The sequence below is a fragment of the Thermococcus alcaliphilus genome (assembly GCF_024054535.1).
Classification (GTDB): domain Archaea; phylum Methanobacteriota_B; class Thermococci; order Thermococcales; family Thermococcaceae; genus Thermococcus_A; species Thermococcus_A alcaliphilus.
The window spans coordinates 112,917-221,580 of the sequence record NZ_JAMXLV010000020.1 but is presented as its reverse complement, the minus strand read 5'-3'; the positions used below and the strand labels follow the sequence as shown (position 1 = coordinate 221,580).

General features: G+C 43.1%; 129 protein-coding genes, 1 tRNA gene and 1 pseudogene (1 of these 131 running past the window's edge). 55 read left to right on the top strand and 76 right to left on the bottom strand.

Going from position 1 to position 108,664, the window contains the following annotated elements; translation table 11 throughout:
• Positions 1–865: 865 nt before the first annotated feature.
• The 4 genes from NF859_RS05875 to NF859_RS05860 all read left to right on the top strand — a co-directional run bounded on the left by NF859_RS05875 (position 866) and on the right by NF859_RS05860 (position 2,969).
• On the top strand, positions 866–1,321 hold the full coding sequence (locus NF859_RS05875; RefSeq protein WP_252743424.1) for a 6-carboxytetrahydropterin synthase: 456 nt from the start codon (positions 866–868) through the stop codon (positions 1,319–1,321).
• A 28-nt stretch (positions 1,322–1,349) separates the two neighbouring features.
• Positions 1,350–1,772: a PPC domain-containing DNA-binding protein gene (locus NF859_RS05870; protein ID WP_252743423.1), complete on the top strand. Its 423-nt coding sequence runs from the start codon at positions 1,350–1,352 to the stop codon at positions 1,770–1,772.
• 80 nt (positions 1,773–1,852) lie between these two features.
• Positions 1,853–2,044, top strand: coding sequence for a hypothetical protein (locus NF859_RS05865; protein ID WP_252743422.1), 192 nt, complete (start codon positions 1,853–1,855; stop codon positions 2,042–2,044).
• A gap of 133 nt (positions 2,045–2,177) precedes the next feature.
• Complete coding sequence (locus tag NF859_RS05860; RefSeq protein ID WP_252743421.1) at positions 2,178–2,969, top strand: gamma-glutamyl-gamma-aminobutyrate hydrolase family protein; 792 nt, start codon at positions 2,178–2,180, stop codon at positions 2,967–2,969.
• Here NF859_RS05860 and NF859_RS05855 read toward each other — a convergent pair.
• On the bottom strand, positions 2,940–3,803 hold the full coding sequence (locus NF859_RS05855; RefSeq protein WP_252743420.1) for an SPL family radical SAM protein: 864 nt from the start codon (positions 3,801–3,803) through the stop codon (positions 2,940–2,942). The two genes, NF859_RS05860 and NF859_RS05855, sit on opposite strands and share 30 nt — an antisense overlap.
• Before the next feature lie 59 nt (positions 3,804–3,862).
• Here NF859_RS05855 and NF859_RS05850 point away from each other — a divergent pair, with 59 nt between their 5' ends.
• Positions 3,863–4,261: an OsmC family protein gene (locus NF859_RS05850; protein ID WP_252743419.1), complete on the top strand. Its 399-nt coding sequence runs from the start codon at positions 3,863–3,865 to the stop codon at positions 4,259–4,261.
• A 33-nt stretch (positions 4,262–4,294) separates the two neighbouring features.
• Positions 4,295–4,579, top strand: a complete 285-nt coding sequence (locus NF859_RS05845) for a family 4A encapsulin nanocompartment shell protein (RefSeq protein ID WP_004069236.1) — start codon at positions 4,295–4,297, stop codon at positions 4,577–4,579.
• Here the strand turns inward: NF859_RS05845 and NF859_RS05840 are convergent.
• Genes NF859_RS05840 through NF859_RS05825 form a run of 4 tightly spaced genes read right to left on the bottom strand, consistent with a single transcriptional unit; the run spans position 4,569 to position 6,974 of the window.
• A complete protein-coding gene (locus NF859_RS05840; RefSeq protein ID WP_252743418.1) occupies positions 4,569–5,456 on the bottom strand; it encodes a triphosphoribosyl-dephospho-CoA synthase in 888 nt (295 codons plus the stop codon). The genes NF859_RS05845 and NF859_RS05840 overlap by 11 nt on opposite strands.
• Before the next feature lie 5 nt (positions 5,457–5,461).
• Entirely contained in the window at positions 5,462–6,322 is an 861-nt protein-coding gene (locus NF859_RS05835; protein ID WP_252743417.1) for a DUF4097 family beta strand repeat-containing protein, read from the bottom strand.
• A 3-nt stretch (positions 6,323–6,325) separates the two neighbouring features.
• Positions 6,326–6,769, bottom strand: a complete 444-nt coding sequence (locus NF859_RS05830) for a PspC domain-containing protein (RefSeq protein ID WP_252743416.1) — start codon at positions 6,767–6,769, stop codon at positions 6,326–6,328.
• Positions 6,744–6,974: a PspC domain-containing protein gene (locus tag NF859_RS05825; RefSeq protein ID WP_004069229.1), complete on the bottom strand. Its 231-nt coding sequence runs from the start codon at positions 6,972–6,974 to the stop codon at positions 6,744–6,746. The genes NF859_RS05830 and NF859_RS05825 overlap by 26 nt, the downstream gene beginning before the upstream one ends.
• Positions 6,975–7,150: 176 nt before the next feature.
• Between NF859_RS05825 and NF859_RS05820 the strand changes: the two genes are divergently transcribed.
• Complete coding sequence (locus tag NF859_RS05820) at positions 7,151–7,861, top strand: 2,3-bisphosphoglycerate-dependent phosphoglycerate mutase (protein WP_252743415.1); 711 nt, start codon at positions 7,151–7,153, stop codon at positions 7,859–7,861.
• A 24-nt stretch (positions 7,862–7,885) separates the two neighbouring features.
• Here the strand turns inward: NF859_RS05820 and NF859_RS05815 are convergent, their stop codons facing one another.
• A complete protein-coding gene (locus tag NF859_RS05815) occupies positions 7,886–8,029 on the bottom strand; it encodes a hypothetical protein (protein ID WP_004069223.1) in 144 nt (47 codons plus the stop codon).
• A gap of 143 nt (positions 8,030–8,172) precedes the next feature.
• Here NF859_RS05815 and NF859_RS05810 point away from each other — a divergent pair, with 143 nt between their 5' ends.
• Entirely contained in the window at positions 8,173–8,574 is a 402-nt protein-coding gene (locus NF859_RS05810; protein ID WP_252743414.1) for a M67 family metallopeptidase, read from the top strand.
• On the opposite strand, the gene mobB is transcribed toward NF859_RS05810, so the two are convergent.
• Together mobB and NF859_RS05800 are read right to left on the bottom strand one after the other, a co-directional pair.
• Positions 8,571–9,302, bottom strand: a complete 732-nt coding sequence (mobB, locus tag NF859_RS05805) for a molybdopterin-guanine dinucleotide biosynthesis protein B (RefSeq protein WP_252743413.1) — start codon at positions 9,300–9,302, stop codon at positions 8,571–8,573. The two genes, NF859_RS05810 and mobB, sit on opposite strands and share 4 nt — an antisense overlap.
• 5 nt (positions 9,303–9,307) lie before the next feature.
• Positions 9,308–9,529 (bottom strand): LSm family protein, encoded by a 222-nt coding sequence (locus NF859_RS05800; protein ID WP_152878875.1) that lies wholly within the window; start codon positions 9,527–9,529, stop codon positions 9,308–9,310.
• A gap of 59 nt (positions 9,530–9,588) precedes the next feature.
• On the opposite strand from NF859_RS05800, the gene NF859_RS05795 reads away from it, so the two are divergent.
• Positions 9,589–10,410 carry a hypothetical protein gene (locus NF859_RS05795; protein WP_252743412.1) on the top strand — a complete coding sequence of 274 codons (822 nt, stop codon included), beginning with the start codon at positions 9,589–9,591 and terminating at the stop codon, positions 10,408–10,410.
• Here NF859_RS05795 and NF859_RS05790 read toward each other — a convergent pair.
• The 4 genes from NF859_RS05790 to NF859_RS05775 all read right to left on the bottom strand — a co-directional run bounded on the left by NF859_RS05790 (position 10,394) and on the right by NF859_RS05775 (position 14,645).
• Complete coding sequence (locus NF859_RS05790) at positions 10,394–10,717, bottom strand: hypothetical protein (protein WP_252743411.1); 324 nt, start codon at positions 10,715–10,717, stop codon at positions 10,394–10,396. The two genes, NF859_RS05795 and NF859_RS05790, sit on opposite strands and share 17 nt — an antisense overlap.
• 32 nt (positions 10,718–10,749) lie before the next feature.
• Positions 10,750–11,739: an AIR synthase family protein gene (locus tag NF859_RS05785; protein WP_252743410.1), complete on the bottom strand. Its 990-nt coding sequence runs from the start codon at positions 11,737–11,739 to the stop codon at positions 10,750–10,752.
• A gap of 55 nt (positions 11,740–11,794) precedes the next feature.
• Positions 11,795–12,964 (bottom strand): pyridoxal phosphate-dependent aminotransferase, encoded by a 1,170-nt coding sequence (locus NF859_RS05780; protein ID WP_004069212.1) that lies wholly within the window; start codon positions 12,962–12,964, stop codon positions 11,795–11,797.
• A 79-nt stretch (positions 12,965–13,043) separates the two neighbouring features.
• Positions 13,044–14,645: a carbamoyltransferase family protein gene (locus NF859_RS05775; protein WP_252743409.1), complete on the bottom strand. Its 1,602-nt coding sequence runs from the start codon at positions 14,643–14,645 to the stop codon at positions 13,044–13,046.
• Positions 14,646–14,706: 61 nt separating this feature from the next.
• On the opposite strand from NF859_RS05775, the gene NF859_RS05770 reads away from it, so the two are divergent.
• Genes NF859_RS05770 through NF859_RS05760 form a run of 3 tightly spaced genes read left to right on the top strand, consistent with a single transcriptional unit; the run spans position 14,707 to position 16,393 of the window.
• Positions 14,707–15,051, top strand: coding sequence for a cupin domain-containing protein (locus NF859_RS05770; protein ID WP_252743408.1), 345 nt, complete (start codon positions 14,707–14,709; stop codon positions 15,049–15,051).
• Between the two features lies 1 nt (position 15,052).
• The gene (locus NF859_RS05765; protein ID WP_252743407.1) at positions 15,053–15,472 is read left to right on the top strand and encodes a hypothetical protein; all 420 of its coding nucleotides are present in this window, start codon (positions 15,053–15,055) and stop codon (positions 15,470–15,472) included.
• Between the two features lie 45 nt (positions 15,473–15,517).
• A complete protein-coding gene (locus tag NF859_RS05760) occupies positions 15,518–16,393 on the top strand; it encodes an AEC family transporter (RefSeq protein ID WP_252743406.1) in 876 nt (291 codons plus the stop codon).
• Here the strand turns inward: NF859_RS05760 and NF859_RS05755 are convergent.
• The 12 genes from NF859_RS05755 to NF859_RS05700 form a co-directional block, all read right to left on the bottom strand.
• Complete coding sequence (locus NF859_RS05755) at positions 16,390–17,010, bottom strand: DUF257 family protein (RefSeq protein ID WP_252743405.1); 621 nt, start codon at positions 17,008–17,010, stop codon at positions 16,390–16,392. The genes NF859_RS05760 and NF859_RS05755 overlap by 4 nt on opposite strands.
• A 5-nt stretch (positions 17,011–17,015) precedes the next feature.
• Positions 17,016–18,935, bottom strand: a complete 1,920-nt coding sequence (locus NF859_RS05750; RefSeq protein ID WP_252743404.1) for a hypothetical protein — start codon at positions 18,933–18,935, stop codon at positions 17,016–17,018.
• The gene (gene arlJ, locus NF859_RS05745) at positions 18,932–20,641 is read right to left on the bottom strand and encodes an archaellar assembly protein ArlJ/FlaJ (protein WP_252743403.1); all 1,710 of its coding nucleotides are present in this window, start codon (positions 20,639–20,641) and stop codon (positions 18,932–18,934) included. The genes NF859_RS05750 and arlJ overlap by 4 nt, the downstream gene beginning before the upstream one ends.
• Positions 20,642–20,650: 9 nt before the next feature.
• Positions 20,651–22,276 (bottom strand): archaellum flagellar ATPase motor FlaI, encoded by a 1,626-nt coding sequence (flaI, locus tag NF859_RS05740; protein WP_252743402.1) that lies wholly within the window; start codon positions 22,274–22,276, stop codon positions 20,651–20,653.
• A 1-nt stretch (position 22,277) separates the two neighbouring features.
• Positions 22,278–22,976, bottom strand: coding sequence for an archaellum protein ArlH (gene arlH / locus NF859_RS05735; protein ID WP_252743524.1), 699 nt, complete (start codon positions 22,974–22,976; stop codon positions 22,278–22,280).
• A gap of 2 nt (positions 22,977–22,978) precedes the next feature.
• The gene (gene arlG / locus NF859_RS05730; protein WP_252743401.1) at positions 22,979–23,419 is read right to left on the bottom strand and encodes an archaellum stator protein ArlG; all 441 of its coding nucleotides are present in this window, start codon (positions 23,417–23,419) and stop codon (positions 22,979–22,981) included.
• Between the two features lie 9 nt (positions 23,420–23,428).
• Positions 23,429–23,944: a hypothetical protein gene (locus NF859_RS05725; protein WP_252743400.1), complete on the bottom strand. Its 516-nt coding sequence runs from the start codon at positions 23,942–23,944 to the stop codon at positions 23,429–23,431.
• 11 nt (positions 23,945–23,955) lie between these two features.
• Positions 23,956–24,783 (bottom strand): FlaD/FlaE family flagellar protein, encoded by an 828-nt coding sequence (locus NF859_RS05720; RefSeq protein WP_252743399.1) that lies wholly within the window; start codon positions 24,781–24,783, stop codon positions 23,956–23,958.
• Positions 24,780–25,274: a flagella accessory protein C gene (locus NF859_RS05715; protein WP_252743398.1), complete on the bottom strand. Its 495-nt coding sequence runs from the start codon at positions 25,272–25,274 to the stop codon at positions 24,780–24,782. The genes NF859_RS05720 and NF859_RS05715 overlap by 4 nt, the downstream gene beginning before the upstream one ends.
• A 64-nt stretch (positions 25,275–25,338) precedes the next feature.
• Positions 25,339–25,989 (bottom strand): flagellin, encoded by a 651-nt coding sequence (locus NF859_RS05710; RefSeq protein ID WP_252743397.1) that lies wholly within the window; start codon positions 25,987–25,989, stop codon positions 25,339–25,341.
• A 189-nt stretch (positions 25,990–26,178) separates the two neighbouring features.
• Complete coding sequence (locus NF859_RS05705) at positions 26,179–27,141, bottom strand: class I SAM-dependent methyltransferase (RefSeq protein WP_252743396.1); 963 nt, start codon at positions 27,139–27,141, stop codon at positions 26,179–26,181.
• 10 nt (positions 27,142–27,151) lie between these two features.
• Positions 27,152–27,472 carry a helix-turn-helix domain-containing protein gene (locus NF859_RS05700; protein ID WP_289846438.1) on the bottom strand — a complete coding sequence of 107 codons (321 nt, stop codon included), beginning with the start codon at positions 27,470–27,472 and terminating at the stop codon, positions 27,152–27,154.
• 354 nt (positions 27,473–27,826) lie between these two features.
• Between NF859_RS05700 and NF859_RS05695 the strand changes: the two genes are divergently transcribed.
• The 4 genes from NF859_RS05695 (at position 27,827) to eno (ending at position 31,895) form a co-directional block, all read left to right on the top strand.
• The gene (locus tag NF859_RS05695) at positions 27,827–28,015 is read left to right on the top strand and encodes a hypothetical protein (RefSeq protein ID WP_004069207.1); all 189 of its coding nucleotides are present in this window, start codon (positions 27,827–27,829) and stop codon (positions 28,013–28,015) included.
• On the top strand, positions 27,984–29,276 hold the full coding sequence (locus NF859_RS05690) for a sodium:solute symporter family protein (protein WP_252743394.1): 1,293 nt from the start codon (positions 27,984–27,986) through the stop codon (positions 29,274–29,276). The genes NF859_RS05695 and NF859_RS05690 overlap by 32 nt, the downstream gene beginning before the upstream one ends.
• A gap of 93 nt (positions 29,277–29,369) precedes the next feature.
• On the top strand, positions 29,370–30,557 hold the full coding sequence (locus NF859_RS05685) for a M48 family metalloprotease (protein WP_252743393.1): 1,188 nt from the start codon (positions 29,370–29,372) through the stop codon (positions 30,555–30,557).
• Positions 30,558–30,602: 45 nt separating this feature from the next.
• Positions 30,603–31,895, top strand: a complete 1,293-nt coding sequence (eno, locus tag NF859_RS05680) for a phosphopyruvate hydratase (protein WP_252743523.1) — start codon at positions 30,603–30,605, stop codon at positions 31,893–31,895.
• 53 nt (positions 31,896–31,948) lie between these two features.
• On the opposite strand, the gene NF859_RS05675 is transcribed toward eno, so the two are convergent.
• On the bottom strand, positions 31,949–32,629 hold the full coding sequence (locus tag NF859_RS05675) for a fibrillarin-like rRNA/tRNA 2'-O-methyltransferase (RefSeq protein ID WP_252743392.1): 681 nt from the start codon (positions 32,627–32,629) through the stop codon (positions 31,949–31,951).
• 5 nt (positions 32,630–32,634) lie between these two features.
• Positions 32,635–33,879: a C/D box methylation guide ribonucleoprotein complex aNOP56 subunit gene (locus NF859_RS05670; protein WP_252743391.1), complete on the bottom strand. Its 1,245-nt coding sequence runs from the start codon at positions 33,877–33,879 to the stop codon at positions 32,635–32,637.
• A 188-nt stretch (positions 33,880–34,067) separates the two neighbouring features.
• Between NF859_RS05670 and NF859_RS05665 the strand changes: the two genes are divergently transcribed.
• From NF859_RS05665 to NF859_RS05655, 3 genes are read left to right on the top strand one after another with little or no spacing between them, the layout of a single operon-like run.
• Complete coding sequence (locus tag NF859_RS05665) at positions 34,068–35,120, top strand: hydroxymethylglutaryl-CoA synthase (protein ID WP_252743390.1); 1,053 nt, start codon at positions 34,068–34,070, stop codon at positions 35,118–35,120.
• 10 nt (positions 35,121–35,130) lie between these two features.
• The gene (locus NF859_RS05660) at positions 35,131–36,288 is read left to right on the top strand and encodes a thiolase family protein (RefSeq protein ID WP_252743389.1); all 1,158 of its coding nucleotides are present in this window, start codon (positions 35,131–35,133) and stop codon (positions 36,286–36,288) included.
• A gap of 2 nt (positions 36,289–36,290) precedes the next feature.
• On the top strand, positions 36,291–36,698 hold the full coding sequence (locus tag NF859_RS05655) for a Zn-ribbon domain-containing OB-fold protein (RefSeq protein ID WP_252743388.1): 408 nt from the start codon (positions 36,291–36,293) through the stop codon (positions 36,696–36,698).
• On the opposite strand, the gene NF859_RS05650 is transcribed toward NF859_RS05655, so the two are convergent.
• Positions 36,699–37,187, bottom strand: coding sequence for a GNAT family N-acetyltransferase (locus tag NF859_RS05650; RefSeq protein ID WP_004068233.1), 489 nt, complete (start codon positions 37,185–37,187; stop codon positions 36,699–36,701).
• A gap of 80 nt (positions 37,188–37,267) precedes the next feature.
• On the opposite strand from NF859_RS05650, the gene NF859_RS05645 reads away from it, so the two are divergent.
• On the top strand, positions 37,268–37,801 hold the full coding sequence (locus NF859_RS05645) for a multiprotein bridging factor aMBF1 (RefSeq protein ID WP_252743387.1): 534 nt from the start codon (positions 37,268–37,270) through the stop codon (positions 37,799–37,801).
• Here the strand turns inward: NF859_RS05645 and NF859_RS05640 are convergent, their stop codons facing one another.
• Both NF859_RS05640 and NF859_RS05635 read right to left on the bottom strand, forming a co-directional pair.
• Positions 37,802–38,185, bottom strand: a complete 384-nt coding sequence (locus tag NF859_RS05640; RefSeq protein WP_252743386.1) for a DUF356 domain-containing protein — start codon at positions 38,183–38,185, stop codon at positions 37,802–37,804. It abuts the gene before it with no gap.
• Positions 38,186–38,253: 68 nt separating this feature from the next.
• Positions 38,254–39,687, bottom strand: coding sequence for a S8 family peptidase (locus NF859_RS05635; RefSeq protein WP_252743385.1), 1,434 nt, complete (start codon positions 39,685–39,687; stop codon positions 38,254–38,256).
• A 204-nt stretch (positions 39,688–39,891) separates the two neighbouring features.
• Between NF859_RS05635 and NF859_RS05630 the strand changes: the two genes are divergently transcribed.
• Positions 39,892–39,969 (top strand) — tRNA-Val (locus NF859_RS05630).
• Positions 39,970–40,099: 130 nt separating this feature from the next.
• Here the strand turns inward: NF859_RS05630 and NF859_RS05625 are convergent.
• Positions 40,100–40,657 carry a hypothetical protein gene (locus NF859_RS05625; RefSeq protein ID WP_252743384.1) on the bottom strand — a complete coding sequence of 186 codons (558 nt, stop codon included), beginning with the start codon at positions 40,655–40,657 and terminating at the stop codon, positions 40,100–40,102.
• A gap of 186 nt (positions 40,658–40,843) precedes the next feature.
• Between NF859_RS05625 and NF859_RS05620 the strand changes: the two genes are divergently transcribed.
• Genes NF859_RS05620 through NF859_RS05610 form a run of 3 tightly spaced genes read left to right on the top strand, consistent with a single transcriptional unit; the run spans position 40,844 to position 44,720 of the window.
• Positions 40,844–41,782, top strand: coding sequence for an ABC transporter ATP-binding protein (locus NF859_RS05620; protein ID WP_252743383.1), 939 nt, complete (start codon positions 40,844–40,846; stop codon positions 41,780–41,782).
• Positions 41,775–42,563, top strand: coding sequence for an ABC transporter permease (locus tag NF859_RS05615; protein ID WP_252743382.1), 789 nt, complete (start codon positions 41,775–41,777; stop codon positions 42,561–42,563). Before NF859_RS05620 ends, NF859_RS05615 begins: the two co-directional genes overlap by 8 nt.
• 3 nt (positions 42,564–42,566) lie before the next feature.
• Entirely contained in the window at positions 42,567–44,720 is a 2,154-nt protein-coding gene (locus NF859_RS05610) for a hypothetical protein (protein WP_252743381.1), read from the top strand.
• Position 44,721: 1 nt separating this feature from the next.
• Here the strand turns inward: NF859_RS05610 and NF859_RS05605 are convergent, their stop codons facing one another.
• From NF859_RS05605 to NF859_RS05570, 8 genes are all read right to left on the bottom strand, one after another.
• Positions 44,722–46,407: an acyl-CoA mutase large subunit family protein gene (locus NF859_RS05605; protein WP_004067943.1), complete on the bottom strand. Its 1,686-nt coding sequence runs from the start codon at positions 46,405–46,407 to the stop codon at positions 44,722–44,724.
• Positions 46,408–46,519: 112 nt separating this feature from the next.
• Positions 46,520–47,092, bottom strand: coding sequence for a glucose-6-phosphate isomerase (pgiA, locus tag NF859_RS05600; RefSeq protein WP_252743380.1), 573 nt, complete (start codon positions 47,090–47,092; stop codon positions 46,520–46,522).
• Between the two features lie 71 nt (positions 47,093–47,163).
• Entirely contained in the window at positions 47,164–47,745 is a 582-nt protein-coding gene (locus tag NF859_RS05595; protein WP_252743379.1) for a site-2 protease family protein, read from the bottom strand.
• Between the two features lie 3 nt (positions 47,746–47,748).
• A complete protein-coding gene (locus NF859_RS05590) occupies positions 47,749–47,928 on the bottom strand; it encodes a KH domain-containing protein (RefSeq protein ID WP_004067946.1) in 180 nt (59 codons plus the stop codon).
• 48 nt (positions 47,929–47,976) lie between these two features.
• On the bottom strand, positions 47,977–48,153 hold the full coding sequence (locus tag NF859_RS05585; protein WP_179193053.1) for a zinc ribbon domain-containing protein: 177 nt from the start codon (positions 48,151–48,153) through the stop codon (positions 47,977–47,979).
• An 11-nt stretch (positions 48,154–48,164) separates the two neighbouring features.
• Positions 48,165–48,866, bottom strand: coding sequence for a TraB domain-containing protein (locus NF859_RS05580; protein WP_252743378.1), 702 nt, complete (start codon positions 48,864–48,866; stop codon positions 48,165–48,167).
• Positions 48,844–49,764 (bottom strand): ribonuclease Z, encoded by a 921-nt coding sequence (locus NF859_RS05575; RefSeq protein ID WP_252743377.1) that lies wholly within the window; start codon positions 49,762–49,764, stop codon positions 48,844–48,846. The genes NF859_RS05580 and NF859_RS05575 overlap by 23 nt, the downstream gene beginning before the upstream one ends.
• Positions 49,765–49,799: 35 nt before the next feature.
• Positions 49,800–51,047 (bottom strand): hypothetical protein, encoded by a 1,248-nt coding sequence (locus tag NF859_RS05570; RefSeq protein WP_252743376.1) that lies wholly within the window; start codon positions 51,045–51,047, stop codon positions 49,800–49,802.
• A 246-nt stretch (positions 51,048–51,293) separates the two neighbouring features.
• Between NF859_RS05570 and NF859_RS05565 the strand changes: the two genes are divergently transcribed.
• Both NF859_RS05565 and NF859_RS05560 read left to right on the top strand, forming a co-directional pair.
• Entirely contained in the window at positions 51,294–52,250 is a 957-nt protein-coding gene (locus NF859_RS05565) for a tetratricopeptide repeat protein (protein ID WP_252743375.1), read from the top strand.
• 27 nt (positions 52,251–52,277) lie between these two features.
• Positions 52,278–53,204 carry a GNAT family N-acetyltransferase gene (locus NF859_RS05560; protein WP_252743374.1) on the top strand — a complete coding sequence of 309 codons (927 nt, stop codon included), beginning with the start codon at positions 52,278–52,280 and terminating at the stop codon, positions 53,202–53,204.
• Here the strand turns inward: NF859_RS05560 and mobA are convergent.
• Positions 53,149–53,736 (bottom strand): molybdenum cofactor guanylyltransferase MobA, encoded by a 588-nt coding sequence (mobA, locus tag NF859_RS05555; RefSeq protein ID WP_252743373.1) that lies wholly within the window; start codon positions 53,734–53,736, stop codon positions 53,149–53,151. The genes NF859_RS05560 and mobA overlap by 56 nt on opposite strands.
• A 172-nt stretch (positions 53,737–53,908) precedes the next feature.
• On the opposite strand from mobA, the gene NF859_RS05550 reads away from it, so the two are divergent.
• From NF859_RS05550 to NF859_RS05540, 3 genes are all read left to right on the top strand, one after another.
• The gene (locus NF859_RS05550) at positions 53,909–55,585 is read left to right on the top strand and encodes a DUF4932 domain-containing protein (RefSeq protein WP_252743372.1); all 1,677 of its coding nucleotides are present in this window, start codon (positions 53,909–53,911) and stop codon (positions 55,583–55,585) included.
• Positions 55,582–55,725, top strand: a complete 144-nt coding sequence (locus NF859_RS05545; protein WP_252743371.1) for a hypothetical protein — start codon at positions 55,582–55,584, stop codon at positions 55,723–55,725. Before NF859_RS05550 ends, NF859_RS05545 begins: the two co-directional genes overlap by 4 nt.
• Positions 55,726–55,806: 81 nt before the next feature.
• A complete protein-coding gene (locus NF859_RS05540; protein ID WP_252743370.1) occupies positions 55,807–56,826 on the top strand; it encodes an adenylosuccinate synthetase in 1,020 nt (339 codons plus the stop codon).
• Here NF859_RS05540 and NF859_RS05535 read toward each other — a convergent pair.
• The 5 genes and pseudogenes from NF859_RS05535 to NF859_RS05515 all read right to left on the bottom strand — a co-directional run bounded on the left by NF859_RS05535 (position 56,823) and on the right by NF859_RS05515 (position 61,159).
• Entirely contained in the window at positions 56,823–57,614 is a 792-nt protein-coding gene (locus tag NF859_RS05535; protein ID WP_252743369.1) for a DUF2268 domain-containing putative Zn-dependent protease, read from the bottom strand. The two genes, NF859_RS05540 and NF859_RS05535, sit on opposite strands and share 4 nt — an antisense overlap.
• Positions 57,614–58,540 carry a hypothetical protein gene (locus NF859_RS05530; RefSeq protein ID WP_252743368.1) on the bottom strand — a complete coding sequence of 309 codons (927 nt, stop codon included), beginning with the start codon at positions 58,538–58,540 and terminating at the stop codon, positions 57,614–57,616. Before NF859_RS05530 ends, NF859_RS05535 begins: the two co-directional genes overlap by 1 nt.
• Positions 58,541–58,592: 52 nt before the next feature.
• Positions 58,593–59,396: pseudogene (locus NF859_RS05525) on the bottom strand (alpha/beta hydrolase).
• Between the two features lie 35 nt (positions 59,397–59,431).
• Positions 59,432–59,818: a tRNA (N6-threonylcarbamoyladenosine(37)-N6)-methyltransferase TrmO gene (tsaA, locus tag NF859_RS05520; RefSeq protein ID WP_252743367.1), complete on the bottom strand. Its 387-nt coding sequence runs from the start codon at positions 59,816–59,818 to the stop codon at positions 59,432–59,434.
• A gap of 75 nt (positions 59,819–59,893) precedes the next feature.
• On the bottom strand, positions 59,894–61,159 hold the full coding sequence (locus NF859_RS05515) for an adenosylhomocysteinase (protein WP_252743366.1): 1,266 nt from the start codon (positions 61,157–61,159) through the stop codon (positions 59,894–59,896).
• Between the two features lie 68 nt (positions 61,160–61,227).
• On the opposite strand from NF859_RS05515, the gene NF859_RS05510 reads away from it, so the two are divergent.
• From NF859_RS05510 to NF859_RS05500, 3 genes are read left to right on the top strand one after another with little or no spacing between them, the layout of a single operon-like run.
• A complete protein-coding gene (locus NF859_RS05510) occupies positions 61,228–62,091 on the top strand; it encodes a DUF2268 domain-containing putative Zn-dependent protease (RefSeq protein ID WP_252743365.1) in 864 nt (287 codons plus the stop codon).
• Complete coding sequence (locus tag NF859_RS05505) at positions 62,088–62,651, top strand: cyclase family protein (protein ID WP_252743364.1); 564 nt, start codon at positions 62,088–62,090, stop codon at positions 62,649–62,651. Before NF859_RS05510 ends, NF859_RS05505 begins: the two co-directional genes overlap by 4 nt.
• A gap of 40 nt (positions 62,652–62,691) precedes the next feature.
• Complete coding sequence (locus NF859_RS05500) at positions 62,692–63,516, top strand: DMT family transporter (protein ID WP_252743363.1); 825 nt, start codon at positions 62,692–62,694, stop codon at positions 63,514–63,516.
• 3 nt (positions 63,517–63,519) lie between these two features.
• Here the strand turns inward: NF859_RS05500 and gcvT are convergent, their stop codons facing one another.
• Positions 63,520–64,713, bottom strand: coding sequence for a glycine cleavage system aminomethyltransferase GcvT (gene gcvT / locus NF859_RS05495; protein ID WP_252743362.1), 1,194 nt, complete (start codon positions 64,711–64,713; stop codon positions 63,520–63,522).
• A 94-nt stretch (positions 64,714–64,807) separates the two neighbouring features.
• Here gcvT and NF859_RS05490 point away from each other — a divergent pair, with 94 nt between their 5' ends.
• A complete protein-coding gene (locus NF859_RS05490) occupies positions 64,808–65,650 on the top strand; it encodes a universal stress protein (protein WP_252743361.1) in 843 nt (280 codons plus the stop codon).
• A 93-nt stretch (positions 65,651–65,743) separates the two neighbouring features.
• Here the strand turns inward: NF859_RS05490 and NF859_RS05485 are convergent, their stop codons facing one another.
• Genes NF859_RS05485 through NF859_RS05465 form a run of 5 tightly spaced genes read right to left on the bottom strand, consistent with a single transcriptional unit; the run spans position 65,744 to position 69,952 of the window.
• Complete coding sequence (locus tag NF859_RS05485; RefSeq protein WP_252743360.1) at positions 65,744–66,397, bottom strand: hypothetical protein; 654 nt, start codon at positions 66,395–66,397, stop codon at positions 65,744–65,746.
• Positions 66,394–67,107: a creatininase family protein gene (locus NF859_RS05480; protein ID WP_252743359.1), complete on the bottom strand. Its 714-nt coding sequence runs from the start codon at positions 67,105–67,107 to the stop codon at positions 66,394–66,396. Before NF859_RS05480 ends, NF859_RS05485 begins: the two co-directional genes overlap by 4 nt.
• Positions 67,104–68,255, bottom strand: a complete 1,152-nt coding sequence (locus NF859_RS05475) for a glycosyltransferase family 4 protein (protein WP_252743358.1) — start codon at positions 68,253–68,255, stop codon at positions 67,104–67,106. Before NF859_RS05475 ends, NF859_RS05480 begins: the two co-directional genes overlap by 4 nt.
• Positions 68,233–69,156 (bottom strand): lysylphosphatidylglycerol synthase transmembrane domain-containing protein, encoded by a 924-nt coding sequence (locus tag NF859_RS05470; protein WP_252743357.1) that lies wholly within the window; start codon positions 69,154–69,156, stop codon positions 68,233–68,235. Before NF859_RS05470 ends, NF859_RS05475 begins: the two co-directional genes overlap by 23 nt.
• A gap of 1 nt (position 69,157) precedes the next feature.
• Complete coding sequence (locus tag NF859_RS05465) at positions 69,158–69,952, bottom strand: UbiA prenyltransferase family protein (protein ID WP_252743356.1); 795 nt, start codon at positions 69,950–69,952, stop codon at positions 69,158–69,160.
• Between the two features lie 86 nt (positions 69,953–70,038).
• Here NF859_RS05465 and NF859_RS05460 point away from each other — a divergent pair, with 86 nt between their 5' ends.
• A complete protein-coding gene (locus tag NF859_RS05460) occupies positions 70,039–70,368 on the top strand; it encodes a helix-turn-helix domain-containing protein (protein WP_232194566.1) in 330 nt (109 codons plus the stop codon).
• A gap of 3 nt (positions 70,369–70,371) precedes the next feature.
• On the opposite strand, the gene speE is transcribed toward NF859_RS05460, so the two are convergent.
• The 4 genes from speE to NF859_RS05440 all read right to left on the bottom strand — a co-directional run bounded on the left by speE (position 70,372) and on the right by NF859_RS05440 (position 73,583).
• On the bottom strand, positions 70,372–71,220 hold the full coding sequence (gene speE, locus NF859_RS05455) for a polyamine aminopropyltransferase (protein WP_252743355.1): 849 nt from the start codon (positions 71,218–71,220) through the stop codon (positions 70,372–70,374).
• Positions 71,221–71,330: 110 nt separating this feature from the next.
• On the bottom strand, positions 71,331–71,702 hold the full coding sequence (speD, locus tag NF859_RS05450; protein ID WP_252743354.1) for an adenosylmethionine decarboxylase: 372 nt from the start codon (positions 71,700–71,702) through the stop codon (positions 71,331–71,333).
• 57 nt (positions 71,703–71,759) lie between these two features.
• Positions 71,760–72,236, bottom strand: a complete 477-nt coding sequence (locus NF859_RS05445) for a pyruvoyl-dependent arginine decarboxylase (protein WP_004066199.1) — start codon at positions 72,234–72,236, stop codon at positions 71,760–71,762.
• 213 nt (positions 72,237–72,449) lie between these two features.
• Complete coding sequence (locus NF859_RS05440) at positions 72,450–73,583, bottom strand: cation:proton antiporter (RefSeq protein ID WP_252743353.1); 1,134 nt, start codon at positions 73,581–73,583, stop codon at positions 72,450–72,452.
• 93 nt (positions 73,584–73,676) lie between these two features.
• Here NF859_RS05440 and NF859_RS05435 point away from each other — a divergent pair, with 93 nt between their 5' ends.
• Positions 73,677–74,084: an ACT domain-containing protein gene (locus NF859_RS05435; RefSeq protein ID WP_252743352.1), complete on the top strand. Its 408-nt coding sequence runs from the start codon at positions 73,677–73,679 to the stop codon at positions 74,082–74,084.
• Here the strand turns inward: NF859_RS05435 and NF859_RS05430 are convergent.
• Genes NF859_RS05430 through NF859_RS05395 form a run of 8 tightly spaced genes read right to left on the bottom strand, consistent with a single transcriptional unit; the run spans position 74,067 to position 77,912 of the window.
• A complete protein-coding gene (locus NF859_RS05430) occupies positions 74,067–75,590 on the bottom strand; it encodes a proton-conducting transporter transmembrane domain-containing protein (RefSeq protein ID WP_252743351.1) in 1,524 nt (507 codons plus the stop codon). The genes NF859_RS05435 and NF859_RS05430 overlap by 18 nt on opposite strands.
• Positions 75,587–75,880, bottom strand: coding sequence for a cation:proton antiporter subunit C (locus tag NF859_RS05425; RefSeq protein ID WP_004066204.1), 294 nt, complete (start codon positions 75,878–75,880; stop codon positions 75,587–75,589). The genes NF859_RS05430 and NF859_RS05425 overlap by 4 nt, the downstream gene beginning before the upstream one ends.
• Complete coding sequence (locus NF859_RS05420) at positions 75,873–76,295, bottom strand: Na(+)/H(+) antiporter subunit B (protein ID WP_252743350.1); 423 nt, start codon at positions 76,293–76,295, stop codon at positions 75,873–75,875. Before NF859_RS05420 ends, NF859_RS05425 begins: the two co-directional genes overlap by 8 nt.
• Positions 76,292–76,537, bottom strand: a complete 246-nt coding sequence (locus tag NF859_RS05415) for a Na(+)/H(+) antiporter subunit B (protein WP_252743349.1) — start codon at positions 76,535–76,537, stop codon at positions 76,292–76,294. The genes NF859_RS05420 and NF859_RS05415 overlap by 4 nt, the downstream gene beginning before the upstream one ends.
• Entirely contained in the window at positions 76,534–76,764 is a 231-nt protein-coding gene (locus NF859_RS05410) for a hydrogenase subunit MbhD domain-containing protein (RefSeq protein ID WP_252743348.1), read from the bottom strand. The genes NF859_RS05415 and NF859_RS05410 overlap by 4 nt, the downstream gene beginning before the upstream one ends.
• On the bottom strand, positions 76,745–77,059 hold the full coding sequence (gene mnhG, locus NF859_RS05405) for a monovalent cation/H(+) antiporter subunit G (protein ID WP_252743347.1): 315 nt from the start codon (positions 77,057–77,059) through the stop codon (positions 76,745–76,747). The genes NF859_RS05410 and mnhG overlap by 20 nt, the downstream gene beginning before the upstream one ends.
• Positions 77,056–77,331 (bottom strand): monovalent cation/H+ antiporter complex subunit F, encoded by a 276-nt coding sequence (locus NF859_RS05400; protein ID WP_252743346.1) that lies wholly within the window; start codon positions 77,329–77,331, stop codon positions 77,056–77,058. Before NF859_RS05400 ends, mnhG begins: the two co-directional genes overlap by 4 nt.
• Positions 77,307–77,912: a Na+/H+ antiporter subunit E gene (locus NF859_RS05395; RefSeq protein ID WP_252743345.1), complete on the bottom strand. Its 606-nt coding sequence runs from the start codon at positions 77,910–77,912 to the stop codon at positions 77,307–77,309. The genes NF859_RS05400 and NF859_RS05395 overlap by 25 nt, the downstream gene beginning before the upstream one ends.
• 119 nt (positions 77,913–78,031) lie before the next feature.
• Between NF859_RS05395 and NF859_RS05390 the strand changes: the two genes are divergently transcribed.
• Complete coding sequence (locus tag NF859_RS05390) at positions 78,032–78,583, top strand: TIGR00288 family NYN domain-containing protein (protein ID WP_252743344.1); 552 nt, start codon at positions 78,032–78,034, stop codon at positions 78,581–78,583.
• Complete coding sequence (locus NF859_RS05385) at positions 78,534–79,058, top strand: TIGR00288 family NYN domain-containing protein (protein ID WP_252743343.1); 525 nt, start codon at positions 78,534–78,536, stop codon at positions 79,056–79,058. Before NF859_RS05390 ends, NF859_RS05385 begins: the two co-directional genes overlap by 50 nt.
• Here the strand turns inward: NF859_RS05385 and NF859_RS05380 are convergent, their stop codons facing one another.
• Positions 79,059–79,508, bottom strand: coding sequence for a single- stranded DNA-binding family protein (locus tag NF859_RS05380; RefSeq protein WP_087037803.1), 450 nt, complete (start codon positions 79,506–79,508; stop codon positions 79,059–79,061). It lies immediately after the preceding gene.
• 57 nt (positions 79,509–79,565) lie between these two features.
• Between NF859_RS05380 and NF859_RS05375 the strand changes: the two genes are divergently transcribed.
• From NF859_RS05375 to NF859_RS05340, 8 genes are read left to right on the top strand one after another with little or no spacing between them, the layout of a single operon-like run.
• Positions 79,566–80,240 carry an adenylate kinase gene (locus NF859_RS05375; protein WP_252743342.1) on the top strand — a complete coding sequence of 225 codons (675 nt, stop codon included), beginning with the start codon at positions 79,566–79,568 and terminating at the stop codon, positions 80,238–80,240.
• A 6-nt stretch (positions 80,241–80,246) separates the two neighbouring features.
• Positions 80,247–80,528, top strand: a complete 282-nt coding sequence (locus NF859_RS05370; protein ID WP_252743341.1) for an MTH1187 family thiamine-binding protein — start codon at positions 80,247–80,249, stop codon at positions 80,526–80,528.
• Between the two features lies 1 nt (position 80,529).
• Positions 80,530–81,207 carry a class I SAM-dependent methyltransferase gene (locus NF859_RS05365; RefSeq protein WP_252743340.1) on the top strand — a complete coding sequence of 226 codons (678 nt, stop codon included), beginning with the start codon at positions 80,530–80,532 and terminating at the stop codon, positions 81,205–81,207.
• Positions 81,200–81,598, top strand: coding sequence for a ParB/RepB/Spo0J family partition protein (locus tag NF859_RS05360; protein WP_252743339.1), 399 nt, complete (start codon positions 81,200–81,202; stop codon positions 81,596–81,598). The genes NF859_RS05365 and NF859_RS05360 overlap by 8 nt, the downstream gene beginning before the upstream one ends.
• A gap of 13 nt (positions 81,599–81,611) precedes the next feature.
• Entirely contained in the window at positions 81,612–83,123 is a 1,512-nt protein-coding gene (locus tag NF859_RS05355; protein WP_252743338.1) for a potassium channel family protein, read from the top strand.
• Between the two features lie 11 nt (positions 83,124–83,134).
• Entirely contained in the window at positions 83,135–84,256 is a 1,122-nt protein-coding gene (locus tag NF859_RS05350) for an ATP-NAD kinase family protein (protein ID WP_252743337.1), read from the top strand.
• A gap of 49 nt (positions 84,257–84,305) precedes the next feature.
• Positions 84,306–85,115, top strand: a complete 810-nt coding sequence (locus tag NF859_RS05345; protein WP_252743336.1) for a hypothetical protein — start codon at positions 84,306–84,308, stop codon at positions 85,113–85,115.
• Positions 85,116–85,171: 56 nt separating this feature from the next.
• Positions 85,172–85,318, top strand: coding sequence for a C2H2-type zinc finger protein (locus tag NF859_RS05340; protein ID WP_004066221.1), 147 nt, complete (start codon positions 85,172–85,174; stop codon positions 85,316–85,318).
• Between the two features lie 82 nt (positions 85,319–85,400).
• Here the strand turns inward: NF859_RS05340 and NF859_RS05335 are convergent, their stop codons facing one another.
• Both NF859_RS05335 and NF859_RS05330 read right to left on the bottom strand, forming a co-directional pair.
• The gene (locus NF859_RS05335; RefSeq protein ID WP_289846434.1) at positions 85,401–86,411 is read right to left on the bottom strand and encodes a cell wall-binding repeat-containing protein; all 1,011 of its coding nucleotides are present in this window, start codon (positions 86,409–86,411) and stop codon (positions 85,401–85,403) included.
• Between the two features lie 45 nt (positions 86,412–86,456).
• On the bottom strand, positions 86,457–87,134 hold the full coding sequence (locus tag NF859_RS05330; RefSeq protein ID WP_252743334.1) for a metal-dependent hydrolase: 678 nt from the start codon (positions 87,132–87,134) through the stop codon (positions 86,457–86,459).
• A 275-nt stretch (positions 87,135–87,409) separates the two neighbouring features.
• Here NF859_RS05330 and NF859_RS05325 point away from each other — a divergent pair, with 275 nt between their 5' ends.
• From NF859_RS05325 to NF859_RS05315, 3 genes are all read left to right on the top strand, one after another.
• Positions 87,410–88,609 (top strand): proteasome-activating nucleotidase, encoded by a 1,200-nt coding sequence (locus NF859_RS05325; RefSeq protein WP_087037816.1) that lies wholly within the window; start codon positions 87,410–87,412, stop codon positions 88,607–88,609.
• Positions 88,610–88,806: 197 nt separating this feature from the next.
• Positions 88,807–89,388 (top strand): hypothetical protein, encoded by a 582-nt coding sequence (locus tag NF859_RS05320; protein ID WP_252743333.1) that lies wholly within the window; start codon positions 88,807–88,809, stop codon positions 89,386–89,388.
• Between the two features lie 89 nt (positions 89,389–89,477).
• On the top strand, positions 89,478–90,011 hold the full coding sequence (locus tag NF859_RS05315; protein WP_252743332.1) for a hypothetical protein: 534 nt from the start codon (positions 89,478–89,480) through the stop codon (positions 90,009–90,011).
• A gap of 4 nt (positions 90,012–90,015) precedes the next feature.
• Here NF859_RS05315 and NF859_RS05310 read toward each other — a convergent pair whose 3' ends face one another.
• Positions 90,016–90,576 carry a CBS domain-containing protein gene (locus NF859_RS05310; protein WP_252743331.1) on the bottom strand — a complete coding sequence of 187 codons (561 nt, stop codon included), beginning with the start codon at positions 90,574–90,576 and terminating at the stop codon, positions 90,016–90,018.
• A 177-nt stretch (positions 90,577–90,753) separates the two neighbouring features.
• On the opposite strand from NF859_RS05310, the gene NF859_RS05305 reads away from it, so the two are divergent.
• From NF859_RS05305 to NF859_RS05295, 3 genes are read left to right on the top strand one after another with little or no spacing between them, the layout of a single operon-like run.
• Entirely contained in the window at positions 90,754–91,254 is a 501-nt protein-coding gene (locus NF859_RS05305; protein ID WP_087037822.1) for a hypothetical protein, read from the top strand.
• Between the two features lie 10 nt (positions 91,255–91,264).
• Entirely contained in the window at positions 91,265–91,513 is a 249-nt protein-coding gene (locus NF859_RS05300; protein ID WP_252743330.1) for a hypothetical protein, read from the top strand.
• Positions 91,514–91,521: 8 nt separating this feature from the next.
• Positions 91,522–92,277: a 7-carboxy-7-deazaguanine synthase QueE gene (locus NF859_RS05295; RefSeq protein ID WP_252743329.1), complete on the top strand. Its 756-nt coding sequence runs from the start codon at positions 91,522–91,524 to the stop codon at positions 92,275–92,277.
• 92 nt (positions 92,278–92,369) lie between these two features.
• Here NF859_RS05295 and NF859_RS05290 read toward each other — a convergent pair whose 3' ends face one another.
• Entirely contained in the window at positions 92,370–94,811 is a 2,442-nt protein-coding gene (locus NF859_RS05290) for a tRNA(Met) cytidine acetyltransferase TmcA (RefSeq protein WP_252743328.1), read from the bottom strand.
• Between the two features lie 116 nt (positions 94,812–94,927).
• Between NF859_RS05290 and NF859_RS05285 the strand changes: the two genes are divergently transcribed.
• Positions 94,928–96,832 carry a S9 family peptidase gene (locus tag NF859_RS05285; RefSeq protein ID WP_252743327.1) on the top strand — a complete coding sequence of 635 codons (1,905 nt, stop codon included), beginning with the start codon at positions 94,928–94,930 and terminating at the stop codon, positions 96,830–96,832.
• 97 nt (positions 96,833–96,929) lie between these two features.
• Here NF859_RS05285 and NF859_RS05280 read toward each other — a convergent pair whose 3' ends face one another.
• The 3 genes from NF859_RS05280 to NF859_RS05270 all read right to left on the bottom strand — a co-directional run bounded on the left by NF859_RS05280 (position 96,930) and on the right by NF859_RS05270 (position 99,878).
• The gene (locus NF859_RS05280) at positions 96,930–97,445 is read right to left on the bottom strand and encodes a hypothetical protein (RefSeq protein ID WP_252743326.1); all 516 of its coding nucleotides are present in this window, start codon (positions 97,443–97,445) and stop codon (positions 96,930–96,932) included.
• 6 nt (positions 97,446–97,451) lie between these two features.
• Entirely contained in the window at positions 97,452–98,966 is a 1,515-nt protein-coding gene (locus NF859_RS05275) for a tetratricopeptide repeat protein (RefSeq protein ID WP_252743325.1), read from the bottom strand.
• Positions 98,967–99,065: 99 nt separating this feature from the next.
• Positions 99,066–99,878, bottom strand: a complete 813-nt coding sequence (locus NF859_RS05270) for an N-glycosylase/DNA lyase (protein WP_252743324.1) — start codon at positions 99,876–99,878, stop codon at positions 99,066–99,068.
• 133 nt (positions 99,879–100,011) lie between these two features.
• On the opposite strand from NF859_RS05270, the gene NF859_RS05265 reads away from it, so the two are divergent.
• Together NF859_RS05265 and NF859_RS05260 are read left to right on the top strand one after the other, a co-directional pair.
• Positions 100,012–100,875, top strand: coding sequence for a hypothetical protein (locus NF859_RS05265; protein WP_252743323.1), 864 nt, complete (start codon positions 100,012–100,014; stop codon positions 100,873–100,875).
• Position 100,876: 1 nt separating this feature from the next.
• Complete coding sequence (locus NF859_RS05260; RefSeq protein ID WP_252743322.1) at positions 100,877–101,338, top strand: DUF6884 domain-containing protein; 462 nt, start codon at positions 100,877–100,879, stop codon at positions 101,336–101,338.
• Positions 101,339–101,781: 443 nt separating this feature from the next.
• On the opposite strand, the gene NF859_RS05255 is transcribed toward NF859_RS05260, so the two are convergent.
• From NF859_RS05255 to ppcA, 5 genes are all read right to left on the bottom strand, one after another.
• Positions 101,782–102,729, bottom strand: a complete 948-nt coding sequence (locus tag NF859_RS05255) for an ADP-ribosylglycohydrolase family protein (RefSeq protein WP_252743321.1) — start codon at positions 102,727–102,729, stop codon at positions 101,782–101,784.
• Between the two features lie 2 nt (positions 102,730–102,731).
• Entirely contained in the window at positions 102,732–103,073 is a 342-nt protein-coding gene (locus NF859_RS05250; RefSeq protein WP_252743320.1) for a gamma-glutamylcyclotransferase family protein, read from the bottom strand.
• Between the two features lie 21 nt (positions 103,074–103,094).
• Positions 103,095–104,642, bottom strand: a complete 1,548-nt coding sequence (locus NF859_RS05245) for an MBL fold metallo-hydrolase (protein WP_252743319.1) — start codon at positions 104,640–104,642, stop codon at positions 103,095–103,097.
• A 192-nt stretch (positions 104,643–104,834) separates the two neighbouring features.
• The gene (locus tag NF859_RS05240) at positions 104,835–105,296 is read right to left on the bottom strand and encodes a DUF1931 family protein (RefSeq protein ID WP_252743318.1); all 462 of its coding nucleotides are present in this window, start codon (positions 105,294–105,296) and stop codon (positions 104,835–104,837) included.
• 127 nt (positions 105,297–105,423) lie between these two features.
• On the bottom strand, positions 105,424–106,854 hold the full coding sequence (gene ppcA / locus NF859_RS05235; RefSeq protein ID WP_252743522.1) for a phosphoenolpyruvate carboxylase: 1,431 nt from the start codon (positions 106,852–106,854) through the stop codon (positions 105,424–105,426).
• A 133-nt stretch (positions 106,855–106,987) separates the two neighbouring features.
• On the opposite strand from ppcA, the gene NF859_RS05230 reads away from it, so the two are divergent.
• On the top strand, positions 106,988–108,481 hold the full coding sequence (locus tag NF859_RS05230) for a DUF2139 domain-containing protein (RefSeq protein ID WP_252743317.1): 1,494 nt from the start codon (positions 106,988–106,990) through the stop codon (positions 108,479–108,481).
• A 28-nt stretch (positions 108,482–108,509) separates the two neighbouring features.
• On the opposite strand, the gene NF859_RS05225 is transcribed toward NF859_RS05230, so the two are convergent.
• Positions 108,510–108,664, bottom strand: partial view of a DUF3213 domain-containing protein gene (locus NF859_RS05225; protein ID WP_252743316.1) — the 3' portion only. It continues 118 nt past the right edge of the window; only the last 155 of its 273 coding nucleotides appear in the window; the start codon falls outside the window, past its right edge; the stop codon is at positions 108,510–108,512.

The following is a 108,664-nucleotide window of genomic DNA, read 5'->3' as shown; positions in this document are numbered from 1 at the left end:
AATATGCCTTATATCCAAAATCAACATACACATATGTACACTCAGATGAACTCGTGTACTAATTTTTGTAGGATAATTTGAGGATAACACAGGAGATGTCTTGTTTTTACTGGATATCCTCTCGGTGAGTGTTTGCACATAGGGAATTAAAAGCAAATTTGGTAACCCGTCTATCTACAATTCCTCCTACAGCTGTCGTAACTTATATCTTTGACTTGATGTGTGGAATAATCGACAACAGAGTAAGGATATTTTTTATTAATTATTACTACCTGTCATTGTAAAGGGGAAAATTAATGATAATGCCGGCTTATACAAGAACAACTCCCCACACATTGTGAAACCATGTCTCTAGGGCAAAAGCCTTAATGCAGACACAAACTCCCAGTTATATAACTTTAAGTCGTAAAAAATTTGTGTTTTGTAATTCATTAAAATAATAATTTTACACCTTTTATTAAATTTTAAGTTATAAGATATTTATGATAGTAATAAATTTATTTTTAATTTTTGTATTTTTCAAATTTTAGCATATTGTAAATATTATAAACTTACTTTATAGTAACAAATTCGAGTAAAAGTTGAGAGATAAAGCAGGCACATTATCTCCAAAAATACTACTTAAAGTAGTAAAAAATTCCGGAGGGTATTTATACTATACGACACTACAATCTTCTGGGGGATGAGACATGGAAAATACCCAAATGTTCGTGTGTCCCTTTTGCGGTTACAAGGCAAAAAGCTTAGAGGAATTAAAGCAACATATTCTTGAAAAACACACGCTGAATAGAGAAGATGTAAGGGGCGTTAGATTCATTCAAAAATATTAAAAGCATCTCCCTGCTTTTTATTTATGGTGGTGCCTATGTTCAAAATAGTTGAGAGAAAAATCGGGTGGCACAAAGACTTTGACAGCTCCCATTTCTTAGCTTTGCCTTATGAGAGTAAATGCCTTAGAATTCACGGGCATACATATAATGTTGACGTGGAGATATGGGGAGAGCTAAACGAAAACGGTATGATATTTGACTTTAACCATTTGAGCAATCTTATAAAGCTCCTCGATCATAAAATACTCATCAGTGAATACTGGGTAACTGACAAGAGGGATGGATACGTTGTTGTGGAAAAAAACGGCAAACATTTGGAGCTTCCCGAAAATGAAGTTGTAATCCTCAACAAGCCAAACGTGACAGCCGAGTATATTGCGGAGTGGTTTGCCGAGAGGATAGCGGAAAAAGCGGGGGAGAACGTGAAGAAGATAAAGGTGAGGATTTGGGAGGATCCGAGGAGTTATGCTGAGGTTACCTTAGGGGTCTAGGCTCTCTATAACTTAGGAGGTGGTTGAGATGAGGTTTTCAAAGGGTAGAAGCTTTCTGTTTAGAATACCTGAAGGAAAGGAGTTTTTGAGTGCTGTAAATGAATTTGCAAAAAAGCACAACGTTTTGATTGGAACTATCAGCGCAATTGGAACCCTCAAAAATCCAAAAATCGGATATTTTGAAGAGGAGAAGGGGCAATACAAGGTAATTGAACTAGAAGGAACCTACGAACTGGTATCCGCTTTGGGAAATATAAGCATAAAAGACGATGAGCCCTTTGCCCATATTCATGTGAGTCTGGGTGACAAAGAGGGAAAACTATTTGGCGGCCATTTGATTGAGGGAGAAGTTTTTGTCGCTGAAGTTTACATTCAGGAGCTCCTCGGTGAACCGTTGATAAGAAAGCCCCAAGAAAATGGGCTAGCTCTATGGGATGCTGAAGAAGAGTGAAACAAATGTCAACTGAACTTCTTGAATATTTTATGTCTTAAGTAAAGTATTTTAAGGATGAGTGAGACACAAATATCATGTTGAGAATTTTCAAAATTAAAGTCAAATTGGAGCGAGAAGATTCTGAAATGGAAGGGGTTAGGTATGTGTCTCTTCTCGTCTTGGCAAATAATGAAGAGGAAGCGAAAACACTTGTGGAGGAGTATTTCTCGGAGGAGGGTGTTAAAAAAAGAAAATCTCAAAATTTTAAAAATAGAGGAAATGAAATTTGAGAAGGGGCAAGTTTTGGGAGTGATTATTGGGTAACTACTTATTCTCTCGAAGTTGACCTTCAAGATCTGGAGGAACAAAATCTTTTAGAAAAACTATTTAGGCACTAGATGTAGTTTAGTTGGAGGTGGGAAAATGAAACCAATTATTGGAATTGTGGCTTCCTTTGACTGGGAAACCGGTGCCCTTACCATAAACGACACTTATGTCAAAAGGATTAGAGAAGCCGGTGGAATACCTGTCGCAATTCCACCGCTTTTGGGAATAACAGATGTTATCGAGGCGATAGATGGGCTTATAATTCCCGAAGGCCCTGATATTCACCCAAGATACTACGGAGACACTCTCTCCGATAAAATAGAATGGCTTGATATACAGAGGGATGAATTTGAACTTACACTCATCAAAGCTGCCTTAGAGAAAGATTTGCCCATGCTGGGAATAGGCAGGGGAGCACAGGCGATAAATGTTGCTCTTGGAGGTAGCTTGTATCAAGACGTTAGCGAAATTCCAAAAGCCATAAGGCACAATTGGCTTAAAAACGGAAAATTCTTGGTACATCCTGCTGCAAAGGTTCATGAAGTGAGGATAAAGCTGGATTCTCTGCTCTTTGAAATACTTAGGGAAAACCTGAATGTTGAGTCTACGAGCGAGGTTTTTATAGGGGTTAACAGCTTCCATCACCAGGCTATTAAGAAACTTGGAAACAATGTAAAACCGGTGGCATATGCAGAAGATGGAATAATAGAAGCCATTGAAGTGGAAGGAAGGTTTGCAATAGGGGTTCAGTGGTTGGCTGAGTACCTTGACGAGATGGAACCACTTTTTAGGGCTCTTGTAAAGAAAGCTCTTGAATACAAAAAGAAAAAACTTGGTCTTCTAGGCTCTAAAAACAATTCAATAGATCTCCCCGTGGAGGAGCTGTAATACCAGATGAGAACCATCGCAGCTGGGGTAGGAATAATAACCCTCTCTGCAGGAGCCGAAGGTTATGCCTCTCGCTTCTATCTTTTTTCTCGCCTCCTCTAGAATCTTAAATCTTATGTCTTTTGGCAGGTAATAATAACCACCTATTCTTTCCCCTTTCTTGTAAAGGGGTGCGAGCTTTTTCATTAGCTCAGGGAACTTTGCCTCCATTCTCTTCCAAGAATCCGCTCGGAGTTTTAAAGTTGACACGGTTATGTGGGACACAAAGCTCAACGAATCAAGGGTCTCATCAAAGTCTTCCCAAGTGTAAAAAGGTATTATCGGGTCGATTCGAGCGTAGACAGGAATGCCTTCCTTCTTTACTTTTTTCAATGCCTTGATTCTTTCCCTCGGCAAGGGTGCGTTTGGCTCTAGAAGTTTCGCTTTTTCCTCATCTACCGTGGTGACTGTGATTCCAACAGCGCACTTCAGGGTTCTCAAAATGTCCAAATCTCTCTCGAATAAGTTAGATTTCGTCAAAATTAAGCATGGAATATCGTATCTCTTGAAGAGTTCAAGCACCTTTCGGGTTATTCTCAACTCCTTGTCTATTGTTGGATAAGGATCTGAAGAGTAGGAGAGGGCCACTATGAATTTTCTGTTAAATTTTCGGAGTTCCCTTTCTAGGTTCGGGAGAAGGTTTTCTTTTATCCTCACTTTAAAGGCCTTAGGAATGTAGGAGGTTATGTAGCAGTAAACACATGCATGATCACAGCCCGTGTAAATGTTGAGGGTATACTTAAAGGGGCATGTGCAGAGCTTTGACTTCCAAGGATCGAAGGGCCTTATGTACATACACCATAGGTTCACAAAAGGCATTTAAAAATTTCCTGCCATTTTATGGTGGTGGTTTTATGAAAGGAAAGGTTAGGTGGATAGGGGATTCCAAATTTGAAGCGCTTACAGAAGAAGGTGGAAAGATACTGTTCGGGGAGAAAGGCATATCGCCGATGAAAACACTTCTTCTCAGCGTGGCTGGATGTACGGCCATAGATGTAGTGATGATACTCCAAAAGATGCGCGAGCCTCTTGAGGATCTTGAGGTTGAAATAAGCGGGGAACGGAGAGAAGAACATCCAAAAATTTACACTAAAGTTCACATCCACTATAAAATCTATGGGAATGTAAATGAGGAAAAAGCGAGAAGGGCTATAGAGCTTAGCCAAGAAAAGTACTGCTCCGCCTCAGCCCATCTCAAGCTCAGCGGGACGGAAGTTACTTACTCCTATGAGATTATTAGGGAAAAAGTTTAAGTCTCTTTTTCCAATTATATTATGGTGAATTGGATGAGAGGAGAACTTATTAGGGTTTTAAGTGCTGTCGAAGAGAAGGCTAACGAGCTTAAGATGGATGGATTTGAGCCGGATTTGGTGCTCTTTGGAAAGGAAGCTTACGAGTTTTTAAAAGCACAGGTCAACGAGGAGTTTGGGGGAGAAGATGCAGTTTCTGAAATTTCCGGACTCAAAGTTAAGGTTGTCGAGGAATTTGGAGAAGATGCCGTTGTAATTGACTCAAAAGTCCTTGGTTTGGGTCTTGGAGGGGCAAAAAGAGTTAAGATTATCAAAGACTAAGGGAGTAGCCGCTTAAGATTAGCAAGCCAAGTGAAACCGCCATTATGTCTGCCAAGCTTCCAGGGTTTCTTAGGTCTTTCTTTTCCCTTAAGAATTCATCAAACTCTTCAAGAGTGAGCTTTCCGGAAAGGGTTTCTTTTGCTTTCTTTTGGACGAGCTTCGCCTCCTCAAGTCCGGCTTTTCTTACTATTAGAGTGTCTATATGACGAGAGAGAAGCTCTAGAAATGCTTTGATAGTGGCTTCTTCAAGTGAAAGCCTTGAGGTTAGCTCTTTAAGCCTGTAAAAAGTTGAATAGCTAATCCTATAACCTGTGAGCCATTCCTTAAAAATTAATTCCCTCTCGCTTGAAATTTCGGCAAGTTTTTTGAGGTTTATTTCATCTCTGAGAAGCTCTTCAAAGGAGGCATCGTCGTAAACGTCATATTTTACACCTCTCTTAATTCCCTTTGGGTTTGCGATTCTTATGGCTTTGTAAAACTCTACACTGTCTTGGGGGGAGGAGAATGCAATAAGCTTCTTAGCCTCTTCTTCTGCATCAATGCTCCCTGCCCAAGTTAGTGCGATTGCAAATGGAATCTCGAGGGTGACTATTCCAAAGTTGGGGTTTGAGTTTTGGGCTTTTTTGGAGTTCTCAATGGCTTTTCTTATCAGTGCTCCTATCCCAGCCTCTGCTGGTGAAATTTTGCCTTTCCTAATTAATTCTCCCTTCTCTGCAGCCTCAAAAAGAACATCCATGGCAGCTGTATGGGCAAAAAGGAAATGGTACAGAGTAAGGTCTTCAAAGTCCCTATACCTGTTTACGTTCCCCGGCTTGGGTATTGTTGCTTCGAGCAGAGAGCCGAGGGTAAAGGCCTTGACGACTCTCCACTTATCCATAGCCATCATTCCACGACTATTTTTCCAATGAAGTTCTTGACTATCAGTTTTAATGTTTTCTCCCCGGTTTCAAATCCCTCGTTTATAGTTAGTGAAGTTAGAGAGCCTTCAATCATGGGTACTACCTTGGTGCCAGCTGGAAGAGAAATGTTGATCTCTCCGCTTCCCCGATAGACTTCAATTTGAGAGCAGTACTCATTATTTTCTGGACACCTCCCCAATTCTATTTCCATATCGCCAATGAAGTTCCTTGCAACGAGTGAGCTAAATGCCCCTGAAATTGTGACATCGCCAACAACATTGTCCAATGTAAGCGAAGAGATTTCTCCCAAATCAACCTTCACATCTCCAACCGTGTTCCTTAGGGCTAAGGATGTTATCTTACTATCTCCGACTTTTACTAAGAGTTTCCCATTTTCGTACTCTCCACACTCGGCACATGAAATTCTCAAGGTCTCGCCTTCTTCTATCTTCACCGGCAGATTGCTGAGGACCTCTATCTCATTTGTTCCATGTTCTACTGTTATTTCTGCGGCAATGTTCTCTATTACTATCTCTGAGGAGTTAAATTTTCCAAGCGTCTTTATCTCTCCGGCATCTTTGAAGGAAAATCTCCATGAATAGTATGAGCCAGGAGCTACGAGGAATAGGGCCAGATATAGGATAAAGACTAACGCTAAGGTTGTTCTTGCGGTTTTGTTCTTGATTAGTATATAGAGCCCTGCAACAATGAGTACTACTCCCCAGAACGACCTCTTGATGTAGGGGGCATATGGAAGAAGGTAGTTGTATACCTCTGGTCTAATGCTTTTTAAAAGGATCAGCAGACCCAAAAAGGTTAAAAATAGCCCAAGAAGCTTTTTCATCTCTCATCCCCTCGCTATCAGGTATAGACCGAGTAAGAGGATAAGCAATGCAACTATCTCCCTCAGTCCGAAGATTGGAAACGGTATGAAAACCTTTAAGAGGAGCACTGCCCCTAAAAGGACAAGAGCTATTCCAAAAAGCTTTGTGTCGTCTTTTTTCTCTACTTTTGGAGCTTTTTTGGCCAGTTCTTCAACTTTTTCTCCAGCCTCTTCAGCTAGCTTTTCGATCTTTTCTGGAATTTTCTCTGCAGTTACTGTTTCTTCCTCTTCTTCGGGCATAATTATAGCCATTAGGAAATACGCCAGGATGAAAACTGGCTCAACGAGGCAGAGAAGGATAAAAATTATCCTCACTATAGTTGGATCAACGTCGATATATTCGGCTATTCCTCCAAGAACTCCCAAAAATATTTTATTCCTTTTACTCCTCTTGAGCCTCTTTTCCACTTAACTCACCTCCATTTTCAGGTTCCTCCGGTATTACAATAGCTAAAAGAAGGTATAGCAATATTGCAGTTCCCACACTTCCCAGGAGCAGGATTATAAAGAGTATCCTGACAAGGGTAGGGTCTACGTTAAAGTATTCTCCCAATCCCCCACAAACCCCGAAGAGCATTCTGTTCTTCCTACTTCTGTAGAGCCTCCTTTCCATGTAAGCCCCTCCTTTGCTATAGCTATTTATGATTGTGCATTCACCTATATAATTTTAATCTTCTACGAGTGTAGTGTCACTACGAGTTTCAATGGTCAAAAGGAAAAACTGCCGTTGCTCATCCTTGAACAGAAAGAGCTTTATACCAATCCACCAACAATTTTTAGGTGAACCTAATGAGCAAACTTATACTAATAAGACATGGTGAAAGTCTGTGGAATAAGCTAAACCTTTTTACAGGCTGGGTTGATGTGCCTTTGAGCGAAAGGGGAATTGAGGAAGCTTTAAAGGCTGGGGAACTTCTAAAAGAGTGGAAGATAGATGTGGTATTTACCTCAGAACTTGTCAGAGCAATCCAGACTGCAATGCTCGTTATGAGCAAAAACACCTCCGGCGTTCCGAAGATAGAGCATGAAAACGGAAAAATGAAAGACTGGGGAATAGTATATGGAGAACACGGGAAAAATTACGTCCCCGTTTATAAGTCGTGGCATCTCAACGAGCGCTATTACGGTAAACTGCAGGGTTTTAATAAGGATGAGGCAAAGAAAATCTACGGAGAAGAGCAGGTTTTGTTGTGGAGGAGAAGCTACGACATAGCCCCACCTGGAGGGGAGAGTCTTAAGGACACTGCCGAGAGGACAATTCCTTATTTTAAAGAAAAGATAATCCCGGAGCTTGAAAAGGGGAAAAACGTACTTGTCTCTGCACATGGAAATAGCCTACGCTCAATAGTCATGCACATAGAAGAGCTAACTAAAGAGCAGGTTTTGAGGCTTAACATTCCTACCGGAGTGCCGCTTATTTATGAGTACTCTAAAGGAAAACTTGAAAGGATAGGTTATCTCTATGAGTGGGGCTATGATAAGAGCCTTCACATAGAATAAAAGGGGAGAAGAAGGCGATCGTGATCAAATTATTTCGACTTCAAATCCTACAACTTCTATCCCTAACTTCCTTCTCGCTATTTCAAGGGCTTTCTCTACTTTGCTAACCACAACTATCTCCTCTTCGGGGATGGAATTCCTCTTGTAGTAGACTATTCTCGCGAGCATGTTTTTCACCTCTTGTATCACTTTGAGTGATAATACAGGGATACCAAATCTTGATGATTGTAAACATATTTATAAGCTTTTCTGCACTGATTTATTCATTGATGAACAAAAAAGATTTAAAGGCCTGAGGAAAAGAAGCACTCATGAGGAGTCTTTTTATAAAACGTGCACATTTGAAGGAAATTCTAACCAATGCCAGAGAGAGCAAAGTTGAAATATGCGGATTTTTGATAGGGAGGATGAAAGGGGAAGATGCCTTTGTGGACTATGTGGTCTTTGCAGAGAATCGGTTAAATTCTCCAGTAGGCTTTGAAATAGACCCTTTGGAAACGCTCAAAGTTCTTGAAAAAGCTGAAGAGGAGGAAAAGGAAGTCATCGGGATATTTCACTCCCACCTTAACTGTCCCCCATATCCCTCTCCTAGGGATTTGAAAGGCATGGACTTGTGGAGAAACATATGGTTGATAGTAAATAACACTGGAGAATATAGGGCATTTGTTCTCGAAAACGGCCAGATAAAAGAAATTAATGTTGAAGTAATTTAGTCTTTGATTATAATCTCTATTTTCTTCCCCTCTTTGTATCCTTTCATGGCGGAGAGCATGCCTTTAATGGTCTTTTCAACAAGCTCCTGAACCCAGTCTTTCATTGGAAGCTCCTTCCCATCAACCCTAACGATGACTTTTGGTTTTGAACTTAAGACAACGCAGTCTTCTGTGCTCTTTTCGCTCTTTACTATGAGCTTTGCCATCTCGTAACAGTCAAGCCCACACAATCCGCAGTTAATATTCGGTAGCATAAACGCTTTTTCCTCTATTAAATCGGCCAGCCTTTCGGGATTTTCAAGAGGGTTTATTACCTCAAGCCCTTCAATGCTTTTGGCTTCGCTTGATATAACACCGCTAACGGCTATCGCAAGCCCATCGTTTAATACTTTCACTTCCTCTTCACTTTTGGCACATATTACCTTGGGCAAATGCTTGGCATCTTTGAAGCCCTCAAGGAGGAGGAAATCAACCTCTGGTATTGCGGATAATAAGGCATTTAAGTCCTTTGCTTCAAAAAGGAGGGCATCTGTGTCTTGAGCCCTCACAATTACATAATCAGCTACTCTTTTTAATTTCCAAGTGTCACTGTCCTTTCTATCAAAGTTCGTGTGCATGCTCTTTGCTATTCCCACTTTGTATCCTCTTTTCTTGAGCTCTCTTGCGGCTCTCTCTACCGTGGTTGTCTTCCCGCTCTTTTTAAATCCTACAAACGCAACTGCCCTCATTTTTATCACTCTAAGAGCATTATCCAGTTAATGTCATCTATCTTTACCACCAAGGCTTTTCCCCGGTTCCCCACAACATCGGCAACGTTCTCTAAGACTATTACTTCCTCGTCAAAATCTTTTAGCACTCCAGTAAAAGAATGATCTCCGCTGACCGCTAAGGCTACACGTTTACCTTTCCACGTTTCGAGGGTTTTGTCCAGCAAAAGTGGTTTTTCTTCGCTCATGTTCCCACCTATACAAAAAGACTATAAATGACTTTTAGCCTTTTCCATCTGGTGGTCACATGAGGTTGGTCACAAAGAATGAAGTTGTGAAAGAAGCCTTCTTAAACGAGCTTAAGAGGGAAGGAATCAAGTTTGCTGTTATGGAAAGACTTGGGTATGAGGCATTTATTGGCTACATGATTGAAGGGACACTGGAGGAGATAAACAACGCTATAAGCTCTTTTGAAGGTGAGGAAAAGGGGATTCTTCTTGAGGGCTTTCTCACGTTTAAGGAGCAGATAAATCATGCCCTGGAGCATCTTAAGGATGGTGAAGAAATAGAGCATCTCCTTCAAGAGGGCTACTGGATGGGGGACGTTCTTGATCAGCTGTTTAAAAACGATGCAGTCGTCGTTGAAGAGAACAAAGCAAGGTTAAAGGAAAACGTTGATGTTACAAAGCTCAAATTCCAGTTCAGGTTCCCGTATCAAATTGCAAAAAACCTTGAGAAAATTGAGAAGATAGCGAAGCAGTTTGCGTTTGTTGACCTTGTCCCCGAGTATGAGATAGAGATTAGGGAGCTCGAAATAGAAAAAATCAACCGGGCTATGCACATAGCTGCGAAGTACTTTGAAGAAGAGATGATTATGGGGGCTTATTTTGCCCTTATCTCAAGAGGGATAGTTGCGAGCGAGATATTAAATGCCCTTGGTAACGAGAAAGTTCCCAAAGAAGACTTAACCATGGCGTTTCTCAAAGCAATGCCCATGGAGATACCCACCGAAAAAGGCACCATGATAATAAACGTGATGAACGGGAGGGCATTTGAAGAAATTTTGAGAATGCTGGAGAAGGAAGGGCGAATAGACATAAAGGGTGGGAAGGTTAGGAAGTTGAGGTAGTGCTCTCTGAAGGCAGCAGTACTAGGCCCAGGAGCATTAAAATCCCACCAACTCTGCTGGTTAAAATAAGGGCAATTATTGCCGGAACTAAAAGCTTGTCTTTCGCTTTTTTGTATTCTTTGTTTTCAATGAGCTCAACACATTCTTCTGATCTTTTGAATATCCAATAGCCGAGGATAGCAAATGGTATCGCGAGCAAAATCCCTATTATCGTGAGCAAAAGGAGAACTGCTATGAGGAATGGCTCTATGACACTTAAAATCCCACCAACCTTGATAAAGGTCTTAGCCATCTCCACATCGGCCATGTAACCACCATAAATAGTAAGAAAAAAGACCTTTAAAAGATTTTCCAGATTTCGTCTGTTTCTGGTCTTTTTAGTGGGGTTTCCTTTCCATCTTTCACAAGAACCTTTGTATTCTTGTCTTCTAAGAACTCTCCAACTATTGCCGCCTCAATGCCCTCTTTTTGTATTGCATTCACGATTTTTTCGGCTTTCTCCTTTGGTGCCGCGATTAAAAGAGAGCCTGAGCTTATCAGAGCAAGGGGGTCTAAGTTGAAGTATTCGCACAGCTTTTTGGTTTCTTCTGCTATGGGAATCCTATCGTGGTAAACCCTAAATCCCAATCCAGCGGCGTCTGCCATCTCGTGGAAGCCATTTGCTATTCCTCCCTCTGTGGGATCATGCATAGCATGGACCCCAATTTCTGCAGCGATTAATGCCTCTTTTACCACACTGATTTTCTCAAGGAATCTCTTTGCCCTCTCTACTAGCTCATCTCCGAATACCTTTCTCAGCTCTTCCTCCCTTTCGCTCGCTATGATTGAGGTCCCCTCAATTCCAGCACCTTTGGTCAAGATTATGGCATCTCCAGCCTTTGCACCGTTTGATCTCACAAGTTTCTCCCTTTTGACTTCGCCAAGCATTGTTCCAATGACTATAGGCCTGTTTAGTCCAATCGTCACTTCGGTGTGACCTCCGACTATTGAAATGCCAAGCTTTTCAGCACTCCTATGCATATTTTCCATTATTTCCTTGAGGAGGTTCTCATCGGCATTTTCCGGCAACAGGATTGTTGCTAAGAACCATCTTGGCTTAGCTCCAAACGTTGCAACGTCGTTTGCGTTCACGTTTATTGCGTAAAAGCCTATATGCTTCTCCGCCCCCGTTATGGGATCGCTTGATGCAACGAGAACATTCTCCCCAAAGTCGATTGCAGCCGCATCAATGCCCACACCAGATTTTATTATAACTCTCTCATCCTCAACCCCTAGAAGATTGAAGACAATTTTTTCAAGCACTTCTGGAGGAACTTTTCCTGGGAGCATTTTTCATCCCCATCAAAGTGAGACAGAAAAGATAAAAAGATTGCTGAGGAGGGTGTTAAACAAGCTTCTTTTCCTTCAGCACTTTCTCCATTCTGTCCATTGCTTCCTCAAGCTTTTCGTACGCTGTGGCGTAGCTTATCCTCACATACCCTTCTCCGGCCTGTCCAAATGCGCTTCCAGGAACTACAACCACTTTTGCTTCTTTTATCATCAGTTCACTGAACTCTTTGCTGCTCAAACCAGTATCTTTAATCCTTGGGAAGATGTAAAAAGCCCCCTTTGGCTTAACCGTTGGGAGACCCATTTCATTTAGCCTCTTCCAGACGAGGTTTCTTCTCCTCTCATATTCCCTGCGCATCTCCTCTACCGCTTGCCAGCTCCTCTCGTCCCTTAGGGCTTTTGCAGCTGCGTATTGAATGAATGTCACGGGACATGTTGCATTGTACATTTGGAAGCGAACCATTTTTTCCACAACCCATTCTGGGGCGGCTAAAAAGCCCAAGCGCCATCCGGTCATTGCGAAGGTCTTTGAGAATCCGTTCATGGTTATTGTCCTCTCAAACATGCCGTCCAGAGAAGCAATGCTGTAGTTTTTGACCCCATCGTAAACGAAGTACTCATAAACTTCATCGCTTAAGATCATTAGATCGTGCTCAACTGCAAAGTCCGCTATCTCTTCGAGGTCTTTCTTCGTTAATACTGCTCCCGTGGGATTGTTTGGAGTGTTTATTATCAAAGCCCTTGTTTTTGGGGTCACGTATTTTTCGAGCTCATCGACACTTAGGCGGAACTCGTTTTCCTCATAAGTGGGAACCTCAACGGGCTTTCCTCCCGCTAGAATAACTGCAGGGGCGTAGCTAACGAACATTGGGGAGGGAATGAGAACTTCCTCGTTGTCTTTCAAGAAGGTTGCAAGTCCCATTAGAATCTGCTGGTTAGTGCCGACGGTTATCATTATTTGGGTTTTTGGATCTGCGTCAATTCCATTATGCTTTTTGAACTTCTCTGCAACTGCCTCTCTAAGCTCCAAAATTCCTATATTTGGGCTATAGTGCGTTAGTCCCTTATCAAGGGCTTCCTTTGCGTATTCCTTTATGTGTTCTGGCGTGTCAAAGTCTGGCTCTCCAATTCCAAGTGAGATTATTCCCTCAATGCCTTGGGCAAGATCAAAAAGCTTTCTTATTTCAGAAGGGTTCACCATCTCAAGCCTATCGCTCAGCGCCATAATCTTCACCAGTGAGATTTCTCCTTGATGTTTATAATTTTACCGACATGAAATATTTGGCAACGATGAATAGAATAGCTCACTGATATACAACAAAGTTCTCCAAAACGAGGGCATCGAGCTTGGCTTTTTTGAAAGTTCTCAGGGCATCTTCTGGAGAGCAAACTATCGGCTCCCCATGAATGTTAAAGCTCGTGTTTAGAACCATGCCAACGCCCGTTTCTGCTTCAAAGTGTTTTATTATGTTGTAGTAGCGCGGATTATCCCTTTTAAGGAGAGTTTGGGGTCTTGTTGTTTTATCAACGTGCACAACCGCTGGGGCTTCATCAATCATTCTTTCCGTTGCCTTGTAGCTCATTGTCATGAACTTGTTCGGATAAGGCTCATTGAGGTAATCTTCAATTCTCTCCTCCAGCATTGAAGGGGCAAACGGCTGGAAGACGTCTCTGTTTAATGCTACGTTGAGCTTTTTTACAACATATTTGCTTCTTGGGTCTGCGAGGATGGAGCGGTTGCCCAGGGCTCTTGGACCGTATTCCATTCTTCCTTGGAAAAAGCCCACCATTTTGCCTTCAAGAAGCATTTCTGCAACAAATCCCTCTACGTCTTCACGATAGTCAAATTTCAGACTCTCTGCCCTTAAGAGGGCTTCAATTTCGCTCTCATCGTAGGAAGGGCCCAAGTAAACATGCTCAAGCTTAAATGGCTTCCATTTTCTATCGAGCCTTTCGAACTGGGCTTTTACGAAGGCTGCGGCACCAAAAGCTAATCCAGAATCATCCATTGCCGGAAATACCCATAGATCGGGGAAATGCCTCCTCAAAACGGCATTTGCCTTGACGTTTTGTGCAACTCCCCCAGCGTAGGCAAGTTTTAAGTTGTAACTTTTAAGTTTTAACCCAAGCTCATCGATAATCTTTTCAAGATGCGCTTGAGCAGAGGCGGCTATCTCTATTGCCCTCTTTTGAAGTTCTCCATCCAGCTTGCCTTTCTTCATTTCCTGGGCGATTTCTTTAGCCTTAGATAGAGGATAGTTGAAAAGTTCGGCGAGCCTTTTTGTAGCCTCAACCCCAACTACTTTCAGCTTGTTCTCAAAGCTCAGCCCGTTAAGTTCTATTATATGGGAGAGATCGTAAGTTGGCTTACCATAAGCTGCCAAGCTCATGACCTTTCCTTCATGTCTCATCGGCTTAAAGCCCAAAAGTTCAGTAACCGATGCATAGAAATCTCCGAGAGAGTCTAAATAGGTGCTCTGGGCTATTCTTATCATCTCACCATCTCTTGCCACATAAATGGAAGAGCTTAGTCCATCTCCCGCGGCATCTATACTTAACGCCAATGCTTCTCTCCAGCCAGAGGTGAAATAAGCAGAAGAAGCGTGGGCAAGGTGATGTTCAACAAAAAGAACTTTCTTCTTGAAATCTTTACCAAATATGGATTTGAGATTTCTCTCAAGCTCTAACAATCTTGATTGCTTTCTGAAAATACTCGCTACCGCTATTACCTCCACCTCTTCCGGATGTACTTTTCCCCTTTCTAGGACTTTCTTTATGCTCAGCTCTGGAAATCCACGGTACTTTTTTATCCGGTTTAATCTCTCTTCGTTTACGGCATAGATTTCTTCTCCCTTGAACAGCACTGCTCCTGCATCGTGTCCATCGTGCACTCCAAGCACAATCATGTTTGGGGATTAAATGAAGGATTTTTAAACATAACTTCGGAATGTACAGTTGGGGAGTGAAATGAGGGCAGAGATCAGGGAGTTTATTGATAGGGGCACGTATAGGAAGGCACCGCTGTTTGAGGGTGAACTCCCGAAAGGCAGCTACGCCCAGATAGTTGAGATAAAGCCAAAGCAAACCGTTCCAAAGCATTATCATGAGAAGCAGTACGAGCTCTTTTACATAATCAGCGGTGAGGCAAAGCTGGGTATTGGGGAAAAGGAATACGAAGCCAAACCAGGGGATATCTACCTTGTAAAACCAAAGACAGTCCACTGGGTCGTAAACGAAAGGGAGGAACCATTTAGGCTCTTCGTTGTTAAGCTGAACTACTTTGGAGAAGACAGTGTCTGGCTGAGTGATTAACATGGGAAGAGTAAGGAAGGAAAAGGCAGAAATGTTCCCCCTATCTCCGGAATCATGGTACCTTGTGGTTTATTTTAATGAAAAACTTGAGTACCTTTACATACCCTCATCCAATAAACCAGACTTAGAAAGACTTGGATATCTTCTGGCGGCTTTTAAGCTGTTTAATATCCCTTATTTACTTTTTGGAATTCATAGAGAGGATATTTTTGAGCTTGGGGATGATTTCGAAGAAAGATTGAAAGAAGAGTTTGGTGTGAATATTGATGAGAACATCCTTGCCAAAGAATTTAAGAGCTCACTTAGGAGCATCGAGAATTTAAGGACATTTTATGAAAAGCTCGGGTTTTTTGAAGACCTTGAGGAGCTTGAGGATCTAAGAAGGCTGTATGAGGAGTACCTGAAAAAGAGGAGAAAATGAACAGTTAAGCGAAAAATTCTTTAAACCTTCTTTTTATCTAAGAGCATGAACATTTACGAAATGCTTGCTTTAATAGGTACTGGGCTAGTCCTTCGGAGAATAATAAAATCTGAGAAGCCTTTTGTCTATTTAAACAAGTTTGCATCCCAGGTGCTTTTAACATTCTATGTCTTTTCAAACGTTGCCTCGAAAGATATCGCTTATCTGGTGGAAATCAAGATTGTGTTCTTGTATGTCTTCTTAGTCATTGCCCTCAGTCTTGGGGCATCTTTCCTCTATGCGAGGTTTTTTGTAGAGGATAAGAAGTGGCAAGGAGCTTTGATGATACTCTCAACGTATCCAAATACAGTCGCAATGGGATTCCCGATAGCGAGCCTGTTTTTAGATGATTTAACTCCTGCGATTATCTATGCAAGTACGAATACTTTAATAGTCCTTCCAATAGCGACGTTCGTTGCTGCACATTATTCGAGTGGAAAAGCCTCGCTTAGAGAAAGCATCATAAGAGCGCTTAGATTTCCACCCACCAGTGCCAATATACTTGCCCTCACTCTTGTACTGCTTAGGATTAGGCTTCCCTCTCAACTGCTGAGCGGAATGAACAAACTCGGTTGGTGGAGCATTCCCCTAATCCTGATCTATTTAGGCTCTCGCATAAACCTCCAGAAGTTTGAATGGAGAAAGCTTCTTGAAGTAGGGACGTTTAGAATAGCTATGCCGTTTGTTTTTGCAGTTTTAACCCTAAAAACAAGCCCTAAAATATTTTATGCGGTGCTGGTTGAGGCATCGATGCCCCCCGCAATAATGGCAAATGCCATTTTAGCCCACTACAGACTCAGAGAGGAAGAGGGAATAGGGGTTACGATCGTGTTAACGATAATAGTTTTGATCTTGTTTTTGGTGCTTAGAGCTTTTGTTTAAACTTTCACCTCCTCGGATATGGATTTTTCGACTTTGGGGATTATTTCTTCGCCTTTTTTATGTATCTGCAGGACGGTTGTTGCCAGCTCCTCTAGCAGTGGAACAACGTAAGGGACGCTATTTTTCAAAACATCAACGTTAGTGAAGTAGAATGCGGTTCTTCTCCTACTCCCAGCATATCTGGTTAGCATGTTTACCAAAGCTAATACTTCTATTTTTGAGTCTGCAAGCAAAAATAGTCTCTCAATTCCAAGCACTGGGACAATTGCATGTTCCATTTCAGAAAGAAGAGCCTCATAATTTGCCTCGAATTCTTGGATTAGGGACATTATATCGCTGACGCGGAACCTTTTTATAACGTTTCCAACTTCTAATCGGCCTCCAGTTTTGATCACCTTTACCTCGTCTAAAATCTTAGTATCAATACCTGCGAGCTCCAGGTGGGTTTTGTAAACATAGAGGGTATCAAGAACATCATCCACCACAACCGGGATTTTGTTTTCTTTGCCCCAGGTTATTAGTTCCACTAGCTCTCTGTATGGAAGTGTCGAAGATGGATACTCTAAAAGCACGGTTTCTCCAAATTTTGGGAATTCCCAAATGTTTTTGAATTTCAAGGCTTTCACCTCCCACTTCTCTCTTCAAGTTTTGCTGCGATCCAAGCTAGCAGCAATATGAAAATCATCCCCCCTACAAATCCCCCACCTGCAAAAAGGAGCTTCTGTTTTGTTGGGAAAACTTCTATGGTGGTGTTTTTGATTTCCATGTGGGTTATGGTTTTTGTGTAGGTTTCTACAATCTTTGTGGAGTTTGATGGAGTTGCATTCTCTTTGGTTTCTTCTGGAATTTGGGTTTGAGAGATCGTCGGAGCCTCGATCTTTACTATGGTGGAGTTCTTAGTTATGTAATCACGCTCTTTGAGCGCTGCAAGCACTTCAAATTCCCCATCATTTGTTGGAATAAGGAAGAAACTGTACGTTTTATTTTCTCTGGGTTTTAGAGAGTCAGTTATATATGCAAATCTTCCGGAAATTGTTAGTTTATCCCCTATTATCCCAAAGTGCTCTGGCAGGGCAATTGTAAGTGTAAACGGTCCGCGTGTATTCCCTTTGTTTGCAACAGTAATATTTAGGGGAATAAGATCTTCAATGCTTCCGTTAGAACCTTGGATTGATAGCAGATAATAAGGAGATGCGTTTTCAACATTTATCCATCTGATCTCCGATGAAAACGATATTCTGGCAAAGCCATTGCACGATAGCTGGAAGGGTACGTTTCCACGCACTTTTATAGAGCCTAACTTGAGAAGTCCGGAGTTTTCTGGTAGGATGGTTAGGTTAAAACGAATACTCTCTTTTGCTTTAAGTTCCGGGATGTAGACGGGATAAGAGCTTATTATTCTAAATCCATTGGTAAGGTTGGGGATTATCTCAACGAAGTGAAGGTCTTTTTCTCCTTCGTTTTTAATTACTACAGTGGCATTAAAGGGTTCAAACTGCAACGCTCTCTCGGGGGTTGAGAGAGACACATTTACAAAAACATCTGCTTCCGGCTTCGGTATTTTTTCATTTTCTAGGAATCCAACCAGAGTTACAATTTTCTTTGTTTTCAGGTCTTTTATCCCTTCAACTCCTATGTAAAGTCCCCCATAGGAAATTAGTGTGTTTGTATATACCCATCTGCTTTTGAGAATCATTCCACAGGAGTTTCTTATAGTTACATAAGCCCCATCCGAAAATACCTTTTCAACTCTCACTAGATATGGTCCTATTTGGGTGTCTTTTCCTTCTTCCACCTCTTTATACACCGAGGGCGAAATGGATAACGTTGCGTACACTCCTTTTAGTTTTATCGTGACTTTAACGTAACTTGACCCAATGAGGTCTTTTACTTCAATTATGATTCCATCAGCTTCTATTGTTTTTCCCACTTCGACCCAGTGTTCTTTCCCGTTTATAGAGATGGTGACGAACTCTTTAAGCTCTCCGTTGACTTCCGTTATGTTAAAGTCTTCAAACTTTACTGTCCACTCATAGAGCTCTTTGCTAGTCCCCTTGTAGAGGTAACCGTCAAATATAGTTGGCATTATTGTGAATGAGCCGCTAAGCTCGTTAAACTCAATTTTTCCACCGCTGTATAGGATTTCCTTTGACGTATTTTTATACAGCAGCTTTATCTTTGCTTCTTTGTCGCTCACACTTATTAGTGAGATTTTGTAATCTCCAAGCAACAGGGTTTGATTTTCTAGTATGTATGGGAATGTGATGTTCAGCTTTGCATATCCGCCGTCTTCCTTTACAAAGCCCGAAATGAGACTAAGGGAATAGATACTTGAATTTACAGTCTCTCCGGGAGTTACCAAAAAGTTGCCTTCAGGGGTTAACACTAGAAACCTACCATCTAATGAGATGTCTTTGAGCTCTATCTCCTTCCCTTCTATCCCCACCTGAGAAGGTACTCTAATCCATCCAGTGAAAACAGACTGTGCACTTGCATACGGTAGGAGAAGGGTTAAGAGAAAAATTATGAAGAACTTTTTCATAATCCCACCCCCATTAGAGGTAGTATTAAGCCTGAAAAGCTCATCATCTTCCCCATCACGAACTCACCGAGATAAAGACCTATAGCGGACATCCATGCTAGTATCACGAAGTAATAGAGGGCTATTCCCAAATGCCCGCCATCTGCGATTTTTATTGAAAATGCCGAGATTAATGAGTGCAGCAAGAGTATTGAGATCAGAATATAGTTGGTTAGTTGAAGACCCTCGGCACTTGGTATAAAAAGGATATCCTGAATGAACTCTCCTTGAAGCTGGATGTTGGAGAATAAGTGGGTCATATAAACTGCAACTTGGAATGCGGCTGCAACTGAGAAAGCAAATGCCCCTGTAACACCGTATATCACACCTTTAAAGCTTGCGACACTCTGTTTTCTTTTCCTCCTTAACCTGAGAAGCCTCTCAAAGTTGTTTGAGATTACCCTTCCCACGTAGTCTGGATCCGCTCCAAGATGGAGGCTCTTCCTAAATATATCCGAAAAGATGTCTATAAGCCAGCTTCCCGTATCTGAAACAAAATATTTCCAGGATTTCGTGTCGTCTATTTTTAGGGATATCCTCTTATTCAAATTTTTAATATCCTTTGTCAATGTTCCGAAGTCGTGGGAGCTGAGATATTTTAAAACAAGCGCCATAGATGCTCCGCTTGCTGCTAAAGATGAGCTAAGACTCCTCATGAATGCTGGGAAGTTTTCGTCTTTTATCAGAATGTTTTCCTCTTCTTTTGTGAGAACATAGCCCAGATAAGCTAAGGGACTCATAATCAAGGCTAAAGCTATCTCCGTTGGGATATTGAACCTGATTCTCAGTACGAGAAGATACAAAAGGGCAACGACCACAGTCCCGGCAATTGATATTAAGGCTCCTCTAATAACTTTAGCCTTTCTCTCTGCGTTCATAGCGTTGCTGGCCCATATGCTGTCCTCAGGCATTTTGTGCTTTATTAGAATAAGAACTCCGATTTCAACTACCATAACCAAGATGAACGTAAAAATCGTCAGTGTTACCAAGTCTTGTCCGGTTATTATGGGGCCTATTATGATGAAAGTAACCATAAACACCACGGAGATTATAAGTGAGCTGTAGACTTCTTTAAAAACATCCAAATCGTAGAGGGCTCCCTCATAGAACGTCTGGTAATCGTCCATCACAATTTTCTGCTCCTGGAGAAGATAGTCTTTTAACTCCACACCGCTGTCAAGGGAATAGGCAAGCCTCTCAAGGAAGTCTGAGAATACTTTGCTTGGCGTCCTTTTTGCGAGGAACCTAAAAGCCTCTGGCATCCCCCTGTTGAACTTCGCTATTAGATAGTAAATTTTCTCCATGTCTCTGGAAATAGGCTCAAGCACCTTTTCCTTTGCTAGATTTAAGATTAACTCGTTTCTACCAACTTCACTTGTTGATAGAACAGCAAAATACGTCACAAAGTAGGGAATCTTTGAGTTTATTTTAACCCTTTTTCCGCTTGCGGCGGAGTAGGGATGCATAACGGCATATATCAGCGGGAGCAGGGGAATCGCGTAGAGTGCTATTCTGATTATAGACGATATTGAGATAAACGTTGTGAGAAGCGAGAGCACAACAAAAAGGACTACACTAGCCACTATGCTTGGAACTAATATTTTTCTTACGTAAGTTTTCATGTCCAGATCTGCCTGCACGAATATGTTGGCTTTTTGTTTTGGCATTCTAACCACCTAAAGCCTAAAGCTTAATCCTTGAATGCCCTTTTCATAGAAGTTCTTTATCTCTCTATAGACGTCCCAGTAGTCCGTTATTCCCAGCTCCGCCATTCTCTGGATTATCCTTGCCCTCAAAAACAGCTCGTTGTAGATGTCTTTTGGATCTTCATAGCCAGCTACTTCCGCTATTTTTCTCTCCAAAATGTAGGAGTTGTTCATTCCTCTGAAGATGTGCTTATCGCTGACTGAATCCCATTCAAAAACACTCCTCGTAGCAACTCCTCCGAGTTCTTCATAGTAGCCCTCTATTTCCACAACGTTGAGAACTCTTCTCAGGAACCTCCCCCTTACATAAACTGCCTGCTGGAAGAGGGCAATGTTAAGGTTATCTATGAAAGTTACAGGGACGTTTATTGGGTGCCCAGTGAAACGCTGTATCATCTTCTTGACATCACCCGCGTGGAAAGTTGCCATAACTGGGTGTCCGGTCTGCATTGCTTGAAATGCTATAGCACCTTCTGCACCTCTTATCTCACCAACTATAATGTAGTTAGGTCTTGATCTCAATGCAGCTTTAAGAAGGTCAAAGAGTGTTACTCTGCTCTCCTCGGGTCCTCTTTCTCTTGTCGTTAGCCTCTGCCATGTTGGATGTGGCACAACAACTTCTGGAGTGTCTTCAGCAGTGAATATCTTCGCCTGGGGTTTTATGAAAGGAATGATAGAGTTCAAAGTCGTTGTTTTTCCGCTTGCCGTTTCACCACACACAAAGATACTCATTCCATATTCCAAGGCAAGCCACAGATAAGCGGCAATTTCAGCTGAGAATGTGTTCCATTTTACGAGTTGAACAACGCTCAAAGGAGTTGCGGAGAATTTTCTTATCGTTGCTGAGGGGCCCTTTATGCTAACGTCTGGGCTGTATATGATGTTTATTCTTGACCCATCTGGGAGGGTTCCATCAACAATCGGGTTTTTGTCGCTTACCGGTCTTCCAATTCTTTCACTCAATGCCTTAAAGTAATCCGCAAGGGCTATATTGCTCTCAAAAGTTATGTTCGTAGGAAGTGCTTCAAAGATTTTATGGATTAGGGAGATATAGTCGGCACCGATTATGTGTATATCCTCGATATATGGATCTCTGATTAAAACCTCTAGAGGTCCAATACCAATTATGTCCCTCTTCAGCAGATATCTAAACTTTTCTATCTCTCTTTGAGTCAGCTTTACACTATTCCTGGAGAATAAACCCCTACCATTGAGTTTCTTTAGGGCTTCGTTATAGAGCTCGTCTAAGAATATCTCAAATTCTTCCCTTTCTTCTGGAATGACCTTGGTGGGAGCCAGCTCAAGAATTTTTTCTTTTATCAGCTCGTACTTTGCCTTTTCCTCTGCATTTTGGATTCGGGGTTCTATCACGATATACCTCTTCTCGGTTTTTGGATCTCCATAAATGTGGACAAAAATTGGATCTCCAACGGGATATATTATGTTCGGGTATTTTATCTCCTTCATGTCTCTGCTGAGCTGGACATGAAATTCGGGCATCTTACCGTATTTCCTAACGAAGTCTTCAACGTATTCCCTTAGGTGGGGATTTCTTGCCATTGCAGTTTCAAGGGTTTCACTGATTCTTTCGGCCATATCACACCACCGCGGCTATCTCTACGATAAATCCTGCCTTTGGTTCGACTCTAAATGGAATTATCTTCTGGAAAATCCCCATGGCGTTGTTGTACTTAACAATGGTCGCTGAGTTCTTTAGATCCCCACCAAAGACCTTGACTTGGAGTCTTATCAGCATTGTAGAAATCTCCTCCAGTACGGAAAGGGTAGAAGGGTCTATGCCGTTGGGGCTTAAAGTTAGTATTATTACCTTGTTTAGGGCGCTGAGCTTTTTGAGATGTTCGGTAAACTGCCTGAGCAGGTCTTCATTTAATTTTGGAGGTAGAATGGGCGCGAGTGAATCTATGATAATAACATCCTTTTCCCATAGCCTTTCCTCACTCAAAAATCTGGGCAGGAATTTTTCTCGCTTAGAAACACTGCTAAGAAGGGGATAGAGAGAAACAAAGAGCAGTTTTCTCTTTATCAGAAAGGGGATCACACTATAGCCGAGCGATTCCATTTGGTTTATGAACTCCGGAGTGGTGAGCTGGGTTGAAACATAGCTAACAGAAACGTCATTTCTCAAAAATCCATAGGCGAGGCGTTGAGAGAAGATAGACTTACCAGTACCCCTATCACCTTCTATTAGGATTATACTTCCAGAGGGGATACCACCCCCAAGCCTCCTATGGAGTTCATCGTTAGGTATCTGGATTTTCAGCAAATGTGCCATGATCATCACCCTATTTTGAAGATGAACTCTCTCTGCTTTCCGTTTTCAATCACTACCACAAGCTTGTGATATCCAGCTGATAGGGTGGTTGCTACCTTTAACTCTCCAACATCATGGGGAGCCAATAATGAGGGGGTTAAAGTGAGATTTGAAGCTGGTATGAGGTTCCCGTCGATGAAAACTACCACTGTGTCGGGGGTGAAAGGGAAGGCTTCACTTCCGGTGTTTTTTATGTAAAACACATACGCTCCGCTGGAAATTGGAATGTTTTCTGGGTCGTTTATCACGGTGAAGTCGGTTCTCAGATTTTGGGCTATTGCAGTCCCACGGTACGTTATTCCATCGGCTAGGTCTTGGGTAACAACGTAAAGCCCTCCTGCCACCGTTGCGGCAACGAGGAGTGAAACTATGAAGAGTATGATTTCTGAAACCACTGAACTTGCCATGATAATCACCTAGTTGCAGTACCATGAGGTTCCAACTATAGAGGGCTCCCCTATCGTCTGATTTTGATCTAGCCATACCCATCTCCATTCTATCTTTAAGGAACATCCGGTTTCGGTAGCTATCACCAAGCTGTGAACATCGCTGTCTTTAATCTCGGTTGTTGTAACGCTTATATATTCCCCGGGGAGGAGATAGGATTTGTTTTCGACGATGAGGGTTGAGCCATCGGGAGTTTTCAATCTTCCATCCCTAATGAAATTCCAATATTTAGGGGATAGGGTGGAGCCGTTGTTTGTAACGTTGAACGTTATGGAGTATATCGAGGCAGTTGAGCCTGGATCATTGTAGGAGTAGCTATCGAGGGACAATCTGGAGGTTTGTCTCTTTATGAACGAGTCTTTATACACCTCCACCGAATTCGCCAGTGAGAGGTAGCTGTTTTCAAGGGATAAGTAGAGCGTTCCAAACGCCACGATTGATGCAATGAATATTACGGCGAAGCTTGCAGATACGCTGAATCCCATACCCTATCCCCTTAAACCCCATAAACATGTTCCAATATCTTGTTCATCATCTTTAGTTCCCTTTCAATGGAGTTCAGCACCTCTGGAGTTATCCTTGTACCCCTTAACCTTTCAATGAACAGCAGTGATATTAGGTGATCCTGAATAGTGAGCTTGTCATCAGGCTTCCAGTTTGGCTCTCTCTGGTGAGGTCTAGTTCCGTTTGCATACTTTAGCAGTGTTTCAAGGACTTCTTCGGATATCCAGCCTATTGTATAGTAAAACTCGAGCACATTCTCCAGATTCTGCATTCCAGCCCTCTCTATGAGGAATCCCAGCCATTTTAAGGCTATCATCGTGGAGACTGCATCATCAGGGAGTTTTTCCAATCTTGCCCTGTTTTTTGTGGGTGTTATCAACACGTCTCTTATTTCCTTAGGGATTTGGATTTCCTCAGTCATTGAAAACTCCCCCTTACCTTCTTCTTCAAATTCCCTCTCCTCCTTCGGGGGTTCAACCCTTTCAAACTCAATTCTTTGTGGCTCCCAGTGGGTTGAATTTTCTACGATTCCTGTGTTCTGATTCTCAACTCTCTCAAAGGAGCTCCGGTTTTCTGATAATTTTTCCCTTATCTCCTCTAGATACTTTCCTATTTCCTCTATTCTTTTGTCTAATCTCTTAAGCCTCTCAACTTGGCTTGAATAGTTCTCGAGCACCTTCTTTATTATAACATCAACCTGTTCAGGCGTTAGTATGTCCATCTTTGAAACCAGCTTGTCCCTTAGGTCTTTAATGAGGACGCTTGGCACTTTCCCTTGGAGTTCCTGTAGTTTTGCATCTATTTCATTTTCAGTGATCATGCTTCTCCCTCCGAAATTGCCTCATAGATTATCCTATCTAGATCAACACCGTGGTAGGCAAGCAGCCTTAGATCCGCCTTTATTTGGGCTATCTCCTTTCTAATGTCATCTATTTCTTGTTTTAACTCGTGGATTTCTTTCATTATTGGGTTCTCACTCTCTAAGTCCCTGAAAGGATTGATCTCTTGGGAGACGACCTCATAAAGCATCATAACGTCTTTGATTGTCTTGTCGAGCTTTTCTATGTCTTCCCTGAGCTCCTGAATCTGGCTTTTTAGGGTGTCGATGTTTACCTTTATTCTCGGAAGCTCGTTTTCGATTTCATTTAACCTGTTCATTACCATGGTCAGCCTTTCTTCTTCCTCTTTCTTCTGCTCCTCTGTTGCTTGTGGTTGTTCACTTAATGCAAGCTCCAGCTTATCCTCTCTAACCTCTTCCTTCTGTTCTTCTGGCTTTTTCTTGAACTTCTCTTTCAAATAGCTGAACGACATTGCTGGTCCCTCCAAAAGTTGGTGGAATAAAGAGAATGTAAGGAAAAAATCAAAAGAGCTGGCGTCACTTGAGCTCTATTATGTCATTGGTTCCATAGCTTGGAGGTGTGACGACCTTGGTGTAACCTGGAGCACCAAATTCTGGTCTAACTTCGATTGTGACTTCGGTTCTTGTTGGGATTGCACTGCCAAATACGGAACTTGCATCCACGGTGAGAATTACAATATCACCGGCATTAATAGTTGGATTGCTTGATGTGACTGAGCCGTCAGCATCTTGAACTACTATTATTCCAAATGTTTTAGTTGTGGGATATTTCGCTGCAGTTCCAAAGACATTTCCGTCAAAAGCGCTATCATCTGTAAATGCAGTGGAATTATAGCTAAGTACATAGGCGTTGGTTCCATCACTTATATACACTTTGGCTTGACTTAGGTCAATTGCCTCACTTCCTGCGTTTGGTGAAATATATATAGCAAGTTTGTCTATTCCGGTGTGTGTTGAGTTTACATGTCCTGTAACTTTGTCAATCTTCACTCCACTGGCGACTTCTTTTGTTGTCTGCCTGCCTGTTGCTTCTGCTCTTTGCTGGAGGTAGCCGCTGGTGTTGATGAGTACTGCTGCGGCTACTGCAGCTACTAGCACCATGGCTATGAACACTATCAGGGTACCGATACCAACGGCACCCCTCTTCTTACCAAAAATCTCCTTCATCTCTTGGCACCTCCGTTGGAAGTTTTGCAATATATGCTGGAAAGGTTTGTATATAAAGCAATTTTTTGTTTTTACATTGGTTTTTGCACATGTAGGTACATATGTAGGTACCTACTAACTTCAGGTAGTAATTATAAAAAGAGGCAAACCAAATGAGCAAAAATGCAAGTTGGGAAGAATAGTAAAAAATCAATAAAGGGGCTCAAGAACAAGAATGGACTTACCGTATTCCGTTATCCTTGCTTCCTTTCCGTAATATTCGAGGGCATCAACTATATCGGCTTTTCTCGGGAACTTGTGGAACTCTTTAGTTAGCCTTTCAAAGAACTCCCAGCCGGCTATGTTTTCAAAGTTTTCTCTGAAGGGCTCCACTATTATCAGCTTTCCTCCCTCATCGACGAAATCGAGCGCCTTTGCTACAGTCTGGTGAACTTCCGGGATGTACTCAAGCACGAAGCTCATTATCACAACATCATACTTTCTCTTTGGTATTGCGTTTCTTATGTCCATCTCCTTTAAACTTACCCAGTCCATGCCTAAATCTCTAACCCTTTGCTGAGCAATGCTTAAAAGTCCCGGAGAGAAGTCAATACCCACGTATTCACCGTTTGGACCCACGTATTTTCCGAGCTCCACTGGGGAAACCGATCCACATCCTAAGTCAAGAACTCTAAGGCCATCTCTGAGGTTGCCTACCTCGGCTATTATTTCCCGGTATAGGGTGTTGAGTGGGTTCGAAAGTCGAATGTCCCAGAAGTCTGCATCCTTGTCAAAGTCCATCATCACCTTGGAGTTTTCGAATGACAAAAACGCATAGTTAGCCATTTCAACGATCTTATCCTGTATTGGAATCCATTCCGGAATTATATCCTTTAACTTATCGTATTCGAGAAGAAACGTCCTCAGGAATTTTTTACTGCTTATTCCCATCTCGTTAATCTCTATAATGCCGAGATCGTAGTATGTGCTAAGGAGTGATTTTAGATAGGGCTTATTTTGAACATCTATTGAATTTAAAAGCTCCTCAAGGGTTTTAGCTTTGTCAATATTTTTAAAGACTCCCAATTCAAGACCTATCTTTATTACATTAAAGAAAGAGAAATCAATTAGGGTTTCCAGATTAAAGTCAAACTTTTTTATTTGATCTTCCATCTTTGGCACCTCACATAAATCTGGTGTAGTATGTTTGATAGGTTTTTAGAAATTCTACAACTTTTTTTCCGTATTCGGTTAACCTGTAGTACCGAAAACCGTTTTGATTGACCTCTTCAACAAGCCCAAGATAAACGAGAGAGCTTTCTCCATTGTATCTGTTACCCATGCCAACAAGGGCACCCTTTACGTTTGAGGGATCAGATCTGACAACCCTGGCAATCTCCGAAAGATAAGTCCCAGAAGGATAAATCTCGTTTAGATAAAAGAGTATCCTTTTCCTTAGCTCGCTTCTGTGTAATGATCGTAACACATGCGGGTCAATTATCAGCCCCACTGCTCTCACCCCCTAGAAAAAGTAATAATACTAGTCCTATCACACCCAGTAACATAAGGATTGTAGAATATTTAAGATTTTCGGTTTTGTTTTGTAACTTGTGTCATATATTGGATGTTAGTGTTGTAATTAAATCAAGGACATTCCAATTTTGGGAGCTATATTACAATGCTCTTGCTGCATTCTTAATCTTTTGCCAGCAAATTTTTTTGGGCTTAAAACATATGGAAATCATAATGAGTGGGTACTCTTGTTTTGACGTTTTTTGTCATTTTGTCAATTTTTCTTCCAAAAACTTTAAATATCTTTCAAAGCTCTTTGGTTTGTACTTTCAAGAGGTGCAGAAAAATGAGCGTAGTTTGGACGACACTTGTTTTGTACATGGGAGCAATGCTAGGAGTTTCAGCGTATGCAAGGAAGTACATTAAAACCTCGGCCGACTTTTTGGTGGCCGGGAGAAGGCTTGGATTAGCATTAACTACCGCAACTTTGGCAGCCACTCACTATGGTGGTGGCTTTCATCCTTGGAGGAGCTAGCTGGGGAGCCACCTACGGGTTAGGAGGAATTTGGTACGGTTTTGCCTGCGGTCTGGGACTTCTTCTCTTGGGTATAACCCTTGCAAAGCCTATGCGTGCTTTGGCCTTGTACACAGTCCCAGATGTCTTAGAGATGCGCTATAAGAGTAAGGCAATAAGGCTTTTGGCAGCAACGCTATCGCTTTTAGCCCTTGTGGGTATACTTGGGGCGCAGGTGTGGGCAGCATCGGCAGTGTTTGAAGCCATAGGATTGCCGGGAACTGCTGGAGCAGTATTTGCCACGTTAATTTTCATAGCCTACACTGCCTTCTCGGGGTTATGGGCTGTGGCATTGACAGATTTTATTCAAATAATACTTGGTAGCATTGGCGTTTTGGTTGCAGTGGTTCTTGGGTTAAACAAAGTGGGCGGCTTTGACGGCTTAAAAGTGAGTCTTTCATCAATTCCAAATCTGCCTCAAGCAAGCGGAGAATACTTCAACTTCATGTCACTTGGGGTTTCGCTCTTTGCCCTAACGTTAGCAGCAACGGTGATGTATACTCTAATAGGGCAAGACTTTTACCAGAGGCTCTTTGCATCAAAAGACGAGAAGACTGCAAGAATGGGAGCAATTTACAGTGGAATCTTGCTTATGGCTTTGTCATTCCTTCCAGCTCTTGCAGGAATGCTTGCACTGGCCCTTTCTAATGATCCTCAAGCGATAATCGATTCACCAAAGACTGCAGTGCCGAAACTAGTGATCACAGTGTTTGGAAGTGGAGTGGGAGCAATATTCGTTGCCGCAATCCTCGCTGCAGTGATGAGTACTGCCGATTCCCTATTATCAGCAGCAACCTCTCACGTAGTTAAAGACTTTTACCAGAGCTTTATAGAACCAGAAGCAGAGGATAAAAAGTTGCTAAAACTTTCAATAGTGACTACAATAATCATAGGCCTTTTGGCGCTTGTGGCAGCGCTTACGATTCAGGGAATAGTTGAGCTCCTTATATACTCCTACGACATCTATACCTCGGGAGTCTTTGTGCCGTTGATACTCGGAATCTATTGGAAAAGGGCAACAAAAGAAGGGGCTTTACTTGGAATGATAGCGGGTTCATTAGCGGCGGTTGTTGGAATAACTGGGATAGTGAGCTTCAGCTACTGGGAGTACATTTACGTTAGTGGTGCACTCGTCTCAGCAGTTGTCATGGTGCTTGTTAGTCTTTTGACTTCTGCAGAGCCTGTGGATAAGGAATTTGAAACGGCTTTTGAACTCGGTTGAACCTTTCCTTTTATCTTAACTTTCTTTTTATACTACTTAATAAAGTAAACTTTAAAAAACGTTAGATGGAGTTCTTCTTGAGGTGGGGATTATATGGAGTGGGAAGCACTATTTCTTCCACTGCTCGCGATCCCAATTGCTTGGGTTATCGGAAGAGGAGTCTTGAAGGAAGAACGACCCGAGGAAGAGCTCAAATATAAACTAATTAAAAGAGAGCTAATTTCTATAGGTCTGGCTTTAATTCTTATGGTATCCACATTTTTGGTTCTCGGCTTTGAAGGTATTGATTCGTTGTTGGCCAGATTTGAAAACTCCAAACTAGAACCTATAGTATTTTTGGGAGTTTTCTCTGGCCCGGGTATTTTGGCCATAATCATTATTACCTTGATTTACGTAAATTTTGAGAGAAAAGTTGTCCCAAAAGTGCCTGGTTCCGAGGAGATCCCCGCTTGGAGAGTTGTATTGATGCTTGTAGTATTCATTTGCTTGATGCTTTCATGGCCTCTCTTGTATTGGTTCTTTCTGTCCGATAAGATAGGAGACAGTATGCCTTTAACTGCCCTATCTTTTGCAGTTTATCTTTTTGCCATTTATATATTCCTTCCTTACATCTCTATGCTCTATGAAAAAGCAGAGAAAAATGAAGAGGTAGAAAAAGACCTTCTGGAGTTTTGTTCCTCTCTGGGAATCAAGGTAAGGGGAGTTAGGATAGTTGGTGGAGAAGAGGTGAATGCAATGGTTTCTGGAATCCTCCCGTTTTGGAGGTATATCACCCTGACAAAGCCTCTACTTGCTAACTTCACGCCAGAGGAGGTAAAGGCCATACTTGCCCATGAAATAGGCCACATAAAAGGAAAACACCTCTGGATAAACTTTGCCGTGTCATTTGGATGGTTTCCAATTGCTGTTGGCTTCATTGAAGGCCTGGATCGTTTGGAAGAGTTTTTTAACTTTTCTCTTGTTAATATGGGCTTCAGGATAACGTTTGTGCTACTCGTGGGGATATTCGCTATACTGTATATAGGATACTTCTACGTTTTTGGAGGGTATGTTTCGTTCAGAAATGAATTCAAGGCTGATGAATATGCTGCAAGGGTTGTGGGGACGGAGGCAATGTTCTCGGCTCTTCAAAAGATCGCTAGATTTAACAAAATTCCGAGCAATACTCCAAAGTGGTTCAACTTTTTCAACTATCACCCCTCTATTGAGGAAAGACTTGAGAACCTATACCGCAAGTGTTCTGCAGAGAATGAAAATGTGGATCACTCGCCGGTTGTGTGAAAAAGCTTTAAAGAGAAACCTCAAATATCACCCGAGGTGAAAGCAATGGAAAACCCCTTCGAAATTACTGGAATTGTGGCAAGGGAAATTTTGGATTCAAGAGGAAACCCAACAATTGAGGTTGATGTCTACACCCCAGTCGCTATGGGAAGGGCGGCAGTGCCAAGTGGAGCCTCAACGGGAATTCACGAGGCTCTAGAGCTTAGAGACGGCGGAAAGAGATACCACGGAAAGGGTGTTAAGAGAGCCGTTGAGAACGTTAACAAGATAATCGCTCCCGAGCTAATTGGTATGGACGTTACGCTTCAGAGAGACATAGACATGCTCATGCTCGAGCTCGATGGCACAGAAAACAAGAGCAACCTTGGTGCAAACGCTATTCTTGGTGTCTCTTTAGCCGTTGCAAAAGCCGCAGCCAATAGCCTTGGAATGCCCCTCTACCGCTACCTTGGGGGAGCGAACGCTTATGTTCTGCCTGTTCCGATGAGCAACGTTATCAACGGAGGTGCACATGCGGGTAACGATTTAGACTTTCAGGAGTTCATGATCATGCCAGTTGGTGCGAAGAGCTTTAGAGAAGCCATTCAAATGGTAAGCGAGACATACCACACCCTAAAGAAGATTCTCATGGAGAAATATGGTAAGTTAGCAGTTAACGTTGGTGATGAAGGAGGCTTTGCACCACCGATGAAAGAAGTAACCGAGCCTTTAGATGCCCTCGTAAAGGCTATTGAAGAGAGCGGTTACAAAGTCGGAGATGAGATAGCTTTTGCCCTTGATGTTGCATCAAGTGAGTTCTATGAAGAGGAGAAGAACGTTTATGTCGTTGGGGGCAGGGAATACACGAGAGAAGAGCTTATCGATCTCTACAAGGAGCTTATCTCCACTTACCCAATAGTCTCAATAGAAGACCCAGTCCAAGAAGAGGACTTTGAGGGCTTTGCAATGGTCACAAAGGAGCTGGGTAAGAAAGTCCAGCTCGTTGGAGATGACATCTTCGTTACAAACGTCAAGAGGCTTAAGAAGGGCATCGAGATGGGCGCTGGAAACGCTCTGCTCCTCAAGGTAAACCAGATTGGAACACTCAGCGAAGCTATTGATGCCGCTTACCTTGCCTTTAGAGCGGGTTATGGGGTTGTTGTGTCCCACCGCTCTGGTGAAACGGAAGATTCAACAATTGCCGACATAGCCGTTGCCCTCAATGCAGGCCAGATTAAAACCGGTGCTCCAGCAAGGAGTGATAGAAACGCCAAGTACAACCAGCTCCTTAGAATTGAGGAAGAGCTTGAGGGAGTTGCATACTACCCAGGCAAAAAGTTTAGGAACCCATTGCTTTGATTCTTTTCTTTCTATAACATTTTGAAAAACGTTGAAAAATTTTGAAGAAAAGCTCAAGGCTTTCTCACAACTATCAGCGCGTGATCCTTCTCGTATGGCTCTAAGGAGATTCTCTCCACGACCTCAAAATATTCGCTGAGCTCCTTCTCTACTTCTCTGAACACCTCTTCCGGCTCTTTCGTGACGTCAATGCTTCTGCTCTTGATGGCAATCATTCCATAGCCTCCCTTCTTGAGGTAGGCTTTTGCGTTGTCTATTAGTATTTTGGCCTGCGTTGGCTGGGCAACGTCCTCAAAGATCACATCTACTTTTGTCACCAAAGCCCTGTATTCTTCAGGCTTTGTTGCATCCCCCAAAATGGGCACTATGTTTCTTCTTTCTTCCACGAGGGGGACTAGCTCTCTGAGGACTCTTGGTGAAAACTCGATACCAAATATTTTTCCTTCCCAGCCAACGATGTCACTTACGTGTGAAGCTGTCGTACCGCTTGCTATTCCGAGGTATAATACATTGGTTCCGGGCTTTATTGGGAAGTTCTTAAGCCCATTAAGGATCGCAGCGGCAAGTTTTGATCTATTTGGGTTCCATATCCTGTATTCCTCTCCTTCCCACTTAATAACCCTCTCACCATAAACCTTTTGACCGGGCACTAGGTTTTTAGTTGCTATCCTCTCGCTCCCATCATCCTCGATGACGACATAAACGCCGGGGAATTTGTGCTTCTTAACGTTCATTTATCTCACCTCCTTCTGCTTCCCTCTTTGCTTTTCTTTTTCTTCTTCTCTTTTCCTTTAAACTTCTTTCCTTTTTCCTTCTTTTTGAACCTCTTCTTTTTCTTCTCTTTCTTGGGCTTCTCCTTGCGCTTTGGTGGGTTGGGGTATTTCTCCTTGATCTCCTTGATTCTTGCCTCAATCTCCTTCTTGAGCTCCTCAGCTATGTATTCGCCGGAGAAGTAGTCCACCCTAGCAGCTATTGCCAGTTTTCCAGCCAAAGCCCTTGCAATTTTACCCCTCTGCCACCATGGGGACTTGTTGATAGCTGGATACTGGTAGATTACCCCGTGCTTTGGCGGCTTTGCACCGCTCCTTAAGTGTCTGAAGAGGGCTTTCTCTGCACCGAGAACTTGAATCGTTGAGGCAGGCATCATTGCGAGTTCTTTTAATCCTCCAGCGAGGCTTATCAGCCTTGCAGCTAATTTTGCCCCTACCAAGGCTTTTAAGTTTGGAGCAACGTCGTCCATTGCCTTGTCTATGTAATCTTCGATCTCACTTCTCAACTTGTACAGATCGTCAATTTCTTTTGCTAAGTCTTGGATAACCCTAATGTCCTTCTCATCCATCCATGCTCCCATAGTTTTCTCCTTTGCTTCGAGAATCTTTGCTATCTTGTTTTCACTCAATCCAAGGGATTCTAGGTTCTCTTTTGTGATGTTCTCTCTGTGTCCAATGCTCTTAACAAAACTCACGTACTGAGGGTGTTTGGGCAAAAGTTCATCAAGCTCTGGGAAGTGAAGCGAGTACCACTCCCTTAGTCTAGAGACGAGAAGATTTATGACCTTGTCAATGTCATCTAGCGCTTCTATAGCCTGAATTATCATTTTATCCCTTGCACCGCTCTGCTCCTGTATTCTAATTCTAGTTAAGGCCACTCCCACAGTGAAGTATCTTTCGAACCATTCTTTTCCCAGAAACTCCTCCGGGTTCTCTCTGAGCCTCTCTCCAGCTAAGTTGGGGAATTCAAATTCAGATTCGAAGCCAAGTTCCCTCACGTTCCTGCTTAGCCCTGGGTGTTCAAACACAAAACTTGAGTATCCTTTTTCTTTCAATTCTTCCAAGAGGGTAGTGAGGTCTTCTGTAACCTCCCCCTTTAGGAGCTTATCAAGTGCAATCTCCGGTTTTTCCGTGAAGATCCTTTTTCCTATTAGGTTGCCTTCTCCATCAAAGGCGTAAATACCCTGCACATTTTCGCTTATGTATGCTTTCATGAGCATCACCTTTTTTATTCTTTGTTGAAGAAGTATAAAAGAGTTGAGCTTTTAAACCTACTCCGTGATATGCTCTTATCGCTAATTGTCGAAAAAACGTTACACATTTACCGAAAGGCTTTTATAATGTACACCCTTAACCTTCGAGAGAACACATTTAAGCTAATCTTTTGGAAAGGTGATGCCCAATGAGAAGACTGCTGAAGCCAATAAAGGATGTCGGAATTGTTGGTTATGGTGCCTATGTACCAATGTACAGAATTAAAAACGAGGAGATCGGAAGGGTTTGGGGAGTAAGCAGCTTCCCCATTCAGGAAAAGTCCGTAAACAATTTGGATGAAGATGCCATAACAATAGGAATTGAAGCGGCAAGAAATGCTCTTAAAAGAGCTCAAATCGACCCAAGAGAAATTAGAGCATTGTGGTTTGGAACCGAATCCAAGCCCTATGCAGTCAAACCTTCTGCAACTGTTATTGCTGAGGCAATTGGAGCAACCCCAGATTTAGATGCTGCAGATTTTGAATTTGCATGTAAAGCTGGAACTGAAGCCTTACAAGCAGCTATTGGTTTTGTTGGGAGTGGAATGGCAAAATATGCAATGGCAATTGGTGCCGACACTTCTCAAGGAAGACCCGGTGATCACTTAGAATTTACTGCATCCGCCGGAGGAGCCGCTTATATCGTTGGTGAGAAGAGCTCAGAAACCGTTGCTTATTTTGAGGGAAGCTATTCCTACGTAACCGACACTCCAGATTTCTGGAGAAGACAGCACGAGCACTATCCAAGGCATGGGAATAGATTCACTGGAGAGCCTGCTTACTTCCACCAGATAATAAGCGCCGCAAAGGGCTTAATGGAAGAGCTGGGCTATTCGCCAAGCGATTTTGACTACGCTGTCTTCCACCAGCCAAACGTTAAGTTCCCACTCACAGCCGCAAAGATTCTCGGAATCCCCAAAGAAAAAGTCCTTCCGGGACTGTTAAGTGGAATAATAGGAAACACATACAGCGGTGCTACGTTAGTTGGCATTTCAGCGGTTTTGGACATAGCGAAGCCGGGAGACAGGATTCTCTGGGTAAGCTTTGGAAGCGGTGCAGGTAGCGATGCGTTCAGCTTAGTGGTGCAGGATGCAATTGAAGAAAAGAGAGACCTAGCGCCAAAGACCATGGATTACGTAAACAGGAAGAAATACATCGATTATGCCTTATATGCAAAGCACAGAGGTAAGTACATCTTGTGAGGTGGTTAAAATGAGGAAGCCAGTGATTATTGGTGTGGGATTGACTCCGGTTGGAGAGCACTGGAGGCTCGCCCTTAGGGATTTAGCCGTTGAAGCTTTGCTCAATGCCATGGAAGATGCGGGCGTTGATAAGGTGGATTCACTTTATGTTGGCAACATGGCTTCTGGTTCATTCGTTGAACAGGAAAACCTTGGGGCATTAATAGCTGATTGGGCAGGTCTTGGTAACATTCCAGCAGTTAAAGTTGAGGCAGCGTGTGCAAGCGGTGGAGCTGCAGTCCAAGAGGGAGTAAAAGCTGTTATGAGCGGTCTTGAAGATGTTGTTGCCGTTGTAGGCGTTGAGAAGATGACCGATGCCTGGCCAAGCGACGCTACGAGATATCTTGCCTATGCGGCAGATGCAGAGTGGGAGCTTTTCCATGGTGTGAGCTTTGTTGCATTGAACGCCCTTGTCATGAGGCTCTACATGAAGGAATACGGCTACACTGAGGAAGATTTAGCTCTCTTCGCAGTTAACGCTCACGCAAATGGTGCCAAAAACCCATATGCAATGTTCAAAAAGCCAATAACAGTTGAAACCGTTATGAAGAGCCCCTATGTAGCCGATCCACTGAAGCTCTTTGATGCTTCCCCAATAGCCGATGGAGCCGCTGCCGTGATAATAACCACCGAGGAGAAGGCCAAGGAGTTCGTGGACAAGGCGAAGATGGTCGAGGTTGCGGGAATGGGAAGGGCAATTGACACAATAAACCTCGCAAACAGAAAGGAATTCTTGTTCCTCAGAGCGGCAAAGGTTGCTGCAGAAAGGGCATATAAGATGGCCGGTATTGAGGTTAAAGACATAGACTTCTTCGAGGTTCACGATGCCTTTACCGTAATGGCCGCCTTAAGCCTAGAGTCAATAGGCGCCGCTGAGAGAGGAAAAGGTGCAATGCTTGCAAAAGAAGGGCAGATAGCAATAGATGGTGACTATCCAATTCAAACACTCGGTGGACTAAAAGCGAGGGGACACCCTGTGGGAGCTACGGGAGTTTATCAAACCGTAGAAGCAGTGTGGCAGCTTAGAGGAGAAGCTCCAAACCAAGTGCCTGATGCAGAGATTGGGTTAACTCAAAACATAGGTGGAACCGGTTCAAACATAACTGTAACCATATTGAGGAGGGTTTGAAGATGGGGAGGCCAATGCAAGTTGCCCGTTATTGGAGACACTTTAAAGAGAAATATCGCCTCATTGGAGGCAAATGTAAGAGCTGCGGTCACGTTCACTTTCCAAAGAGACCTGTTTGTCCAGAATGTGGAAGTCAAGAGATAGAGGAGTTCCAGTTCAGCGGAAAGGGCAAGGTGGTAAGCTGGACAATAGTGAGAAACCCACCAAGCGGCTACGAGTACTACAAGCCATACCCCATAGCCCTAGTCGAGCTCGAAGAGGGACCGGTGGTTTTAGCACAGCTCACAGATGTTGACCCAGAGGAGATAGACTTTGGCATGGAAGTAGAAATGGTCACGAGAAAGGTTAGGGAGTTCGAAGAGGACGGAATAATCCTCTACGGCTACAAGTTCAGACTTCCGATAAAATGACTACTTTTTCTCTTTTAGGTCTTTTACCATTCTTATCCATATGCCGCTCTTTCCCGCTATTTTGAAGCCGAGCTTTTTGTAAAATTCAATTGCTTTGGTGTTTTTTTCTCCGACCCACAGCTCTATTCTGTCGTTGTATTTGCTCAAATACTCCAGACATTTTTCCATAAGCTTCTTGCCAACGCTTTTTCCCTGGTAGCCCTTATCAACCACAAACTCGTGTATAGCCCCTACCACTCTATTCTCATATCTACTGTGCCAGTCGTTGTCACACACGATAAATCCAACTATTCTGTCACCATCTTTTGCCACAAAGAAGCCATCGCTGGCTTTGCTCCAGCACCACCTAAGATACCTTTTAGCATAGCTCTCTCCCTCTCCGCCATATTCTCTCATGCCTTCATAGCCCCTCATGTAGATCCCGACAAGGGTCTCGAGGATTTCTTGATCCATTTTCTTTAGCTTCTCTATTTTGATTTCATCCGTCATGTTCATCGGTGTTAGGTTATCAGATGGGTTTATAAAATCTAATCCTTAACTCAGAGTAGAGAGCACTGAAGGTGATTTTAATGGCAAAAGCCAAACCAAGGATTTGTGAAATCTGTGGGGCAGAGATTAGAGGACAGGGGCATACAATAAAAATAGAGGGTGCAGAGCTCTTGGTTTGTAACAGGTGTTACCAAAAGTACGGTAGGAAAAAACCCGGAACATGGAGTCCAATGCCCACTGGAAGAGAGCCGAGGAGAACTTACACATCAAGACCAAAGCCAAAACCAGCTCCAAGGAGGCAAAGACCGCTTTACACGGAGGATATTGTTGAGGATTATGCAGAGAGGGTTAGGGAGGCTATTCAAAAAAGCGGTTTAAGCTATGAAGAACTTTCCCACAAAGTGGGACTTTCTACCAACCTCCTTAGGAGAATAGCCCATGGGGAGTACATGCCAACCATAGAGGAGGCAAAGAAGCTCGAAAGATATTTTAGGATAACCCTAATTGAGAGAGTAGAGGAGAATGTGCAGGAAAAGGTTACAATTCCAAAGGACTACGAGCCGACCCTTGGAGACGTTGCGAATATAAGAATCAAGAAGAAGAAAAAGAAGTGATTACTCCTCGCTTTCTTCTCCCTTTCTGGATTTCTTAGGAGGATAAAACCCCTTCAGCACTTCAAAAGTTCCCCACATTTTGAGGAGCTCCCTATGAACGGGTGAATCCGGAGGGATAACTATTATGTGTGCTGGGGGGTGAATTTCCCTTAACCTGCCTATTGCCTTTGCAGGAGGCAGATCTATCTGTGCTACAACATGTGCGCGGTACTTCTTCTTGGGCTTTTCTCCCACAAGTTTCTCAAATGCCCAATCGGAGAGGGCTGGAGGTATTATCCTTGGCTTTCCCCTTATCTCCATCCCGGCATACCTAACGAGGTCTGCCAGCGCTATTAGTGCTTTGTCGAAGTTGTCTGTCCTTATCAAAACCATCGTGTTTAGCATATTCTCACCGAGAAGAGGTAAGCTGGTGGGTATTTAAAGATATGGCTAAGAAAAAGAAAATAAAGAAATCAAGAATCGACTGCTTCTACGGCAGCATCGGCTTGTACTAATCCTGAGCCTACAGCATCGTCTCCCCATGTTATGTTCTCGTATACACCTGCGGGGGACATAACTGAGGCGTTGTACCATGTTATTGGCATTGCTGTATCTTCAAGGATTCCTTCTACTATTGTTTGGTTTAAGTCTATAACATTATCTTCCATATCCTTTTGGAGCATCAATGCCACTATTCCGCTCACGTGTGGAGTTGCCATGCTCGTTCCACCGAGGTAGTAGTACTGGCCAGGAACTCCCTGCGCCCAGTATGGTGGGTGCGCGGCACCATAAGCAAGGTAAGGCCCAACTACCCAGCTTCCTGGAGCTAGGACGTCAAGATCCTGCCCGTCTTTTTCTCTTCCACTGAAGTCGGTTACGTAAACCTGTTCGTAGAGATCTTCTGGAACATCGAGAGTTCTCCACCATGCTTGCGCCGTCCACTCTCCAACCCATCCTGCGGCCCCAACCGAGATCACTGGCTCGTAAGCTCCTGGGTAGTCCATTCCAGCTTCTCCGTCGTTTCCTGCAGCGGCAACTATAAAGACACCTTGGCTTATAGCATAGTCTATAGCATATTTTTCAATTGGGCTTAGAGAAGGCCCTCCAAGGCTCATGCTTATGACTATTGGGTTGGTTTCATTATATGGTGGAAGCACTGCACCACCACTTTCTACTTCCTCTTTGTAGAGATCCGCGATGTACATTATTCCCGCGGCTATGTCCGTGCTCCAGCCGAACCCATAGTTGCTAAGGACTTTAACGGGGATTACCCTTGCATCGGGCGCTACTCCACTCACTCTGTATGCTCCATAGACCCAGAAGCCTATTATTGTGCTGGTTACGTGTGTTCCGTGGCTGTTGGTGTCAGCTTCCCATGCATTGGGGTTGTAGTGGGCGGTTAGTGCGTTTGCCGCTAGGAATGCTCTGGCAAACTCAGTGGCTATCTTATCCTCTTCGAAGTAGTCCCTCCAGTTGGGGACTAAACCTGTATCAAGAACCGCGATATAGACACCTTTGCCTGTATATCCCATTTCTTCGTGTACTGTGGGGACGTTTATCATGTCGAGGTTCCATGTGTAGTTCCCAAAGCCATATGGGCTTTCACTTGGAAGTGTCTCGCTTAGGGCGTAAACTTTTGTATCTTCTCCCACGCTCTTTACGAACTTGAGTCTTGAAATTCTCTTAAGGTCTCTGTCCTTTGCAGTTCCTGCTACAAACCCAATCTCATTAAACACATACAGAATGTTCATACCATTTGCTTTGAGCTCATTGAGCACATCTTCTGTTATTGGGCCATCTATCTGGACAAAAATGCGTTTTGGAGCGCTGTCACTCACTGCAGATACCGGCATCAGGCTTACTAACAAGGCAAAAACTAGTACTCCAACAAGCAGTTTTCTTTCCATTAACTTCCCTCCGACATATCTTTGTCATATATCTTAGCGTTGTTTATGTATATAAATATTCCCCATTGAGTGGAAAAATTTTTTAATGAACAAAAATTCTACAATCGAGAGAGGAATATAGTACAACGTAAAATGCTCAGATGGAGTGGAGGGTAAGAAAAATTTATAAGCAAAGCCTGGAGAGATATGAGTGGCTACTTGGGCGGGCCCGTGGTCTAGACTGGTTATGACGTCGCCCTCACACGGCGAAGGTCCGGGGTTCAAATCCCCGCGGGCCCACCACAACATTGATTTTTAGAAAACTTCTTCTGTTCTTGAAAGTTCATTAAGGTTGTTTTTAATCTTCATTAGAACTAAGAATTTAAAAGGTATAAGTTATAACAAAATCAAAAATTAAGAAAAGAAGCCCCAATCACCAGTTGGGGATGAACTCGTAGTCGATTCCCGGGGTGACGTCGTGTGCGTTCCAGGGTGCCATCGGTGGTGTGAAGTAAAAGCTAGTCACCGCGGTGTGCTTGAGGTAAACTACAAAGTCCTCAAGCTCCTCTCCCGTATCTGCACTTACGAACTCATGGTAGTGCACGTAGCCATGCTCTTTGAGCCATGCCTCTCTCTCAGGGCTGAGCTGCTCCGGCGGGACGTCTATTACGCCGTCAACCTTGTAGAGGAGTATTCCATAGGGATCGTTCATTGCCCAGAATGGCATTCCCATCATCATAGGTTCGTTGTAATGTAGGCCAATCACTCTTCTCGGACCAGTTTGGAGCCAGTAGTGTCCTGGGACATCCTGCTTATACGGTTCATCTGGATCAGGTATGGGCATCCCCTTGTAGTAGTAGCCTTGCCCGTCAATCATGACGAGATCGCCATGCTCAAACGCTTGGGGAACATTATCTACTGTAGGGTTCGCAAATGCGAAAGAAGCTACAAAAAACATAAACATTCCAAAGAAAGCTATAAGTTTTCTCAATTTCTCCACCTCCATGTTATGTGTTAAATTATGCTTTGATTAATATAAACTTCTTTGTTTACATAATGAGAACAATGTTGACAAAAATTTTGTATATAGAAAATGGAGTAAACCCAAAAACATTATAACTTCTTTTAGACTATTATCTATTGGCTAAGATCATTATCTTACAGTCTGGTGTTGAAGATGGAATACGTCATAGAAACCAAAGATCTCACAAAGTTTTTTGGAAAAAGAAATATAATTTATCATTTGAACCTTAAAGTTCCTAAAGGAGTTGTCTATGGCTTTTTGGGGCCCAATGGTGCTGGTAAAACCACCACTATTAAAATGCTCACGGTAGCGTTAAGGCCTACATATGGAGAAATTAGAATTTTTAACCTTGAGATGCCCCAAAATAGAGTTGAAATAATGAAAAACGTTGGCTATATGCCCGAAGTGCCCATAGCCTATGATGATATGACGATCTTTGACTTTCTGACTTATATGGGCAGGCTCTCCGGCCTAAAAAAGGAAGAAGCGAGGGAACAAGCGAAGGAACTCATGAAGTACGTTGGCGTTGGCAGGTTGGCATTAAACAAGATAAAAGAGCTCTCCTCAGGACAGAAGCAGAGAGTTTCTTTTGCTTCAGCTCTAATTGGTGATCCGGAACTTTTAATACTGGACGAACCTACAGCAAACCTTGACCCTCTGGGGAGAATAGAGTTCATAGGAAAAATTCTCTCCCTTGCAAAGGAGGGGAAAACTATTTTCGTAAGCTCGCACATAGTGAGCGAAGTTGAAAAGATGTGCAACTACGTGGGGCTAATCAACCAAGGTCGCTTAATAGCCCAGGGGAAAATAAGTGAGCTGACGGAGATAGAGGAGAACGATTACGATGTTTCCACTTCGGACAACAGGGCGGCAATTGAGTTCCTAAAGGAAAAGCCATACGTTAGGGAAGTCTGGGAGGAGGAGAACATAATTAGGGTTAAAGTGGATCCAAGGTTTCTTGATGAGTTTTTCCTGCAGTTTCCGAAGTATCTTACCTCTCAGGGCATTCGCTTAAAGCTCTTCAGACCCCACACAAGTCCGCTTGAGAGGATTCTTATGGAAAAGTTCAGCATAGGTGAGGAAAGTGATTAGCGTTCTATATCAAAACGAGGTTTACAGGCTTTTAAAATCAAGGCGTCTTAAGGTAATGCTGGCGTTGATGCTTCTTCCCGTGATAGTCTACTTTTTCACCCACGAGGAGATAACTGAATACAGTGCAAAAGCCTTAGAGATTTCATTCCAGATAAACGTTTCTCAGTTTTTAATAAACTTCTGGGCCAGTGTGATTGGCCAGCTGGTCGTTATAATTGTCATGAGCGATTTGCTTGCAAGTGAAATTGACAGGGGCACAATAAGGCTTCTCCTCGTAAAGCCGATAAAGAAGAGCGAAATAGTCTTTGGCAAGTTTTTTTCTGGAATTACTGCTGTGCTTATCATTTTTGGCATTCCATACTTTGTGATGCAGGTTTACATGGTTCTCCTCTACAAGTCTGGCTTTGAGGGGTTTAGGGCAACTTTTGACGACTTCCTGTTTGCCCTTGGGGTTACAGTTCTCGTTCTTGGAAGCCTTGGAGCGGTTTCGATGCTCCTCTCGGTAGTTCTTTCAAGACCCCTCTACGCATCTCTCGCAAGCTTTGGGCTGGTGTTTACTGCCCAGTTCATACTCCCACAGTTGCCCTTTTTTGACAACCCAGAGCGTTTTAACTTGAGCTATCAGATAGGGGTTTTGCTAAAGAGGGGCTTTACGCTCCATACTGGATTGGACACCTACAAAGGAGATCCAACTATGAGCGCTCTGTTTTTCATTTGTGTTATCCTGCTGGGCCTTATTTTTACTCTAGTGGGATTGTACAGGAAGGAGTATGAGGGATGAGCCATGAGGAAAGTCTTACCACTTTTCATACTTCTCCTCTTTGCCGGAAATGCTCTTGCCCTATCGGTTGAGCTGGGAATAGATGAGGTTTTGATAGTTGATAACACCGCCGTAACCTTTGATGTGTCCCAAAACAATCCAAGCCTGGTTTTTCTATTGCTAGAGAGTGAAAACACAAGCCTAATCAAAGGGCTGCACTTTGGCGAGAGTGTTTTCTTTGGGGGAGTGAACTACACCGTTGGGAGCTTAGATTTGAATACGCTTACCCTCAAGCTTCATTTGAGCGGTAACTACTCTAGCGTTGAGGTTTTGAAAAAGAGGGACTTCAGTGTGTCTCTCGTGGAGGCTTTTGATGCTTATGTAAAGGTGAAGGTGGAGAATACGGGTTATTACGAAATCAACGACACTCTGGTTGTTCTTGCTCAAGGGATTGAGATAGAGGAGCAGCCTATTGTCCTCAAGCCCGGAGAAAGCCTAACTTTGAAGGTTTCCCCCTCATATAATCAGCTAACTTTCATGCTGAAGGAAGCTAAACTCTCAAAAACCATAACTGTCACTTCTACTGAAGAACTTGTAACGATTGAGCGCATCTGGAAGGATGAAAAGCTTCATGTCCTTCTGAGAAACCATGGGGATCCCGTTAACGTCACCGTTAAGCTTCTGGTTAGCGGAATGACCTTCGACAAAAAGGAGGTCTATCTTAACTCAAAGGAAGAGAGAGAAGTGGTCTTTGACACGGATGCAACTCAAGGCACAATCTTGATTGACTATGGCGTAGTAAAGCAGGAGAGCTTTTACTTCGAAATGCCGAGGATATCTCTTGTGAGAGCAGAGAAAGAGAAAGACAAGCTGAAGATATGGCTGAGAAACGATGGAAAAGTTGCGTTCTCGGGGAGGGTATCTATCTACCAGAACTCCGTTATCGTAGGGGAGCCCTACTTTGCTGATGTTACAATAAAACCTAACGAAGAGGTTTATCTTGAGTTTAAAGTGCCGGAAGATGCTCAAATTTTGACCGTTGGGGTCTCTTCAAGCTCTTACTCCACAACTTTCCCCATTTCATTAAGGGCAGGGCTGAGCGTAAAAGCGGTTAATTCTTACGCCAAGGGCATACTTGGAGGAAGCGTGAGCTATGTTATAACTGTTGTTGGCACCGGAAAGGTGCACTTTGGCATTAGAGGTCTGCCAGATTCTATAAAGGGCTACTTCTACTATGGTGACACTCAAGTTAAGGAGCTCGATGTTACTCAAAATGCCCAGGTAACGCTCGTTTTAAAGCTTCCAAGCCTACCACAGGGTTTCATGCTCAATGAGCCCATTAACTTCAGCGTGACAGTTAACGACATCGAGATTCCTTTAAAGCTGGAAGTCAGTGGAATAGGGATACTCCCGGTTTACGGCGACAACTGGCTTGCGAAGGTCAACTACACAAGTGAACATCACCATGTAGGGTTGCCTTATAGGGTAATGGGGAACGAGATAACACCTCCTTTTGTCTTTGAGCCATGGGGCGGAGAGAAGATTGCCATCCTCTACGGGAGGTACATACGGCAAGGAAAAGACCTTAGAATTCATCTCCTAGACCTTTCGGGAAAGATCATTGCATCCTCGACGCAAGAGAGGGGAAGAAGTGACTACATAGTGTTCAATGAGAGCGAGTTTATGATAATGGTTGAGGGAGAAGGTTACTTCGAGGGAGTTTTGCTGGTGTCTGATTATCTCAACGAGCTGAGGAACGTTACTTTAGAGCTTAGGAGAAGGGAATTCGGCGAAGGACTGAGAACTTTCATAATAAATGCCACTCCTCTCAGAGCTCAGAAGCTGAAGTTCTCCCTTTCCTCAGATAAGGATGTGGAGCTGAGGGTGTATTACTTTACCCTAAACAACGAAAAAGAAAACTTCGATCCCTTATCAACGAACTTCAAGGGAGCTTTTAAGGGAAAGGGGAAAGCCATTGAAGGAGAACTCGGCATAAGGAGCTATGAGGACTTCATAGCTCTAGCAGTGATTGGGGAAGGGAATGTCACGCTAAACTTTGAAAAAGCAGGCAGAGGGGCAGAAGTTAGTGAATTGAAGTCAAGGGAGGTATATCTTATAATTGCAGCATTGATAGCTCTTCTTGCTGTTGTGGTATATTTAGAAAAGAAAATAGGATAGATCAGAAGATAAGTGGGGCCCTGTATTCGCCCCAAACCTCCCTTAGAACATCAGTGACTTCGCCAAGGGTTGCCAAGTGCTTGTGTGCCTCAATGATGTAGGGCATTAGGTTTTCATCTTCGGTCTCTGCAGCCTTCCTGAGTTTGTCTAGGGCCTCTTCAACCTTCTTGTTGTCTCTTGTGCTTCTCAGCTTCTTTAGCCTCTCTATTTGTTTGTCCCTAATGCTCGGATCTACCTTGAGGATTTCGACCTCTATTGGCTCGTCAACGACAAACTCGTTTACTCCGACTATGATGCGCTTCTTTTCCTCAATCTCTTTCTGGTATTTATAGGCTGAGTCTGCAATCTCCTTCTGGATGTAACCCCTCTCAATTGCCTTCATCATGCCTCCCATGGCCTCGATTTTTTCGATGTACTTCATGGCCTCTTCCTCTATGTGGTCTGTAAGCCATTCGATGTAGTAGCTTCCTCCGAGAGGATCTATTGTATCAACGACGCCACTTTCGTAAGCTATGATCTGCTGTGTCCTTAGGGCTATTCTAACGCTCTTCTCCGTTGGAAGGCTTAAAGCCTCGTCGTATGAGTTGGTGTGCAGAGATTGGGTTCCTCCAAGAACCGCTGCAAGGGCTTGGATAGCAACTCTTACTATGTTGTTCTCAGGCTGTTGGGCAGTCAAAGTTGAACCAGCCGTTTGCGTGTGGAATCTTAGGAGCATTGACCTTGGATTTTTGGCGTTGAACTTCTCTTTCATGATCTTTGCCCAAAGCCTTCTTGCGGCTCTGAATTTGGCTATCTCCTCAAGGAAGTTGTTGTGGGCGTTGAAGAAGAAGCTCAACCTTGGAGCGAACTTGTCGACATCCATACCTCTCGCTATCACTGCTTTAACGTACTCAATACCATCCGCTAGTGTGAAAGCAACCTCTTGAACCGCATTTGCTCCGGCTTCTCTGATGTGGTAACCACTTATGCTTATCGAGTTCCACTTTGGAACGTTTTCGGCACAGTACATTATAATATCGGTTGTTAATCTCATGGAGGGCTGGGGTGGGAAGATGTAGGTACCTCTCGCTATGTACTCCTTAAGGATATCGTTCTGGACTGTACCCCTAAGCTGTTCTTGGGGAACACCCTGCTTTTGACCAACTAAAATATACATGGCCAAAAGATTGGCAGCTGTGGCGTTAATTGTCATTGATGTGGAGACCTTATCGAGAGGAATTCCATCGAAAAGAATCTCCATGTCCCAAAGAGAATCAATGGCAACACCTACTTTTCCCACTTCTCCCTCAGCCATGGGGTGATCGGAATCATAGCCAAGTTGGGTTGGCAAATCAAAGGCAACGCTCAAACCGGTCTGCCCTTGCTCGAGAAGGTATTTGTAGCGCTTGTTTGACTCTTCAGCGGTTGCGTAACCGGCATATTGCCTCATCGTCCAGAGTCTTCCCCTATACATTGTAGCATAAACTCCTCTGGTGAACGGATATTGACCGGGGAAGTTTAGCTTCTCCAAATAGTCCCAGTTCTCGAGGTCTGCAGGTGTGTAGACCCTCTTAATTTCAAAGCCGTCGTCTGTCATGAACTTCTCCTTTCTTTCAGGTCTTTTTTGAATGAACGGTTTTACGGTCTTTTCTTCCCATTCTTGCTCGGCCTTCTTAATCTCCTCAATTTTCTTTTTATCGAAAGTCATTAACACCACCGTAAAGGGATATGTTTTAAGCCTATAAAAATCTTTTACATATTCAAAGGTCTCACTTTCTATTGGACATTTTATCCAGCTTTCAAAAAAAGAGAAAAGGGGATTACACCTTCCACTTGGGGTTGTCCTTGACGACAACCTTTCCGTTCTCTTCAACCACTATCTTAGAAAAGCCCTTTTCAGCGATTGTTCCATAGTCATGACCCGCATCTGCCGGGTACAGTGCGAGGAAGATAAACGGCTCATCCCCGGTGTTTATAGTTCTATGAGCCCAGTACGGAGGAACGTAAACTATAGTGCCTGGTTCCATCTCGATGAACCTTGCCTCTCCCTCGGGTGTTTGAAGCAGCATACCTCCCTTGCCTTTAAGGGCAAAATAGACCTCCGCCCTGTCTATTTTTGAGTGATAGTGGCCTTTGGTCATGAAGAACTCATTTCCCACTTTGCCGGGGTAGAGAACAGTAGTTGCGAAGTTGAGGTCGCCCTCTTTTTCTTCCTGCTCTATTGCATAGACCTCGTAAACCACTGGATCTCCCTCTTCCACCATTTTCTTCCAAGCTTCCTCATCAATGAAGTAGCCCTTCATGTCGCTGAGCCTTCTGACGCTTTTCTTTGCGTTCTCAATGATCCCGGTTTCAAAATCGAGCTTAACACCGAAGGGTTCTTTATACTTCATTTTTTCACCCCCGTTAGACGATTGGACTTGTTGTATTTTAATCTTTCCCTCCTGTATCACCAAGAGTGAAACTAAAGGAGGGACTGGAGAAGGAATGCTACTCCTATAGCCACTCCCCAGTAGCCGGGATTCCACCTTAAAACCTTATAGCCATCCAAAGGAGGAATCGGTAGAAGGTTAAAGAATGCCAGCCAGAGATTTATGAAGGCTGTATAGTACAGGGAAGCCCACAAAATACCGGAAAATTTTCCAAATAGCAGTAAAACGAGTGCAAACACTCCCACCAATATGTTCGTTACAGGCCCGGCAAGGCTTATCTTTCCGTAAATCTCTCTATCCTCCCAGCCTGCATAGAGAGAGTAAACTTGAACGGCCCCAACTGCTGCGAAAATAAACCTAAGGCCTAGGAGCTTGTTTAGTATCCCCAAGAGCAAAGCTAGCATAATTCCTGTGTCCCATCTTCTATAAACTGCGTAGTATCCATACTTCCTTGCAACCTGTCGATGGGCGATTTCGTGGAATACAAACGCCGTAAATATTCCAAGGGCAACATAGGGGATTAATCTAAGCTCAAATTGGGAAAAAACAAGGGTAAGAACAATGAAAGATATAGCTAAGTCTTCTAGCTCCTGTTTCCTAAAGCCAAGTGCCATTGCTCATCTACCTCTAATCTCGATTTTCTTGCCAAGTACAAGCTCTGCTGCCTTTACAGCGCTTCCTCCACTCCCCACGGCTATCCTGACCTGATCCTTGGGAACATAAACGATCACTTTGTCTCCCTCGTATTCAATGTCGAGAATATCAACTTTAAGCATGCGCTTCAGTTCTTCCCTCATTTCCAACCCCAAGAAAAATTTTGGACGAGGGGAATATAAAGTTTAGGACTAGTCGAAGTCCCATATCGTTCTTCCTTTGTAGAACATCATAACATAACCACAGTTTTCGCAGATGACTATCTTCACCTTATGCGCTGTAAAGCCCCACTTGCTGTCCAGCTTTCCTTCTTCAACTTTAAAGCTTGTTCCTCCGCATAGAGGGCATTTTAAGCGTTGCCTTTCCATGACATCACCCACTATAATCTTGTTGTTATTGTATAAAAGTTCTTCTCTTCTCTGTAAGAATTCAAAAGCTTTTCTATGCCTTTTTTGTGTCCAAGACCTACCACGGCTACTACTTTTGGCTTCTTGACTCCTCTCCTCTTAAGCTCATCAACAATTGCTTTTAGGTTCCTTGCCATTATCTCATTTCTTTCCTCCACGAGAATCCTAAAAAGGTAGGGGTAGCGGAGCTTAAATCTGTGCATCATCATCTTATAACTCTCCATTATATCCTCTTGACTTTCTGCTTCTGGAGCAATTGGAAGAAAAACCAGGGAGCTCTCAAGTAGGAGGAGTATCTTTTCCCTCAAAGGTGCTCTGAGAAGCTTTCCCATGATACTTTGTATGTCTTCATCGATTAAATACAGCGGAACTCCGAGAAGAGATGCTGTCTGGATTGCTTCCATCATTTCTCCTCCAGGCTTCATGCCAAATTCTTCTCCAATCTTTTCCTCAACCTTCATAAGGATGTATCCCAAGAGGGCTTTCTTTCCGAGCTTTACTGCTTCCTTAAACGTGATCCTCTCCGAGGATTGGAGGGAGTAAAATCTCTGCCTGTCAAGTTCGATAGCAATTGCATCGGGCTTTTCTTCTAGTATAGCTTTTCTGACTTCTCTTCTGCTCTTTGGGGAAACGTGCATTGTCCCTATGACCTTAACGTAGCGAAGATAGCTCATACTCTTCACCAATCCTAAGCACATCGAAGTCTTTGGGTATTATAAATCTATGCCTGCAAAGTTTTTCCGCCCCCTGCTTATACTCTTCGTACGTATATCTGGGGGCTCTGTGGAAGAGAACTAGGAGTTTAACTTTTGCTTTTTTTGCAACTTCGCAGGCCTTTGGAACTGTTGAGTGATAGCTCTCCCCCCTATCCTCTTCGCTGAGGTAAGTTGCTTCGTGAATTAAAACATCCGCCTTTTCAGAAAAGAGCTTCACCCTTTCGCAGGGCTCGGTATCGCCGGTATAAACGACTTTCACACCTCTCTTGGGACTTCCAGTCACATCTTCGAGGTGAATAAACTTGCCATTAATCTCAATCTTTCCCTTAGTCTCAAGCTCTTTCATCCAGGGACCGGGCTTTAGGCCGAGCTCCTTGATTTTATTTAAGTCAAAACTTCCCCTTTTGTCTTTCTCCTTGAAAACATAGCCTAAAGCAGGGACGCCATGCTCAACTTTGAAGCTCCATATTTCATAGTTTTCAAACTTCAGCCTTGCCTCTCCGAGCTCGTGGACATGTATATCAAAGCTTGGCCTGAAAAATCCACTTTTTAGGTAGTTTTGAATGAACTCGAAGGTGTACTTTGGACCGTAAACGTGGAGGGGCTTTTCCCTGTTCCAGAGGGTCATTGTTTGAATAAGGCTCATCAGACCAAGGTAGTGGTCGCCGTGGAAATGGGTTATGAAAATCTTCTCAATCTTCATGGGGCTCAGCTTGGCTATGTTCAGCTGTCTTAGAGTCCCCTCCCCGATATCCCAAAGGATAATCTCTCCATTGTATCTTAACGCTATAGAGGGCACGTTTCTTTCTTTGTTGGGCATTATGCCACCAGTGCCGAGGAAAATCACTTCAAGCATGATTTGTGATTGGCGGGAGAGTTTAAAAGGTATTCTCATGACGCTTGCTTCCTTTTCTCACGTATCCACAATGCTATGCCAAATACCAGTGCCAATGTTGAAATCCCAAGGGCAATATTTGTTTTTCTTTCATTAGGTGGCACTACATAGTAGTCCGGGTTTCTGTGCAAAGATGCATCAAGACTTATCAGGGAGATATTATTTCCAAAATACCAGAATCTAATTGGCGAATTCACCATTTCGCTGAAGACAACTTCATCAACCTTAATCTGCAGGAGCCGCCTTCCGTCGGGGATTCTAATCAAAGATACCTTTAAATTGTGTATTTTCTTCATTGGGAGCAGAGAGCAATGCTTCTTTTTGCCATAATATAGGGTGTAGAGCTCAGCACAGACTTCGTTGCGTTTTATTGATATTCTGGATATTTTTTCGTTGCCGAAGTCAAAGACCAGGACATTTCCTTCACCTTTTGCTTCAAACCATGCCTCGATACCTCCTCTGTCCCACAGCATAGCTCCGAAGGGGTAATCAAGATCTGTGTGGTTTTCTTTGTCTTTAATCAAGAGGTCTCCGTTAATTTGCTCCCTCTCCCGAGCATAATAAGCGGTTGCACTTACTCCAGTTCCGGGTGGGAGGTTTAAGGCTAGTGTTACCTCCCCACGTATATCTTCGCCAGGTATCCATGTCCACCCATCCTTTACTGGTACTGTGAAGTTTCTTGTCCCATTTTCCCATTCTACTATTCCCGAAACCTCCTTTCCCTTATAATTGTAGAGCTTTACATCAATTCCTAAAAGCCTCCCTGAGGCATTGAATCTTAGCTTTGAGGAAGAGTTCTTGGATACAGTGCCATTCCATTGCAACTCAATCGCTTTCCCAACCCTAACGCTGATGTCTCTAAGCTTGTTGAGGTCTAGTCCAGCAATAACCCTATATCTCGCAGGCTTTACCTCACAGGAGAAGTTTGGAGAGAGATAAACGATAAACTCATCGTAGAGCTCCAAAGGGACTGTTATGTAGAGAGTTCCTTTAAGCCATTTGATTTTTGCGGTTCCCTCTTTTACGACCTCTCCATATTGATAGACCTTATAGCTTGCCGAGACGTTGCAGCTTTCATTAGACAAAAAGATGAAATCAACCCATTCGGCTCTATAGCTAGGTGAAACTTCTACGTGAAGAGGGTTTGTGAATTCTCCTTCAATAACTTTCAAGCGCTCAAGTCCTTCAACCTGAGCAGGATAAAAGAGTAGAAAGATAAAAAGCAAGCTTAGGATTTTCTTCATTTTCACTCCCTCACTGGAGAGTTAAGTTCTATACCGATGTATAGAGCTTCAACCCTCATAAGCCTTTTTATGTTTTGTTGTAATTTGTTAACTCTCCACTGTATTGTGTTGCTAATTTACAAGTGCAAACTCCAAATTGTTCTGGAAAAACAAAACGGAGTAAAGATGCTACAAGCTGAGGAATTGAGACAACTTATGCGTAAGGTTAAAAGGTTCCATTGCCTAATTTTCTTGAGGTGCAGTAAAATGGAAGAGATACTTAAGGCAATTCAGGAGAAAGACTGTAAAAAGCTGGCAAGTTTGCTATATTACAAGGCCGATGAGCTTAGTGAAGAGGAGCTGCGAGAGGTTCTTGAAAAAGCTGAAAAGCTCGCCTTAGAATGTAGAGATTATGAGCTGTACAAGCTTGTGGTTTATTATTTCCTAGAGTTTCTTGATGTTGACAAGGTTGAAGAGTTTGAGAAGCTCGCTGAAGAAGAGGATGCCTTTGAAGTTAAATATCATCTTGCCGATTTATATTATCTTTTAGGTGAATTAGAAAAGGCGCTTGACCTCTACAGAGGACTGCTTGAGGAAGAGACTGAAAAAGGCAACTTGGAGAACATCGCAAAAGTATACTACAACATGGGACTCATCCATGAGGAGCTTTTAGAGTACGAAAAAGCATTAGAACTCATGGACAAGGCAGAAAAAGCCCTGGAGGAGCTTGGAAAAGAGGAGGATGTTAAGCAGATAAGAATCTACAAAGCTTACATAACCTTTGAGATGGGGGAGATAGCAAAAGCAAAGGCCGAGCTTGCTGAGCTTCTCTCACAAAACCTAGACGAGAGGTTGAAATCTCAGATACACCTTGTCTTTGAGGAAATATTTGAGGATGAAGACAACTATGAGGCAGCCCTGCATGAATGCCTCTATGCAATGCTCTATGGAAGAGACAGTGAGTACTTTGACGTTGCATTTGATGCTCTAATAGATGTAGTGTGGCAGATGATGCTGGAGGACAGGTTTGAGGAAATTTACAACAACATAGACATGTTTGCTAGAGCATTCCCAGAAATGAAGGAGTTCTTTGAAGGAGTAAAGGCTGTCGCCCTGTACAAGGACGGCAAAATCGGAAGGGAGGAGGTTAGTGACTACATAACGAAGATAAAGGACAGGAGGCTTTTGGACCTTCTTGAGTTCTTGAGCGAGGCAGAGCTTTAATTTTCTCTCTTTTTTTTGGTGGTTTTTATGAAAGTTAGGATTGCAACGCTTGATGACTGCAAAGGCATAGTTGATGTTCACTGCTCCGGAGTTGAGAGGTGGATAAAGAAAAGCGAAGGTAAAGAAGCGAGTTACGAAGAACTCAGCATTGAGGAGCGTTATCTCCACGGCGGCCCTTGGATGAGCATTGAAACCTGTGCAATCCACATGAACAACCTCCTTTTAGAGGGGCAGTTTCCTGTAGTTGCGGAGAAAAATGGCAATATAGTAGGGAACGGGGAAGCCTTAATCAGTGAAGAGCTCATAGGGAGCAAAATTAGAAAAATTGCCCATATAGATGTGCTTGAGGTGCATAAAAGCTTCAGAGGCAAAGGTGTGGGCAGAGCTATTGTTGGATTTGTCGAAGAGTTGGCTTGCGAGAAAGGCTGTGAGCTGGTTACAGTAACCCCAGAAAAATCGGCAATCGGGTTCTATGAAAAGCTCGGCATAAAGGATGTCTTTTACAGTGCAAGCTTTGTGGAGTTTGACCTTAAGTCTTTTCCCAGCATTGGGGTAGAGCCGGAGGTGTTTGAATTCTCATGGAAAGAGGTTAAGGGTCTAGAAATGGTCGCGGGAAAGTTCCAAAGTTCCTACCACCACTGGTTCGTGGCATTCAAAGATAAAATAGCGGGGATAGATGATAGGGTTTATTTCGAGAGCGGAAGGCTGGGGAGGTCTTATTATGTTCTCGAGGAGGTCTATTATGGTAGCTCTGTTGTTACGGGCTACTTGTGGGGCAAAGGAGAGGATTTTCCCCTTTTGCTTGCTAGAGCAAAGGAGCTTGGCTTCAAAAAGCTCCGCACGATAGTTGGAAAAGAATTTGTGGGAGAATTCAAGCCCAAAGTGCTTGACAGCGTTATTATACTCTCGAAGAGCCTCTACTCTTCCTTAAATCGCTTTTGGTGTTTACGTTAAAGAAGCTCTCGCGCCATTCGTTGGGAAGGGGCTCTATTTCTATGTAGCAAGGATTGGAGAGCCTTATTGCCTCGTTAAGCATATATCTGCCTTTGGTTATCTGCTCCTCCAGTATTTTCAGGAAGTTTTTTGAATATGCGGCATGGAGGGGCTCAAGATAGCCGTTTTTCCATTTTGGGACGCAGACAAGAGGCTTAAGCTTGTAGAACTTCTCTATGATGTAGTCAACGAATTCGGGTTTTATTGAGGGCATGTCTCCCGCCACTACAAAAACGTCGCTCAGTTTTTTTAGAGCGGTGTAAACACCGCCAGCTGGGCCGATTTCAAGTTTGTCAACGATAACCTTAAAGCCAAGCTTTTCAAAGACTTCTTTTTTCTCCCTTGAAGTTATTATTACAGCTTCGTCTATCCCTTCCGCTTCAAGAACGCTCTCTATGGCGTGGAGTATCAGGGGCTTCCCACTAACTTTGTAGAGTAGCTTCTCTTCTCCAAAACGCTTTGCTTTTCCTCCGGCGAGCACAGCGGCAATCATCTTGGATTCTTTATGAAGCTTATGGTATATTAAGTTATACTCTCGCAGTGTCTTTTAAAATCTAAGTATGGAACTTCCTTTAATTTTCCTTGTCAAAAGACTATTCCCGAATTAACAACCTATAAAAGCAAATCTTTTTTAACTTTTCATGACAAAAACAAATGGTGGTGGCATGAAAAAGGCTTCACTAATTTTATGCCTTCTCGTTCTTATCGCCACTACACCAACGGCCGCAGAAGAGCCAAAGGTTATTATAGAGGTGAACCCGAACCTTGAGCTTTTCGCTGTTGTATATATCCTCGCGTTTAATGGAAGTGATCCCTTTATAATCGCCCCTCAAAGCTATATCAACGATGTTTTGGATTATTTTGCTCCCTATAAAGATCATCCAGCCGTTTATTCGGTTAGAGGAGCTATCCCACAGGATTTACCTCACTATAGAAGGGACTACTCGATAAATGAATTCGCAGCTTCTCTAGTTTCAAAACCCTCTCTCGGCAACATGAGCGAGAACGATTTCACTTTGAGCGAGTTCTACAGATCTTTGATAAATTTTGCCAAGGAAAGTAACTTCATGGAATTCTACAAAAAACATGAGAAAGAATACGAAGAAGCTTTAAAACCAGCAAGGGAAGCCCTCACGCAGGATATTTTCCAAAAGTTTGGAGAACTCTTTGGAAAGCAGTACAAAACCTTTCATATAGCTCTTTCGTATTCTCTAAGAGTCCATCCCGGGAGCAAGGCTGTTGGAGACACTGCTTATTACTTTGGTTATGTGGGTTTTATGCCCGAGCAATATGCTGAAATCTTTTACCTTTATATCGCCACTCATGAGTATTCTCACTCCTTTATCAATCCCCTTATTTCAGAGTATCTCGCTGAGTTTTCAGAGTTAGATTATTACCTCCGTCAGGTGAGAAGTGAGCTGGCTTATACAACCTACGATCCACACTTTGATACAAACTACCTGTACATCTCCGAGAACCTTGTTGAAGCGCTTACAAACTACGTTCTAATGTCTCTTAAGCCTAACGTTGTTCATGATCTTCCCAGATACTTCATTTTGCGGGATCATGTGCTTGGATTTTATTTGGTTGATGATTTGGTAAGGGAATTTAGAAATTTTGAGGGCTCTAAAGACTCAAATGAAACCTTTGAGGATTACATTCCGATATTAATCGAGCACATGAAAAGCTGGGCAACTCCGGAAAATGTTAGTGAATATTTCAAAAAACGAGTGCCTTTGAGTGGCTTATGGCTTTTTGATAGAGGTTATGAAGAGGGAAAAATTATAATCGTTTACGGAGCAAAAAATCCAGACCCAACTGGAATAGAATACGATAAAGAAACCGCTTTCATGCTTAAGGAGCTTATTGAGAAGGACGACACATGGAAGCTCTATAATGGCAAGCCGAAAATTATAGTAAAAGCGGAAAACGAGCTTAGTGAAGAGGACTTGAGGACGAATCTCATATTCGTTGGAGGGCCTGCTGCCAACGGGTTGGTTAAGAACTTGACAGCTCTTCCTATAAAATTCGTTTTTAACGGCACGTGGGTTTTAGCGAAAAATGCAACGGGCTTTGAGAGTTTTGTAGGATTTGCTATTGAGAACGAAGTTTATAGAGAGCTTAGAGAAGTGAGCGGAACCTTCCAGGCTTACCCCTTAGGAGTTATGGAAATTGTAAAGAACCCTTGGAACGAGAGGAACCTGATAGCTGTAATAGCTGGAGTGGATAGGTATTGTACAAGAAAATTGGCAAAGGATTTCACAGCTTATCCGCGGAGCTATGGCATTGAGAGCGGCAACTATACAGAAGTTGGGTTTTATGTTCAGGGTGATAGCATATGAGAAAGGTTGCCTTGATGCTTGCTCTTTTAATTTTAGCCGCTTCGGTATTTTTATGGCGCAAGAACAGTAAGGGAAGTAATGAAGGAAGAAGTTATTTTTCATATAGCGTGAGGGAGGAACTCACCACAACCCAAATTTGACATTTTTGTGTCAATTTTTATCTCATCGCTTAATCGAAACTGTTTTAAAGGTGTCATTCTCTTAACTATGGGTAAGGAGCCATGCCAAGCTACATTGTTGTTGGTGGTCAATGGGGAGATGAAGGGAAAGGATCAATAATCGCTTATCTTGCGACGCATGACAAACCAGAGGTCATAGCAAGGGGCGGAGTAGGAACAAACGCAGGGCACAGCGTTTTTATAAATGGAAAGAAGTATGCAGTAAGACAGCTTCCCACGGGTTTTATGAACGAAGATGCAAGGCTTTTGGTTGGGGCTGGAGTTTTGGTTGATCCAGAGGTTTTCCTCCATGAACTTGAGCACCTGAAAGATTTCAATGTTAAAGATAGAGTGGGCATCGATTATCGCTGTACTGTAATAGAGCCAAAGCATAAGGAACTTGATAGAACAAACGGCTATCTCCATGGAAAGATAGGAACTACCGGCTCTGGCTGTGGTCCAGCGAATGCAGACAGAGCATTAAGGAAGGCTAGGCAGGTAAAGGACATCAAGGAACTTGAGCCCTACCTAACAGACGTTGCAGCTGAAGTTAACGATGCCCTCGACGATGGAAAGCTCGTTTTGGTGGAGGGAACGCAGGGGTTTGGCTTAAGCCTCTATTTCGGCACTTATCCCTATGTTACGTCAAAAGACACCTCCGCATCAGCTATAGCAAGCGACGTTGGAATAGGCCCTACAAGGGTTGATGATGTCATAGTGGTTTTCAAGAGCTTTCCAACTAGAGTTGGGGCAGGGCCGTTCCCAACGGAGATGAGTGAAGAAGAGGCTGATAGACTGGGATTGGTCGAGTACGGCACAGTTACCGGAAGGAGAAGAAGAGTAGGATGGTTTGACTTTGAATTCGCAAGGTACTCTGCAAGGATTAACGGTGCGACAATTTTAGCAGTGACCATGCTCGACAAGTACGATAAGGAAGCCTTTGGAGTGACTGATTTTGACAAGCTTCCAAAGAGGGCAAAAGACTTCATTTCGGAAATAGAGGAAAAAGTTGGGGTGCCAGTGGGCCTTATAAAGACCGGGCCAGAGTTGGAGCACATCATTGACTTAAGGGAGAACATTTAGCGTAGAAACTCTAGGATTTTGTTTTTAATCTCTTCTTTTTCAAGCTTTGCAATTTCTTCAAGAGAATACTCCCTTTCAAGCCAACAGATGAATCTATAACCCAGATAGTAGCCCAGGAACTGCTTCCCAAAGAGTACATACCACGAGCCGAAAAATGGATTTAGAGGCTCTTTCTCTTTAATTCTCCTTAGAAACTCCTGCTTGAGGAGGGCTTCGTTCTCTTCACACCATTCGAACCATCCATCCTCCTCAAAGTGCCAAGGCCTTCCGATTATTAAATCCTCAATTCGCTGGGCGAACCCCTCTGTATAAAGCCAGAATATTTGCTCGTCTTCAAGTTTCTCTATATTCTCCCCCCTTAAAAGCCAGTGAACTAAGTGACCGAACTCGTGGGCGATTAATCCTTCAAGCTTATCATACCAATTAAGCTCGGCTATTGCCTCTAAGCCGAAGAGAATTGAGGGCTTTCTCATAAATTCTGTTACCCAGCCAGCCCCGTTTTCGAGGCCAACGTAAATAACAATGTTGTAATCCTTGACCTCAAAGTACTCTCTAATCTTCCGTTCAACTTTGGGAAGGGCATTTAAGAGAGCTCTGTGAGCGAGTTTGAGCTCATCAACACTTCTTTTTGAAAGAACTCCTAAAAATTCCCGCCAGTCCATTTTGTATCTTTCATAGTCCCATCTAATCTTCTCAAAAAGCTCTGGATACTGTTTGATGTACTCTATCCAACTATCTATACTGCCGTCCCAATGTTTGAGGAAAGATGAAAATGTGTCGATTAGCATTACACTCCCCAGCCTTTTTCTTTAAGTTCGACTTTAAGTTTGTATGTGAGCAACTCTCTTGCTTTGGGTTTTGATAGCTTAAAGGTTAACAAAAACTCTCCATGTCCAAGGGCAATTCTTGATAGGTTTAGGCATTTCAACAAATTGGCTATGCTCAAACTTTCATACGTGCTGAATATTACGATTCTTTCCTCTGGAAGCAGAGAGTATCTAAACTCTTGAACAGAGGAATCAGCTATTTTCACAGCAACTTCAGGGCTTTCAGGAGCACTTATAACAACATCTACTTTTCGTCTCCCGGTTGTGAGATTATAGAATCTCCCTACTATCTCCTTTCCTTGTGCTTCTATCTCGACATTCAGAGTTTCTTCCAATATTTTGGGCGTGAGAATGCTTTTGCCAGCTATTACCCCTTTATTTGTCATAAAGAGAATTACCGCTCTTTCATAGGGCTTTGTCAGTATTTTAATTGCTGGGAAACTTGCAAAGCCTCTGTCATAATCACCTACAAGCTTGAACTCCTCATCGGGAAATTCAAATACTAAGGTTTTTATCTTTTCTAGAACCTTAAACCTTTTTCTTGGATGTTCTCTATTGAGATACGTGGAAAACTCAATTCTTCCGTACTCGAACTCAAGCTCGTGGGGAAAAACTATGCGATTTTTCTCGAACATAGTATTCGCTGCCAGCAAATTGGCTTTTTTAGCTTCCTCTTTAAGTTTCTTTAAAGAGAAAACCAGTAAGCTGATCAAGATGAGGGCGAATAGCAGATATGCTATCATTCCAAAGAAGCTCTTCTTTAAGGTTCCACCTCTTATGAGTGAGAAAAGCACCGAGGCTATAATAAGTATAAAGAGCGTTAAGAACCCCAGAAATACTCTTACAAAAATTTTTGTTTCGTAGCTCTCTAAGACGAGTTTTTTCATTTACATCATCTTTTAACTTTTCATTGGGTACTCTCTACAGCCGAAGCAGAGTCTACCTCGTTTTTAAGTCCGATTTTTTTTTAGTGGAAGAATGAGCAATAAGCCACTCCACTATTGTCCTGTGGAATTCCTCGCTCCATTCGGGGTCTTCAAAAATCTCGTGGTAAGCTCCTTTGAACTCTTTCAGTGTTTTGTCCTCCACTTTAAGCTCTGTAAAGAGCTTTCTTGCTCCATCTGGAGGGGTTATTACATCCCCCGTGCCAACAAGCAAAAGTACAGGCACCATTATTTTGTGGGCCTCTTTGTGTGCACGCTCCATGTTGTCAAAGATACTCATACCAAGCTTTGCTGAAATCCTGTCGTGGACTAGGGGATCTTCGACGTAGCGTTTAACTGCTTCGGGATTTCTAGAGAGGAGCTTCGGGTCAAGACCATTGGAAAGCGTCAGACTGGGAGTTATTTTTCCGAGAACTTTGGCGAGGGCGACCATGAAGCTTGGTGTTTTCGGACTTTTAGCGAGAGCAGGGGAGGAGGATATAACTCCACTTATCCTGTCGGGTCTTGTCTCGGCGTATCTTATCACGGTTAATCCGCCAAGGCTGTGACCGAAGAGGAAGGGCTTTTCGCCTAGTTCTTCAATTATGGAATCAATTATCTCCATTACCTCCTCTATGCTCGCATGGCCTCTTTTCCCGCCACTTCTTCCATGGCCAGGCCAGTCAAAGGTATAGACGGCGAAGCCCTCCTCAGTTAACATTTTTATGAGTTTGCCATATCTTCCACTGTGCTCTCCAAGGCCGTGAACTAGGACTACTCACCCTTTTTCGGGGGTTCCGAACTTTGCCTTGTATATCAAACTGAACACCCAAAAAGAGAGATAACAAAAGAAACTTAAATCCCTTTCGGACAGTCAAGCTCTTTCACGAAGGGCTTTATGTCCACTATAGGAGTACCATCAAAGGCGTCTATCTCAGTGATAAAGATTCTCGTCCCCTGTATCTTAACAATCTTCACGGTGTAAATGGCAATGGGATTTGGTCTAACTGGCGAGCGAGTTGCAAAAACTCCTCTTAGCGGGTTTTTTGGATCTCCACTAGGATGGACTTTCAATGTTTTTCTCTTCTCCGGGGTGTCGCTCTTGTGGAACCATAAGATCAGCTTTATCCAATCACCTTCGTTAAGGCCTTCAAGAGCCTCAGCGAACTCTGGGTAGATTTCGAGGAAAGTCTCGCCGTCTTTATGAACTTGGCCAATTGGGATTAGTTCAAATTTTTTCATCTCCAAACCTCGGTTTCTTTTTAAGCAACAACTTCTATAGAGAAAATGGGAACCAGAGGCAACAAAATAGTGGAGTTAAGTCCCATGCTCCCAGCTTTCCAAGTACTTCTTCTGTTCTTCGGTTAGCTCTTCAATCCCAATACCCATGGCCTTTAGCTTAATCCTTGCGACCATTTCGTCGATTTCTCTTGGAAGGACATAGACCTTAGGTTCAAGCTTTCCACGGTTGTTCTTAATGTACTCCGCTGCCTTCGCCTGCAAAGCAAAGCTCATGTCCATAATCTCTGCTGGATGCCCATCAGCAGCTGCTAGATTAACAAGTCTACCTTCTGCTAGGAGATATAACCTTCTTCCATCTTTGAGTTTGTACTCAGTAATGTTTGGCCTTGGATGGCTAATCTCTACTGCCAAGCTCTCTAAATCGGGCTTTGAGATTTCCACGTCAAAGTGACCGGCGTTTGCCATGATTGCCCCGTCCTTCATAACTTCAAAGTGCTCCCTGCGGATGCAGTTTATGTTTCCGGTAGAAGTGACAAAGATGTCTCCAACTTTAGCCGCTTCCTTCATTGGCATAACCAAATACCCGTCCATTCTTGCCTCTAATGCCCTAATAGGATCTACCTCGACTACTATGACCGTCGCTCCCAGTCCCCTTGCACGCATCGCAATTCCTCTTCCGCACCACCCGTAGCCGACAACCACGACGTTTTTACCTGCAACAAGGAGGTTTGTGCTCCTTATTATTCCGTCCCATGTTGATTGGCCCGTTCCATAGCGGTTATCAAAGAGGTATTTTGTATATGAATCATTAACTGCTATAATCGGGAATTTGAGCACTCCGTCCTTTTCCATAGCCCTTAACCTTATCACACCAGTGGTCGTTTCCTCACTAGCACCCCATATTTCGGGGATTAGCTCTTGTCTCTCCTTTAAGACCGTTGAAACCATGTCCGCTCCGTCGTCTATGATGATGTTTGGCCTTATGTCTAATGCTCTGTGCATGAACTCGTAGTACTCTTCCCTGCTTTCTCCTCTTATGGCGTAGACCTTTACCCCATTCTTTGCCAAAGCTGCAACAACATCGTCTTGTGTGCTCAATGGATTGCTTGCCGCTGCTGAGACCTCTGCTCCTGCGGCTTTTAAAGTCAAGAGCAAGAAGGCTGTTTTCATTTCAAGATGAAGGGTTGCAGCAATTCTAACTCCTTTAAAGGGTTTTTCCTTCTCAAATTCCCTTCTTATATGCTGGAGGACGGGCATAAACCTTGAAACCCAGTCTATCTTTTTCTCCCCTTCTGGTGCAAGTTTAATGTCCTTTACGCAATAATCTTTTGTGCAGTCCATACAATCACCTTTTGAGGATAAGGTTAAAGAGTTAAAAAGGTGATTATTGAGGCAACTGGTGGTTGCTTATGCGAATTGTACTTGGGGTGAGGGAGCTTAGGGAGTGCTTAACTGACTCTGAAGAAGATACTTGGGAGTGTTATTACTCAAAGTTCAAGCATGTGTTTGACCCGATATTTGAAAACATTTACAGAATCAAGCCGGAAGAAGCCAGAGAACTTCTAAAACATGTTAATTTTAGAATTTCGTTGGAAATAGCCGAGCGGTTTTTAAAAGATGGTGGACTTGAAAAAGTTGAAAGTTTGCTTGAGAGAAGTGTTGAGCTCTGCCCTCCAAGAGAAGATTTTGATGTTTATCTTCTGATTGGGCTGAACGGCATCGGGGGAACAGCAAAGAAGGCAAACAAGCCCTATATATTCTTGGGTCTCGAGATGTATGAAGCTCTGGGGAGGTTGAGTGGTACGAGCGCTTTGGAAGCTCTCGATTATCTGGTTCCTCATGAATATGCACATCTCGTTAGAAGTGAGCACTTAGGAGAGTGGAGTGTGGAAGGCTTAACTGTTGGAGAGCTTGCGGTTCACGAGGGTATTGCAACACTCTTTCCTCTGGTTTTAAAAGACGATTTAAGCTTGGAAGAGCTTAGGAAATCCATTGGATACAATGAAGTGCAGATAAACTATGCTCTGAAACATAAAGATGAGATAATAAACGAAATCTTAGCTCTATGGGATGTTGAGCTTGATGAGGAAATTTCAAAGAGATATTTCTTAACCAATTTTAAGGGAAACATTGGTGGAAGGCCTCACATCTTGGGTTATTTTGTGGGCTCTTGGATTGTTTTGAATCTGCTGAAAGCTGGGTTTGTCATTTGCGAACTGATAAAGATGCCAAGTGATGAAATCCTAACATTGTACTTGGAGGTGGTTAGATGATAGTTGATTTAACCCTTGAACTCAGCGAAGAGACTCCCATATATCCGGGCGACCCAAGGGTTGAGGTGAAAAGATGGGCTACTATCGAGAAGGACGGCTATTATATGAACGCCCTCTTTCTTGGGGAGCACAGCGGGACGCACGTTGATGCTCCGGTGCATTTCATTGCTTACGGAAAGACAATAGATCAAGTGCCGCTGGAAAAGTTCATTGGGAGAGGAGTAGTTATTGACGTTTCTTACCTACAGGGAAACATAGAGCCCGGAGACATAAAAATGGTAGAAGAGATGGTCTTCTTCTACACTGGAGGAAAAGACATTTACCTTAGTGAAGAGGGAGCAAGATATCTGGTGGAGAAGGGCATTAAGGCCGTAGGAATCGACAATCCAACCATAGGGGGCTTTGAAGTGCATAAAATTCTGCTCTCCAATGAAATTCTTATTTTCGAGAATTTGGCTAACCTCGAAAAACTCATTGGAAAAGAGTTTACTTTCTTTGGAGTTCCCTTAAAAATCAAAAATGGTTCAGGAAGTCCCATTAGAGCTTTTGCAATCCTTTAGAAAAATTTTTATTCCTCTTTCCACATTGATAGTGGGGGTTATGAGTCGAAAATATGCGATAGCATCGGTGTTGCTGTGGTCAACGGTTGCGAGTGCATTTAAGCTTTCCCTGGCTTATTTTACTCCATTACAATTGCTTTTTTACGCTTCTCTCACTTCACTTCTCCTCTTTGCGTTTGTATATGGTAAAAGGTTCTCGGTGCGAAATGCAGCTCCTTCGGTATATTTGGGAGCGGTAAATCCCTTTCTTTATTACATAGTTCTCTTTACTGCGTATTCCCGGCTTCCCGCTCAGGAGGCACAGGCATTAAACTACACGTGGCCTCTTGTGCTTGTGGTTTTTTCAGTGCTTTTCTTAAAGGAGAGAATTTTAGCTAGAACTCTTGGTGGATTGGTAATGGGATTTCTAGGGGCTTCCATAGTTGCAACAAGGGGTAATCTGCTTAGCTTAAAATTTTCAGACCCTCTTGGAGTTCTTCTTGGGTTGGGAAGTGCTTTTATATGGGCATTATACTGGACGTTGAACCTTAAAGACAAGCGACCTCTAGTTGAGAAGATGTTCTGGAACTTCTTCTTTGGATTTATTTACATCTCGGCAATGATTATAGCTACTAAGAGCTTCGTTATTCCTTCCCCTATGCCTCTCTTGGGTGCCGTTTATGTAGGGCTCTTTGAGATGGGGGTGACGTTCCTATTATGGTATAAAGCAATTGAAAGTGATGTCTCCTTTGCGTCAAACTTAGCCTATCTTGTTCCCTTTTTGTCCCTTCTTTTTATACACTTCTTGGTGGGAGAAGAAATAGCTCCAACAAGCATAGTTGGCTTAATCCTCATAGTGGGGGGAATAATAATAGGAAAGAAATAGAAATCACTCTTCCCTAAATGCTCCATACTTCTTGGGGTCGTAGAAAGGTGGAGCAACGGTTAGCGCCTTCTTCTTTTGCCCTCTTATGTCGATCTCTATCTCCAATCCGGGCTTTGCATACTCTGGCTTAACGAACGCTATACCTATGCCGATTCCCAAGAGAGGTGAAAGCGTTCCGCTTGTAACTTCTCCAATCTCCTTGCCGTCTGCGTATACCTTGTACCCTGCCCTTGGAATGCCCTTGTCCACCATCTTGAAGTGCACCATCTTGCTTGGGAGGCCTCTCTCCTTCTGCTTGAGCAGTGCCTCCTTACCTATGAACTCCTTGTCCCAGAAGATTGCAAACTCAAGGTTTGCCTGGAGAGGAGTTACCTCATCGATGTCAGTGCTCAAAAGCTGGAGCTCCTTTGTTTCGTTCCCGTAGAGGGTGTAACCTGCCTCAAGCCTTAGGGTATCCCTAGCACCAAGTCCAGCGGGCTTTATGCCGTACTTTTGCCCAGCCTCGAGTATCTTCTCCCATACGTATAGGGCTTTCTCTGGCTTTCCTCTCTTCTCTGGGTTTGGATGATATGGGTTTGCATCCTCAAAGTAAACCTCAAAGCCGTTTTCTCCAGTGTAGCCACTTCTTGAGAGGAGCATCTTAATCCCATCGAGCTCGACTTCCTTAGCCTGGAACCACCAGAGCTGATTGATGTCAATTCCAAAGAGATCCATGGCGAGATCCCTTGCTTTTGGTCCTTGAACCGAGAACATTGCCATGTCATAGGTTTTGTTCTCTATCTCCAAATCGAGCTTTGTATACTGCTCAATTGCCCCTTTAATTGAGGTGAACCATGCGTAGAGCTTTTCAAAGGCATCGCTGTCGCAGACCATCATGTAAGTGTCGTTTCCCATGTTGAACACTAGGGTCTCATCTTTCACCGCTCCCCTTTCGTTGAGGACTAAGCTGTAGGTTCCGCTTATTGCAGGAGGTTTGGAAATGTCGTTTGTGGTCACGTATTGAAGGAACTTGAGCGCATCCTTCCCTCTAAAGAAGATTTCTCCCATATGGGAAACATCAAAAACTCCGACTCCATTCCTAACGGCAAGGTGTTCCTCTTTTATGCTCGAGTACCAGATGGGCATTTCCCAGCCTGCAAACTCTTCAACTTTCTTTGCATGCTCCTTGTGCCAGTCAAAAATGTGCACCCTCTTCATAGTATCACCATCCATGAAATATGCCTCCCCAAATATAATGTTTTCCTTCCTAAAGAGCTAAATACCCTCATGACGATATATATGTGGTGGTCGCATGTTTGAAAAGGTGCTCTTTCCAACGGACTTCTCTGAGGTCTCTATGCACGCCCTTAGAGAGTGCATTCCCCAGCTGTTTGAAGTCGGTGCTAAGAAGCTCTATCTAGTTCACATAGTTGATATCACAGCTACGGATATAGAGGCAATAGAGCTTATGAAAATAGACGAGGAGGAGCTAAATAAGCTTGCCGAGGAAATAAAGGCAAATGGGATTGATGTTGAACCAATTGTGAAAATTGGGATACCTTCACTGGAAATAGCTGAAATAGCTCAGGAGAACAATGTGGATTTGATTGTTGTGCCGTCTAAAGGTGAAAACATCCTCAGGCAAATGCTCCTAGGTAGCACTGCCTCAAACCTTGTTAGGGCAACTAAAAAACCCGTCTTGGTTGTAAAATACGAATGGGACGAGGAAGAGGAGAAAATTAAATGTCTCTCAAATTGTAAAGAGATTTTCAAGAGGCCCTTGATTGCTTTGGACTTTTCCGAATGTTCTGAAAAAGTTGTAAATGCGGCAAAGAAGTTTGAGGAGCTAATCGAAGAAGCTGTTATTATTCACGTAGTGGATTATGGAAAGCCAGAAGATCTTGAAAAGAACATTGAAAACGCGAAGGCAAAGCTGACAGAATTTGCGAAGATGTTTAGCGTTTCGGTAAAAACTGAGGTGCTCACGGGAATAGCCTCGCATTCTATATTAGGTACTGCCCTGGCCAAAGATTCTTCGATCATAGTTATGGGCAAGAAGGGTAGGAGCGTTCTAAAAGACCTCCTTCTTGGAAGCACGGCAGAAAGGGTGGTTAGGGACTCAAAACTTCCCGTTCTGTTAGTGCCATGTGAATAACCTCAGACTGGAACGGCTTCCACATCAAATTCGGTAGCTACCCTGTTGCCATCATCGGTCATTCTTTCTTTTCCCCTTGAGTTTAAAAACCTTTCATTGCTTGCTCGAGCTTTCTTTCAGGAGTGTCGAGAGCAGCAGTTTTAGAGGTTTGTTCTTTACGAGTGCTAATGCTTCTTGGATCTCTTCGGAGCTTACGGTATCTCTGGCAAGGTAGATGTAGAGGGCATATGCCATGGCTTTTGGATTGCCCTCGTTGAGTTCCTCAGCAGCTCTGGCGAGTTCTCCCATGCTTATGCTGTCTGCCAGCTCTTTTAGCTTGACGTTATCATTTTTTTCAAGGGCCTCTCTTAGAGGCTTGTAAAAGCGATTTATAAGCAGGCGTGCCATCCTTTCTCTTTTATTGAGATAGTCAATTGGGGTTTCTTCTTCGGGCTTTCTGGAAGAGATTGCATAGTATCCGGCGGGTAAGAGGATGAAAAACACCATCAAGAGGATATAGGGAGTTAGTGAAAATGGCAGCATTTCTGCATACCTATATTTGAGATATAGAAGGAGCACTAGTCCTATAAACCCCCAGAGCATGAAGAAGAGCACATACATTTCGCTAATTCTTTGCCTTTTTTCGAGGAGCTTATATCTGGAGCTCGCTCCTATTTTGTCGAGAAACTCCAACCTGCTCTCAGCTAGCTCTATTTCCGCTTCAAGTCTTTTTATCCTTGTATCAATCTCTTTTAAAACTTCCTTCATAACATTCCTTCCAGGATTTTTGCTATTTTATCACTAACTACCTCCAAAATCTTTTCTCCCTTTTCTCTTGTTGCTCCTTGCGGATTATCATTGACTCCGTCTGGGAAAAGCTCAAGCCCTATATCTCTTCTTATTACTCTAACCGGAGCACTTCTCTTTTCGCCCTTTGCTTTCTTCATTTTGACGAGTTCCGGCGCTATTGCAAGCATTACTGAGGTCTCATCTTCTCCTGCGTGCCCTTGGGAAGAACATATTTCAAGTATTTCTTTTCTGAAGTCCATCCACCAGTTTATGAGGATAATCCCGACGTCGTAACTATCTGCAACTTCTTCACTCGCCTCTATGAGTGGATAAACGTTTCCGCCGTGCCCATTTAAGAGGATTATCTTTTTAAAGCCCTCCTCTGCGAACTCACTCATCACATCCCTAACGTATCTCCTCAGACTGTCTGCCCTCACGTTTATCGTCCCGGGGTAAACGTTCAGCACAAAGCTGTGCCCATACCAGATTGGAGGTGCTATCAGGATTTCTATTCCTTTATCCTTCAGCTTTTTTTCAACTCTCCTTGCAATTTCAAGGGGGGCAAAGACATCAGTACCTAGAGGTAAGTGCTTTCCATGAGCCTCAACACTGCCCACGGGAAGAAGAATAGCGGATGCTTTGGCTTTTGCCATTTCAAATTCTTCCCATGTCAGCCTCTCCATTCTCATGAATTTCCCCTCTGGATATTTGAGAGAATTTCCTCATAAATCTTTTCTATTTCCACAACGACCTTATCCCAGGAATACTTTTCCTCAACAGCCTTTCTTCCCTTGCTTCCATACTGCTTTCTTAGCTCTTCATCGTTCAAAAGCTTCTGGATTGCCTCTCTCAGCTCAAGTTCATTTCCTGGAGGTACAAGAAGGCCGGCTTCATTTTCTTTAACTACTTCGGGTATCCCACCGACGTCTGTAGCTACAACTGGTACTCCAGAAGCCATGGCTTCAAGGACAACTATGCCAAATGCTTCCGAAGATACTGATGGTAGTACAAATACATCTGCCATTCTAAAAACCTCTGGAAGGACGTCATCCGGCACATATCCCATAAAGACAACCCTGTCTTCTATTCCAAGGAATTTAGCTTGGGCTTTTAGGAAAGGAAGCATTTCTCCGTTACCGACCATTACAAGAGTAGCATCTTCTATTTTGGAAAATGCATTCAAAAGCACATGAGGTCCTTTTCGGTAGCTCATTCTGCTTACATAAAGCACTACATTACCCTCAAGTCCAAACTTGGCTTTTATCTCGTCTTTATTCTTTGCAGGGAAGAAACGCTTATCATCAACTCCATTTGGCACTATTGAGATTGGAACAGATGTAAAATGCTCTATAAATGCCTTTGCAGCCTTGCTCACCGCTATTATTCGGTGGGGATACTTTAAATAGCTTGTGAAAAGAGGAATTGTGAATCCTAAGGCCTCCCAGAGCTTCGATTCATGGGCAAAAGAGATGCTGTGTGTTGTGAGCAGAGTGGCTTTTCCCATTGCCCTTCCGGCCTTAACTGCTTTTAAAGCGAGGGGGGTAAATGCGTGGTGAGAGTGAATTACATCAAAGTCCTTTAGAAATTCGTTGAGCTCTTCTGAGGACTTTAGCCCATACGTCAAGTTTACCTCCAAAAGGGGGCTTATAATTCCAGGAATTTTTATAAGTTCTATTCCATATCTCTCAAGATCCTCTTCTTTTCCGGTGGTTCTGTTGTTTGTAACTATCGCTACTTCATGCCCTCTTTTTCTGAGCTTTATGGCCAAATTGTGCATATGGGATGCAACCCCTCCAATTTTTGGATAATACCAGTCACTGACCAGTGCTACCCTCATATCCACCACCTTCATCTAATGCTCCATAAAACAGAACTGCACCCAATATTGAGTATACGTACTGAAAGAGGAATTTATAAATAAAAGCCGTTACAGTAGCTTTTGTTGAGGTGCCGATTCCAAGAACAAGTCCAAACTCGTTTGCCCCAAATCCCGCTGGAATACCGCTAACCGAAGCAAAGAGCACGCTCATTAAAAACCCATATAAAGCCTGTTTCATTGAAATTTCCAAATTAAATGCCTTTCCAACTACGATGATTCCATAGACCTGAAGGAGAATTATCACCACAGAAAGCAAAAACGAGAGTAGAAAAATCGCCTTGTTTTCCTTTGCTCCGCTCCATCCCTTATGTATTCTCTCCAAATAACCCCTAAGGGTTGACACCAATCCTTTTAATCCAAAAATCTCCCAAAAACCCAATAAAGAATCAAGAGCTTTGTAAATGCCCTTTTCATAGATTAGGGCAACCAAGATAATGATTAATCCGAGGATTCCAATCTTCAAGAAGCCGATAAAAATGAGGGCAAATAAAAAGACCACTACCAGTTCTGTGCTCAGTCCAATTAGGAGAGAAGAGAGGGCTTTGAAGTAATCACCCCCAACGAGCTTGACTTTTGCAATATGCCCCACACTTGGTGGGAGAATTGTCATTAGATAATATCCACTTAAAAAGGCTCTTAGAGTTTTCCTGAAGCTCGTTTCCTGAACCTCTCTTAAGAACAGATACCACCTAAGAGAAGATAAGATAATGGTAAAAACAGAAAGCATAAAAGCCACAAGAAGGTACTCATGGGATGAAGTTTTTAGGGCTAATTCAAGCTCGATAAGGTTAATGCTCTTGTATAGATACGCAAGTGAAATTAAAAGTGCAATTAGAGCAAATATCCGTTTTTTGTTCATACTATACACCCAGCAATGCTTTCAAAGCATGAAAGAGTAGCAGAAAAACGACAACAACATCAAAGAGTCTATAACTCGCCCTAACTCCTACAATCGCTATCCCAAGGGCTCCAAAGGGGATGTTGAGAAGTGTTAAGAGGAGAGCTATTGAAAGACCCGAAAACGCCAATATAAGCTTCTCAGATAATTTCTTGCCAATGACAATTGGAGTAGTCTTTAAATTTGCTTTTAAATCGCTTTCATAGTCCTCAAGATGGTTTCTGAGCTCCATTGCGAATGAATACAGAAGAAGAGCTATCGCTATTGCAATTTCATACTTTGTTAAAATCCCATCGAAGTATGCACCATAAATGAAGGGCATTGCTCCGAAAAATATCCCGTGTGATACTACATCTACGATGGGCTTTGCTTTAAGTCTCGGCGGTGCTGAGTAAAAAGTAGCCAACAACAACATTGAAATGTAGATCATGAACTCTCTATAACTAAGGAAAAACGCAAATAACACTCCCAGAGCTGCAATTAGGGCTGAAGAGATAATACCCATCCTAAAGCTAAGTTCCCCACTTGCCACTGGGTTTTTGTTCCTCTTTTGGGGATTTTTTAAATCGGTGTCAACATCGAAACAATTGTTTATGGCAAATGCGTATGCAACATATAATATTAATGAAATTACAAGTATAATAGCACCTTTGAAATCGGGATTATGCCTAAAGTTCATTAACAAGCCGAGCAGGCCCATTCCTATGAACGATTTACCATCGACTATCCTGGTGTTTTTTATTACGGCCTTTAGCATACCATCACCACTCAACACCTTCCCAGAAAGGTTTATAAGTGTTTTCACTAAATTGTGAATACGTATGAAGAAAAACCTTCATAGTGATGGAAATGGAGGAGCTATTGAGAGCGTTCACAAAAACCCTTGAAAAATTCGAGCTTACAAGCTCGGAGATTAAAATATATTCCCTTCTCTTAAAGGAGCAGCTAACGCCAAGACAGATTGCAAAAAAGCTTGATTTATCCGAGAGAATTGTCAGGGAAAAGCTCAAGCACCTTCTTGAACTTGGACTGGTGGAGAGGGAGATGGTAAACAGAGGATGGCTCGGTTATATCTACAAGGCCAAAGCACCAAAAGAAGCCTTAAATTCCATTCTCTCCAAAATGGAAGAATTTATGGAAAATTTCCAAAAAGAAGCAAAAAAAGTACTCTAAAGTTCAGGCTTTGCCCTCAAGGAGCTCTCTAACGTACTTCGGCATCTGGAACAGAGTTTCGTGCCTTTCTGGGTCATAATACTGCAAGTTAAGGTTCTTCGCCCTATCTAGATCGGTCTTTGTGAAGTCTATGTCGCCTTTAACTCCAACTAAGAAGCTCCATGGAGAAGCATAGCCTATTACGGGAAAGCTGAAGTAGTAAACCCTATCAAAGACCTTCTTCATGTTTTTGTAGGCATCAAGAAGTTCATCTGTAAAGAGATAAACGCTTCCCGCTTGTGTAATGTACAAGCCTCTCTCTCCCAGAGCTTCGTATGCATTTCTATAGAATTCTTCGCTGAACAACAGCTTCGCAGGGCCAACAGGATCCGTTGAGTCCACGATTATGACGTCAAAGTGATCTTTGTGCCTCTTCATGTATTCAACGCCATCCCCTATTATGAGCTCTGCTCTTGGCTCTTCTCCTTTGAGAGCTCTCTCCAGAAGTCCTCCATCGATTTTCAAGTATTTTATTGAAATCTCAACAACTTTTTCGTCTATCTCCACCATAACTGCCTTTTCAACGGTCTTGTGCTCAAGCACTTCCCTTAAAGTTCCCCCATCTCCCCCTCCTATGACGAGAACTTTCTTTGGATTTGGATGGGCGAGCATGACAGGATGAACCAATGGCTCGTGATAACTTCTCTCGCCATGTTCAACGAGCTGGACGGTACCATCAATTACAAGAAGTTTTCCAAAACCCTCAGTCTCATAAAGCTCTATCTTCTGATATTCGCTCTCTACTTCAGTTATTTTTGAAACAACTTTAAATCCCACGCCATATCCCTTGGGATACCACTCGATGAATTCCATTATGCTCACCTCGGTTGAAAGCTTATCAGATGTCTTTTAAACTTTTGCCTCCAGTTTGCTTAATATTCAACAAAAAATCAGATTTGAGGAGGGTAATAAAAGAAAAGAGATCACTCCTTAAAGAGAAGCCCCCTATCGAGCTTTACAACAGTTGGTTTTTTGCATTTTAATTCTTTGATAATATACTCACTCGCCTTAAGGGGCATTGTATGATCCCCGCACGTGTAAACATCAACGGCAGCATAGCCATGCTCAGGCCATGTGTGAATTGCTATATGGCTCTCAGAAACGACAACCACACCAGAAACGCCTTGAGGAGAAAACTTGTGGAAGCGTTTATCAATAATAGTCGCATTCGCTACTTCAGCAGCCTTGGTAAGTATTTCTTCTATCTTCTCTATGTCGTCCAGTATTTGAGGATCGCATTCGTAGAGATCCAAAACAACGTGCATTCCTATCGGGGTTTCGACTACTTGAGCCATCGCCTTCACCTCCCTCCATCCGCAACACCTCCCTCTACTTTTTGGAAAATTGAAAGATCAATAAGGCAGCATAACAACGGCCGCAACGGCGGCAGCAGGTTTATCCTTAACCGTTATCTCGGCAACGGCAGCTTTGAATTCCTTAAGCTTCCAGCCCCTAACTCTGAAGCCCTCTTCTACCATTTTCTTTACCATTCTTTCGGCTTCTTCTTTGGTGCAGTAGCCGCTGTATTCGTAGATTAGTCCTCCCGTGTTGTCCTCGCTAATCCCCACACCAAGAGCAGCGCTAATTGTTGATCCTGGTTCGTCGCTTTCTATGTGAGCGTAAACTGTGGGGAGGAGCATTCCTATTGGAATATTTTTGGGGAGCTCATCAATCCACTCGATGTGGGCTGGAATGACACTGCTGAGCTTTACCAAGTTGACGTTTCCAATCCCCATTTTGAGTAAAGCGTTATCGAATGCGTTTAATTTTGTTCCCCCCTCAGCACTTGCAGCGAGTAAAATGGCTTTTTTTGGAGTTGTCCAGCTCATACCGGTTTACCTCCTCTTTTTTCATATATTTTCTGGTTAATCATGATTTTGAGCTTATTTAACTAAGAATTCTGCTGTCAATTTGGTGTTACATGTAGGTTTGCTTATAAACCTTTCGCCTTTGCTCAGAATAATTGTAAAAAGGGACAGATTGTTCCATATCCCCTTAGAACGTCTTGAAAAGATCTAAAACCAAAAATAGGCTAGAAAAAGCTAGGAATTTTTAGGCGAGAGAACTCTTCCAAGTGTCGTGGAGACGAACATTCCCAAGATACTGGCCAAAGATGCCAGTGCATAGAGGTGCTGACTTAACACTCCATATTCGTATCCTAGCTCACCCACAAGCAGTCCAAGAACTCCAAAGCTCGCTATTCCGCTTGCCCTTACTATCGTTTTTCTAATATCCTTGTTCCAGGTGAACCCCATGGTCAGGAGGAGTCTGATAATATAAACTAGGATAAAGAAGTAAACCACTTCCACTGAAAATTCAGTTTCAAAGTTTATTCCTCTCCATGCAAAGAAGATTGGAGCAAAAATACCGTAGGTTACACCGGATATTATTGTGTGCACTCTCTTATACTGCTTGGTTCCTATTAGGTCACTGTGAAGCAAAAGTCCAACGACGAAAGCACCGATACTAAAGTGAAGCCCAATCATTTCGCTGATAAGTGCTATTGAGGTTGCGAGAATCATTACCAGGCCAAAAACTGCTTCATCACTCTTTAAATTCCTGAGTGCTCGAATTATCAATACCTTGTGCTTGACGTTTAGGAAATAGTTTATTCCAAGGAGGACTCCTAGGAACAGCCCATCTTTTAATAGTTCAACAAATAAGCCGAAATACGTTAAGTGATAAACTTCAAAGTTAACTAGGAGGTACAGGCTAACAAGGGCTCCAATTTCGCTTATTACTGCATACGATAGGGCTATATGTAGAAAGTCCCCTCCAAAAAATCTGGACAATCTTAGAACTATAGGGGCAGAGGCAACGGAGAGTATTGAACCTACTATAAGATTCTCGTGGGAGATTGTATAATCTGTGAAAGGGAGAGTTATGAAGGTCATCAAGGCATAGGTCAGGATATAAAGGGGAAGGCTCTTTTTACCGCCGAGATGAACTTCCTCCGGAGTGAGCTCCAATCCGGCGTACATCATTAGGAAAAATACCCCAAGTTCTGCGAGAAGATTCAACTCCTCTCTGGGCATTGAAACGAGGAAGCTCCCCAATACTAAACCCGCTGAAATCTCGCCAAGGAATCCTGGATAACCTAGGCGTTCAAATATCTCAGCAAAAAGCCGTGCAATTGCGATTATAGTGAACACATACCCAATTACGCCAATTTCCACGAGTGCACCTCCACTCTTTCTGGTATTTCCCTTATTAAAAAATTTTCTAAGAAAGGAAGAAGCTTTTTATTTTGTGAAGCATTAGTTATCCTCATGAGGCACTATGAAATTTTAAGGATTAAGGAGAACGGAAAGATAGAGATACCGCTGGAATGGGCGTATGAAGTAGGGCTTGTTAAAGACGCTTACTTCTTAGTGGAAATTGATACCGATCTAAATGAAATTCACCTCGAAAGGATAGCCCTTCCCGGAAAAGAACTTGTAGAGATTGAACTCGTTGTTAAGGACAAACCCGGAGTTCTGGCTAAAATTACCGGCACTCTTGGGAAGCATAGGGTTAACATCCTATTCAGCGAAGCTGAGGAAATGGAGCAAATTGGCCTTGGAGCAATAGTTGCGGTTGTTGATGTAAGTCAGATGGATATAAGCAAAGAAGAGCTTATCGCAGAACTACAAAATATCGAAGAGGTTATGGAAGTTTCGCTAAAGGAAATTGAATAAAAATAATAGCAATACAGCAGTGAAGAGGAGCATATAAGCATTTATCTCTTTGCCCAGGGTTTTGAATTGCTCCGGTGTAAAAGCCCTAAGGGATACCTCAAAGACTCCCAGCTTCCTGAGCAGGTAGAAGATAAAGATGGCAATGGCGAGGCTGATTGAGTCTTTGAGGACGCTGAGATGCGGATAGAGGTAGATGCCTCCGAGAAGTGTTAGGATTCCAAGAGATAATGAAATCACTTCTTTTCTTTTGGGGATTTCGATTTTTTCTCCTCTTTTCGAAAGATAATAGTTAAGCTTTGTAAACGACACCAGAGTGCCGATTCCCCCCGCATAAAAAGCATATTTCAGAAATCCCTTGAGGTTCTCAATTAGCATAGCCTTCCCAAATGCTCCGATAAAGGGGCTAACACCTCCGATAGCAAGGCTTAGCAAAACGATTGCAAGCATTAAAATCTTATTATTCCTATACGATAGTTTTTCCAAATCCCGAGTTTCATAGTGCTCCGCTAAGCTTCCTACACTAAGGAAAAGGCCTCCTTTAAAGAGGGCGTGGGCTAAGGCATAGTAAGCTGCGGCCAAAGGATTTAAGAGGGCTATTCCGAGAAGTACATATCCCATCTGGGATACTGTGGAATAAGCCAAAAGTCTCTCTGAATTTTTCTGAAGAAGCATCATGCCTATCCCAAAAAACATAGAAAGGAACGCCAGAGAAAGCAACGTTTTTTGCACGAAACTATTGATTGGGAACGTCAATGTGAGAAGAATCATCCCGTATGCAGGAGCTTTGACTACAAGGCCGGAAAGCAAGGCACTTACTGGAGCATCTGCCTTAGAATGAGCGTCTGGAAGCCAGAAGTACAGAGGGAAGATGCCACTCTTCAAGAGCAGAGATGTAAAAGATAGTGCTAAAGCTGCGTTAATCTCTCTCGACATTCTCAGGTTTTCTTTTATAAGGGCTAGGTTCAGGTAGCCTGTTTTCAGGTAGATAATCCCTATCCCCAAGATGAAAATGTATGAAGCCAGAAGGGAAAAGACCGTGTATTTGAAAGCTGCCCTCCTTGCTCCTTTCTCCTTTGAAATTCCCACAAGAGCAAAGCTTGCTACCGATGCTATCTCCATGTAGATATAATAATTGAAGAGGTCTCTGCTTATAAAAGCTCCCAGGAGTCCTGAATGAAGAAGGAGGATAAGGACATAGGCCTTGTTTTCAATTTTTCTTGGATAATAGCTCCACACATAGAGGGCAACAAAAGCAGAGAGAATAAGCTCTGCCACTATAAAGGGGATGTTATAAGCATCTACGGCAACCTCAATGCCAGAGACTCTGCTCCAGTTTCCGACAACTTCATTGGAGGGGAGGTTATTGATTATTTGGGGTAGAATAAGCCATGGGGACAGCATGCCAATTAGGAACAGATGCTTGGAAAACCTCTCTCTCCTTAAAGCTGGAAGGATGGAGGTTAAAAATGCCATAATAAGGGGAAATGCAACAATAATGGGGATCATTCTTCTTCCCTCCTCATCTTTAGGATTAATGCCAACGCAAGGGAAGTTATGGCAACATCAACAACGAGAGTGGTAAGCATAAGGGTAGCGGGTAAAGGATCGACAACTTTTTCTCTGGGCATTATTGGAACGTCCCCTCCTTCTACATAGCCAGTCCCAATAAAGAAGAGGACGAGCCCTATGGACACTACGTTTATGGACAGGACTATCTTGATCAGGTTTTCCTTTGTCATGAGGCCATAAAGTCCTATGAGGATTATTATAATTCCAGCAAGTTCGGGGTTAATCACGTTCCACCCACCTCAGCAGGATGTAAAACATGAACGTAAATGCCGCTCCAACCTTCAATGCAACGCCTATGTTAAATAGGGGGATTATTCCACCACTTATAAGGGAGCCGAGCTCTCCTCCTCGCAAAAAGTTGTAGAAAAATCCACCGAAGAACACACCTGCTGTTGCTAGGAGGGCTAAAAATTCCCCCGAGATCCCTTCGATGAGCTGAACTTCCCAGAATTTGAAGGTTTTTCTAACCCTGTTGTAACCATGAGAGGTTATCAAGAGGATAATGCTGACCGCTAATATAACCCCCGCCTGGAATCCTCCTCCCGGACTTAAATGACCATAGAGCATTAGATAAGCGGAATAAGCCACTAGAAACGGGCTTATGAGCTTCGTTGTTGTTCGCACTATCAAGCTCATCTTCATTTTTTCTTCCCTCCCAGAAGAAGGTAAAAGCCCGCAATTGCTGTAAAAAGGAGAGTTGCTTCTCCTAAACTATCGTATGCCCTCCAATCCGCCAAGATTGCCGTTACTAAATTGGGAATTCCAACTTCTTTCCAGTTAGTGATATAGTACTCGTAACTTCCCCCTTCACTTTTGGAGTAATCCAAGCCAGTGAAAACATAAGCAAGAGCTAGGAGTAAAAGAATGGCAGCTAATCGCTTCACTTTTCCACCTCCCGAATCGTAAAGAGAAACACGCCTATGACAACCGCTCCTACAACAATGGCAGAAAGGGCAACGTCGGGAGCCTTTAAAAGGGTCAACACAAGAACAAAGGCTAGGCTGAGAAAGGCGTATTTAACAACTGCACTAACTAGGTTTTCCTCTTCTATCACGGCAATTGATAGGATAATCATGGTTAAGAGAAGTACGTCAAGGATTATCCCAGGCATACATATCCACCACAACTTTTGGTTTTATTCCATACTTATAGGCTCCTCTCGCTATTGCATGGGAGACCATGGGGTTTATTAGGGCGATTAAAAACGCCAGCACGAGGAATTTTAGCTTAATCAGTAGGGAAGCTTCTGAAGCAATTGCTAGGGCTATGAGAATGCTCATTGCTCCGCCAGTATCGCACTTTGTTGCCGCATGAAGACGAGTATACACATCGGGAAAGCGGAGTATCCCGAGAGTTCCGAATATCATTATGGACTCTCCAAGGAGAAGAAGGAGGTATTCTATCACTTTGCTCCCTCCATGTACTTTGCTAATATCAGCCCTCCCACAGCGTTAACCATGAGAAGAACAACTGCAAGATCTAAGAAAAAGTACTCTTTTGCTATGAAAGCAAATATTGCCAATATAACTACGGTTTTTGTTGTTACGGTGTTGATGCCGACTATTCTGTCAGCTAAGGTTGGTCCAAACAGTACGCGATACGATAAAACCAGAGAAGTAATCACTAGCACTACTGCGCCCCATCCAAAAGGACTCACCAGAAGATTTTCTTCAACCATGCTTCGATGTCCCCCTTAATCTTTTCACCCGCAACCTCTCTGTTGAGCGTTTCAACATCTATCCAATGCACGTAAAGATAAGTTTCCCCGAGTTTTTTGTCGACGTCAAGGGTTAAAGTCCCGGGGGTGAGGGTTATAGAGTTTGCTAAAATCGTTATTCCAGTATCTGAATGCAGGTCGGTCTTGATCTTTATTATCCCCGGATTTATGTCCATTAATATGGCATGTTTTGCTACTTTGAAGTTGCTCTCTATTAACCGGAATGCCATGATAAAAAGGTACTGAGGAATGACAAAGAGACTTATGTAAAGAATCTTCTCTACAATGTGGCCCGTCTGCCTTATATCTTCGGTGAGCATTTCATACATGAAAAGAGAAATTACCAGAGTTGCTATTCCCCCAATGAATAAATTCTCACTCTGTGTATTCCCACTTATCACTATCCAGAAGGAGAAGAGTGCGATCCAGGTAAGGACTACCTGTTCCCATTTTGGGAGTTTTTGGGCTTCATAGGTTTCAAACAATATCCTCTGCCTTATCTCATCAAGTCTTTCCCTAAGATAAAAAGGGATTCTGCTCATGTTTTTTACTAGACTTTCATTGCTTATAATCCTTTCGTCCGGCCGTTTCCTTAAGTTTTTTATACTTTAAAGCCATAACTTTTCCATGTAGAGTTTTCATACTGATTGAGGTGATAACGATGCCCAGCAATTGGGAGAAAATAGTCTCCATGACAAAGGAAGGAGTTAAAAGTATTGCAATGATGAGGAAGAAAATTCAGCGAGGAAAAAGGATTGCCCTCCTTATAGATGGGCCAAATATCCTTAGAAAGGAGTTCAATGTGCACCTTGAGGATATTGTTGCAGCATTGGAAGAACTCGGCAATATAAGGGTAGCGAAAGTCATTCTGAACCAATACGCTCCTCAGGGGCTTATTGAAGCGGTTGCAAATCAAGGTTTTGAACCGATAATCGTTGCTGGAGAAACTGGAGTGAAACTTGCCGTCGAGGCTATGAGGGAGATATACAATCCAAACATTGATATTATTGCTTTGGCAACGAGAAATGCGGAATTTCTTCCGATAATTTTGAAGGCAAAAGAAAAAGGAAAAGAAACTGCCATAATTGGAATTGAACCTGGGTTTAGTGCCGCTTTAAAACATGCTGCGGATTACGTAATTATTCTTGAAAGGGGTGAGGTAGATGAGAACAGCACTGTTCAGAATACTGAAAAGAGAAGAAAGAGAGCCTAAGGAAAAAGAAAAGCGAGAAAAAGTTGAAACTCCCCAAAAGAGCATAGGGTTGATAATAGACGGTCCTAACATACTGAGGAAGGAATTTGGGATTAAGCTCGAAAATATTAAGGAGGCACTTGAGAAGATTGGGAAAATCAGAGTAGCTAAGGTTGTCTTAAACCAATACGCTCCTCAGGGACTTATTGAGGCAGTTGTTAACCAAGGATTTGAGCCCATAATAGTTGCCGGAGATACAGACGTGAGGATTGCCATTGAGGCGATGGAGCTAATATACAACAGTGATATAGAGGTGATAGCCTTGGCTACGAGGGATGCGGATTTTCTCCCCATAATAAGCGAAGCAAAAAGAAAAGGCAAGGAGACTGTAGTTATAGGAGTTGAGCCTGGGTTTAGTATTGCACTTCAGAATGCAGCTGATTATGTGATAAAAATGGAGGGAAAAAGCTACCAGAGTGAAGGATACGAGGAGTAACTACTTTTCGAACTCGAGTTTTAGGGATGTATGCTCTCTTTTGAGCCTCTCGATAGTTTGGGCAATTTCATCGCTGAGTTCTCTTAGTTTCTCCGAAAGTTTGCTCAACTCCTCTATCGCAATCTCTAGGGCTTTTTCGCTTTCTTCAACCTCTCTCATAGCCTCCGCAAGCTTTTCCTCTTCCTCTTTCTTGTAGACCTCGATTCTCAGCGTGTCATAGTCCCACTCTATCTCTCCATTTTTGATGTTGAACTCTATCGAAATTCTTACGACGTCTTCTTTTTTCACGCCCATTTCTTGGAGCTTATCAAAGAGGTATTGGTTTAGCTGGGCTGACGCTCTTACAACTTCCTCGGGGTTAAGCTTACCGCGTGTTAAGGCGAAGAGAACTTTTCTAACTTTGTTTGCATACCCACTCGCCCTAACAAATCCGGTTGAGAGTCTGGGCATGGAGCATCACCATAATACTTTAATGCACTGGAGATATATATCCATATTGGTGATCAAATGAACATTCTGATTTTTGGGCCTCCGGGTTCTGGAAAATCGACACATTCGAGGAGAATCGTTGAGAAATACGGCCTCGAGTACATAGCCTCCGGTGATATAATCCGGGCAGAGATAAACAAAGGAAACACCCTTGGCTTGGAGATGAAGAAATACATAGAAAGGGGCGAGCTTTTGCCTGATACCGTTATAAATACCCTCGTACTTTCGAGATTGAGGAGAAAGAGGGAAAACTTTATCATTGACGGCTACCCAAGAACGGCTGAGCAAGTATTAGCCCTTGAGAACTTCCTCTACGACCACGGCATTAGGATAAACCTAGCGATAGACATTTTCATTTCAAAGGAGGAAAGCATAACGAGAATCTCCGGAAGGAGGATATGCAAAAACTGTGGGGCTGTGTACCATATAAAATACAACCCACCAAAAGTCCCTGGAAAATGCGATATTTGTGGGGGCGAAGTGGTTCAGAGAGAGGACGACAAGCCGGAGATAGTTTCTAGAAGGTACGACATTTACATCAACAACATGGAGCCAATCATTAAATTTTACAAGGGACAGGGAGTTTACGTGCAGATAAACGGACATGGGGGAATTGAGGAAGTTTGGGAGAGGATAAGGCCTCTCTTAGACTACATATGGAATAGGGAAAGAAAGAGAGAAGAATTCCGGTGATATAACATGGCGGTAGCTGAAATTTGTATTTTCCCTCTTGGTACGCAATCACCTAGTGTAGGGAAGTATTTGGAGCCAGTATTTGAAGTAATCAAAAAAAGCGGATTGAAGTACATGACGTGCCCAATGGGAACGGTTGTTGAAGGAGACATTGATGAAATACTCGCTCTCATTAAGAAGTGCCACGAAGCAATATTTAAAACTGGAGCTCAGAGAGTTGTGATAAGTGTAAGGATCGATGAGAGAGTAGATAAAGAACTTACAATAGAGAGCAAGCTGGGTGTATAACGTGGAATACTTCGATAAAATCGCCCCTCGCTACGATGAGTGGTATAAGACTAAAGTCGGGCGTTATGTTGATAAAACGGAAAAAAGGTTAGTATTCTCTATGATAAAAACCAAAAGCGGAAAAGCCCTTGACCTTGGATGCGGAACTGGTAATTATACCTTGGAGCTCTATAAAAGAGGGTTTGAAGTTGTTGGAGTGGACGTAAGTGAAGAAATGCTAAAGATAGCAAGAAAAAAGCTCCCAAATGTTAAGTTCATTAGGGCAGATGCATATTCGTTGCCCTTTGAAGACAACACATTTGATTTAGTTTTGAGCATTACAATGTTTGAGTTTATACACAAGCCCGAGAAAGCTCTTGGGGAAATTTATCGTGTTTTAAAACCTGGAGGAGAAGCGATCATCGGCACAATGAACGGTAGAAGTTTATGGTTTCTCTTCAAGCGCTTAAAAAGTCTTTTCGTGGAAACGGCATATCGCTATGCAAGATTTTATACGCCCAAAGAGCTTGAAAGGCTAATGAAGGAGGCTGGTTTTAGAGACGTTGAAAGCAGAGGGATTATATACTTTCCTTCATTTTTCCCCTTCTTAGGGCTTGCTGAGAAGCTTGACCAAAAGTTCAGCGATAAGCTAAAGAACTTTGGGGCGTTTATAGTTGTTAGGGGAGTTAAAGGTGATTAGACTTATAACCAGAGAAGAGGCATTTAAAAGAGCAGAGAGGATAAAGAAAGAAAATGAAGCCCTTTATGGTGTACCGTTTGAACTAGAGCACAAGTATCTCCCCCTCGATGTTCTCATACCGACCCAATGGGAGCTGAGTGAGAAAAAGCTGTTAGTAGTGCTTCAAGAGATAGCCCACGGTTACGATGCTCCCGTTATAGTTCTAGAGCATAAGGGAAACTATTATATCTTGGACGGTCACCACAGAGCTTATGCTAGGAAAAAGCTGGGCTTTTCACAAATTGAGGCAATAATCCTTAGACCCATCAAAGAAATCCCTACAAAAATTGAGGAATCCGTGAAAAAAGTAAGATTAAAAAGTCTTGATGATATCGTGATAGCTAAGGAGTAATTTCGGTGAGAGCATGTGCGAGTATATCTTCAAAAATGGTGAAAAATGCAAAACAAAGTCTTTAGCGGGTTCAAAGTACTGCTCACTCCATATTCCTTTTGATGAAGGTGAGTTGCTTTATGGAGAAAAAATAAAAGAAATTAAAGAGAGGGCCTTTAAGAGGAAACTGGAAAGGGGAGTTAGGTACTTTGAAGGTGTACAGCTATATGAGGCTAAAATCTCTAACCTAACAAGTGAGAAGCCTCTCGTCTTTAAGAACTCGAAGATAAAGACGCTTATCGTTGAAAATTCCAACCTAAAGGGACTATCCATTTTCAACTGCGAGATTGAGAGGGTTATACTGCTGGCATCGTCTATAGGAACAGTATGGGTAAAGAACTCTGTCTTTTTTGGGTTTAATATTCTTGATATCAAGTTTGAGAACTCAATTTCTGTGAAGAACAGCACGGTTCGATATTTGATGATGAATTCCGTTCAGCATGCGGAGCGAGTTATATCAGGTGAGGAAGAATATGGGGAAAAGGAAACAATTCACGGGAGAATAGAATTCTCAGACCTCAAAAACGTTAGAAGGATAGGAGTAAATTCTAGGTACCCCCTGCTTAAGGAACTTTTAGAGGAACATGGAATAAACCTATCGGGAATGTCAAGGAAGCATGTAAAGGCAAGGATTTTTCTCATAAAAAATGTAGAATTTGATCCCAGTCCTAGGTTTAAGAGGCAGGTGAGGGTATTCATCAGAAACTTTGATGGAGTCCTTCAACTTGAAAACCTTGAAGTTCCGGGGCACGTGGAGATAAGAGGTGGGAGGTTAAAAGTTCCTGAGTTTGTACACACCACAATTTACAATAACCTGGTCTTTAGGGGCGTTGTATTCTATGGAGACACAACATGGAACTTAACGGTACTTCCAAACCTTCTGGCAGAGTTGAGTGTGAGGGGGTTCGTGATTCTTGAAGAATGCAGCTTCAATAACCCAACAATGGAGGAATTTTTCTACCGCCTAGCAAGGATCACATGGGAAAAAAGCGGAGATAAAGAGAAGGCAGATCAATATTACTATTTGGAGATGCTTGCCAGGAGAAAGCAAAAGATGGGAAGGTACATTGCATACCTGCCCAAGCTTGGAATTAGGATAAGGTTCCCTCACATTCCCTCTGGTAGAATTGGAACCAAGATAAAACACTATATCCATCTTCTGGAAGGACTCTTCGAGTGGTTTTTTGCTGATTTGACGTGCAAATACGGAACAGATTGGAAAAGGCCAATTGTTATTTGGATATTTATGGTCAATCTAGTATTTCCGACTCTCTTTTATTTCACAAGAAGCGTCACAAGCTCTGGTGTGCCCCTGAAGAGCTTCCTTGACTACGAATATTTTAGTGTAGTGACGGCAACAACCCTTGGTTATGGAGATCTTCATCCCATCGGCATTGGGAGGGTAATTGCTTCAATTGAGGCTCTCTTTGGAATGTTCATGTGGGCTGTCTTCCTGACGGTCTTTGCAAGGAAATACATGAGATAAAGGTGAGAAATATGATAGTAGGCTTGATAGTAAATCCAATAGCTGGAATGGGTGGCAGAGTTGCCCTTAAAGGTACTGATGGAGTTGTGGAGGAAGCCATAAAACGAGGAGCAACGCCTGTGGCGCTTGATTTTACAAAGCTCTTTTTAAATGAGCTTTCTCATTATGATGTTGATGTTAAATTTTTAACAGGGCATGATGGACTGGGAGAGGATGCCCTTAAAGAGTTCAGCTTTCCCTATAAAGTTATTAAGCACAGAGAGATCAAATATAGAGAAATATCGGGAGTTAAAATTCCAGATACCACAAAGGAGGATACAAAAACACTCGCTAGGCTGATGAAGGACAAAGTAGATATACTGCTCTTTGCAGGAGGAGATGGAACAGCAAGGGATATATATGAAGCAATAGACAAGGAAAAGCCCATTCTTGGAATTCCAACCGGAGTTAAGATGTTCTCGGGGGTTTTTGCCACCTCTCCAGAAGATGCTGCAAAACTTCTTGTTGCGTTCGCAAAAGGAAACGCAAGGCTTGTGGAGAGGGAAATTCTCGACCTCGATGAGAATGCATACAGGCACGATGAAGTAAAAGCAAAGCTCTATGGAAAAGCCTTAACTCCCTATGTGGAGACCCTTGTACAGGGGGCAAAGGAGACTGTCCCACTTGATGAAGAGGAAGAACTTGATGCTATAGTGGAGGCTATTGTAGAGGAGCTTGAGGATGGAGTTTACTTTCTGGGAGCTGGCTCAACGATAAAAAAGCTCAAAGACATGCTTGGAATAGACGGGACACTCTTAGGAGTGGATATAGTTGAGATAAAAAACGGAAAAGCGAAGCTCCTCGTGAAAGACGCCCAAGAAAAAGATTTGCTGGAATACATTCATAGAAATCCAAAAATCATTGTGACTGTTGTAGGGGGCTTGAACTTTCTTTTTGGTAGGGGCAACCAGCAGTTCTCTCCAGAAGTTTTGAAGCATATACCAAAGGAAAATATTATTGTTGTGGCAACTCCTTCGAAAGTTAAAGGGGCGATTAGGGTTTATACTGGAGACAGGGAAGTTGATGAGAGGCTTAAAGGCTACATAAAGGTTAGAATCTCTCCTTGGGCAGAGAGAATTGTAAAAGTTATTTAGGCTCAAGGTTTATAACTTGGGAACCCTTTTCTATTTTTGGTGGATAAACGTGAGATTTGAGGTGCTTAGTAAGGAAGATATGATAAGGCTTTCAAAGGAACTCAGTAAAGAGGGGATAATGAATAAAACCCGAGAAGAGCTTGGATGGGAGCTTCACCACCTCATTGTAATCAAAGACAAGTTCAGTGAGCTGATTAGGAAATCTGAAGGTATTGAAGTACTTGAGGATACTCTCGAAGAAATAAGAGCAACTTTTGATGCCCTTATGAATGAATGGAATGTTGGGGAAGAGAAAGAATTTAAGGAGCTCTTTGATGAGGTAAATATTCCCAAGCTAACGCTCATAACGGCCTTGATAGAGAACGGATATGTTGAAGGGGAAGAGAGGCTCAGGCTTGTTAAAAAGCCCAAACTTGATGAACTTGAAATTGAGCTCAGGTTTAACATTGATGAGCTTGAAGACGTGCTGGAAGAGATAGAAGATAAGCTCGATGCAACCCTCACAACTGAACTTTCCTTTATGAGAAAGTACTTTGTTGAAGTTCTTGAGATCGAGGAGGAGCTAATAAAGAGGGCTTTGGAAATAGCGGAGGAATATGCTACCGAGGAATCTTTAGTTGAGGCAATGTTCGTGGGGATTGGAAAATCTGTGCTGGCAAATACAATGCTAACAATAGCCGAAAAGAAGGATACAAAAATGGAATTAATCGAAACCCTCTTGGAACATGAGCCTCTAACTGTAGAAGGGAGGAGAGAGAAGATAAACATATACTTTGACGAAGAGGCAATAGAGGATATATTAAAAGAACTGCAGAAAATGGGTTATTTGAAGGTAAAAGGGAACAGGATATGGCTTTAATAGGGGGATAAAGCTTAAAAATCAATAACTAAATTAGAGCATGGGGGTGGAGGAGAGTGGCGGTGCTTAAGGCAATAAAAATCAAGGACAGGGACGGGGAGATCTTTTTTAGATGTCCAAGATGCGGGATGGTCTTTAGAAAGAGCAAGGATTACATCAGGCATATAAACAAATCCCATGGACATCTCTTTAGAAAGGCGTGATTTTGTTCTTTCCTTCCTTTATATAGGGGATGAAGAAAAGTCAGGACGCTGAGATGTGATGAGCGGTAGGGCTTTCTGACCTCTATTCCTTAAGGTCTATTTCCTTCACAAGCTTGACAATGAAGGTTTTGCCGATTTTCTCCCTCTCAACCAGCTGCTTCTTTTCAAGCTCTTGGATTATTCTGCTCACTGTTGGTCTTGAGTAGCCGGTAAGCTCTGGGAGGTCTTCTTGCTTTACTTTTCCACCCTGTTCTATCAGGGCTTTTACAACAATCCTTTCCTTTTCTGTCAGCACTTCCACGGGGATCTTGTGGGAATACCATTTCTTCTTTGCCCAGTACAGTGTTATCGGGAGGGCAATTGCTAGTGATAGTATGGCACCTATGAGAGAGTACCTGTATGGAGATGGCTTTTCTGGAGGAGACACGGGAGGCTTTTCTACGTTCTTTCCGAGCCAGTAGGTTTCGTATCCCATATTCTTCAACTTTATTTCTATAGTTTCGTTTAACCCGGTTCCAACCAGAATAACAAGGTTTGGCTTTAGATGGTTTAACCCCGCGATTGCGTGCTCTGAGAGATCGTTTTCTAAAGTTAGTAGGAGTGGTAGATTATATTCCATTGCAAACTTTGATGCAGCAAGGGCAGACCCGTAATCCAAAGCACTAGCCAGAACCACCGCTTTTGACCCTTGAGGGTAAAAGTGAACAGCTAATTTTTCCGCTGTTTCAGTCCTTACATCCCCTCCTATCCTCGTAACACTGTACCCCATCTTAAGGAGCTCGTCCTCAACTTCCTTGCTAACCGCGTTTGAATTCCCAACTATCAGGACTTTTTTCCACCCTAACTGGATGTATGAATAAAGCTGAGCCCATGTCTTTTCATCCAGCTTTTGGGGATTAACGGGAAGAACAGGAATATTAAGAAGTCTAGCATAGGGCTGAACGGTAATATAATCTATGAGGTCATCGTTTCTAACTATTATTAGGTCGTACTCAGGTCTATTCTCTTCCTGCTGAGCATAAATCGGGATGGCTATGAAAGAGGCAAGTATTAAGGCCGCAATGATTGTTAATGCGATATACTTAGTCCTCAATACACTCACCACATTGAAGCTAAAAAAGAAAGTTTAAAAGGTTTTTCAAAGCTCAAAGACTTCTCCTGGTTTTAGTATAATGACCTCTGCTTTGTCCCCAACAAGCTCTTTAAATTCTTCTGGATCCCTGGCTATTGGTGGGAAAGTTCCATAGTGCATTGGTATAACGTATTTCGGCTTGAGGAGTTCAACGGCCTTTGCCGCCTCTTTGGGTCCCATCGTGAAGTGTCCCCCTATTGGAAGCAAGGCAAGATCTATCCCATAAAGCTCAGCGAAGAGCTCCATGTCCTTGAAAACGTAGGTGTCTCCAGCGTGGTAGATTTTCTTTCTTTCAAGTTCTATGATGTATCCGCAGGCGTTTCCAATGCTGTATTTTCCGTCGCTGCTTGAATGCCATGCCGGAACTTGGATTATTTTGATCCCTTCAACCTCAGTTGGGCCGTAGTTCATTCCTATTGTTGTTATGCCCTTGTTGTTTTCTACAAGATAGTTGGCTATGTCGTACATTGCTACTATCTTTGCCCCAGTTTTTTGGGCAATTTTTACTGCATCACCAACGTGATCTCCGTGTGCATGGGTTACAAGAATCAGGTCAACCTTATCAAAGTCCTCAGGTTTTGCTGCTGCATTTGGGTTCCCGGTCAAAAATGGGTCTATTAGTATTCTTTTTCCTTCTCCTTCTATTTCAAATGCGGCATGCCCTAGAAACCTTACCTTCACCATCATACCACCTCCCTAAACGTCCGAGTACAAATAATAACAAAAGATTACTTAAACCTTTCGAACAATCCGAAGGTGAAGTTTTCCGTTTTAATATGTGATCGACCAAAATCAAGGTCAAAATGGGCGGTTTGTCTATAGAGGAGGTTTCACGTTTTTTGAAAGGGCATTCATAAACCAAAAGTTTATAAGCTCTCTAGAATTCCTACTCACAGGGAGAGTGTATGGGTAAGTTAATAAGGTTCTTCTTCATAGTTATATACAGGAGGGTTTAGATTATGAGCGATGTTGAAGATGTCAACGTGAAGCACGAAGAGGGGTATGACGATTACGTTTACTATCTCAAGCGTAGAATAAGACAGCTTGAACTCCAAGTGAGAACGCTTGAGGCTGATAAGGAGAGACTTGAGAGGGAGCTTTCACGCTTAAGGATGGAGATGTCCAGACTGAGGCAACCTCCAGCCTTTGCTGGTACTTTAATTGAGCTTTTGGATGAAGACAGGGCTATTGTTCAAAACTACAATGGTCCAAGATTCGTTGTGAGGATTGCACCGTGGATAGAAAGGGAGAAGCTAAAGCCTGGTGCCAGAGTTGCCTTGGATCAAAGAACAATGGCGGTTATAGAGCTCTTACCGTCCCAAAAAGACCCATCTGTGTTGGGTTTTGAAGTAATTGAGAGGCCTAAGGTTACCTACAATGACATAGGTGGACTGAAAAAGCAACTTATGGAGCTAAGAGAGGCTATAGAGCTTCCACTCAAGCACCCTGAGCTCTTTGAAAGGGTTGGGATCGAACCACCTAAAGGAGTACTTCTCTACGGTCCTCCCGGCTGTGGAAAGACCCTAATGGCAAAAGCACTAGCTCACGAGGTAAATGCAACCTTCATAAGGGTCGTCGGCAGTGAACTTGTGAGGAAATACATAGGAGAAGGTGCTAGATTAGTTAGCGAGCTCTTTGAATTGGCAAGAGAAAAAGCACCGTCAATAGTTTTCATTGATGAGATAGACGCAATAGGTGCAAAGAGATTAGACGAAACAACCGGTGGGGAGAGGGAGGTTAACAGAACTTTAATGCAGCTCTTGGCTGAACTAGATGGCTTTGATCCGAGAGGTAATGTTAAGGTTATTGCCGCTACAAACAGGCCTGACATCCTTGATCCGGCTTTACTTAGACCGGGAAGATTCGATAGACTCATAGAAGTTCCTCTACCAGACTTCAAAGGAAGATGGGAGATCCTTAAAGTCCACACGAGGAAGATGAACCTTAAGGGCGTTGACCTCAAAGCCATAGCGGAGATGACAGAAGGGGCAAGCGGTGCAGATCTTAAGGCAATTGTAACCGAGGCAGGAATGTTTGCCATCAGGGCGAGAAGAGAATACGTAACTCATGAGGATTTTATAAAGGCTGTTGAGAAAGTTCTTGGCTCGGAGGAAAGATTAGCTCAGCAGATAGCTTCACACGAAGTTATGTACGGTTGATTACCTTTCTCTTCCTTTATCAATTCCCGGACATTGTTTTGACTTTGATAGAGTTTTCTTTACTTTGTTCTAAGAGATATTTGTTTGACACCAAAACATTTAAATAACTTTAATATATATTTGTAAAATGTAAAATACACTGTTCTTTAATAATAGAAAAAAATCTAAATCTGGATTTGAACTATGGAGGGAGAAATATGAAGAAAGCAACATGTGTGTTTGCAGTATTTTTGGTTTTTATGGGAGGAGCTCTAGTTTCGGCAGGAGGTTTTGATGAATTTGGCTACAACTACAAGGCAAGGCTCTTCAATGGCTGGTATGGATATTACGACAGAAGCATTGAAGGTGGATGGGTATCCGGTACAGGTGACGCATGGCTTATCATGAAGTGGTCAAAAGACTGGATACCGATGGAAGATGAGCCCGTGGGAGCATGGGTTACTAACCACTGGATATGGTATAGCAATGATTATAATGAATCTACGTGGTATGGATGGGCAACAAGGATTCAATGGAACGAAAACACACAGCCAAACGCAAAGTACAGAATAGAGGAGTTCATGAAAATAATGAAAGTAAGTGATGATCCAGAAGCATGGGCAGAATATGAGGCTGGTGGTGCTTACAGTGCTGGTTGGGGTACTTATGACTCAGGTGTTCCAAAATACGTTGTTTTCCAAGATACTATTGAAGTTTACGACGCAGAAACAGGAGAGCTAATTGCTACTTTTGACCTCTGCACAACTTCTCCAAAAGGACTTGGAAAACCAATATTTTGAATTCTGTGTTTCTTTTTAATATTTATTAAAAATTCTTAAATAGTTGAGTTACTAATCTTATTGTGTCTAAAACCTATTGGGGTGGTCTAATGAGGAAGGTAGTTGTTTTTGGGATTTTGGCACTTTTGCTTGCGATGTATGCTCAAGTTATTACAGCAGCCCCAAACGAGATAAATTTCAAAGCAAGGATTTACGTTGGATGGGAAGAGTATTATCTAGGAGATAGTCCAGTAAATGAGAGCACCTGGATGGTTGTTAAGTGGTCAAAGGACTGGAACTTCCCATTTGGAGAGGATAGTCCAGAGGGGGCTTGGATTGCTGTTCACTTCACATGGTACACCAACGATATTTTTGTAGGCATTTTTGGCCACGAAGAAGGCCCACTAGTTTACTGGGGAGATCCCGATACTATCCCAGATGCCAAGTATCGTGTAGAAGAGTACTCCAAAGTAATGATCTTGGACAATCCTGAGAAATACATAGAAAAAGGAGCATTTCCAGCCAATAATTTGGGATTCCCCTTCCCAGGGAATGCATACGTTGTTCACTGGACTGTTGAGGTATACAATGCGACAACTGGTGAACTTCTCTTCGAGTCTACCATTGTGCCTTCTTCGAGCTGACTTCTTATTTTATTTTGAACAGATCTGAGCGAGTTATTATTCCCACGGGTTTGCCTTCTCTGTTCTGGACTATAACCGCTGGATGCTCCTCGAGAAGGTACTTTACGACTTCAATGCTTTCATCCTCATTTATTATTGGAAAAGGCTCATCCATAATCTCCATAACCTTCTTTGAAAGCAAGTCTTCATATTCAAAGCTCTTCCTAACGAGAGTCTTTTCCGTAACAGAACCGACCACCTTGTTGCCCGCTATTACGGGGACTTGGGAAATGTTGTGCTTGTTCATTAGCCTAACAACGTTTTCAACCGTTTCATATGGTTTGACTCCTATTATGGGAGAAGACATTATTTCCTTGGCCCTGAATCGAGCCTTTTTACACTCAGCCAAAGCCTGGAGAATTCGATTGAAAGTAGATAATCTAGGATCAACTTTACCGCTTTCAAGTTTTGCTATGTAAGCCTGTGTAACCCCCGCTTTTTCCGCAAGCTCTTCTTGTGTTATGCCAAGTTCCTTTCTAAGCTTCTTTATCTCCCGTGGGTCAATGGGCTTGGGAATGATAACCATAAATAACCACCAGTTATTAATGCAGCCAAAGTTTTAAAAACTTTAGTAGGGGGGCGTTAGGGATGTCGCCCCCCTGGGGGTCCCGAGGTCATCGCAACCCAATACTCCTCGGGCAATAAACATTAGCCCTAAAGACTTATAACCCTTAGGGAATGATGAATCTTCAAGGTGTAAAGTATGGCTGGAACGGTAAGTAAGGTAGTTAGATTCACCAATGAAGAGGAATTTTTGGAGGATATGGAAGAGGCTATGGAAAGGTTCACATATCTCGCGAGCAGATATGGAGTCAACGTCATAGAAGGAGTCCTCCTATGGGATTATGTGGGCATAAGGGACGAAGAAGGCGTGAAGATATTCAGGGTTGGTGAGTTCCCATACGTAGAGGGGACGCTTAAAGTTGATTTGGAAACCCTAAGAACCCTTGAGAGGTACTTTGACGAGATGGAGAGCAAATGGGAGGACTTAACGACGGACGAGATAAACTATTTCGTTGAGATGCTTAATGAAGCTCTGGGAGAGGAAAGGGTTTACTATGAAGCCTATGACCTTGGCTTGGATAGAGACGAGGCTTACATAATTCTTAATATAAAGGGTCTCTATTACTTAGAGAACGTTGTAGATGCCGAAGATAGACATGTTCTGGAAGAGGCTGTCTCTATTTTGATGAAGTATGTGTAGGTGAGGGAAAATGCTGTTTAAGAAAAAGGGGCTCTTTACCGTTAGCGATGCCCTGAAAGTCATAGAAATAGCAAGCAAAGAGGATCCGAGGGAGATCATTATTATGTGCGAGGCTATTGATGAAGAAGCAAAAAGAAGACTTTGGGACTACGCTAGAGGAGTAGAGCTTATGGCAGATCTGACTGGAGAAAACAGAAGCGTCAAGATTGAAATACTTGAGGGATACGTGAGTGACAAGGTGAAGGGCATAGAGCTTTAGGTGATTCCATGTTCTTGGCTGAAATCTTCAACAGCTGGCAAGGAGAAGGGGGAAGTATAGAGGGAAGTGCCTTTGGCAGAAGGCAGATTTTTGTTAGATTCGCTGGCTGTGACCTTAGATGCATCTGGTGCGACTCCGCAAGCTATATCCTCGCTTCTAACGTTCCAAGGTGGCGCTACGAAGTGGAACCGTTTACTGGAAAGTTTGAGTACAAGCCCAACCCGGCAAAGCTTGAAGAAGTTGTTGATGTTATCTTAAAGCTGGACACCGGAGATATACACTCAATAAGCTACACCGGCGGAGAGCCAACTCTGCAGACGAAGAACCTCTACGCCCTCATGGAGAAGATGCACGATTTGGGATTTAAAAACTTCTTAGAGACCAATGGAAGCAGGCCAGAAAGAGTAGGAGAAGTTGCACATCTTGTAGATTATGCGAGTGTTGATATAAAAGATGAGACCGCCAAAGCAAGTGAAAATTGGCGGGAGCTGGTGCTCAGAGAAGTAGAGAGCATTAGGATACTTAAGAAAGCAGGGGCAAAGACTTATGCAAAGCTCGTGGTCACAAAAGACACAAAAGAAGAAAACGTGAGATGGTACGCAGAGCTGTTGAAAAACTTAGCCCCCCTTGCCATACAGCCCAAAGAACCGATTGATATTTCCCAACATCAGCTTATGAGGCTTTACAACATCGCTGCAAAGATAATGGGGAGAGAAAACGTTGGTTTAAGCTTTCAGGTGCATAAGTATCTAAACGTCCTTTGAGATGGATTTTTAAACTGCTTATGGAATTTTTCTTAGGCGATGATGTAGATTGGCCTTTGGGGTACTGATGCCCGGGATCGACGAAGCTGAGCCTATTTGAGTATGTGCTTGTAGTAGTACCAAAGGCCTCTTATTATGTCCCTAACTTCTATCATCGTGAACATTGGGCTTCTATCGATGAACTTTGCAGTTTCTTCCCATGTATGTGCTTGAAGAACACGGTAAATGAGGAGGTGTATTTGTCTCTCATCGAGATAAGGCTTCATCCAGCCATCGAGGAAATAAAGCTTTACCACTGGCTTCACTGCATCAAGAACGGTGTCATAAGTTAAGACTTTACCCACGAACATCTCAAGCCTTTTCTTCTGCACATCCGTTAGGGTTATCGGGTAGTTGACGCTCTCTCCAAAAGGTGTTTCAAAGAGCCATCTCGCTATCTCGGGCTCCAAATCCCTATGCGTGTCACCAAGCCACTCCGTAAGTCTAATTCTAAATTCATCGTTAGCTTTCTTAACTATCTCTTGAGCCTTCTTGCTTATTGGCTTTATCACTATCGCGGTGTATTCTCCGCTTACGGGATTCCTCGAGGGGCTTAGATGCACTACCGCAAACCCATTTCTTATCCAGAACCTTATGAGCTCTTCACTAGCTCCAAATCCACTCCCTACCCAGTCAAGGCCTTCTCTATCGGCCTCTTGAATTAACAGCTCAAGCGCCTTACTCCCAAGGCCCATATCCATAGCATCTGGGTGGGTGGCTATTCTAACCACCCTATAACCTTTTAACTTCGCAAACTCCTTTGCATAGTGGTGTTTCACCATCATGTCGGGGATTATGTTCCCCCTCGGCTTGTATCCCTTTGCCATTCTGTCTATATCCTTCTTTGGGATTCCTCCTTCTTTGGCTATCTGCACGGCACAGACTATCTTTCCATTCTTGAGCCTCAAAACCCTCGCTTCGTGGTGTGGTGCATCGGCTAAAAGTGCTACATCGCTCGGTCTGTTCCTGTAGTGAGCAAGAACGTAAATACCGACGAAGTGCCTTAAATCTTCTCTATCGTTCTCGAACCAGTCATCGAGGTCGGGCTTTTCAAAGTAGACCTCTTTTCTCCTAATAAGCTCGTAGTCTTCCTCAGTTAGCTCCACAGGCTCGGCATCCAGCAGGAGAACATCAAAGAGCCACCTCTCAATCGGGTCGTTGCTCTCGTATCTAATCGGCACCGAGAGGTGTATCTCCTTGAACTCTCTCTTCTCCTTGGCCTTCTTTAGGAATTTGACAGAGAAACCCCTTCCCGCTCCCTCATATCCGTGGATTGTGGAGGAGTAAATTACTTTGGGCTTTTTGAGGTATTGGTGGAGGATCGGGACGTGAATTCCAGCGGCTTCGTCAATTACGTAAACGTCTGCGTTCATTCTATACCCTTGGGTTGGGGGGTAATACCTTATCCCAATTCCCTTGGCATATATTTCCTTTATGAGACCATTTTCTTCTATAACTTTTGGCTTATAGCCAAGCTTCTGGAGGCTTTTCTTCGCAAAGCGGAAGAGACTCTGCACATTTTCAAGTTCTGGGGCCGTGACAACAATCCTCACACGCTTTTTCTTTGATTTCACCGCGAGACCAACAGAGCCTATACCAACGCTGACACTCTTTCCTCTTCCTCTATCCGCCGTTAGGACGACCATCCCATCGTTTTCTATTAGCTCTTCGAGGGCCTTAAGAACCTCAACCTGGCCGTTTGTGAGACAGAGTTCATAGAGCTCCTTTGGGAATTTTATCTCCTCTGGTATTTCGATCTTTTCTCTCTCAGGGAGCTTTGCCTGACTCTTCTCGTTTTCTGGGCCCTTTAGAATTTTCTGGTTTTCGGCGTTTAGGATGTAAATTCCTTCGTGCTCTTCAAACTTTCTGATGAGTCTCCTGTTAAACCTCTTTTTCACGTCATCTATGGTGTAGGGCGGAGTAACGAGGCTCTTATGGAAGCCAGTCCACATGTTTTTCCACTTTTCAAATGGGTTGGCAAGGATGAATATTACTCCTCCACCCCTAACAGTCTCTATTATCCTACCGAGATCATTAGGGGAAAAATCATAGCTGAGATCAAGAACAAGCAGGTCATAAGTTCTCCCAAGAATATCGCGGGTGTGTTTAAAAGTAACGGCGGTAACGTTTACATTTTCTCCGGCAAGAACATCAAAATGCTTTCTAAATTCTTCATACCTTTTTCTCCCAAAAGTTTCCTGTCCAAGGGCATCGGTTGCATAGAGAACTTCCACCTTATCCTCGCTCTCATCCCTGAGCTTTTTCCCCATAAGTTCCTCAAGAATTGCAGATATTATTTTGGCAGAAGCTCCGGCAAGAATTCCAGCCAAGGTGGCTTTTTTCATTGTATCTCCAGCTAAAACTATCATTCTCCGATGAAATTCTTCAATAGCCTCAGCGAGAGCGGTTTCAGTGAGCTTTAGAGTTGGATCCTTAACACCCTCGCTTTTAGCATAGTCTCTCACTTCTTTGTCGAATCTCACTTTCACGGTCATTTTTTCATCCCCACAAATGAAAAAGCCGGGATGTTTAAAAACCTATACTTCATTAAGATATCAATTTAAACGCTAAGCTTTTATACGAAAAGAGCCTACTTAATATGGTGGTCTTAATGAAAAGGATTGATATCAAAGACTTGGGGAACTTTAAGCTTGTCGGTGGACTTAATGTATACAGAAGAAAAGTTGCCTTTACGGTAAGCGAAATCAGCATAGAAAAAGATGACTACTTTTCAAAAATCTATGTTTATGATGGTAGGAAGGTTGTGCAGTTCACCTCTGGACCAAAAGACTCAAATCCGCGCTTTTCGCCAGATGGTAAGTTCATGGCTTTCACATCCAAAAGGGACAAGGAAAGCAAGGAGGCTGAGCTTTACTTAATCCCGACCACCGGAGGAGAGGCAAGGCTTCTCACGAAGTTTAAATTTGGAATAAATGACTACGAGTTTTCACCTGACGGCAAAACACTCGCCGTCATAACCCCTGTGGAGATCGAAAGAAAAAAGAAGGACGACGTGCACATAATCAAGGAAATTCCCTTCTGGTTCAACGGCATTGGATGGGTTTATGGAAAGCGGAACCACATCTATCTTGTCGATGTCGAGAGCGGGAAAAAGAGAAAGCTGACGAGAGGAAACCTTAACGTTCAAACTCTAAAATGGAGCAAAGATGGAAGCAAAATCTACTTTGTTGCCCAGGAGGATAGGGAAAAGAAACCCATGATAAGCGATCTCTTTGTTGTTGATCTTAAGAGCAAGAAGGTTGAAAAGCTGACCGATTCAAAGTGGCGCATTGGCGATTTAGTTCCTCTTGAAGACGGCACGGTTATACTTAGAATGAACACTCTTGAGAGAGGCATTCCAACGAACACTCACATCTATCACTTCAATCCTGAGACGAAGGAAATCAAAAAGCTCACGGCAAAGCTTGACCGCTCGGCTTACAACTCTCTCAACTGCGATGTAAGAGGCCCCTCTCGGAACCCGCTTGTTTATAAGGACGGCTGGGTTTACTACATAGCCACAGACGGCCCAAGGGCAAACCTCTTCCGTGTCAACCTCGATGGAGAGATAGAGCGTGTAATCGGCGGAGATAGAAGTGTTGAGACCTTCGGCATCGGGGAGTATATAGCCTTCATTGCTCAGGATGCAACAACTCCAACAGAGCTTTACATTCTCAGAGAGGGAAAGGAGAGGAAAGTCACCGACTTTAACGCATGGATAAGGGAGTACAAGCTCTCAAAGCCGGAGCACTTCAAAGTCAAAGCGAGCGACGGCGTTGAGATAGATGCGTGGATAATGAAGCCCGTGGACTTTGAAGAAGGCAAAAAGTATCCGGCAGTTCTTGAAATCCACGGCGGGCCGAAGACGGCCTACGGCTACTCCTTCATGCACGAGTTCCACGTTTTAACCGCTAAAGGCTTCGTTGTAATATTCTCCAATCCAAGGGGAAGCGACGGTTATGGAGAGGATTTTGCTGACATAAGGGAGCACTACGGCGAGAGGGACTATCAGGACATAATGGAGGTCGTGGACGAGGCTTTGAGAAGGTTCGACTTCATAGACTCGGAGAGGATAGGAGTAACCGGCGGCTCCTACGGCGGCTTCATGACGAACTGGATTGTGGGGCACACCAACCGCTTTAAAGCCGCTGTAACCCAAAGGTCAATCTCAAACTGGACAAGCTTTTTCGGAACAACGGACATAGGCTATTACTTCGCTCCGGATCAGATAGGGGGTGATCCCTGGAGCAACACAGAGGGTTACTGGGAGAAGAGCCCGCTGAAGTACGCACCAAACGTCGAGACTCCTCTCTTGATAATACACTCAATGGAAGACTACCGTTGCTGGCTTCCAGAGGCTCTGCAGTTCTTTACCGCCCTTAAGTATCTTGGCAAAACCGTTGAGCTCGCCCTCTTCCCCGGCGAGAACCACGACCTCTCAAGAAAAGGAAAGCCCAAGCATAGGGTTAAGAGACTTGAGCTTATCGTTGGATGGATGGAGAAGTGGTTGAAGTGATTTCTTTCCTTTTTTGTTTAGTCTTTTTACTGGACTGCTATTAAGTTTTCCACAAATCCACGTCCGAGATTCTTTTGTTACATGAATTTATTCCAGTTTAGTCTTCGCTCCAGTCCTCCAGCGGACTTGAAAGCTTCTCATTTCTAATGTGGATAGAATACCAAAGGCGCCCATAACGCTTCAGGTAGTCGAGCTGTCTAATTATTGTGCTATCCTTGAGAGGGATTATCAAAAGACCGATATCATACCTCTGAAGGTTTCTGCGGGCTATTTCCCTCAGCTTTTCAACTTCCGGGTTTCCTCCAATTTCTATTCTCTCCGCTTTGAAATTACGTCCAAAGACCTTCTCCGCCATCTTTATGAGCTCGGGATCTTTGGTAACGTAAATCCCTACCATCAGGAGAGCATCTTCAAGCATATTTTCAATGGAGGGAATCCAGATTACTGATCTTTTTCCCAGGTTCTTCTCAAGATATGGGTAGAGCGGAATCAACTCCCAGGCCGGCATGTTGTTCTCGTAAAGAACTAGAAGGTAACCCGGGTTAGGCAGACCTGGTGTAAGGTATGGCCGGTTCCCCACGAGAATGAAAGCTGTAGCGCCCAACTTCACCACCCCAGGTTAATCATATTCACTCCTTTTGAGTCTTTCTGCAACATCCTGCAGGAGCTTCTCACATTCTTGTGCCTCAGTTGGAGTCTGGTATTCTTCTCCACTTAGCATCGAGAACAAAGCATCAGCTAATGGCCATTCTTCTCTGTTAATCTGTTCAAGTATGTCTCTGGCTTCTTCTAAGCTTAAATTTCCTCCGATCAGGTCAAGGGCTACCTTGAGAGCGTAAATATCAGTATGAGAATCGCCCGTCATGTCGATTATTCTACTGATAGCATCGTCATAAAGTGAAGCGTTTCCCAACTCATGCTGTGTCGAGTAGTGAATACAGAGTGACTTCACCATACAACTAACTGCCTCCTTCTTCATTCCCAAATCTGCGTAAATTAAGGCCAAGTTGTGCAGGACAAGACCCTTCTCTTCGGGCGTCTTTGCGTACTCCAGTGCTTTCTTAAGTACTGACAGAGCTTCTTCAGGACGATTGGTTTCATAATAATGAGTTCCTAAGTTGTTTAGCGTTATTGAGTGATACTCCGGAACGACCCCAAGCTCCATGGCTTTCTCCTCGAGCTCTAAAGCCAGCTTGAGGTATCTCTCTGCCTCCTCCGGAGAGTTCTGCTGTGGGAAGTAAATCAGGCTGACCGATGTAGCAACGTCCGCTGCTTTAATGTAATGTTCTGCAACTAGTTCGCTGTCTCTATCCACTTCTCCAAAGACTTCATATAGAAGCCTCGTGAGCTCGTCTTCACTCTCACTTCCTTGCTTTTCCCCATAATACTCGGCAATGCTAGTGAGCAACTTTATGTATCCGTCCGCATAGAGGAGCTTCTCTCTTTGCCAAGCTTCTTCATAGGCTTTCTTGAGATCAGCTAAGTCACTCTCCGAGAATCCTTTCTCCAAGAATTCCTGAACTGTTATGCCTTCAGGCCTCACGAGCTTTGTAATCTCCCTGAATCGTTGTTCCTTTCTACGTTGTTCCCTTTGGAAGTGGATCTCAAATTTGAGTTCCCTCAAGTATTCCTCCATGTCCCGGCTTCTTGCAAGGAATTCCGGGGAAAGCGAGAGTAGTTCCCTTACCCACTCATTAGGCGGATTGAGAATATCTTTGCATATTCTTTCCGCAACCCTGCAGAGCGGTTCCAGCGTGTTCCAGTACGTTGGTTTCCTATCCCTCCCCAGTGATTTTGCAACGTATCTTCCGTCAGCGGTTTTTTCGACACCAATACTTTCCTCAAGTGTCTGTTCAATGGGACACCAAGTCATTGACTTAATAATGTCTAAATCTCCGTGGCTTCCCGCGAGAAACATGCAGTAAAGAAATGCCTTTAACTCCTCTAACGATACTCCCTCCGAATACCCTGCATAGTTCTGGAGGTAATGGATGACCGTAGCGAGCATTGGTCTTCTTCTTACGGAAGCAAAGTTTCCCCAGTCCTCGCACATTTCAGAGTCTCTGAGTCTTTTAAGAAGGGATTCGATAACATCCTTTCTCTCTTTATAAAGACCCAATAGCGGACTTTCCATATTAAGACCTCCGAGATAAAACACTTCCACCCCTGATTTTTAAACAGAGATTCAAAGAGCACAACCTCAGAATAAAAATTTAATGAGGAAAATGCATTTTCAAGTAGTTCGCTGGTTCTCTATTATTTTGCAGAGCTCGTCTCCTATATTAAGGATACCAAACTTCTCGAAATATGCCTTGATGTCTTTACAGGAGTCCATATTGCCGATCTGCCACACCAAGCTATCAAGATGAATCATTGTAATTGGTACATTTAGCTCCCTTATCTTTTTGAGGACACTGTTCCAAAATTTCCTAATTGAGTCATCATCTAGCTGCTCCCCTAGCAATTTAGAGGTTATTCTCCTCACTCTTATATCCACAGGGATAGGAATTCCACTAAAGTCAAATCCATACTCTCCTGCAAGGATCAACGCTATTCCCAAGGTTTTCATTGCAAACACTATTGTTTTGGCATCTTTTCTCTGCCCCATAATCTTTGAAAGTTGGATCCAGATCTGATGAAACTTCCGAGCTACTTCCTGAGGAGTTGAATTCCAGAGTTCAGTAGCTAGATCACTATGAAGGAATTTTTCTAATCTCCTCACTTTTGCAGTTTTCAGGCGCTCCAATTCATAGAATGGGAGCAGTATCCCATAAAGTTCCTTTGGAGTATCTGGAACCGGATTTTTCCGAAGTATCTCGTGCAACTTCGGCCAATATACTTTCTCAGCCGGCCCTTTTAGCTGATAGTCGTTGAGTCCTGCCACAACCATGAATGTTGCAAACTTTCCAAATCCATAGCGCTCTAGCTGATCTCCGAGCTTGGTTTCTGGTTCTTCTTTAACAATTCTGTCCCAGATGTCCATGGGTATTTCGGAGAATATTCGGCTAACTTCCTCTACAACTTTATACCAGCGTTCATCCTTCATAGGACATACCTCCCCCTTAATACTGTATTGGTCTCTGAGTATTTAAATGTTTCTATTATTGAGTTGAATATAAACTCAATGAACTTTGTAACTAGAAAAGTTTAAATAAACAGAAGGGTTACTCAATGCTAGAATGCTGGGAGGGGGGGTAATGGAAGTACTGTTCAACAGAGAATTCTGGGAAGAAAGAAGACTTCACAGGGAGAAAATCATCAACAGTATTCAGTCATTTATCAAGCAACCCAGACGGGAGGCTCTTATTGAGATTATCGGAGAAATATGGGCTCTTCGCTTTACATACAAGGATCTTGAGTGGTATGCAAATGAGAGAGTGCTAAAGTACATGAGCTTGGAGGAACTGGCAGAGTCGTTTAAACTGCTTCTTGATGAAGAAAAGCCACTTTCAGAGAGGCTTGGAATAAAAATACCTGGCTTTGGGTCAGGAGCCGTCTCAGAGATACTGTTCTCCCTAAATCCCGACAAATATCCAGTGTACAATAGGAAGTTTGTAATCGGGGCTAAAAAACTCGGATACAAAATTAACAACTTGGACCATGTGGTTCGGTTGACTCCAGAGACTCTAGATGCCCTTATTAAAGTTCACGAGCGAATAGTGTTGGATTTCTTAAGACTAAAGGAAGAAATTGAGAAAAAAATCGGCAATTATATTCCACGTTTTGATTTCACAGATGCACTGTTATGGAAAGTTGCCCAAGATGAAATATCAGTGAGAGACGTTCTTTCGTGGAAGGTTACAAAAAGGTCTACTATTGATGCAGAAATTATTGAACAAGTCTTAAGCGTGTTGGGAAAGGGATTTCTTAAATACCTAGAGCTTGTAAACAGTGGCGAACCTGAAGATTCAGCACGCGAAAAAGCCTCGTTTTACATAGAAGGCCTCTTAGATGCATACGGAGTAGATCCTGAAAAGGCTGAGGAAATATTTGGATATCTGGCTGAACTCCTTGAGGAGATTGTGAATAGAGGAGGTGTTTGATGTGGTTAGGTATTTATATGTTGCAACATGTGGTGCAAGGAAAATTTGGGATGTAAACCCCAATGCTCCAGAGTATGTGGAAGCCAGAAAAGCATATGTAGGGCCTTTATCAAAAAAGACAATTGAATACTGCGAGAAGTTCTATCCGGATAGTTATGTTATTCTCTCCGCTAAATATGGCTTTTTGCTTCCATATGAGAAGATCAAAAACTACAACGCTGTTTGTAGCAAAAATCCCCTAATTACGGTATCTGAACTTAAAGAACAGGCCAGAACAAAATACCTAAATGGAGTCCCACTGATAAATTACGACAAGGTAGTAGTCTTGGGAAGCACTTGCTATTGCAACTGGGTAAAAGAAGTCTTTGGAGAAGACAAAGTTGAGTGCCCCCTTGCGGGTCTACCCATTGGGAAAATGCTCAAAAAGCTTAATTCGCTCTTTGAACACAAAGGAAAGATCTGAGCAACAAGCATGTCTGAGATAAAAGGGATTATAGGCCTGTAGGAGTGATTTTCAGTGCTGAAAGACATTTTATTGCTTTTAATATTGGTAATTTTCGTTATTTTTATCATTAAAAAGTGGAAGTTAGTGCTCAGGATATTGAAAATGACACTATTGCTAGCATTAATAGGTTATCTTATTAGTAACTGGGAGCTAGGACTGGGTTTTCTGTTTGTGCTAACATTTTCAATAGGCTATATACTATTACTGTCTGGATTATTTGATACTCTGCTCAAATTAGCAAGGTGTATTATGAAGAATTGTGATAAATAGAGTCAAGCTCAGTATTTGTTTATCGAAATCTTGATGTGGTAGAAGATTATCAAGAGTTTATAGAATAAAAAACGAATATACTATCTCCTCAAATGAGAAAAATAAAAAATCCAAACTCTAGATAAGACAATTCAGCAATCATTTTGCTGATCAAAGAGACTGTCAATAAATGCGTTGATTATTTCTTTGGCGTATTCCCTTGCCTCTATTCTCTCAAGCCACTCTCTTGGGATTGAGTCTAAACCATAATAAGTACCGGCCAGACCACAGGTGACTGCTCCAGTTGTGTCAGCGTCTTCACCTAGAGAAACTACCTCTTTTATTGCGTCCTCAAAGTTCTCGTCCCCCAGAAAAGCCCAGAGGCTTGCTTCAAGCGTGTGAACAACATAACCGCTACCCCTAATCTTCCCTCTGTTTTCCAGATGGATGTTCCCGTTTAGAACCCTCTCATAGTGGACGAGCTCTTTGGCAAAGGGATTGGCAGAGTATGCTTCCTTCGCAGTTGCTATCGCCTCACGATACGCTTTGAACTTATCCATTCCATCGAGAATGTTCCACACGATTAAGGAATAAATTCCACACCCGATAAGCGAGCGAGGGTGAGCGTGGGTAATCATTGAGACCTCGTGGATAATCTTCAGCCGTTCCTCCAGCGAGTCAAGCTTGAAGTATGCATAGTATGCCGCTGGCAGGATCCTCATCAGTGAGCCGTTGCCATTGTCCCACTCACTTCTGCCGCCAGCCTTTAAAGGAGGGACACCACTGGCAATGCGTTCTATTGCTTTCGAAGTTGTCTTTCCCTGGTCAAATGCATAACCCCTTGGCGTGAATTCGCCGTCGTAATACCAGCGGAGGAAGTTCTCCGCGATCCTTTCAATATTGTATCCCTTTGTTAGTGCACGGGCAGTTGCAAGAGTTAAGGAAGAGTCATCGCTCCAAAGACCATCTAGCATTGGGATTTCTTTGGGTTTGGGATAATTCAGCTCCATGGCAAGCCTGCTGGTAAACTGGAAGGTTAAGCCGAAAGCATCCCCAACGAGGACTCCCCAGAGTCCACCCTCAAGCTTCGAGCGGAGCACTTTCACCACCCTTCCAGATCAACATCATCAAAATCCCCACTTTCAACTTTTTCTCCGCGTGGTCCATGCGGCCACTCCCAGAGAAAAGCTCTGCCGAACTTTGTGCTGACCTCAATTGGTCTGTAGCCAGCGTTCGTCTCCATGCGGTTAATGCCTTCAAATATCTCATCGGTTACCTCATACACCTCAACTTTCAGCTTTCCACTACCTCTGACGGCGTAGAGGAGGGCATCAAAGTAGAGCTCGTACCCTGTAATCCAGTCCTCGCCAAGGAAGCGGGCACCTTCTAAGTACCAATGAAGTGGTTTGCCCCTCCTCAAAGTGCCGTAAACTGCTATTCTCATTGACTGGGCCCCCGATATTCCTCAAACCTCCCAACTTTCCCCGTCCCCTAAAAGAACGGCTTTCTTACCCCACTTGTGCTTGAACCACTCAGGACTTTCTGTATGGACTGGGATAATGTAGTCCGGGTCAATCTCGTCAATTACCTTCTCCAGCTCCTCCTTTGAGATATGTCCTGAGGCGTGGAGACCCTTCTCAAATATCGGCCTTCCTTCGGAGTCAACACTGAAGCCGCGAACTTCGAAGCCAAAATATTGCAACCAGTTCCACAGGCGGAGGAAGCTGAAAGTCTGCTCTTCCGTAAAGGCCTCGCTGGAGGAGTAAATGTAAACTCCTCCATCAGGCATTACATCGAGGAGGTGAGGCATGTCGTAGAAGGAGAAGCATAGAATGTAGTTCTCCTCATTCCTGCTGATCTCCTCAGGAGTTATTCCAATCTCCGGATAAGTTAGAAAGACCCACTCCTCCCACTTCTCTGGCTTTGCCTTCGAGTTCATGTACACTTTCAGCCCGGAAAGATGGTGTTCTCCATCCACAAGCCCAATGGCATGGAGGAAGTATGCGTCCTTTGTCGTGACGACAAGTTCCCGCCCCGTCTCCTTGGCAATCTTCTTGAAGCTCTCAAGCCTCTCGAAGTTCCTCGCCGAAAAGTCTGCCACTACAAGTCCTTTTGCCTCTTCCACAATGGCTTTGGCATTCTCGTAGACTTCCTTTTCTGAAACATTTTCATCATGCCCTCTTCCTGCTCGCGTGCCTTCAGTGATTAGAACGCTCGCACTCTTTGCGGCTTTCACGAACTTTCTGCTTTCTTCTCCGTTCTTACCGTGAAGTCTGAAGTCGCCAGTGTAGGCGAGTGTCGTGTTGCCTTCAACAATGTATGCTGCGGCGCCATAAATGGAGTGATCCACCGAATAAGCACGAACTTCAAAGCCTAGTTCCCCTTCCTCTAGGTGGTGAACTTTTCCAGGCCGGATTGATTTTGTTTTTCCCTTCTTCTTGGCTAGTTCAACATTTGCAAGCCAGCTCAAGAAGCTTAAGCCCTTTTCGGGAATTTCATTTGTGAGAATTATATCCCTACTCACATAATATTTGCTATTTGCTTCGAGAATGCAAGGGTTTGCATTACTTGGATTTCTGGGTGTGTAGTAAGGAAGCTCCATTCCTAGGTGGTTTCCCCTTGAGGTATCTCTGAGCGCCTTGAGGATTATCATGGTCATTGGAGAGCCGACGATTGGAACACTCTCATCAAGCAGTGCAATGTTTCCAACGTGATCAAGGTGGGCGTGGCTGATTAGGACAGCGTTTACGGGGATTTTGGGATGTTTGGCAACTTCATCTGCAATATCTGAGGGAATCAAATCCCTCCTATAAATATTTAGCCTTGGTATCAGATTGAGCCTCCACAGATCGTAAATTCCTCTTGCAGTTCTCTCACTTATGAATTCCTCATAATACTGAGCGTACTTTGCAAAGTTCATTCCAAAGTCCAGAAAGATGCCATTTTCGTTTTCCTGAATGTGTATTTTCGAACCACCGATAGTGCTCATACCATCATAGATGGTTACCTTCATTGTGAAATCCCAAATAGAAATATCACTTTTGTTAGTTAAATCAGTTTTGGTGTTTTTCAACGCTGTTCAAGCGGAAAATTTCTGTTTTTCGTGTTATTATGGATATTCTTCCAGTTATACGCTCAGATTTAAGAAACCTTAAAATTGGAGAATCAAAAGGAGTCAAGTAATTCAGAGTATAATGAAACATCCTTACAAAGTATAATCCAACACTCTCTTGGCTTCCTCGATGTGTTCAGGGTAGACGTTCCTTATCTCCGGGTGGAGAGCTTTGATAACCCTCCCTATGAGGACGAAGAGCGTTCCAGTAATTATAGGGAGTTCATCGACTAACTCCTCTTCTAGGGGCATTTCGGCAGGTATGCTTGCAAGTACGAACTTTCTTATAGGCTCGATCTCAACCTTCTCATCCCTGATTATGACTCTGAAAAGGTTCATTGAGTTCTTGAAGCCCTTTGTAAGTGGCAGGTGCCTGAGCTTTATTGTGTCACTCCCCTCTGCTATTGCGTTCTCATAGGCAACCTCAAAGAGGTCAGCAAGCTTCTTCTCCACTATGTCCATCATTTCCTCCGCTCTTGGCTTTGTGAGTGCAAGCTCACATGTCTTCTCAAGAATCTTCTCCAGCTGTGGGAAGGGGATTATCATGTTCGCCATGTCCCTCACCCCCTCCTTCCTTTTGCTCTCGATGTATATTTAAGTAACTAAAGGTATTTAAATTTTTCTCAGAACTTACTAGAACACTCCGTGCAAAAACATAAAGAATGAAGAGAAATCGCACTGCTTACCCAAGAAATCCTCTGATACCAGCCGCTTCTACCACAAGGCTCTCTTCAATTTTTCCATTCAGTATCTGAGTGGTCATGCTTAGATGCCTTTCATCCTTTTCTATGCCCATTTCTTTTTGCATTTTAGCTATATCCTCCAAAAATTTGAAATGGGAAGCCGCTTTTGGATTAAAAAACCTTAACGCAAAAGATATATCATTATAAAGCCCCCTGTAGTGTTCACTTATTGTCTCCAGCTCTTTTTCACTTAGTGCTCTTAACCCTAGGATTTCTGGAGGTATTCCGAGAGAGTACAGAGACGCCGTGAACTTTATAGCCCTCGGAAGGGCTTCTCCGTTGACCTCTCTTGAATACCCAAAGAGCCCTATGTGAAGCTTCCTTTTCCTTCTTGAGGGAACGGCCTTTGCAACCTCTCGTATATAGGGGGCGAGAATCTTAAGTTCCTTGGTGTATTCTTCTTCATATTTGTCGAGTATCTCAAATATCTTCTCATCAATTGCTGGCGTTTCTTTTCTTTTTGTATTGTTTACCTTTTCAATAGCTTTGATAACTTCTTTAGGCTCATTATCATATTTAAATGAGCTTTGGACAGTAAAGGTCTGGGCGCTGGGATATTCTTCCATTGCTGCATCAACATTCTTGGGTGTGAAATGTCCCCTAAAAGGGACTCCACCGACACCGATTATTGGATATATGGGGATGCTTAGTTCTTCTTCAAGTTCTTGGAGTTTGAATAAAGCATATTTGTCATACATTACCGCACTTATGAGACCATAGTTCATTGCAGGGTCGCTTCTGGCCAAAAATACCCTCTGGTACTCAAAGTTTTTTCCGGTTAGATATTCCTCCAGGATTTCGTGGGAGTTCAGAATAGCCTCTTTTGTCTCGAATAAGGGGATGATGTTTATCTCTTCTGGATAAAATTCTCCAATCCACTCGTAGATTTTAACGTCGTACACCCTTTTGTACTGCTTTCCTATGATATACCTTCTGTAAAGCTCGTACACCCTTTCGATTTCTTCAGAAGAAGTTGTCATGGGTAATATAACTTCAAAAATTGGAGCGATTTCCTCTCCGTAAAATAACTTTGCATAGTCGGCGGATCTGGGAATACTTTCAAGCGTTTCAAGCAAAAGCTTTGCCTCTGCTTTCTCCACACTTGGATTTGGCACACGGGGCGTAATCCTAAAGTCCTTGCCAAGCTTTCTTTTTCTGAAAAAGCTTCCATATTTTTCCAGTAATTTCTTTACAACGAATTCGTCAACCTCCTTTCCTTCGAAATCCCACATCTGCTCGTCTACTCCAAGAACGCTGAAAGCATAGAACGCTTCAACCACTTCATCCTCTCCCCCAAGGGCAGCGTCATGAGCAAAAAAAGGTATAAATACATTGTCGGGATGCTGAGTACTCATAGTTCTTGGTATCATTTTGCTCACCATTTCCATGAAAAATGCACAAAATTTAAGTTTTTTGACAAATTTTTTGAAAAAATGGCAAAAGATGGTAGATGGGGTTCTCTTGAGTTGCACAATGTTTTAAATCTTAGAGATACAACTTTTAATGGTGATATTCGTGAGAATCCTAAAACATCTAAACAGGTTTCCCCCTCGTTATGGTCCCGAATGGGGAAGTGGTGGAATATTTGGTTTGAGGTATCACAACGGCGTTTTGTACTTCACGGTGGCATTTGAGGCTCAGGCGCATTTTATACGGGAAGACTCAAAGAAGGTATACGAGTTTGACCTCGTTGGTGAAGGACCAACTTCGGGAGGAGACACCTACAATGCGGTTGAGACTGTTGATGAGTTTATTTACTTTGGGGGCTGGGTTCATGCCCCGGCAGTCTATGAAGGAAAGAACGAGAAATCCACAATAAGTTTTGTCAACAAATACTCTCACGTTCACGAATACGATACAGAAAACGACGAAGTAAGGCTTCTGTGGAAAGACTCTATCCACCACAAAACAGATTGGGCGGGAGAAGTGAGCGATATAATCTACGACCCCTATGAGGACAAGCTCCTTATAGCAAGGGAAGATGGGCATGCACACCTTGGCATATACGAACTTGACCGGAAAACAGGGGAGGCAGAGCTTCTCAATGAAAATCCAAGTCTTAAGGGGACTCTTGTACATGACACCGTCTTCTTCGGAGTTGGAAAGAACTTTGATTGGGGAGTGAGAGAGCTGCATGCATTTGATCTAATTACAAGAAAATGGGAAGCTTTTCCAGTAGCTGTGAGTTCTGTAGACGGAAATCCTCCCGTGAGGCCAGTTCTGGGTGATATGGAGAGCGCATACAACAGGGTTTTTGCCTTTGTGAGGGGAGGAATGTTTGTGGGCAATCCCCTTAACGGTGAGGAGATGACATTCTTTAGGTTGCTGGACTTTCCAAGCTTCTATGCCCCCATGAGAACAAACGCTCTCCCAATAGGAGGAGGGATACTGATAGCTTACAATGCCCATCATGATGCGATCTACAGACCAATGGATGAAGAGAGTAGGGTTATGGCAAAATTTACAAACACCATAAATGCTCCCTCTTTGCTCCTTTATGTAGCCCCTCCAATGGTTAAGGTGGTGGGCGTTTTTGGTGCAAGGATAACCAGCATAGAGAAAGCCTTTGGAAAAATACTCTTAGGGACAAACACCACCCCCAATACGGGAGCCTTAGAGGCTACGCCGTTTGATACCGGTAATAAAGATATTGTTGTTCTTGATGAAGATGTAATCCATAGAAAGCCCCCAGCTCTTAGTATCTCCCTCAACACTGCCACTCTGGCAAAAGTAGGTGAGCTCTTTGGAGCAAAAGCCTTTGGAGGAATACCTCTCGACGGATATGAAGAGGCCGAGCTAATAATAACCTCAAGCAAGGATAACAGGCTAACGATATACGAGTACGACCTTTCCCTCCCACCCGAGAGGGCTTATGAAGAGTTTATTGGAATAAAAAGCGGTAGGAACATTATTGATCTGTCCTCATTTAGCGGTATAGTCTCGTTTAAACTGGAAGAACCAGATGTTGCAGGAAAAATAAAAATAAAGCTCCTCTAGTCTTTTTAAAATTTTTAGAGTAGGGAAATCACACAGCAATTGTATTCTTCCAGCTCAAACTGCTTTCGATGAGCTCTTGTGGGGTTAGCTCCTTTTCGCTGATGACTTCCGGTTCAAATGGCTTGAGCATCTCCAAAAGCTTTTCTTTTGGAAGCTTTGTTTCGTCAAATATCACATACCCGT

Bases quoted from the DNA above. Each gene is read 5' to 3' on its own strand.
- NF859_RS05240 (WP_252743318.1), bottom strand. From the start codon at position 105,296: ATGGCGAACATGATAATCCCCTTCCCACAGCTGGAGAAGATTCTTGAG.
- NF859_RS05770 (WP_252743408.1), top strand. From the start codon at position 14,707: ATGAGGGCAGAGATCAGGGAGTTTATTGATAGGGGCACGTATAGGAAG.
- NF859_RS05840 (WP_252743418.1), bottom strand. From the start codon at position 5,456: ATGGATAAGTGGAGAGTCGTCAAGGCCTTTACCCTCGGCTCTCTGCTC.
- NF859_RS05305 (WP_087037822.1), top strand. From the start codon at position 90,754: ATGGCTGGAACGGTAAGTAAGGTAGTTAGATTCACCAATGAAGAGGAA.
- NF859_RS05845 (WP_004069236.1), top strand. From the start codon at position 4,295: ATGAGAGGAGAACTTATTAGGGTTTTAAGTGCTGTCGAAGAGAAGGCT.
- mobB (WP_252743413.1), bottom strand. From the start codon at position 9,302: ATGAGGGCAGTTGCGTTTGTAGGATTTAAAAAGAGCGGGAAGACAACC.
- NF859_RS05445 (WP_004066199.1), bottom strand. From the start codon at position 72,236: ATGAGCTGGACAACTCCAAAAAAAGCCATTTTACTCGCTGCAAGTGCT.
- NF859_RS05475 (WP_252743358.1), bottom strand. From the start codon at position 68,255: ATGAGGGTAGCACTGGTCAGTGACTGGTATTATCCAAAAATTGGAGGG.
- arlG (WP_252743401.1), bottom strand. From the start codon at position 23,419: ATGGCAAGTTCAGTGGTTTCAGAAATCATACTCTTCATAGTTTCACTC.
- NF859_RS05705 (WP_252743396.1), bottom strand. From the start codon at position 27,141: ATGGAAGATCAAATAAAAAAGTTTGACTTTAATCTGGAAACCCTAATT.
- NF859_RS05410 (WP_252743348.1), bottom strand. From the start codon at position 76,764: ATGCCTGGGATAATCCTTGACGTACTTCTCTTAACCATGATTATCCTA.
- ppcA (WP_252743522.1), bottom strand. From the start codon at position 106,854: ATGATACCAAGAACTATGAGTACTCAGCATCCCGACAATGTATTTATA.
- NF859_RS05370 (WP_252743341.1), top strand. From the start codon at position 80,247: ATGGCGGTAGCTGAAATTTGTATTTTCCCTCTTGGTACGCAATCACCT.
- NF859_RS05620 (WP_252743383.1), top strand. From the start codon at position 40,844: ATGGAATACGTCATAGAAACCAAAGATCTCACAAAGTTTTTTGGAAAA.
- NF859_RS05290 (WP_252743328.1), bottom strand. From the start codon at position 94,811: ATGACCGTGAAAGTGAGATTCGACAAAGAAGTGAGAGACTATGCTAAA.
- NF859_RS05515 (WP_252743366.1), bottom strand. From the start codon at position 61,159: ATGGACTGCACAAAAGATTATTGCGTAAAGGACATTAAACTTGCACCA.
- NF859_RS05815 (WP_004069223.1), bottom strand. From the start codon at position 8,029: ATGCTCGCGAGAATAGTCTACTACAAGAGGAATTCCATCCCCGAAGAG.
- NF859_RS05580 (WP_252743378.1), bottom strand. From the start codon at position 48,866: ATGAGCTATCTTCGCTACGTTAAGGTCATAGGGACAATGCACGTTTCC.
- flaI (WP_252743402.1), bottom strand. From the start codon at position 22,276: ATGGCCGAAAGAATCAGTGAAACCCTTGAAACTGCAATGGCAAGAAAT.
- NF859_RS05775 (WP_252743409.1), bottom strand. From the start codon at position 14,645: ATGATTGTGCTTGGAGTGCACGATGGACACGATGCAGGAGCAGTGCTG.
- NF859_RS05265 (WP_252743323.1), top strand. From the start codon at position 100,012: ATGCTGGGAGGGGGGGTAATGGAAGTACTGTTCAACAGAGAATTCTGG.
- NF859_RS05605 (WP_004067943.1), bottom strand. From the start codon at position 46,407: ATGACTTTCGATAAAAAGAAAATTGAGGAGATTAAGAAGGCCGAGCAA.
- NF859_RS05665 (WP_252743390.1), top strand. From the start codon at position 34,068: ATGAGAAGACTGCTGAAGCCAATAAAGGATGTCGGAATTGTTGGTTAT.
- NF859_RS05315 (WP_252743332.1), top strand. From the start codon at position 89,478: ATGAGGAAGGTAGTTGTTTTTGGGATTTTGGCACTTTTGCTTGCGATG.
- NF859_RS05535 (WP_252743369.1), bottom strand. From the start codon at position 57,614: ATGCTAATCGACACATTTTCATCTTTCCTCAAACATTGGGACGGCAGT.
- NF859_RS05400 (WP_252743346.1), bottom strand. From the start codon at position 77,331: ATGGTTGAAGAAAATCTTCTGGTGAGTCCTTTTGGATGGGGCGCAGTA.
- NF859_RS05820 (WP_252743415.1), top strand. From the start codon at position 7,151: ATGAGCAAACTTATACTAATAAGACATGGTGAAAGTCTGTGGAATAAG.
- NF859_RS05285 (WP_252743327.1), top strand. From the start codon at position 94,928: ATGAAAAGGATTGATATCAAAGACTTGGGGAACTTTAAGCTTGTCGGT.
- NF859_RS05295 (WP_252743329.1), top strand. From the start codon at position 91,522: ATGTTCTTGGCTGAAATCTTCAACAGCTGGCAAGGAGAAGGGGGAAGT.
- NF859_RS05760 (WP_252743406.1), top strand. From the start codon at position 15,518: ATGAACATTTACGAAATGCTTGCTTTAATAGGTACTGGGCTAGTCCTT.
- NF859_RS05380 (WP_087037803.1), bottom strand. From the start codon at position 79,508: ATGCCCAGACTCTCAACCGGATTTGTTAGGGCGAGTGGGTATGCAAAC.
- NF859_RS05670 (WP_252743391.1), bottom strand. From the start codon at position 33,879: ATGAAAGCATACATAAGCGAAAATGTGCAGGGTATTTACGCCTTTGAT.
- NF859_RS05355 (WP_252743338.1), top strand. From the start codon at position 81,612: ATGTGCGAGTATATCTTCAAAAATGGTGAAAAATGCAAAACAAAGTCT.
- NF859_RS05715 (WP_252743398.1), bottom strand. From the start codon at position 25,274: ATGTCGTTCAGCTATTTGAAAGAGAAGTTCAAGAAAAAGCCAGAAGAA.
- NF859_RS05825 (WP_004069229.1), bottom strand. From the start codon at position 6,974: ATGGAAAGGAGGCTCTACAGAAGTAGGAAGAACAGAATGCTCTTCGGG.
- NF859_RS05420 (WP_252743350.1), bottom strand. From the start codon at position 76,295: ATGAAGATGAGCTTGATAGTGCGAACAACAACGAAGCTCATAAGCCCG.
- NF859_RS05545 (WP_252743371.1), top strand. From the start codon at position 55,582: ATGAGAAAGGTTGCCTTGATGCTTGCTCTTTTAATTTTAGCCGCTTCG.
- NF859_RS05510 (WP_252743365.1), top strand. From the start codon at position 61,228: ATGCGAATTGTACTTGGGGTGAGGGAGCTTAGGGAGTGCTTAACTGAC.
- NF859_RS05800 (WP_152878875.1), bottom strand. From the start codon at position 9,529: ATGAGCGAAGAAAAACCACTTTTGCTGGACAAAACCCTCGAAACGTGG.
- NF859_RS05310 (WP_252743331.1), bottom strand. From the start codon at position 90,576: ATGGTTATCATTCCCAAGCCCATTGACCCACGGGAGATAAAGAAGCTT.
- NF859_RS05480 (WP_252743359.1), bottom strand. From the start codon at position 67,107: ATGAGAATGGAGAGGCTGACATGGGAAGAATTTGAAATGGCAAAAGCC.
- NF859_RS05695 (WP_004069207.1), top strand. From the start codon at position 27,827: ATGAGCGTAGTTTGGACGACACTTGTTTTGTACATGGGAGCAATGCTA.
- NF859_RS05850 (WP_252743419.1), top strand. From the start codon at position 3,863: ATGAAAGGAAAGGTTAGGTGGATAGGGGATTCCAAATTTGAAGCGCTT.
- NF859_RS05465 (WP_252743356.1), bottom strand. From the start codon at position 69,952: ATGCTAAAGGCCGTAATAAAAAACACCAGGATAGTCGATGGTAAATCG.
- tsaA (WP_252743367.1), bottom strand. From the start codon at position 59,818: ATGAAAAAATTTGAACTAATCCCAATTGGCCAAGTTCATAAAGACGGC.
- NF859_RS05855 (WP_252743420.1), bottom strand. From the start codon at position 3,803: ATGTACATAAGGCCCTTCGATCCTTGGAAGTCAAAGCTCTGCACATGC.
- NF859_RS05460 (WP_232194566.1), top strand. From the start codon at position 70,039: ATGGAAATGGAGGAGCTATTGAGAGCGTTCACAAAAACCCTTGAAAAA.
- NF859_RS05590 (WP_004067946.1), bottom strand. From the start codon at position 47,928: ATGAGGGAAGAACTGAAGCGCATGCTTAAAGTTGATATTCTCGACATT.
- NF859_RS05675 (WP_252743392.1), bottom strand. From the start codon at position 32,629: ATGAACGTTAAGAAGCACAAATTCCCCGGCGTTTATGTCGTCATCGAG.
- NF859_RS05750 (WP_252743404.1), bottom strand. From the start codon at position 18,935: ATGAAAAAGTTCTTCATAATTTTTCTCTTAACCCTTCTCCTACCGTAT.
- speD (WP_252743354.1), bottom strand. From the start codon at position 71,702: ATGGCTCAAGTAGTCGAAACCCCGATAGGAATGCACGTTGTTTTGGAT.
- NF859_RS05650 (WP_004068233.1), bottom strand. From the start codon at position 37,187: ATGACGGATGAAATCAAAATAGAGAAGCTAAAGAAAATGGATCAAGAA.
- NF859_RS05505 (WP_252743364.1), top strand. From the start codon at position 62,088: ATGATAGTTGATTTAACCCTTGAACTCAGCGAAGAGACTCCCATATAT.
- NF859_RS05655 (WP_252743388.1), top strand. From the start codon at position 36,291: ATGGGGAGGCCAATGCAAGTTGCCCGTTATTGGAGACACTTTAAAGAG.
- NF859_RS05350 (WP_252743337.1), top strand. From the start codon at position 83,135: ATGATAGTAGGCTTGATAGTAAATCCAATAGCTGGAATGGGTGGCAGA.
- NF859_RS05470 (WP_252743357.1), bottom strand. From the start codon at position 69,156: ATGAACAAAAAACGGATATTTGCTCTAATTGCACTTTTAATTTCACTT.
- NF859_RS05685 (WP_252743393.1), top strand. From the start codon at position 29,370: ATGGAGTGGGAAGCACTATTTCTTCCACTGCTCGCGATCCCAATTGCT.
- NF859_RS05325 (WP_087037816.1), top strand. From the start codon at position 87,410: ATGAGCGATGTTGAAGATGTCAACGTGAAGCACGAAGAGGGGTATGAC.
- NF859_RS05785 (WP_252743410.1), bottom strand. From the start codon at position 11,739: ATGCTCCCAGGAAAAGTTCCTCCAGAAGTGCTTGAAAAAATTGTCTTC.
- NF859_RS05610 (WP_252743381.1), top strand. From the start codon at position 42,567: ATGAGGAAAGTCTTACCACTTTTCATACTTCTCCTCTTTGCCGGAAAT.
- NF859_RS05250 (WP_252743320.1), bottom strand. From the start codon at position 103,073: ATGAGAATAGCAGTTTACGGCACTTTGAGGAGGGGCAAACCACTTCAT.
- arlJ (WP_252743403.1), bottom strand. From the start codon at position 20,641: ATGCCAAAACAAAAAGCCAACATATTCGTGCAGGCAGATCTGGACATG.
- NF859_RS05870 (WP_252743423.1), top strand. From the start codon at position 1,350: ATGAGGTTTTCAAAGGGTAGAAGCTTTCTGTTTAGAATACCTGAAGGA.
- NF859_RS05835 (WP_252743417.1), bottom strand. From the start codon at position 6,322: ATGAAAAAGCTTCTTGGGCTATTTTTAACCTTTTTGGGTCTGCTGATC.
- NF859_RS05795 (WP_252743412.1), top strand. From the start codon at position 9,589: ATGAGGTTGGTCACAAAGAATGAAGTTGTGAAAGAAGCCTTCTTAAAC.
- NF859_RS05300 (WP_252743330.1), top strand. From the start codon at position 91,265: ATGCTGTTTAAGAAAAAGGGGCTCTTTACCGTTAGCGATGCCCTGAAA.
- gcvT (WP_252743362.1), bottom strand. From the start codon at position 64,713: ATGAAGAGGGTGCACATTTTTGACTGGCACAAGGAGCATGCAAAGAAA.
- NF859_RS05330 (WP_252743334.1), bottom strand. From the start codon at position 87,134: ATGGTGAAGGTAAGGTTTCTAGGGCATGCCGCATTTGAAATAGAAGGA.
- NF859_RS05320 (WP_252743333.1), top strand. From the start codon at position 88,807: ATGAAGAAAGCAACATGTGTGTTTGCAGTATTTTTGGTTTTTATGGGA.
- NF859_RS05725 (WP_252743400.1), bottom strand. From the start codon at position 23,944: ATGGGATTCAGCGTATCTGCAAGCTTCGCCGTAATATTCATTGCATCA.
- NF859_RS05810 (WP_252743414.1), top strand. From the start codon at position 8,173: ATGAGGAGTCTTTTTATAAAACGTGCACATTTGAAGGAAATTCTAACC.
- NF859_RS05575 (WP_252743377.1), bottom strand. From the start codon at position 49,764: ATGCTTGAAGTGATTTTCCTCGGCACTGGTGGCATAATGCCCAACAAA.
- NF859_RS05430 (WP_252743351.1), bottom strand. From the start codon at position 75,590: ATGATCCCCATTATTGTTGCATTTCCCCTTATTATGGCATTTTTAACC.
- NF859_RS05275 (WP_252743325.1), bottom strand. From the start codon at position 98,966: ATGGAAAGTCCGCTATTGGGTCTTTATAAAGAGAGAAAGGATGTTATC.
- NF859_RS05500 (WP_252743363.1), top strand. From the start codon at position 62,692: ATGAGTCGAAAATATGCGATAGCATCGGTGTTGCTGTGGTCAACGGTT.
- NF859_RS05875 (WP_252743424.1), top strand. From the start codon at position 866: ATGTTCAAAATAGTTGAGAGAAAAATCGGGTGGCACAAAGACTTTGAC.
- NF859_RS05640 (WP_252743386.1), bottom strand. From the start codon at position 38,185: ATGCTAAACACGATGGTTTTGATAAGGACAGACAACTTCGACAAAGCA.
- NF859_RS05270 (WP_252743324.1), bottom strand. From the start codon at position 99,878: ATGAAGGATGAACGCTGGTATAAAGTTGTAGAGGAAGTTAGCCGAATA.
- NF859_RS05595 (WP_252743379.1), bottom strand. From the start codon at position 47,745: ATGGCACTTGGCTTTAGGAAACAGGAGCTAGAAGACTTAGCTATATCT.
- NF859_RS05530 (WP_252743368.1), bottom strand. From the start codon at position 58,540: ATGAAAAAACTCGTCTTAGAGAGCTACGAAACAAAAATTTTTGTAAGA.
- NF859_RS05540 (WP_252743370.1), top strand. From the start codon at position 55,807: ATGCCAAGCTACATTGTTGTTGGTGGTCAATGGGGAGATGAAGGGAAA.
- NF859_RS05230 (WP_252743317.1), top strand. From the start codon at position 106,988: ATGGTGATATTCGTGAGAATCCTAAAACATCTAAACAGGTTTCCCCCT.
- NF859_RS05790 (WP_252743411.1), bottom strand. From the start codon at position 10,717: ATGGCCGATGTGGAGATGGCTAAGACCTTTATCAAGGTTGGTGGGATT.
- NF859_RS05690 (WP_252743394.1), top strand. From the start codon at position 27,984: ATGGTGGTGGCTTTCATCCTTGGAGGAGCTAGCTGGGGAGCCACCTAC.
- NF859_RS05565 (WP_252743375.1), top strand. From the start codon at position 51,294: ATGGAAGAGATACTTAAGGCAATTCAGGAGAAAGACTGTAAAAAGCTG.
- NF859_RS05720 (WP_252743399.1), bottom strand. From the start codon at position 24,783: ATGATCACTGAAAATGAAATAGATGCAAAACTACAGGAACTCCAAGGG.
- NF859_RS05780 (WP_004069212.1), bottom strand. From the start codon at position 12,964: ATGGCGCTGAGCGATAGGCTTGAGATGGTGAACCCTTCTGAAATAAGA.
- NF859_RS05635 (WP_252743385.1), bottom strand. From the start codon at position 39,687: ATGGAAAGAAAACTGCTTGTTGGAGTACTAGTTTTTGCCTTGTTAGTA.
- NF859_RS05860 (WP_252743421.1), top strand. From the start codon at position 2,178: ATGAAACCAATTATTGGAATTGTGGCTTCCTTTGACTGGGAAACCGGT.
- NF859_RS05490 (WP_252743361.1), top strand. From the start codon at position 64,808: ATGTTTGAAAAGGTGCTCTTTCCAACGGACTTCTCTGAGGTCTCTATG.
- NF859_RS05385 (WP_252743343.1), top strand. From the start codon at position 78,534: ATGAGAACAGCACTGTTCAGAATACTGAAAAGAGAAGAAAGAGAGCCT.
- NF859_RS05765 (WP_252743407.1), top strand. From the start codon at position 15,053: ATGGGAAGAGTAAGGAAGGAAAAGGCAGAAATGTTCCCCCTATCTCCG.
- NF859_RS05485 (WP_252743360.1), bottom strand. From the start codon at position 66,397: ATGAAGGAAGTTTTAAAAGAGATTGATACAAGGATAAAAAGACTTGAA.
- eno (WP_252743523.1), top strand. From the start codon at position 30,603: ATGGAAAACCCCTTCGAAATTACTGGAATTGTGGCAAGGGAAATTTTG.
- NF859_RS05435 (WP_252743352.1), top strand. From the start codon at position 73,677: ATGAGGCACTATGAAATTTTAAGGATTAAGGAGAACGGAAAGATAGAG.
- NF859_RS05560 (WP_252743374.1), top strand. From the start codon at position 52,278: ATGAAAGTTAGGATTGCAACGCTTGATGACTGCAAAGGCATAGTTGAT.
- NF859_RS05570 (WP_252743376.1), bottom strand. From the start codon at position 51,047: ATGAAGAAAATCCTAAGCTTGCTTTTTATCTTTCTACTCTTTTATCCT.
- NF859_RS05390 (WP_252743344.1), top strand. From the start codon at position 78,032: ATGCCCAGCAATTGGGAGAAAATAGTCTCCATGACAAAGGAAGGAGTT.
- NF859_RS05585 (WP_179193053.1), bottom strand. From the start codon at position 48,153: ATGGAAAGGCAACGCTTAAAATGCCCTCTATGCGGAGGAACAAGCTTT.
- NF859_RS05660 (WP_252743389.1), top strand. From the start codon at position 35,131: ATGAGGAAGCCAGTGATTATTGGTGTGGGATTGACTCCGGTTGGAGAG.
- pgiA (WP_252743380.1), bottom strand. From the start codon at position 47,092: ATGAAGTATAAAGAACCCTTCGGTGTTAAGCTCGATTTTGAAACCGGG.
- NF859_RS05710 (WP_252743397.1), bottom strand. From the start codon at position 25,989: ATGAAGGAGATTTTTGGTAAGAAGAGGGGTGCCGTTGGTATCGGTACC.
- NF859_RS05245 (WP_252743319.1), bottom strand. From the start codon at position 104,642: ATGAAGGTAACCATCTATGATGGTATGAGCACTATCGGTGGTTCGAAA.
- mobA (WP_252743373.1), bottom strand. From the start codon at position 53,736: ATGATTGCCGCTGTGCTCGCCGGAGGAAAAGCAAAGCGTTTTGGAGAA.
- NF859_RS05645 (WP_252743387.1), top strand. From the start codon at position 37,268: ATGGCAAAAGCCAAACCAAGGATTTGTGAAATCTGTGGGGCAGAGATT.
- NF859_RS05375 (WP_252743342.1), top strand. From the start codon at position 79,566: ATGAACATTCTGATTTTTGGGCCTCCGGGTTCTGGAAAATCGACACAT.
- speE (WP_252743355.1), bottom strand. From the start codon at position 71,220: ATGGAATTCATCGAGTGGTATCCCAAGGGATATGGCGTGGGATTTAAA.
- NF859_RS05550 (WP_252743372.1), top strand. From the start codon at position 53,909: ATGAAAAAGGCTTCACTAATTTTATGCCTTCTCGTTCTTATCGCCACT.
- NF859_RS05395 (WP_252743345.1), bottom strand. From the start codon at position 77,912: ATGAGCAGAATCCCTTTTTATCTTAGGGAAAGACTTGATGAGATAAGG.